The organism is Planctopirus limnophila DSM 3776 (assembly GCF_000092105.1).
In the GTDB taxonomy this organism is placed as follows: domain Bacteria; phylum Planctomycetota; class Planctomycetia; order Planctomycetales; family Planctomycetaceae; genus Planctopirus; species Planctopirus limnophila.
In genome coordinates this window covers 1,795,928-1,911,270 of the sequence record NC_014148.1, presented here as the reverse complement: position 1 = coordinate 1,911,270, position 115,343 = coordinate 1,795,928, and the positions used below count along the sequence as shown (strand labels likewise).

At 52.1% G+C, this 115,343-nt stretch carries 76 protein-coding genes, 2 tRNA genes and 1 CRISPR repeat array (1 of these 79 cut by a window edge); of the genes, 27 read left to right on the top strand and 51 right to left on the bottom strand.

Translation table 11 applies throughout. The features are described from left to right. Positions 1 to 51: 51 nt before the first annotated feature. The 7 genes from PLIM_RS07685 to PLIM_RS07655 form a co-directional block, all read right to left on the bottom strand. Positions 52 to 1,419, bottom strand: a complete 1,368-nt coding sequence (locus tag PLIM_RS07685) for a class I mannose-6-phosphate isomerase (RefSeq protein WP_148227028.1) — start codon at positions 1,417 to 1,419, stop codon at positions 52 to 54. A gap of 155 nt (positions 1,420 to 1,574) precedes the next feature. Then, positions 1,575 to 2,813 carry a glycosyltransferase gene (locus PLIM_RS07680; RefSeq protein WP_013109745.1) on the bottom strand — a complete coding sequence of 413 codons (1,239 nt, stop codon included), beginning with the start codon at positions 2,811 to 2,813 and terminating at the stop codon, positions 1,575 to 1,577. Positions 2,814 to 2,902: 89 nt separating this feature from the next. Further along, complete coding sequence (locus PLIM_RS07675) at positions 2,903 to 3,991, bottom strand: DUF1559 domain-containing protein (protein ID WP_013109744.1); 1,089 nt, start codon at positions 3,989 to 3,991, stop codon at positions 2,903 to 2,905. A 98-nt stretch (positions 3,992 to 4,089) separates the two neighbouring features. Beyond that, positions 4,090 to 6,006 carry a hypothetical protein gene (locus PLIM_RS07670; protein WP_013109743.1) on the bottom strand — a complete coding sequence of 639 codons (1,917 nt, stop codon included), beginning with the start codon at positions 6,004 to 6,006 and terminating at the stop codon, positions 4,090 to 4,092. After that, a complete protein-coding gene (locus PLIM_RS07665; RefSeq protein WP_013109742.1) occupies positions 6,003 to 7,604 on the bottom strand; it encodes a glycosyltransferase in 1,602 nt (533 codons plus the stop codon). Before PLIM_RS07665 ends, PLIM_RS07670 begins: the two co-directional genes overlap by 4 nt. Before the next feature lie 253 nt (positions 7,605 to 7,857). Then, positions 7,858 to 8,406 (bottom strand): hypothetical protein, encoded by a 549-nt coding sequence (locus PLIM_RS22655; RefSeq protein WP_148227027.1) that lies wholly within the window; start codon positions 8,404 to 8,406, stop codon positions 7,858 to 7,860. A 345-nt stretch (positions 8,407 to 8,751) separates the two neighbouring features. After that, positions 8,752 to 9,978 (bottom strand): GTP-binding protein, encoded by a 1,227-nt coding sequence (locus PLIM_RS07655; protein ID WP_013109740.1) that lies wholly within the window; start codon positions 9,976 to 9,978, stop codon positions 8,752 to 8,754. Between the two features lie 275 nt (positions 9,979 to 10,253). Between PLIM_RS07655 and PLIM_RS07650 the strand changes: the two genes are divergently transcribed. After that, positions 10,254 to 11,030, top strand: coding sequence for a sulfite exporter TauE/SafE family protein (locus PLIM_RS07650; protein ID WP_013109739.1), 777 nt, complete (start codon positions 10,254 to 10,256; stop codon positions 11,028 to 11,030). 205 nt (positions 11,031 to 11,235) lie between these two features. Next, on the top strand, positions 11,236 to 12,819 hold the full coding sequence (locus PLIM_RS07645; protein WP_013109738.1) for an aldehyde dehydrogenase (NADP(+)): 1,584 nt from the start codon (positions 11,236 to 11,238) through the stop codon (positions 12,817 to 12,819). A 104-nt stretch (positions 12,820 to 12,923) separates the two neighbouring features. On the opposite strand, the gene PLIM_RS07640 is transcribed toward PLIM_RS07645, so the two are convergent. From PLIM_RS07640 to PLIM_RS07610, 7 genes are all read right to left on the bottom strand, one after another. Further along, a complete protein-coding gene (locus PLIM_RS07640) occupies positions 12,924 to 15,059 on the bottom strand; it encodes a serine/threonine protein kinase (protein ID WP_390416243.1) in 2,136 nt (711 codons plus the stop codon). Positions 15,060 to 15,440: 381 nt separating this feature from the next. Further along, the gene (locus PLIM_RS07635) at positions 15,441 to 15,911 is read right to left on the bottom strand and encodes a tRNA (cytidine(34)-2'-O)-methyltransferase (RefSeq protein WP_013109736.1); all 471 of its coding nucleotides are present in this window, start codon (positions 15,909 to 15,911) and stop codon (positions 15,441 to 15,443) included. Positions 15,912 to 16,258: 347 nt separating this feature from the next. Beyond that, positions 16,259 to 16,573, bottom strand: a complete 315-nt coding sequence (locus tag PLIM_RS07630) for an RNA recognition motif domain-containing protein (RefSeq protein ID WP_013109735.1) — start codon at positions 16,571 to 16,573, stop codon at positions 16,259 to 16,261. 15 nt (positions 16,574 to 16,588) lie between these two features. Next, positions 16,589 to 17,050, bottom strand: coding sequence for a hypothetical protein (locus PLIM_RS07625; RefSeq protein WP_148227025.1), 462 nt, complete (start codon positions 17,048 to 17,050; stop codon positions 16,589 to 16,591). 382 nt (positions 17,051 to 17,432) lie between these two features. Then, complete coding sequence (locus tag PLIM_RS07620; RefSeq protein WP_013109734.1) at positions 17,433 to 18,641, bottom strand: aminotransferase class I/II-fold pyridoxal phosphate-dependent enzyme; 1,209 nt, start codon at positions 18,639 to 18,641, stop codon at positions 17,433 to 17,435. A gap of 2 nt (positions 18,642 to 18,643) precedes the next feature. Continuing rightward, on the bottom strand, positions 18,644 to 19,627 hold the full coding sequence (locus PLIM_RS07615) for a hypothetical protein (protein ID WP_013109733.1): 984 nt from the start codon (positions 19,625 to 19,627) through the stop codon (positions 18,644 to 18,646). 100 nt (positions 19,628 to 19,727) lie between these two features. Continuing rightward, the gene (locus tag PLIM_RS07610) at positions 19,728 to 19,973 is read right to left on the bottom strand and encodes a hypothetical protein (protein ID WP_148227024.1); all 246 of its coding nucleotides are present in this window, start codon (positions 19,971 to 19,973) and stop codon (positions 19,728 to 19,730) included. Between the two features lie 19 nt (positions 19,974 to 19,992). Here PLIM_RS07610 and PLIM_RS07605 point away from each other — a divergent pair. From PLIM_RS07605 to PLIM_RS25000, 6 genes are all read left to right on the top strand, one after another. Then, positions 19,993 to 20,067 (top strand) — tRNA-Pro (locus PLIM_RS07605). Positions 20,068 to 20,786: 719 nt separating this feature from the next. Beyond that, positions 20,787 to 22,202: a DUF1254 domain-containing protein gene (locus PLIM_RS07595; RefSeq protein WP_013109731.1), complete on the top strand. Its 1,416-nt coding sequence runs from the start codon at positions 20,787 to 20,789 to the stop codon at positions 22,200 to 22,202. Positions 22,203 to 22,370: 168 nt separating this feature from the next. Beyond that, the gene (locus PLIM_RS07590; protein ID WP_013109730.1) at positions 22,371 to 22,865 is read left to right on the top strand and encodes a hypothetical protein; all 495 of its coding nucleotides are present in this window, start codon (positions 22,371 to 22,373) and stop codon (positions 22,863 to 22,865) included. Between the two features lie 602 nt (positions 22,866 to 23,467). Next, positions 23,468 to 23,893: a TIGR03067 domain-containing protein gene (locus PLIM_RS22650; protein WP_013109729.1), complete on the top strand. Its 426-nt coding sequence runs from the start codon at positions 23,468 to 23,470 to the stop codon at positions 23,891 to 23,893. Between the two features lie 319 nt (positions 23,894 to 24,212). Beyond that, the gene (locus PLIM_RS25005; RefSeq protein WP_013109728.1) at positions 24,213 to 24,713 is read left to right on the top strand and encodes a GNAT family N-acetyltransferase; all 501 of its coding nucleotides are present in this window, start codon (positions 24,213 to 24,215) and stop codon (positions 24,711 to 24,713) included. Between the two features lie 58 nt (positions 24,714 to 24,771). Then, entirely contained in the window at positions 24,772 to 25,035 is a 264-nt protein-coding gene (locus PLIM_RS25000) for a TfoX/Sxy family DNA transformation protein (RefSeq protein WP_081440228.1), read from the top strand. 90 nt (positions 25,036 to 25,125) lie between these two features. Here PLIM_RS25000 and PLIM_RS22645 read toward each other — a convergent pair whose 3' ends face one another. After that, positions 25,126 to 26,430 carry a class I SAM-dependent methyltransferase gene (locus tag PLIM_RS22645; RefSeq protein WP_013109727.1) on the bottom strand — a complete coding sequence of 435 codons (1,305 nt, stop codon included), beginning with the start codon at positions 26,428 to 26,430 and terminating at the stop codon, positions 25,126 to 25,128. A 409-nt stretch (positions 26,431 to 26,839) separates the two neighbouring features. On the opposite strand from PLIM_RS22645, the gene PLIM_RS07570 reads away from it, so the two are divergent. Together PLIM_RS07570 and PLIM_RS22640 are read left to right on the top strand one after the other, a co-directional pair. Continuing rightward, the gene (locus PLIM_RS07570; RefSeq protein WP_013109725.1) at positions 26,840 to 27,256 is read left to right on the top strand and encodes an ExbD/TolR family protein; all 417 of its coding nucleotides are present in this window, start codon (positions 26,840 to 26,842) and stop codon (positions 27,254 to 27,256) included. A 168-nt stretch (positions 27,257 to 27,424) separates the two neighbouring features. After that, positions 27,425 to 29,641, top strand: coding sequence for a prenyltransferase/squalene oxidase repeat-containing protein (locus PLIM_RS22640; protein ID WP_148227022.1), 2,217 nt, complete (start codon positions 27,425 to 27,427; stop codon positions 29,639 to 29,641). Positions 29,642 to 29,692: 51 nt separating this feature from the next. On the opposite strand, the gene PLIM_RS07560 is transcribed toward PLIM_RS22640, so the two are convergent. Together PLIM_RS07560 and PLIM_RS22635 are read right to left on the bottom strand one after the other, a co-directional pair. Then, positions 29,693 to 30,304, bottom strand: a complete 612-nt coding sequence (locus tag PLIM_RS07560) for an SH2 domain-containing protein (RefSeq protein ID WP_013109723.1) — start codon at positions 30,302 to 30,304, stop codon at positions 29,693 to 29,695. Next, a complete protein-coding gene (locus PLIM_RS22635) occupies positions 30,294 to 30,995 on the bottom strand; it encodes an RNA polymerase sigma factor (protein WP_013109722.1) in 702 nt (233 codons plus the stop codon). The genes PLIM_RS07560 and PLIM_RS22635 overlap by 11 nt, the downstream gene beginning before the upstream one ends. 453 nt (positions 30,996 to 31,448) lie before the next feature. Between PLIM_RS22635 and PLIM_RS07550 the strand changes: the two genes are divergently transcribed. Then, positions 31,449 to 34,739 (top strand): chromosomal replication initiator protein DnaA, encoded by a 3,291-nt coding sequence (locus PLIM_RS07550; RefSeq protein WP_013109721.1) that lies wholly within the window; start codon positions 31,449 to 31,451, stop codon positions 34,737 to 34,739. A gap of 36 nt (positions 34,740 to 34,775) precedes the next feature. Here PLIM_RS07550 and pyrE read toward each other — a convergent pair whose 3' ends face one another. Continuing rightward, positions 34,776 to 35,333 carry an orotate phosphoribosyltransferase gene (gene pyrE, locus PLIM_RS07545; RefSeq protein WP_013109720.1) on the bottom strand — a complete coding sequence of 186 codons (558 nt, stop codon included), beginning with the start codon at positions 35,331 to 35,333 and terminating at the stop codon, positions 34,776 to 34,778. 443 nt (positions 35,334 to 35,776) lie between these two features. On the opposite strand from pyrE, the gene PLIM_RS07540 reads away from it, so the two are divergent. Next, on the top strand, positions 35,777 to 36,631 hold the full coding sequence (locus PLIM_RS07540) for a diguanylate cyclase domain-containing protein (protein WP_013109719.1): 855 nt from the start codon (positions 35,777 to 35,779) through the stop codon (positions 36,629 to 36,631). A gap of 174 nt (positions 36,632 to 36,805) precedes the next feature. Here the strand turns inward: PLIM_RS07540 and PLIM_RS22630 are convergent, their stop codons facing one another. The 6 genes from PLIM_RS22630 to PLIM_RS07510 all read right to left on the bottom strand — a co-directional run bounded on the left by PLIM_RS22630 (position 36,806) and on the right by PLIM_RS07510 (position 47,896). Continuing rightward, entirely contained in the window at positions 36,806 to 37,297 is a 492-nt protein-coding gene (locus tag PLIM_RS22630) for a transthyretin-like family protein (protein WP_013109718.1), read from the bottom strand. Positions 37,298 to 37,559: 262 nt separating this feature from the next. After that, the gene (locus tag PLIM_RS07530; RefSeq protein WP_013109717.1) at positions 37,560 to 38,378 is read right to left on the bottom strand and encodes a class I SAM-dependent methyltransferase; all 819 of its coding nucleotides are present in this window, start codon (positions 38,376 to 38,378) and stop codon (positions 37,560 to 37,562) included. A 181-nt stretch (positions 38,379 to 38,559) separates the two neighbouring features. Then, positions 38,560 to 40,830 (bottom strand): WD40 domain-containing protein, encoded by a 2,271-nt coding sequence (locus tag PLIM_RS07525; protein WP_013109716.1) that lies wholly within the window; start codon positions 40,828 to 40,830, stop codon positions 38,560 to 38,562. A gap of 121 nt (positions 40,831 to 40,951) precedes the next feature. Next, positions 40,952 to 43,402: a DUF1549 and DUF1553 domain-containing protein gene (locus tag PLIM_RS07520; protein WP_230849423.1), complete on the bottom strand. Its 2,451-nt coding sequence runs from the start codon at positions 43,400 to 43,402 to the stop codon at positions 40,952 to 40,954. A 162-nt stretch (positions 43,403 to 43,564) separates the two neighbouring features. Continuing rightward, the gene (locus PLIM_RS07515; protein ID WP_013109714.1) at positions 43,565 to 46,027 is read right to left on the bottom strand and encodes a PPC domain-containing protein; all 2,463 of its coding nucleotides are present in this window, start codon (positions 46,025 to 46,027) and stop codon (positions 43,565 to 43,567) included. A 540-nt stretch (positions 46,028 to 46,567) separates the two neighbouring features. Next, positions 46,568 to 47,896: a DUF1501 domain-containing protein gene (locus tag PLIM_RS07510; RefSeq protein WP_013109713.1), complete on the bottom strand. Its 1,329-nt coding sequence runs from the start codon at positions 47,894 to 47,896 to the stop codon at positions 46,568 to 46,570. A 646-nt stretch (positions 47,897 to 48,542) separates the two neighbouring features. Here PLIM_RS07510 and PLIM_RS07505 point away from each other — a divergent pair. From PLIM_RS07505 to PLIM_RS07495, 3 genes are all read left to right on the top strand, one after another. Next, entirely contained in the window at positions 48,543 to 49,418 is an 876-nt protein-coding gene (locus tag PLIM_RS07505) for a M90 family metallopeptidase (RefSeq protein ID WP_013109712.1), read from the top strand. Positions 49,419 to 49,681: 263 nt separating this feature from the next. Beyond that, a complete protein-coding gene (locus PLIM_RS07500; RefSeq protein ID WP_013109711.1) occupies positions 49,682 to 50,674 on the top strand; it encodes a hypothetical protein in 993 nt (330 codons plus the stop codon). Positions 50,675 to 50,751: 77 nt separating this feature from the next. After that, a tRNA-Arg gene (locus tag PLIM_RS07495) sits at positions 50,752 to 50,825 on the top strand. A 550-nt stretch (positions 50,826 to 51,375) separates the two neighbouring features. Here the strand turns inward: PLIM_RS07495 and PLIM_RS07490 are convergent. The 3 genes from PLIM_RS07490 to PLIM_RS07480 form a co-directional block, all read right to left on the bottom strand. Further along, the gene (locus tag PLIM_RS07490) at positions 51,376 to 51,996 is read right to left on the bottom strand and encodes a hypothetical protein (protein WP_013109710.1); all 621 of its coding nucleotides are present in this window, start codon (positions 51,994 to 51,996) and stop codon (positions 51,376 to 51,378) included. Positions 51,997 to 52,138: 142 nt separating this feature from the next. Continuing rightward, positions 52,139 to 55,132 carry a hypothetical protein gene (locus PLIM_RS07485; protein WP_013109709.1) on the bottom strand — a complete coding sequence of 998 codons (2,994 nt, stop codon included), beginning with the start codon at positions 55,130 to 55,132 and terminating at the stop codon, positions 52,139 to 52,141. A gap of 341 nt (positions 55,133 to 55,473) precedes the next feature. Then, positions 55,474 to 56,109, bottom strand: coding sequence for a DUF1990 family protein (locus PLIM_RS07480; protein WP_013109708.1), 636 nt, complete (start codon positions 56,107 to 56,109; stop codon positions 55,474 to 55,476). A gap of 114 nt (positions 56,110 to 56,223) precedes the next feature. Here PLIM_RS07480 and PLIM_RS07475 point away from each other — a divergent pair, with 114 nt between their 5' ends. The 3 genes from PLIM_RS07475 to cas2 all read left to right on the top strand — a co-directional run bounded on the left by PLIM_RS07475 (position 56,224) and on the right by cas2 (position 59,633). Next, a complete protein-coding gene (locus PLIM_RS07475) occupies positions 56,224 to 57,207 on the top strand; it encodes an NAD(P)H-binding protein (RefSeq protein ID WP_013109707.1) in 984 nt (327 codons plus the stop codon). A gap of 300 nt (positions 57,208 to 57,507) precedes the next feature. Further along, positions 57,508 to 59,304: a CRISPR-associated endonuclease Cas4/Cas1 gene (locus PLIM_RS07470; protein WP_013109706.1), complete on the top strand. Its 1,797-nt coding sequence runs from the start codon at positions 57,508 to 57,510 to the stop codon at positions 59,302 to 59,304. Beyond that, entirely contained in the window at positions 59,304 to 59,633 is a 330-nt protein-coding gene (gene cas2 / locus PLIM_RS07465) for a CRISPR-associated endonuclease Cas2 (RefSeq protein WP_315849971.1), read from the top strand. Before PLIM_RS07470 ends, cas2 begins: the two co-directional genes overlap by 1 nt. 378 nt (positions 59,634 to 60,011) lie before the next feature. Then, positions 60,012 to 61,427: a CRISPR direct-repeat array (repeat unit 36 nt; unit sequence GTCTTCCGCGCTAACCAAGCGCGGCCCCATTGAAGC). Between the two features lie 56 nt (positions 61,428 to 61,483). On the opposite strand, the gene PLIM_RS07455 is transcribed toward cas2, so the two are convergent. The 3 genes from PLIM_RS07455 to PLIM_RS07445 all read right to left on the bottom strand — a co-directional run bounded on the left by PLIM_RS07455 (position 61,484) and on the right by PLIM_RS07445 (position 66,797). Beyond that, positions 61,484 to 62,986: a hypothetical protein gene (locus PLIM_RS07455; protein WP_148227021.1), complete on the bottom strand. Its 1,503-nt coding sequence runs from the start codon at positions 62,984 to 62,986 to the stop codon at positions 61,484 to 61,486. Positions 62,987 to 62,993: 7 nt separating this feature from the next. After that, positions 62,994 to 65,384 (bottom strand): c-type cytochrome, encoded by a 2,391-nt coding sequence (locus PLIM_RS07450; RefSeq protein WP_148227020.1) that lies wholly within the window; start codon positions 65,382 to 65,384, stop codon positions 62,994 to 62,996. A 156-nt stretch (positions 65,385 to 65,540) separates the two neighbouring features. Next, on the bottom strand, positions 65,541 to 66,797 hold the full coding sequence (locus PLIM_RS07445) for a sialate O-acetylesterase (RefSeq protein WP_013109702.1): 1,257 nt from the start codon (positions 66,795 to 66,797) through the stop codon (positions 65,541 to 65,543). A 464-nt stretch (positions 66,798 to 67,261) separates the two neighbouring features. On the opposite strand from PLIM_RS07445, the gene PLIM_RS07435 reads away from it, so the two are divergent. Beyond that, positions 67,262 to 70,438, top strand: coding sequence for a PVC-type heme-binding CxxCH protein (locus PLIM_RS07435; RefSeq protein ID WP_013109701.1), 3,177 nt, complete (start codon positions 67,262 to 67,264; stop codon positions 70,436 to 70,438). A 90-nt stretch (positions 70,439 to 70,528) separates the two neighbouring features. On the opposite strand, the gene PLIM_RS22625 is transcribed toward PLIM_RS07435, so the two are convergent. From PLIM_RS22625 to PLIM_RS07410, 4 genes are all read right to left on the bottom strand, one after another. Next, positions 70,529 to 71,110 (bottom strand): DUF309 domain-containing protein, encoded by a 582-nt coding sequence (locus PLIM_RS22625; RefSeq protein ID WP_013109700.1) that lies wholly within the window; start codon positions 71,108 to 71,110, stop codon positions 70,529 to 70,531. Between the two features lie 229 nt (positions 71,111 to 71,339). Beyond that, a complete protein-coding gene (locus PLIM_RS07425; protein WP_013109699.1) occupies positions 71,340 to 72,224 on the bottom strand; it encodes an alpha/beta hydrolase in 885 nt (294 codons plus the stop codon). Between the two features lie 423 nt (positions 72,225 to 72,647). After that, the gene (locus tag PLIM_RS07420; protein ID WP_013109698.1) at positions 72,648 to 73,646 is read right to left on the bottom strand and encodes a DUF6807 domain-containing protein; all 999 of its coding nucleotides are present in this window, start codon (positions 73,644 to 73,646) and stop codon (positions 72,648 to 72,650) included. 325 nt (positions 73,647 to 73,971) lie between these two features. Next, complete coding sequence (locus PLIM_RS07410; RefSeq protein WP_013109697.1) at positions 73,972 to 74,538, bottom strand: YqgE/AlgH family protein; 567 nt, start codon at positions 74,536 to 74,538, stop codon at positions 73,972 to 73,974. A 325-nt stretch (positions 74,539 to 74,863) separates the two neighbouring features. Here PLIM_RS07410 and PLIM_RS07400 point away from each other — a divergent pair, with 325 nt between their 5' ends. Further along, a complete protein-coding gene (locus PLIM_RS07400) occupies positions 74,864 to 76,633 on the top strand; it encodes a chloride channel protein (RefSeq protein ID WP_148227019.1) in 1,770 nt (589 codons plus the stop codon). A 5-nt stretch (positions 76,634 to 76,638) separates the two neighbouring features. Here the strand turns inward: PLIM_RS07400 and PLIM_RS07395 are convergent, their stop codons facing one another. The 3 genes from PLIM_RS07395 to PLIM_RS07385 form a co-directional block, all read right to left on the bottom strand. Next, entirely contained in the window at positions 76,639 to 78,120 is a 1,482-nt protein-coding gene (locus tag PLIM_RS07395) for a cryptochrome/DNA photolyase family protein (RefSeq protein WP_013109695.1), read from the bottom strand. A gap of 231 nt (positions 78,121 to 78,351) precedes the next feature. Then, positions 78,352 to 78,870, bottom strand: a complete 519-nt coding sequence (locus PLIM_RS07390) for a hypothetical protein (protein ID WP_013109694.1) — start codon at positions 78,868 to 78,870, stop codon at positions 78,352 to 78,354. Between the two features lie 45 nt (positions 78,871 to 78,915). Then, positions 78,916 to 79,251 (bottom strand): VOC family protein, encoded by a 336-nt coding sequence (locus PLIM_RS07385; protein ID WP_013109693.1) that lies wholly within the window; start codon positions 79,249 to 79,251, stop codon positions 78,916 to 78,918. Positions 79,252 to 79,817: 566 nt separating this feature from the next. On the opposite strand from PLIM_RS07385, the gene metX reads away from it, so the two are divergent. The 5 genes from metX (at position 79,818) to purH (ending at position 87,794) form a co-directional block, all read left to right on the top strand. After that, complete coding sequence (metX, locus tag PLIM_RS07380; protein ID WP_013109692.1) at positions 79,818 to 81,029, top strand: homoserine O-acetyltransferase MetX; 1,212 nt, start codon at positions 79,818 to 79,820, stop codon at positions 81,027 to 81,029. Then, complete coding sequence (gene metW, locus PLIM_RS07375; protein WP_013109691.1) at positions 81,026 to 81,715, top strand: methionine biosynthesis protein MetW; 690 nt, start codon at positions 81,026 to 81,028, stop codon at positions 81,713 to 81,715. Before metX ends, metW begins: the two co-directional genes overlap by 4 nt. A gap of 149 nt (positions 81,716 to 81,864) precedes the next feature. Beyond that, the gene (locus PLIM_RS07370) at positions 81,865 to 83,664 is read left to right on the top strand and encodes an aspartate kinase (protein ID WP_013109690.1); all 1,800 of its coding nucleotides are present in this window, start codon (positions 81,865 to 81,867) and stop codon (positions 83,662 to 83,664) included. A 387-nt stretch (positions 83,665 to 84,051) separates the two neighbouring features. Then, positions 84,052 to 85,734 (top strand): DcaP family trimeric outer membrane transporter, encoded by a 1,683-nt coding sequence (locus PLIM_RS07365; protein ID WP_013109689.1) that lies wholly within the window; start codon positions 84,052 to 84,054, stop codon positions 85,732 to 85,734. A gap of 482 nt (positions 85,735 to 86,216) precedes the next feature. Next, entirely contained in the window at positions 86,217 to 87,794 is a 1,578-nt protein-coding gene (gene purH, locus PLIM_RS07360) for a bifunctional phosphoribosylaminoimidazolecarboxamide formyltransferase/IMP cyclohydrolase (RefSeq protein ID WP_013109688.1), read from the top strand. Positions 87,795 to 87,813: 19 nt separating this feature from the next. Here the strand turns inward: purH and PLIM_RS07355 are convergent, their stop codons facing one another. Next, on the bottom strand, positions 87,814 to 88,920 hold the full coding sequence (locus PLIM_RS07355; RefSeq protein WP_013109687.1) for a GNAT family N-acetyltransferase: 1,107 nt from the start codon (positions 88,918 to 88,920) through the stop codon (positions 87,814 to 87,816). Between the two features lie 284 nt (positions 88,921 to 89,204). On the opposite strand from PLIM_RS07355, the gene PLIM_RS22620 reads away from it, so the two are divergent. Further along, positions 89,205 to 90,080 (top strand): formylmethanofuran dehydrogenase subunit C, encoded by an 876-nt coding sequence (locus tag PLIM_RS22620; RefSeq protein ID WP_013109686.1) that lies wholly within the window; start codon positions 89,205 to 89,207, stop codon positions 90,078 to 90,080. A gap of 3 nt (positions 90,081 to 90,083) precedes the next feature. On the opposite strand, the gene PLIM_RS07340 is transcribed toward PLIM_RS22620, so the two are convergent. The 12 genes from PLIM_RS07340 to pgm all read right to left on the bottom strand — a co-directional run bounded on the left by PLIM_RS07340 (position 90,084) and on the right by pgm (position 111,822). Next, complete coding sequence (locus PLIM_RS07340; RefSeq protein ID WP_013109685.1) at positions 90,084 to 90,992, bottom strand: DUF58 domain-containing protein; 909 nt, start codon at positions 90,990 to 90,992, stop codon at positions 90,084 to 90,086. A 41-nt stretch (positions 90,993 to 91,033) separates the two neighbouring features. Then, entirely contained in the window at positions 91,034 to 92,071 is a 1,038-nt protein-coding gene (locus tag PLIM_RS07335) for an AAA family ATPase (RefSeq protein WP_013109684.1), read from the bottom strand. 77 nt (positions 92,072 to 92,148) lie between these two features. Further along, positions 92,149 to 96,510: a hypothetical protein gene (locus tag PLIM_RS07330; protein ID WP_013109683.1), complete on the bottom strand. Its 4,362-nt coding sequence runs from the start codon at positions 96,508 to 96,510 to the stop codon at positions 92,149 to 92,151. Next, the gene (locus PLIM_RS07325; RefSeq protein WP_013109682.1) at positions 96,507 to 98,342 is read right to left on the bottom strand and encodes a hypothetical protein; all 1,836 of its coding nucleotides are present in this window, start codon (positions 98,340 to 98,342) and stop codon (positions 96,507 to 96,509) included. Before PLIM_RS07325 ends, PLIM_RS07330 begins: the two co-directional genes overlap by 4 nt. Beyond that, positions 98,339 to 100,828 (bottom strand): vWA domain-containing protein, encoded by a 2,490-nt coding sequence (locus PLIM_RS07320; RefSeq protein WP_013109681.1) that lies wholly within the window; start codon positions 100,826 to 100,828, stop codon positions 98,339 to 98,341. The genes PLIM_RS07325 and PLIM_RS07320 overlap by 4 nt, the downstream gene beginning before the upstream one ends. Continuing rightward, positions 100,825 to 103,626 carry a BatA domain-containing protein gene (locus PLIM_RS07315; protein WP_013109680.1) on the bottom strand — a complete coding sequence of 934 codons (2,802 nt, stop codon included), beginning with the start codon at positions 103,624 to 103,626 and terminating at the stop codon, positions 100,825 to 100,827. The genes PLIM_RS07320 and PLIM_RS07315 overlap by 4 nt, the downstream gene beginning before the upstream one ends. Positions 103,627 to 103,694: 68 nt before the next feature. Further along, on the bottom strand, positions 103,695 to 104,960 hold the full coding sequence (locus PLIM_RS07310; RefSeq protein ID WP_013109679.1) for a prenyltransferase/squalene oxidase repeat-containing protein: 1,266 nt from the start codon (positions 104,958 to 104,960) through the stop codon (positions 103,695 to 103,697). A 411-nt stretch (positions 104,961 to 105,371) separates the two neighbouring features. Further along, positions 105,372 to 106,970, bottom strand: a complete 1,599-nt coding sequence (locus PLIM_RS07305) for an MFS transporter (RefSeq protein WP_013109678.1) — start codon at positions 106,968 to 106,970, stop codon at positions 105,372 to 105,374. Between the two features lie 331 nt (positions 106,971 to 107,301). Then, on the bottom strand, positions 107,302 to 108,102 hold the full coding sequence (locus PLIM_RS07300) for a ferritin-like domain-containing protein (RefSeq protein ID WP_013109677.1): 801 nt from the start codon (positions 108,100 to 108,102) through the stop codon (positions 107,302 to 107,304). Positions 108,103 to 108,202: 100 nt separating this feature from the next. Then, positions 108,203 to 108,421, bottom strand: a complete 219-nt coding sequence (locus tag PLIM_RS23635; RefSeq protein ID WP_013109676.1) for a hypothetical protein — start codon at positions 108,419 to 108,421, stop codon at positions 108,203 to 108,205. Positions 108,422 to 108,488: 67 nt separating this feature from the next. Beyond that, positions 108,489 to 110,036, bottom strand: coding sequence for a 4-alpha-glucanotransferase (gene malQ, locus PLIM_RS07295; protein WP_013109675.1), 1,548 nt, complete (start codon positions 110,034 to 110,036; stop codon positions 108,489 to 108,491). Positions 110,037 to 110,175: 139 nt separating this feature from the next. Further along, a complete protein-coding gene (pgm, locus tag PLIM_RS07290) occupies positions 110,176 to 111,822 on the bottom strand; it encodes a phosphoglucomutase (alpha-D-glucose-1,6-bisphosphate-dependent) (protein ID WP_013109674.1) in 1,647 nt (548 codons plus the stop codon). Between the two features lie 415 nt (positions 111,823 to 112,237). Here pgm and PLIM_RS07280 point away from each other — a divergent pair, with 415 nt between their 5' ends. Continuing rightward, positions 112,238 to 114,517 carry a tetratricopeptide repeat protein gene (locus PLIM_RS07280; protein WP_013109673.1) on the top strand — a complete coding sequence of 760 codons (2,280 nt, stop codon included), beginning with the start codon at positions 112,238 to 112,240 and terminating at the stop codon, positions 114,515 to 114,517. Between the two features lie 91 nt (positions 114,518 to 114,608). Here the strand turns inward: PLIM_RS07280 and PLIM_RS07275 are convergent, their stop codons facing one another. After that, positions 114,609 to 115,343: the final stretch of a DUF7133 domain-containing protein gene (locus PLIM_RS07275; protein ID WP_449300679.1), read on the bottom strand. The gene runs 2,568 nt beyond the window's last position; only the last 735 of its 3,303 coding nucleotides appear in the window; the start codon falls outside the window, past its right edge; it ends in the stop codon at positions 114,609 to 114,611.

The window sequence follows — 115,343 nt, the reverse complement described above, 5'->3', positions numbered from 1 at the left end:
GGGCCTAAGTATTGAACAATCCGCTCTCGATCATGAACCATCTGTTCAGGTTTATCGTGGGACACTCGCTGGTGAGTTGCAACCGAGAGAGGAAGACGATGTCAGCAGCAAAATTGATACCGATGCTCCTTTTGACCTGAGCGATACTTCTCTCAGATCAACCGGAAGCAATCGAACATCCCGTGGCGCAAGGAGTTCTGTGCCATGCTCCCAGATTAATTCAAGCTCACCATCAATGACACACAAGACGGTCATTTCTTCAAGATTCAGGAATTGAAGATCGTTTCCAATCTTTCGAAAGCGAATTTGAAATGGATCGTGGGGAGCCGTGATATGCCGAATCAATCTCGATGACGGCTCATGCTGTGTCGTTTGATCGACATGACTTATCGAATGGCTTTCCCAGAGTAACGAATGTGAAACCTGTGGAAGTCCAGTTCCCGAACGGATCGCCCGGGCAGCCTCCCGCGGATGCAGCGTACGCAGTTCGCCATCACTTCCACGCCGCCCATAATCATCAATTCGGTAGGTCACATCGACTGGAGTCTGAACCTCCAGAATGGTCACTCCACGAACAGTATGAACACTTCCCGGAGGCAGAATCGCCCATTGTCCTGCCTCGACTGGAAGTCGTGTCAACAAGCCAGCTTCCAGAAGTTCATGCTCACGCGCTCCCGCTTCGACCTGTTGTGCTAACTCTTCCCGCTGATCTTCTCTCACGGGACCAACAATAATTTCACTATCAATCGCAGTTTCCACCACGAGCCAGAACTCAAATTTGCCGTTCTTTCCTCGCACTTCATCAAGTGACTCGGTAGGACTTTCTGATGTCTCTTTGTTGTTAGCTGAATCCGGATTGAACAGCCTCAGTTGTTCTTTTTCAGGCAATCCACCGGAGTTACATCCAGGAATTACAGCGGGATGGACCTGCAGCGAGAGCCAGTCGTTGCATTCCAGATGCTTCACCAGCCACGGAAACTCAGGTGGTTGCTCATCAGATTGCTCCGTTGCGAACGAAGAGCCGGCGAGCGATGCCCCAAATTTCTGCCAGAGTTGCTGCAGTGTCCAGATCTCCTGCTGACCACTTTCCGATGGATGCTGGCCGACCATCTTGAGACGCGACGATTTTCCTTCGACGCCTGAGATCTCCCACGATTCGCCAATCCGGCAAATCTCATTGCCGTTAACCAATGACGAATAGTCAGAGGTCTTCTGCTTTCGCGCGGCGTGCTCGAGCAGTTTACATCCTCCCCAGACCTTCGGAACCAGTTCGGGTTCAAAAGCTAATGGGCGAATCGAACCCATCAATCCACTCAGAGTTTCACCAGACCCGGTCAATTCAGAACTTTCCAAAGGGATCAAACGTCCAAGTCGATCATCAACAGTCAGGAATTGACTCGTTTCGATTTCAGTTTCCATCGAGTTCACCATGATCGCCAGCTGATTTCCAAACATATTGAACTGGACACACCGATGCCGAGTGACAGTTCTGTTTTTCTCGATCGTTACTTGAACCGCATACGCGACTTTTGCGGTCGGCACCTGCAAGGCCATGATCACAAAAAGCATTCACTTCAAATCGACTGGGTGGCCGACACAATAACTTCCGTCTCTTCGACAATGCGTATCTGGAAGGGTGACAAGACTTCATAAGTCACCCCTCGCCATTCGATCCGACGAGCAAATTGAGCTCGCAGGACACACCAGAGATTCATGGTTTGGACAAACATCATCCAAACCGGTATCAAAGCCCAGACCCACCATGCTCCCCAGAGCCTTCGACGCGGGCTGGAAAGACTCAGAACCGCTCTCTCCAGCAATAACAGCAGCAGGCACAGCGTCGATTGGAACAACACGGCAGCACCAATCGCCATTAAGGCCTCGTTTCCATATCCACGCAGAGCTGCCACTACAGAGAAGATCAACGAGCCCTCGACCACCAGGAAGACAGACAGGCCATGCAACAAGACAAACCACCAGTTCGAGTGATAAAGCCTGGTATTGAGTAACTGTCTGGTCACCCACCGGCGGAAGGAATTCACACTGATATCTTCTCGATTCACCATCATTAACGTAGGGACAAACTGTACCTTAAGATTCATCTCTCGTAAGGCATCCTGTGTCATCGTGTCCTCACAGATGGCTTTGCTCCATCGTTCAGCCAGTTTCAACTGATCAAAAACCTCCCGGCGAAATGCCAAAGTGCCACCCCAGGCAATATGCAGCTCCGTCATCAAGGCCTGTGCTGCCACATTCCACAGATAGCGCATGACCGCCCCAGGTGTGGCAGCTTCCGGTGCATACCAGCGTCCTCCCGTCGCTGCGCCAACACCCGGTTGATTTAAAGCCGCGGCCAATTCTCGCAACCAGGTCGCGTGCGGCACTGTATCCGCGTCAAGAAATGCCAGCATTTCTATCGACGGGTCGATCGTTTCCAGCGCTTCAATCTGGCTGCCGCACTTCAGACTGCAACCCGCTCTCCGCTTCAGATGAGGTTGTATCGTCACATGACTGGCATGGAGTTCTGCCTTGATGCGGTGCACGATCTCCCAAGCTGTATCGTGAACAGAATCCACGATCAGCTTCACGACATACTGAGGATAATCCTGTGCAAAGATGGAACGTAGTGTTGCTTCCAGAAAAGGATCTGAGCCACGCAGGCACATCACGACCATCGCTTTGGGGCATTGCTCATCCGGATAAGGAGGCTGTGCGCAATGACTCAACGATCTCAGCACACGGTACGCAATCACCATGTGAATGAGCACCATAGCCATCGAGAGCAGTAATAATCCGCCAGCGATATAGTACATAAAGACTTCAATGCCTAGAGATCTGGCAACTGTGCCGAAAAAGTAACACCACAGAAAATCAGGTCAGAACATATTCCAGATGACACCCATTAGAACTCACCGATCACTTCCCCCCCTGAACGAGAACCCAGGCGGCCCCAGACACCGTAAGGAGAAGCTGTCCCGGTATCTGGTTGAGGAGGCTGGCTCGACAAAGTCCCTGTATCGATGTTGTCGGAGACAAATCTCACAGAGCCATCCAGCATCAGGACATGGACCCCACCTGTATGACGACTGCTGGCACTAAAAAAACCAGTCCCCCAGTGATCTGGAGCGGTCACAAAACAGGAGGCTGAGTTGGGGGGGAGAATTGTCGAAAACGACGTAAAATATGCAGCACCATCTGCCCAACGATAACCAAAGGCGGTATCGCCCAGATAGACGGGTATGACGCTGCTGTACTCACGGGAACCCGATGGCAATTGAATCTGGCAAGATGTCGGATTGGTCCCGTCGGCTAACTCAGTGCGAATACCAATTTCTCGAATTCTCGTTGGCCTGACTCCCTCTGACATAGCAATGGTGTTACTGCTGCCATCTGTGATATCTGCCAGACGGTAACACTTCAGAGATCCAAAACCACCACGGGAACCAACAATTACGGGTGTTGTTGAGGTCGAATTACTTCCGGACGAAGAAAGGGTGTCACCCGCACTGAAAACATAATTCAAGTACCCCTGCTGATTCGGTGACCCCGAAGGATCAATGCCGGTGGAATCGGAGGGACACACCAGCGAAGGAATTTTTGCCTGCCAGACAGCATTCCCTCCCCAGGGAACCTGATTGACCGACTGGATTTGAGAAAACAGTGGTGCCTGATCAATGAACGGCAGTAGCGCCACAAAACCACTCCAGCGATTGGCTCCAGTCGAAGCTGATAACGCCGGAGTCCCCGGGCCGGTCTGACGTGGGGGAAGCATTCGGGAGGCATCATGATAATTGTGAATCGCCAATCCCAACTGCTTCAAGTGATTACGGCACTGTGTGCGCCGGGCAGCTTCACGAGCCTGTTGGACAGCAGGTAGCAACAGCGCAATCAGCACAGCAATAATCGAAATCACAACCAGCAACTCAATGAGCGTAAATCCACGCTGGTTCTTCGTTGCCGGAGAAATCGCACACATATCGTTTAACAACATTCATTCGCTCCGAGTACTTTTCGCAAGATTCATACAAACTGAATTTAAACGTCAGGAACAACGACTCAGCAGATATCCAAAGAGTTTGTATCGTTCTCTTACGGTGCGGCATAACTTGCAAGCTGTGATTCCTGGATCCCGGCATAATAGATCTCTACAGCATGAGACGATTCACCGGTCGTCTGAGAGATTCGCTCTGTCGTTACCACTTCATGAACTTTGTGAGCTTTATATCTCTCTAAGAGATCTTTACGTTCTCTTTCCATCATGCACTGCGTATCGACCAACAGATAAAATGGCTGCTTGAGCCACGGAAGTGTATAAATAGAAATATCATGAAACCCGGCCTCTGCAGCAAAGACCTCACCTAAAGGGGAGTTCGCGGTGACATAGACGTTATCGTCCGACTCTCTCTGCTCAATCCAATGCACTGCATCTGCGTAGAGGGCTTGAGTCGGAGTCAGTCTGAGTGGTTGTGATGCTCCCACAAAGGCCATGGCCCAGGCGAGACTGCCAACAAGACATGCCGACTTAGCGAGCAGTCCAGAAAACTGAGAGTTCTTATTTCTCACACAGAACATCATTACAAATAGACAAGCAGCCACAATTGTGACAGCGGGCGAAAGAATATAGGACACCAAGTAGTTCAAGAACCAGCGATCCGTCTGCAATGACATCAAGATGATTGAGGAGATCACTGCCAGCCACATCAGGACAGCCAGTCCCAACGGAGAGACCACCAGCCTCAAGGTATGATTAACATTCCTTACAAGACCACCTGAGTGAGAAGTTGCTACTACAGTTTCTGATTTCATCGACTCGGCCAGCTCTGCAAGAGCGGCATGAATACATAGCACCATCCATGGTGCGGCTGGCACAAGAAAACGACCGTAGCCACCGCTGGCGAAAAAGTTGAGTGAATACAATGCCGTATTGAGGAGCACAGTTCCCCACGCACCGACGACAACCAGCCATAAACCTAGAAAGATGGTGTTTTTCTCAGAGATTGCCCGCCAGAATATTTTTATCAATGAACGACTTTTCGGGGCATCCGATGACTGAATCCAAGCGGATTGAAATGAAGTTTCGGACATGGATCTGATGAGTAACAGGACTCCACCGACGACAATGAGTACGATTGCTGGAGTACCAGCAGCTTCAGCCCACATCCAGAAGCCATGCACCAGCCCACCACTTCCGTAGCTATGGTTCGCATTTCCCGACAAATATCTGTTGATGGGCATATCGTATGACTGAAAGCGATAACAGGCTGCATTCCACACCAGTTCTGGGAGCCAGACCATGAGCGCCGGGCCAAACTGCCTTAAGCTGATGAGAATAAGCGACCCGGCTGCTACGGTCACAATTGCTTCGTGACGGGACAGCATGGTCAGTCCCAGAACAATCGCAGCGAGGTACCATCGCTTTTCGATGAAAAGCCATGTCGCCAAGATGAAATAGAGCCCGCAGATGGTCTCAGTTAATGTAGTAATCGAGAGCTGAAAGTTTAGAGGAATCAGCATGAACAGTGGCCCGCACCATTCCGGGTATCTGAAGTTCAAACGTGCCGCCACTTTCGTTGTCAGAATCGCTGTGAGCGTACAGATCGCCACACTCAGAAGACGGCAAGCCAGCCAACCTGTCAGCGGCGAACCGATGATTGCAGTGAGTGCATACGGGATTGTAAACCCAGGTCGTCCCCAGACATTGAGAAACAGCACGGGTTGAGACCAGGCTCTGCGGGAGATGATGTAATGACTCACATCGTCATCATGGTACGCGCCATTCGATAAACACACCAGAACCAGTTGCAAAAGCCAGAATGGGAGCATCAGGTAACAGAATTTTGACCAGTCAATTCTTGTCTGTTCGCCATGATCCTGAGAGTAAACTTCGCCTGCGCTTTTGGAGCTCACTTCCCGATTGGTTGAACTCAGGTCTCCCTGCTTGCTCAATAATTCATTTGAGCTGTCGATCGATAAGGCTGTCGCCAACGATCCCGACGCGTGCATCATAATGTGGCTCCTGCTGGTGCAGTCGTCACTGATTCATTATCACCTTCCGAACCGACTCCATACTCGAGGAGCGTCCTGCCTTCAACTGTGGCATTCTCGGGTTGATTGATTTTGACAACGGAGGGTGCCGCAGGCGTTCCGTAAGCCTCCCAGACAGCTCCTCCAAACAGCCATAGATACCCCACCAGCCATGTCGCCTCGATCACTAACAGTGCATAGAATTCGAATTTCCAGGCAATGACAATTGATGCCATCAGGTAAATAATGACAAACGCATCCGGCCATACATACCAGGCCAGTTTGCGACGTACTTTCTTTTTACTGCTCTGCTGGCTGAATCCCTTGGGAGTCACCACCCATTGGTTGGCACGCTTAAAGACAGCTTCCAGGACAGCGATACTGCTTTGGCAGGAAAGCCCTGTCATCATCGCCATAAAGACAAAAGTACGTGGTACCAGCTTTGCGAGCCTTATATACCATGGGCCTTCATCAAAGCGAATGCGGGGGGTTCCATAAACCAGCAGAACGGCCGGAACCCAGACGAAACCCATATAACAGAGCTTGACCAGACCAGCATGTTCGGGTGCTGCATGAAGGATTAATGGCAAGGCACCGGTAATCAGCAGCATGACCAAGCTTGAAAGCATCGTAAATGGTGCGAAGAGCTGTGCTGTCGCATGAATCTTGACAGAGAGTGGCAGAGGTTGCTTCCAGACTTTTCCCAGAATCTTCAAGCCGACCTGGGCATTCCCCTTGAACCAGCGGAACAACTGCACCCGCAATCCTGAAACGGAATTGGGGAGCTCTCCGGGAGTGACATAATCTTCGACATAGACAATCCGGTACCCGAGACTTTGCGTGCGGTAGCTGAGATCCAGATCTTCCACGAGCGTATCGGCACTCCAGCCACCAGCGGCCTCCATAGCAGAGCGTTGCCAGATCCCGGCTGTTCCGTTAAAGGTAATAAAATACCCAGCCCGGTTACGGCCATTTTGTTCGACGGAGTGATGACCATCCAGAAAGAACTGTTGAGCCTGCGTCAGCACAGAATCATGGGCGTTCAAATGGCCCCATCGGCTCTGCACGACCGCCACTTCGGGGGAATCAAAGTAAGGCAACAGATGGGTTAGAAAATCGGGCTGAGGGATGAAGTCAGCATCAAAGATCGCAATAAACTCGCCTGTCACAAGTGGCATGGCGGCTTGCAGAGCACCCGCCTTGAAGCCCTGCCGATCGGTGCGGTGCAGATACTCAATATTGAGTTCCGGCTGAGATTGGCGCAATTCCTCCAGGATCCCCGCAATGATCTCCGGAGAATGATCTGTCGAGTCATCAAGAATCTGAACCTGAAGTCGATCCCGGGGATAATCGATTCGCGAAACGGCTTCGAGAATCCTGGGTGCAATGATCGATTCATTGAACATCGGTAACTGAATCGTGACGGCTGGCAAATGCTCGCGATCAATCGGCCTGGATGTTGGCTTCTGTTTCTTCCAAACACTGCGCCAATAGCGATAAGCGAGATCAAACTGGGTCAACTGAAATACAGTGTTGACCAGAGTGACGAACAACAAAGTCACAATGAGCGGAAGCAGCATCTGCGATCACGATCTGTTGGCTTTTCGATGAAGCCTCCATGCAGGTGCATCGCCCTCCTGACGATCTCGCAGTATGAAGTCGTCAAACACGCTACGTCAATTAGGGTCTGCACCATCTTCGCAGTTTTCTTACAGACCCCAAACCACCAACACATGCCAACGTAATCATGCATAATCGGTATAACTCAAGTATTCGGGATAACACGTCCCCTGAAGTCCTTGAATCAACGTCATCCATGTGACCACAAGAATACTACTCAATTGATTGAAGAGTTATGTCATGCCGCAACCATTGGGGGCCGGGCTGCAGAGGGTTTGAGAACTTGCGTTTGTCCCATTTCGAAAAACAGGTCTCGCGATGGGTTGGCAGAGCCTGGGAGAGGATCGATTTTTCGAGTTCGGCGAGCGCAACAAAGAGACGTCCTAACAACATTTTGAGTGCCGGCCATTCACCCTCTGTGGCCGTTCTTTGCGGGGGCATTTCTTCCGTGGACCAGCCAAAATCGATCCGTCGAGCATCCACCAGAAAGAGTGGTGCCAATCCTGATCGGCGCAGCATCACCCGACCATCATGTGGATTTCCAAAGCAGACTCCAAAGCCCCACAGTACGAGCAGATTCTCACCTAAGTTCCACTCATAGCGGCTGCTGCAGGGATGAGGCCTGGGGCAAGGAACTTTTCGTCCACCGGCCCGCAGTAACAGATTCCCTTCTGTGCGAATATCCTGACCCAGGCACCACAAATAATAGTCGAGAAGCTCCGAGACCTCCGAGACGAATTCTTCTCCGCACTTACTCATCATGAATTTCTGTGAGTCGCGAAGCTGACGGTCGATCGCTCTGGATTCATCGAATGTCGCCCCTTGCGACAAGCCCGGTTCACGATCAAGAGTTTGTCTTTCCGACGAGCTCAACCATAACCGCCGAAAAATACTCCCAACCTCTGCAAGTTGCGGTTCTTTGGAAACTCCCAGATATTTTGACTTATCGATGAGTTTGCGCACCACGACCTCATACCGAGGGAAACGACCTGCTGGAACGGCACGATCCCACCAAAGAAAACAAGTCTCATCGCACTAAAGCAGAGGCATGCTTTTCAGAATGGCCTGAATCGAGAAGTCATCGAGCCTGCCACGCCCCAGTGTCTGTTACTTGTCCGAGCCTGTCACATCCTGGTCCACAAAATTCCATGGGGTGAAAGGATCTTCCCAGGCCGACCAGACAGAACTTCCTGCTTCGATTTCTTCATCTGTGAGTAAGCAATCATCAAGGAGTTCCGAGACAGCCTCCTCAGACAGCCCCTGACCAATCAGGACCAGCTCCTGTCGGCGATCGCCAAAAGGTTCCTGCCATTGGCACTCTAGGACGGCTCGCTCTTCAGGATCTTCCACATCATCGAGACCACCGATCGCGGCAAACCATGTTCCGGCAGGATCGAGAGCAAACACTCCTCCCGCTTGCGACCATTGCCCGGCATAATCATGCCTTGTGGCCAGCCAGACAATTCCCTTCGAACGCACAATACTGTCAAACAGCGGGCTTTGTATGGCTTCGAAGAGTCGAGCCGGGTGAAAGGGTCGCCGGGCACGATAAATCACGCTGTCAAAGCCATAGGTTTCACTTTCCGAAACTTCAGCACCCCGAGGAACAACCAGCCAATCCTGCGATTGCCCGGCCCAATCCATCGAAAATCTCTGCGTGTTCAGGATCTCATTCAAAGGGAGCTGCCCACGTGTGGCACGCACAATTCGCGCATCAGGATTGAGCTGGTGCAGGAGCGATTCCAGCCCTTCCAACTGCGCGGCTGTTACCAGATCGCACTTGCTGATGATCAGCACGTTTGCGAACTCGATCTGATCCATCAGCAATTGGGCGACGTCACGATCATCGTCATCACCAAGCCCCATGCGGCGTTCAGCGAGAGTCTCGATGGATTCTATTTCTTTGGGAAAATTGACGGCATCGACCACTGTCACCAGCGTATCCAGCGTGGCGACTTCACTGAGCGAAGCCCCCTGCTCATCGACAAACGTAAAGGTCTCAGCCACAGGCAACGGCTCAGAAATTCCCGTGGATTCGACGAGCAGATAATCAAAACGCCCTTCACGAGCCAGGCGGCTGACTTCAGCCAACAGATCTTCTCGCAATGTGCAACAAATACATCCATTCGAGAATTCGACCAGCTTCTCTTCAACTTTCGAAAGCTCGGCCCCACCGGTTTTGATCAGTTGTCCATCGACATTTATCTCCGCCATGTCATTGACGATGACGGCGACTTTCATCCCTTCTCGATTCCTCAGTACATGATTCAGAAGTGTTGTTTTCCCCGCACCCAGAAATCCGGAAAGCACCGTAACAGGCAGCTTTGAAGTCATGACCAACCCTTTATTGCACACCACCAACCTCGCTCATGGTAACATATCGCAACCAAAACAGTTTTGCAACAATTTTGCATAAACATCATTTGTGCCTGTAATGCCTTGGCATGAACCCGCCACTGAAAGTTCCGGGAAATACTCGTAAGATCTGGATTACATTCTCGATCGACCGACGAATGCCTCGGTTGCGGGGATTTGAATTCATCACCAAAGTGATCTGCTGCGATTCAGTCCCTGCTCGATGCATGCAATTTTCGTAAAGAGGCACCTGCTTGGAAGAACTGTGGAATTTCATCTCACTCAGCGCTGCAGCACTCGCTGCGGGAGTCGTAAATGCCGTTGCCGGTGGCGGAACGTTGATCACTTTCCCCACGTTGACCAATGTGCTGGGCACGGCTGCTGAGGCAGGAAAGATCGCGAACGTGACCAGTACGGTGGCTCTCTTCCCCGGATCGATAGCAAGTGCTTATGGCTACCGCAGGGAAATGGCTGAGATCCGGGAATGGCGAGCGCTGCTCCTCGGTCCCAGCATTCTCGGCGGTGCAGCGGGATCACTCCTGCTCATTCTGCTTCCTGAACTTTTCTTCAAAACCGTTGTTCCATGGCTCATTCTTTTGGCCACGCTTCTGTTTCTGCTGCAGCCGACACTCTCACGTGTCATGGGAATCGGGCTGCCGCACGCCAGGCCACATGGCTGGACGCTGTGCGGCGTGCTTGTCTTTCAATTCCTTGTGGCCACTTATGGCGGTTACTTCGGTGCAGGAATTGGCATTCTCATGCTGAGCTCGCTCTCACTTCTGGGGATACCGGACATTCACCAGATGAATGCTCTGAAAACGATTCTCGCTTCTGTCATCAACGGCATCTCAGTCATCATCTTCATATTGAGCGGCAAGATCGACTGGGGTTGGGCCTGGCCGATGATTCTGGCTGCGGCAATTGGCGGCTGGCTCGGTGCAGCTTATGGACGCAAACTCCCTCGCTCACTGATTCGCTGGTTCGTGATCTTCACAGGCTTCATCGTCTCGATTTATTTTTTCCTGAAATAACAACTTGCGGCCCTTGTAAACATTTTGAAAAGCAAACAATCCACATCGCATCCACAACTATCGATTTGACAGATGCAAGTTTGCGGGGCCAATGTCCAAGAAAACAGCCCGTAAAGAACCCCAAAGCGCCTGCAATCCGTTAATCTATTTTCGACAGCTGCAAAACGATTTGCCGAATTCGCTCATGACCTTCAAAGGGATATGAATGCCAACTGCCAAAGTGCTGATTGACGGACATTGGATTTCCAGTGAAGGAGCCGCCACATTCCATGCGATGAATCCTCGCACTGGGGAAACTTTGGAAGAGAAATTCCCAGTCAGTCCGTGGTTTGAAGTTGATAAAGCCCTGCATTCTGCGGATCGCGCTTTTCAAGAGTGTCGAGCATGGCCCGGTGAGCGTTTTGCCGCATTCCTGGAGCGCTATGCCGAGCGAATTGAAGCCAGAGCGGAAGATCTGATCGCAGCTGCCCATGCCGAAACTGCCCTGCCGGTCAAACCACGTCTCGCGGATGCCGAACTTCCGCGCACGGTCAGCCAGCTCAAGCTGGCTGCTCACTGGGCTCGTGAAGGTTCATGGATGCGTCCCACAATCGATGGCAAACTCAACATCCGTTCGACGCTGGCACCGATTGGACCGGTGGCCGTCTTTGGGCCCAACAATTTCCCCTTTGCCTTCAACAGTATCGCAGGCGGTGATTTTGCTGCAGCCGTTGCCGCAGGGAACCCTGTAATTGCCAAAGGACATTCGTCTCACCCTCGGACGACGCAGCTTTTCGCAGAAGAAGCCCAGGCTGCCGCTGAAGAAACACACATGCCCAGTGGCTTTGTTCAATTGATTTACCGAACCAGCCACGAGGATGGCGCACAACTGGTTTCGCATCCACTTTTGGGAGCTATTGGCTATACCGGTGGCCGGCATGCGGGGCTGTATTTGAAATCTTCCGCTGATGCTGTCGGTAAGCCAATCTATCTCGAGTTATCGAGTGTGAACCCTGTTGTCTTCCTGCCCGGTGCCTTGGCAGAACGCGGCGAGGCTTTAGCCACAGAATATGCTGCCAGTTGCCTGATGGGTTCGGGCCAGTTCTGCACCAACCCCGGTGTCGTATTCCTGATCTCTGATTCAACCGCCGATCAGTTTGTCGCCAATGTTGTGAAATCTTTCACGGCAAATACTCCGCAACCGATGCTTGGGCCGGGGGTGCAACGGAGTTTCCTTTCAGGAGTCGAAACGTTATCCAGCCTGGGTGCCAAACTTCTTTGCGGTGGTAGTGCGGGGCCAAACCCCTGTACTTGCGAGAACACGCTGCTGCAAGTATCAGGACAACAATTCGTGGCCAATGCTGCCGGCTTTCAGACGGAGATCTTTGGCAACGGTGCTCTCTTTGTGATGTGTGAAAACCTCTCCGAGATTTCCGCCTGCCTGAAAGCTCTGGAAGGTAACCTGACAGGGGCCATTTATTCGGCCACGTCCTCAACAGAAGACGAAGCGGCGTACACTCAATTGGCCGGCATTCTCCGCCAGAAAGTGGGACGACTGCTCAACGATAAAATGCCGACTGGCGTTGCCGTCTCTCCGGCGATGAACCATGGCGGGCCGTTTCCAGCGACGGGGCATCCCGGATTTACTGCTGTCGGACTGCCAGCGTCAATCACTCGCTTCGCGGCACTGCATTGTTTTGACAATGTCCGCGACGACCGGCTCCCTCCAGCCCTGCAAAACCAGAATCCACTCGGTCTTTTGAGACTGCAGAATGGGGAATGGACGCGAGATCCACTCACGCTTCAATAAATTACAATTCGTAATATCGATTGCAGACAGATGGTGCGAAGTGTTCCTGACTCAGCATTCTTCGCACCGTCTTTGCATTTCGAAACAAACGATCTCAAGAGACTTCAGGAAATGATCGTCCGCTCATACTGAGAGGATGATCCACTGGTACCGTATTGCGATGTCGAATTGGCCGATGAGCCCGTGGATTCCTTTCCAGTCATTCTTAAATGCCGGGCCCACCAGGTTTCTGCATCGATAAGGGCCCATTCTGTCGCTGCCACCACACGTTCCAGCCTTTCGCACATTTCCCGAGCGGACTGGGGGCGTTTGGATGGCTGCTTTTCCAGACAGGACATGATCAACAGTTCGAGTGTTTGATCGATCGGCTGTCCCAGTTTTTCAGAGGGTGGAACTGGTGGTTCACTGATATGCATCCGGCACAGATCCACCAGATTTTCTCCCATGAAGACTGGCTTTCCAGTCAACAGGAAATATCCAACAGCCCCTAAGGCATAGATATCTGTCCGGTGATCGACCAGATTCGGCGTTTGAATCGCTTCCGGAGATAAATAGAGTGGTGTCCCGGTAAGAGCCGAATGAGCTGTTAAGCTCGCCTGGCGGTCTTCATCAATAGCCTTCACCAATCCGAAGTCCAGGACTTTGAGCAAGTCAGGAATTCCCCCGCGCCTGTTCAACATCAAATTGGCGGGTTTAATATCGCGGTGAACCAGCCCTTGTGTATGTGCTTCCTGTAATGAACCGCAGGCCTGCTTCAGGATCGATACGACGCGACCTTCGGGCTGTGGACCATATCGCTCAACTAAATGCTGCAGATCAATGCCATCCAGATACTCCATGGCATAGTAGAAGATTCCTTCGGGTGTTCTTCCATAATCATAAATTGCCACGGTATTGGGATGATTCAGTTGGCAGGTAATTTGCACCTCACGCTCGAACCGGGCGATCGAAGTCTCGTTCGTCTTCTCAAAACTCAGCATCTTGATGGCTGTGGGACGTCTCAACAGAGCGTGCTGTCCTTTGTAAACCGTCCCCATCCCTCCTGAACCCAATTTTTCCTCCAGCCGATACTGACCAATCTGTTTGGCATCGAGGGCTGCTTCACGAGCCTTGCGATTTAATCTTGCGACGATGATCGTGAAGACGAAGATCGCTATCGTTGATAAGCCAAAGAGTCCATAGAGCGTCCAGGCTGTCCAGCGAAGGATAATCAGCGGCCCATACGCTTCGTCCGCATCGATTTTGGTGCAGATTCCCAATTCATGCTTTGGCAGCCATGTCACCGCGACGACGGTATTGACACCGCGGTAATCAGGTACTCCATCAACATTGCTTAAAGTACGACCTTCGATTGCTTCCGATGCGGCGTAGGTCAATGGCAATTCGCTACGTCTGACTTTGGGTCGAAATCCGCGTGTCATATCGCCGCCGGGATTTTTGAGTTGAAGGTAGAGCAGCGACTCAGCATCTTTCTCATCTGGCAAGAGCCCCAGCAACATCAGTTCGGGATCGAATCGACTCTTGGATGCCATGACCCCTTCTTTGGTAAAGGCATACGTCTCACCTGTCCGTCCCATGCGTCCCAATTGCATGATACGGGTGAACTCACCCCGAGGATCCACTCGAAATACAAGCGCTGCCACCACCTGAAAATTGGCATCACGCACTGGCGCACAAACCAGAATTGTGGGCTGATTGGTAAGCCTCTCTCCCGATTCATTTCGTAAAGAGTGACGGCTTCGAAACGGTGGTGTCACGACCGTTTTGCCGTCGAACAATTTCCGAATCACCGATCGATCCGGCACCAGATCATCAACACCTTCGAGTTCCGGTTGCGAAGAAATGAGCACTTTTCCTTCGTCATCGATGACTGAAAACATCGTATATCTCTGTGCTGACATCGCTGGATGCAGTTCCTGCTTCAATTGATCCCGCAGTTCGCCCAAAGAGATCGATGCCTGGGCTTTCGCTGCTGTCGTCGAATCCGCCTGGCGAGTCTTCAGAATCTGATAGATCATCTGCCGTAACTGGGGATCATTTGCCTGAGTCAGAACCAGCGAATGCTGTGAATCCAGCCAATTCGAAAGCATTTCCGCTTCAACATCCCGCAATGTTTCCAGCTGCGATCGCAGGCTGGCCATCATGGTCGATTCGACTGCCACCCGAACTGTAAATCCCAGCACCATCAGCAGCACGATGGCCATGATCGGCCAGACCCAAAGGTGCTGACTCAAAAACATTCCTGTGCGATGCAACGTGCGGCTGGAAACTCTGGAAAGCTCAGCACCTTGGCCTTTCCGTCTGAGAAACGAAGGCAGCAGATTGCGAAAATGACTCAGCATGCTCACAGCAGATGTTCCAGCAATGATGATTTCAATGAGATCTCAGTCTGTGGCAATCCTAGCTCACATGTCGAGTTCAAGCAGATTTTCTCAATCTGTTTCTCGATAACTGTCAACCGGCAAATTCGCCAACTCGGCAGTATTCAACGGCAAGTCAGAAAGACTCATCGCTAGAAAGCCTAACTTGAATACGTCAGAACTTTTTGCCGTGAGAAATCCGAAGCATCGGAATTTTTTCCCGCAATCCTGCTCGAAAGTGAGCTACGGCGGCGAAGTTGGTTACAAACCCACATGCCCGATCTGACGGATGGCCTCATAGACGGCTGTATTGACTGTGCTGGCCAGATTCAGGCTGCGAACTTCAGGCCTCATCGGCAGGTCAATCATCTGGCCACGGCATTCTTCAATCACGGCCGGCGGCAATCCACGCGACTCGCTGCCAAACACCAGCACACTACCGGGCTTGAATTCGGCCTCCCAGATTCTGCGCGGTGCAGGATTCTCCACATACCAGAAGTCGTGGCCGGGTAACTGCTCTCGCACATCATTCAACGAATCGACCACGACGTAATCCAGCATTGGCCAGTAGTCCATCCCGGCACGCTTCAAATGGCGGGCATCCAGTACAAAACCCAACGGTCTGATCAGCCATAACCTGGCACCCACAGCCACACAAGTTCGGCCGATGTTCCCCGTATTCTGCGGAATGTCAGGCTGGTAAAGAACCACATGCAACAAAGGTGCAATCACAAACCACCCTCTGTGAACTTGAATGAGGAACACGTCCGCCAGACAACCCTGGTAGTCACTTTTGATACTTTCGTCCGCGAAACCAGATTCCTCGAAACAGCCTTAAAACAAGAAGAATAATATCGTCCTTCCCACAACCGAAGCGAACTTTGAAACGAAGCGGCTCCCTCCCGGCACCAAGCCACGTCGGCCTGGCTCAACTCCCAGAGCTCACTGAGCCGGGAGCGATCTTCGAAACGGAAAAAGCCTGCAGTGGGAAACAAGTCCTACTGCAGGCTTTGATTTTTGACTATGCCTGGATCGAAGGAATCTGTCATGAATCCATCGCTAAGCACCAGCCGGAAACCTTAGCGGCGACCGCCGAAACGGCTTCCACCACCACCACCACCACCACCGAAACCACCACTGCGTTCTTCGCGTGGACGAGCTTCGTTAACGGTCAAGGCACGGCCATTGACGTCCTTACCATTCATCGCGTTGATGGCGTCGCTGGCAGATTGTGAATCGCCGAATTCGACGAAGCCAAAACCCTTGGAGCGGCCAGTTTCACGATCCATGACGACCTGAGCTGAGCGAACTTCGCCAAAGCTCGAAAAGAGCTGCTCAAGACCACTGTTGTTGACATCGTAAGTCAAATTACCGACGTAAAGCTTCGTACCCATGACTGACAGTCCTGACTAAGAGACGGCCTGCAGTGCCGACATCCTGATGGACCGGTCATTGCGAGACTCGACACAAAAACGGCCAAAGCGACAATCGCTTTGACGACGAGATGAACAATGCCTGCAAAGCATTGCCAAACACAAAGGAACCACATGGCGCATGTGGCGAGAAAACATGTTCTTCCGTTTCATGAAGTCGGGAAAGAACATCTCGAAAAGTCCTGCGGTTAATGCAAGGACAACAGACATTTGAATCAGATGAATAGCAGCCTGATCATCAACCGAGGCACAAGGAAAACCCTGTCCGACTGACAGATTCCCCGCTGACATATTGAACAGCAGAGCCAGCTTGACCAGCAAAATGATCGCTACTGTGGTGCTCCACCACTGCAAGCCGCAACGACTCACAATTGGCTTCACAAACAGTAAACTGCAGTTAACAGCTGAAGAAAACGCTTTTTGCACGACCTGAGGCACTCAACCAGACAGCCTTAGCTCCACCCTGAGGAGGAGCAATTAAATAATCGATACGGCTGAAAGTGGTGCATTGTTCTCAGAGATTGCTGGGCGAACTCAACTGCTCGCAAAGCAACTCGGTGCTGGATAGTCGGGCATCAAACATGCCCGGCATCATCTTTAGGAAATTGTCGAAATAAATTTTCGACTCGTTCCACAGATACCAAACGAACTCAGAGGCAAACTTCAGACAGTGATCAATTTCATCTGAGAGATTATCGCCAAAAATTGTGGCTGAATAGTCCTGAATTCCCAGAAACTCTTCGATTGTTCAAAATCACACGAAATTTCCTGCTGTTTCCAGTCCGGAAGGCTATTTCCTGCAACCTCTTTGACATTTCCGTCAATTCACTCGCTCTGATCCATTCGAAAGGATCCCAGCCAGAACTTGACTCAGTTGTTGCAGATCAGAAATGCTCAGTTCACTGTGCAGACTGAGCCTCAGACGCGATGTTCCCCGAGGAACTGTGGGCGGGCGAATTGCAGCGACGAGAAAGCCTTCGACCTCCAGTTGGCGAGCCACTTCCACGACATGAGCTGGCTCCGCCAGCACTAATGAAAGAATTGGACTGCGAAAACTCTTTTCTGACAACAGGCCCAGGCCAATCATGCGTTCGCGAACAAAGTCCACCCGTTGCCACAACCGCTGTCTGCGTTCTGGCTCCTGACCGATAATCTCGATTGCTGTCGTAGCCGCTGCGCAGATTGCTTGTGGTAAAGCCGTCGAATAAATCTGCGTCCTGGCATGATTGAGCAAATATTCGCATAACACTCGCCTGCCAGTCACAAACCCGCCCAGAGCACCAATGGCCTTGCTGAGTGTCCCGATCTTTAAGGCGACTCGATCCTCAACATCCAGATATTCGCAGACACCTCTTCCCCGCTCGCCGAATACTCCAGTCCCATGAGCTTCATCCACGACCACCAGAGCATCATATGCTTCAGCAAGTTCACAAAGCTCTCTCAGTGGAGCAATATCTCCATCCATGCTGAAGACACCATCAGTGACAATCCACCTGCGACCACCATCAAACGGCTGCATCAATTGCCGCTTGAGACTCGACAGATCGTGATGATGATAGATGCGGAATCGACCTCCGCTCTGCCGGCAGCCGTCGACCAGACTGGCATGATTCAGTCGATCACAATAGACAACATCATTTTCACCGATCAGTGCAGTCAGCACACCCACATTGGCAGCGACCCCTGTCGGGAAAACGAGGGCATCTTCACATCCTTCAAACTCGGCAATTGTCTTCTCCAACTGAGCATGCCAATGGGACCGACCACTCACCAAAGCACTGGCTCTTGCTCCGACCGTCGATTCCATCGCTTTCGTGGCAGCGGCAATCACACGCGGTTCGTATGATAATCCGAGGTAATCATTCCCCGAGAGGTTTACGAGACGCTGCCCGTCAGACAGCAGACTTCCATCAGGCAACAGTTCAAAAGTCCGCCGATAACGCCGGAGATTCCCCACCTCCAGTTGATGCAGGTCCTCCTGGAGGGAATCCTGCCATTGCTCCAAAGCAGATAGGGCTCGAAATGTCATGATTACTTGTCGCCAGCCCCTTTCCCTAGGGCTGATTCCTGCTTCTCAGCTTTCGTCTGAGGTGCTGCCCGATCTGCCTGAGCCCTGCGGGCGAAGAATCCAAATTTCCGCCCCGCCACAGTCACCACGCCGGCCATATCGTTCTGAGTATTCGACCAGAGGTAGGCCTCCACAGAAACTTGAGTATTCGCCAGAAAAATTTCTAATCTCGCCTGGTGCGGCAACCCCGAGACATTCCCGGTGATGTCGTATGCGTTTTGGGATTCTGCAGAAACAAACTTACCCAGGATGCGTCCCTCACCATCAACTTTGAGTGACCACTCTCCATTCCACCGATCGTCAGCATTCACTATCCACTCACCAGCGAAACCTTGTCCGTTCGAAGCCCCTCCTGGTGCTGTGGACGTTCCTTCGCTGGAAACAAGTGATTTCGACAACGTAAATAGTGCTGCGGGCGGAACGGCTTCTAGCACACTCTCTGCGGAGAACGAAATGTCACCACCGGCTTTGGCAGGCACGACCTGACCAATATCAAAATCAAACTCGAACCCGGCGAACAGGAGAACATCCTTCCCCGTTGCAGCCGTCATATCGGGGCGATCACCCCGATAAGTCACGAAGCGCTCAATCAACAAGACTGGCAGGCGATCTTCACCATGCTTGCGAAACCCCCAACTGACGAGCATCTTGGCAAAATTACCTTCACTCGTTTTGACAATGAGGCACGGCGTACTGATCGTCGCCGAGAGTGGCTTCAATTTGGAAGCATCCTGCATCGATATCCGGGCCACAGGAGACAATTCGCTCGCAGCTTGCTTCACCAATGAGAAATCGTGCTTATCGAAGAGATCAGCCCCAACCGCCACATCAGTGATCAGACCAAACCCCGACATCACGAGAAGTGAGCTCAACAGATTGAACAACAGGCCCTTCGCCAAAGCATGATTACTGAGGCGGTGTGAGGTATCGCGGGGCGAAAATCGCATAATGATCAATCCTGCGGGTGAAAATTCGTCGGGCCGTTGAGCTTACCATTTTTCTGGAGAGAACAGCAGAATACCGGGAATACACGTTGGAGACATGAATTCAAAGAGTTCTTCCACACAAATAAACAGCTTGCCTTGCGAAATTGTCTGAGCCTTGCATGACCGGCTGCAATTCCTTGCAGGCCAACAGCATAACCCAAAACTCAGATTTTCTCTGAACAGAAGTGGCCAGCAGCTTACCAGGTGGCGGCAGATCTCCAGAAACCGGCACTCCCCCAGGAATTACCCCACCGGCAATTCCCGCAGATCTTTCCCCCTCGGTCGAATTGACCAGCCAGACCATCACCGTTAAACTTCGTTCAACTCGGGATGTAGCTCAGCCTGGCTAGAGCACCTGGTTTGGGACCAGGAAGTCGCAGGTTCAAATCCTGTCATCCCGACTATTTTCAGAAAGAAGCCCTTCGGCGAGAACGTCGAAGGGCTTTCTCATTTTCCAATGGGCACTCCCCCCGCTGCTGGCAACCCTGCGTTCGCAGTCCTGTTAATCACGGGCAGCAGACACCGACTCCAATATGCCCAGAAATACGCCGAGTTTCGATTCGACAAGATCGCCATGGTCGTCGGGAACCATTCGGATGGCCATATCCTCAACAACCAGGCATCCTTGACATCGCCTGTGACTGGGTTGCCCAGGCATCTACCGCGAAGCCTGGTCAAACCGGCCTTATAAGATCGCTCCTGTGTGGTAAAGTATCTTGGCGACTTCTCATGGGAGACCAAAGTTTAAATGGCCATCCCACATTACTCAATGAAATCTCCATTTTCGATTACGATGCACAAGTGGGATATCGCGAGTGTCCAACCGGGAAACCAGCGAGATCAAATCAGTTGCCGTCTTGTCCTCCGATTCCGCGGCAGCAATGTTGTGCTGAACGATTTCACTGCAATATGACATTATGGGATCTTGCAGCAATCACTTTCTTGTTTTTTCCAAACAACATGCAATCGGTTGGCCGGCTTCCGCGAATCCGGTAGAATTTACGTTAAAACGTTAATTACTAGGTGTGCGTGAAATTAAAAACGCTGCCAAGAATCGTCGGCGAGTGCAGTTCGGGGCTCATCAAAATCCTGAGCAACCCCCTCAATGTGGACCATGACTATGAAATTGCTGAAATTGGCAGCGATACCCCTCTTAGTGACTTTCATGATGCGGGAGGCTCAGCCCTGTATGGCCCAGGAAAAACTTTCCGTCGAAGAGATTAAGGCGATCACAGAGGAGGCCTTTATCTACAGCTTTCCAATGGTCATGGGTTACGGGATTTTATACGAGTATGCAGTGGATGTGAAGTCCGGCCAGTACAAAGCCGCATTCAACCAGATCTACAACACCGCGCGAGTCTACACACCAGAGGATACGGCTGTTGTAACGCCCAACAGCGACACCCCCTACTCATTCGTATGGGCCGACCTTCGTACCGAACCCCTCGTGTTGAGCGTTCCGGAAGTGCAGAAGGATCGGTATTACTCCGTGATGCTCGCTGACATGTATACCTGTAATTACGGCTACATCGGCAGCCGGGCAACAGGCAACGGTGCGGGCACCTATATGATCTCTGGTCCGGGTTGGAATGGCCCGACGCCCGAGGGAATCAAAAAGGTGTTCCAATGCGAAACTGAGTTCTCCCTGGTTCTTTACCGCACGCAACTCTTTGGGCCGGACGACATCAACAATGTGAAGCAGATACAGGCAGGTTACAAAGTTCAGACGCTTTCCTCCTATCTGAACAAATCCACTCCGGCCGCCGCACCGGAGATTCAGTGGCCAGCCATCGACAAAAAGTTGGCCGAGGCAGATCCATTCGCCTATTTAAATTTCATCCTGCAGTTCTGTCCCACCACAGGGACAGCGGAGGTTGAAAGGCCGCTGCGGGCAAAGTTCGCCAAGATCGGCATCGAAGCTGGTAAACCCTTCCCGCTCGCCAGGCTGACAGCAGAACAAAAAGAGGCATTGAAAGCGGGCGTCTTGAGCGGCCTCGCAAAGATCAAGCAGAAGGTCTCCACACTGGGAAAAGACGAGAATGGCTGGCGTGTCGGCGGGGCACAAGGTGACCGGGCTTTCTACAATGCGGATTGGACTCTCAGAGCAGCTGCGGCAATGGCTGGTATCTATGGCAATGACGAAGTCGAGGCACTTTATCCCCTGCTCTCTACGGACAGCGAGGGGAACAAGCCGGATTGTAGTAGCAAGCGTTATACTCTCACCTTTAGTAAAGGCCAACTGCCACCAACAAATGCCTTTTGGTCGGTCACTATGTATGACGGCAAGACGCAACTGCTCATCGCGAACCCACTCAACCGCTACCTCATCAACACGCCCATGTTGCCCGACCTGAAAAGGAACGCCGACGGCTCGTTGACGATCTATATCCAGAAGGATTCCCCTGGCAAAGATAAGGAGTCGAACTGGATCCCTGCCCCGGACGGCCCGATCTACGTCGCGATGCGACTTTATTGGCCTAAAGAGGAGGCGCTCAATGGGAGCTGGAAACCACCGGCACTTGTGCCCACGAAATAAGGTCCGTATGAAACACTGGGAGTAACGCATATCCCAAGGACCTTTTCCCCTTTCCTACCGAGATTCTCACCTCAATATAACTTCCTGACTCGGGTTGCCAACCAGATAAAGTCTATGAGGGAATCGAGGGTCTAACAGTGCTTTGCGAGCGATGCTGGGGGATTGGACGTGGCTGAGTCAATCTGGAACCCATGCCAGTTTTTCCCCGACGGGTTTTCGGAGACACCCAATGTCCACGACAACTTCGTATACGCCTTGGCGGCCCATCTGGAGCATCGGGTACTGATTCTCCACACACAGTACCGCGACGGGGCTGGACCATATGACCTGATCGACCTGAGGTTTGCTGGGTTGGTAGCCTACTTCTTTGACGACGTAGCCGCCCCAAGCATTTTGCTGGATGTTCAGCGAGTGGACGCTGAATGGGTTGTCGAGCATTGGGGGAATTTGTTCCTCGCCCGCAAGAACTACGGATGGTTAACGATACAGTTTACTGACCTAGCCGACCTCTCAAAACAGCTCACTGAGCAAGGTGTCATTGGGTACTTGGTCATGGGGTCTTGCGGGCTGGACGGATTCATCCTGAGCTCGTCGGCCGAGTATCGACGCCGGGAACGGACGGCTGAGATTGACAATCCAGACACTTCACTCGACTTGGCCTGAATGTAGTTTTCTTGGCCTCCGAATGCCCCGATCGAGCGAAATCGGTTTACCATATGGTTCTGCGGTCTGCTCAATATCTCAGTGCTTACAAAAAACAACCGTGCTCTCTTTTCCCATTCTGGACAACTCGAATTTCTCATTTGATTAAGAAGTTTTCAGTGCCATGAATCAGTCAGCGATCCAGAGAAAATACGGTACTACATTCTCAGAAGTCATGCATTGCCGTGTGAACATTGGGCCATGCAGTGCCGAAATGATTCATCGAAAGTCGGCTTAGAAACTCCAGTAACTCGTTGAGTTGTTCCTGAGTACGATCAGGTCGTAGCCTGCGAGTAGACCGTAGCCTGCCGACCTTGCTGGCCAACCCGTACCACGTAGGGAAAGAATCTTACCGCACCCCAACCAACCATGAAAACAGCGGTATCGCATGGCGGTCGATTGCGGTGTAACATGCAATTTATATTGGCAATCCGTCGCAACTCCTTTGCCACTAGGATACATCGAAATTGACAAGTCCCTGCCACACCGCCAATCTGCGCTGAAATTTCACCGCACTTCAGCGGTCGAACAAATGTTCGGCGGTGTTTAAATGGAGAAAAGTCATGCGTAATGCGGCCATCTATTGCTTATTGCTTTCAGCACACCTCGGCATGGCGTCGCTTCAGGTGGATGCAGTCGAGAAAGACTTGCGCAGACTGCAGGGTGGCTGGACGTTTGAAAAGGTTCTCGTGGGCGGGGAAAAGGTCGGTGGCGAAACCCAGCCCGAAGGATTCGTCTTCAACGGGAGGGAGATCTCGCCAGACGACGACCCCAAGGATGTTGCAATCATCACCCTCGATCCCAGCCAGACGCCAAAGACCATTGATCTTGTCTATAAGAAGAAGGAAAAATCCCTGGGCATCTACGAGATCGACGGCGACACGCTGAAGCTCTGTTTCAATGCACCCGGCGATCCAAGGCCCAAGACTTTTGCATCCCCCAAAGGTAGCCGGGTGTCATACCTCATTCTCAAACGAAACAAGAAGTAAGGCGTAGGAGTCACTGCTACAGGTAATAATTCAACAGACTCTAGTTTTCCAATCGCGCAGCTTGGCGTATGAATACCCAGCAGGTACAGCCCCTTAGCATTCCCGAGAATGGTGTTGGTTCGGTGGTTTATGCATCTCGAGATATGCGTTGAGTATCAAAACTGTCCTGAGATGACAAAAGCAAAGCCGTGATACTCGATCACGAGTTTGGCGTCGCCTCTGCTGCAGAGGAATCATTGTTTCCTGCGATGCAAAGGCGAGAGTAACTTTCTGACTTTTTAACCCAAGAATAAGCTTTTCTGCTTTTGAAACCCATTCCATGATATCACTTGCAACAACTGATGATATTCCGGCGTTATCCGAACTGTTATCAATACTCTTCACGCAAGAGGCTGAGTTTGTCGCAAACCCTTCAGCCCAATCTGCCGGACTCAAGGCAATCATCGAGAATCCTTCCGTGGGACGAATACTGAAATTCGAAATTGAAGGCGAGATCATCGGCATGGTCAATTTGCTATACACTGTCAGTACTGCTCTGGGTGCCCGAGTTGCGATTCTCGAGGACATGGTTGTCAACCCTTCACAACGATCGCATGGATTGGGTGGTCTGTTGCTGGATGCCGCTATACAGCAGGCAAGTCAAGATGGATGTCGTCGAATGACTCTGCTGACCGATTGCGACAATACGAAGGCGATGCGATTCTACGAACGGCGGGGGTTTATACGCTCGCCGATGGTTCCGATGCGACTCCTGCTAAACTCCTCCAGTCGAATGAACTCAGCTTTCTCGAATCATGATGAGCCCTCTCCCAGCCAGTAAACTCCGAAACCTAGGCCCCGCATCGGCTCAAATGCTTGCCGACGCTGGTCTCTAAAACTTGGATGAGCTTCGAAGACTTGGTTCAGTCGTTTGCTTTCTTGCTGTTCGAAAAGCAGGGCGTCCACCTACTTTGAACTTGCTATGGGCAATCGAAGGAGCAATTACCGATATGCCTTGGACTACACTATCTCAAGTTAGGAAAGCGTCATTACTTTCAGAGCTACATAGAATGACACAAGTAGAGGCTATCGAATGTTTTTTTGAAGTTACATTATTCACAACCATGAAAGTGCGAGGCCGTTCTGGTGATTACTGTGAGTGACCGATCAGCTCTAATCTTTAGTGGGTTGCCTCGATTCCTCACTCGCAAACTGCAGCTTCAGAAGATAAGCGTTGGCGAAAAAGGAGTACCCTAGAAACTCCATGGACTAGTGGAGTGGTGCCTGAGTACGATCAGGTCATAGCCTGCGAGCAGTTTGAAGACGTGGTGGATTACCCGTTCAATGTTTTCGGCTGGCTGCTGGAATTGCTCCATGAGTTCCTGTCGGATCTTGCCTACAGTTCTCCGACCGTCCACCAGCGAGAAGAGTCTCTTGGTCAGGATATCGCACGAAATGGAAACTTTCAGGCAGGGGACACCCGGACGCGAAACCTGGAAATCACATGCCGGTGTCGTGCAATCCTGAATTGCGGTCTGAAGGTTCGTGATCATTGCCAGATGACTGAAGCAAGGGATCTGCTCCAGATCATTCAGTGAGGCCTGCTGTCGCCCGGATTTTGATGCCCAGAAGATATGCCGCGAAGCCACACCCCAGTAAAGCTCACAGATGGCCTGCTGCTCAGGCAGAGGCAAAGTGAGCACATGCTCCAGCATAGCGGGATCTGACGAAAAGGCATGGATCGGTTCGTAGAGCATACGTCCTTCAAAGGTATGCTCAATAAATCGCAGATCCGCCTGCTTCAGCCAGTCAAAGAGTTGGGGAACAGTATAAGCACGATCCTGCGAATGCAGAAAAATGTCGTAAAACTCCGAGGCTGTCATTTCAGCAATCGGATCGAACAGATCCTTCCCGCGAACATACCAGTTGGTCGCTGGCAGGCGGCCGACAAGAGTTCTGGCCATCGCCAGTTTTTCTTCCCGCGGCAAATTGGCAGGGATTGCCTTGCGCAGCATTTCCTGCATCTGGTAAATGCCCATGCGGCCATATTGGCCATAGACCATGAGACCGATGACTCCCTGAGGATTTAGCAGTGCCGACAGCACACGCAACCCGAGATCAGGATCGGGGAGATGATGCAGCACACCCGAGCAATTGATGTAATCAAAGGTCCCTATGCTTTCAGGCTTCAGGTCAAGGAGCGATCCGTGAATCCACTCGAAAGATTTCCCCAGACCTCGCACGAGAATTCGTTCGCGGGCAATCCTTTGCGAGGCCTCACTCAGGTCAACGTAAACAAGCTTCGATGGCGTATTTCTTAATTGATGGGCCAGGTAGACGACTGAATCCCCGGTTCCACCACCGGCAATCAGCACTCGTAACCCTTTGGTCAGATCTCGCCGCCCGCTCCAGGCATAATGATTAATGGTCGCCAGTTCATCGACGGCTGTGGTCAACAGCCTTTTGCGTTCGTCCTGCGGATGGCGTGCGGGATATGGCAGCCATTCATATTGCTGGCGAACGGCGGGATTGATGGCATTGGTGGTGGCGAGCCCCATGCTGGCAGCTTTCTATCAAATCCATGCGACGATTGAACTCCAAGTTACGGTATCTATCGATCCAACCCTGGGGAAAAGGCGCGGAAACATCGCTAGAGACAGCAGAGTCTGTGGAAATGACCTGATGAGACCTGTTCTCAATGCCTGTTTTCAGTGTTAAACTCTTCGCAATCACCGCCAATCGGCAAATTCAGCCGGAGCCTCACTTCGAAGACACATCGAGCCGATAGGATATTGCGGAATGCTGTATTTGAATCAACCGGCACTTGCCTTGAAGAAGGCGACATTCCGATGCTTCTCCTGTCACCACTTCAATTCGTCGTCTCAGTAGTTTATTCACTCGATTGCTGATGCTCTCTGCGACATGATGGTTTCATCGGATGAAACACCCAGGCCAGGATGCCTGTCCATGCCACTGAAAACAGAACCGCTGGAAGAACCGACGCTGAACCTGGCCTCGATGCTCGACATCGTGATGCTGCTGCTCATGTTCTTCATGATTGGTACACAGTTCAAAAATCAGGAACGCGAGTACAAAATTCAACTTCCAACGGTTTCCGACGCCAAGGCACTTAGTGGTCAACCCGACGAACTGGTGGTCAATGTCTCGCGGGACGGGGTGATTACTTTGAACTCCCGCCAGATTTCAATCGCAGAACTGGAACAAGAACTGGCAAAAGCGATTCAGAATTTCCCGGCACAAAGCGTATTAATTCGCGGCGATGGTGCCAGCCCGTACCAGAATGTGATGGAAGTGATGTCGGCTGCAAAAAAAGTTGGAGTGCGTAACGTCTCTCTGGCACATCAACCACGATCTCAACGGTGATTTTGGGCCTCTGGTCGAAGTTTATCAGGTCAGCAGATTCTCAAGTAAAACAGGTAAAAAACTCAGGCACATGATCAAAGGCTGGAATGACAGGTCAGAATGCTAAGTCGCTTGGTTGAATCTTTGTCGTGGTTGATTGATGCGGGAGGCGCAGAAACCTCGTGGCAAATGATCACGCTGCGCCTCGCGCTGATTTTCTGCTCTTTCCTGCTGATGGTGCAGGTGCTTTCCTTACTGGCCACCCGATGGGGCGATCAGAACGCCACAGGAAAATCGTTCTTTGCCTCGCTCGTGCTGCATGTCTGGCTGGGTCTGGCGTGGGCTAACGTCGCTCAATTGGAGGCAGTCAGGCTTGGTGAAATTGAGCGAAACGAACAGGAAACTGAAGGACCCGCCATTCAACTCGTTTCGAGTGAAGCCGATACTCCAGACACAGAGGCCACCAATGCGAGCCTCTCGCGTCTGTCACCATCGGAAGCCCTGCCGATTGAGCGAACTCAGAGGGAAATCTCGGCTTCAGGGAAAGCAGAAACCGGTGCATTACCCGATTTGACCCCTCGGGATAAACCCACACAAATGGCTGCACTGGAAGCCTTTCCTGATTTGCCACTGCAGGAGTCGAAGCCAGAGACTCCGCGGCCGGGTATGGAAGTCCAGCAGCCGATTTTTTCAGGAACTCCAGCAGCCACAGCCCCATTGCCACAGGAGACAATACAGCAACAGGTGGTTCCCAATTCACTGGCTGCAATGTCCCGTCAAAAAATGACGCCTCAGGAAACTCCACTCGATTCGGACGACCTGCGTCCTCCAGCGGAAGGGGGAGCTGATCGAGCCGATGAAAAGATCAACACAGTGGCCTCTCGCATTGAACTTCCACTCAATCCGGAGAGTGAAACCCCACCTCCGAATGCGCTCGCCGCCGAAACCATGGCCAGGCGCACCGCTCCATTGGCCACTCCGGTCCCGGCAAATTCACCGGGTGCTGATGGTATCGGAAACGATCCCCAGGTACGTCCTGCCGTACCGGCCAAGCCTCTCTTCTCGCGTCAAGTGCCCAATCGATCTATGATGCCAACAGAGGGGCTCCCGCTTGCCATCACGCCTGCGGAACCTGCTTCGGGAAATCCATCCACAACTCCAGCGTTGGCTGGTGAACAGATTGCCGCCATCAAGTCTGCCACCGAACTGCCCAGCCTCGAAGCCATCACGCCTGCCCCAGAAATGAATCGTGGCACAGGAACGATTCTTCCCAAACGCCCCGCAGCCTCGATGACGCCTGAGACTTATCAGTTACGCAGGCTTGACCAACGCAAGGAGATTGCCCTTCGAAATGGCGGGACAGAGGCCAGCGAAGAAGCTGTCGAACTCAGCTTAAAATGGCTGGCCTCACATCAGGAAAATGATGGCTCCTGGAGCGCTGCCCGCTGGGGTGCTGGCGCTGTAAAAAGATCGCCGGAAGACCCTGTCGATCTCGTTGATCGCAAAGGCTCCGGCCTGAATGCGGATACAGGAATCACGGGTTTAGCACTGCTGGCGTTTCTCGGGGCAGGCTACACCCGAGACGAAGGTCAGTATTCAAGAACAGTCGACAACGCCATGACCTGGCTGATCTCTCAGCAGCGCGTGGATGGATATCTGGGGGGAAAAGCAAACTACTACGATGGCATGTACTGCCACGGCATCGCCGGCTACGCCTTAGCAGAAGCTTGTGCGATGCAGGAAAACCCACAGGCTGATCCCGACTTACGGAACGCCGTTGCTAAAGCGGTCCAGTTTACAATTCAAATGCAGAATCGTGATGGTGGGTGGCGTTACCAGAAAGGTGCCATTGAAAGTGATATGAGCATGTTTGGCTGGCAGATGATGCTGCTTAAATCTGCGGAGATCGCCGGGATACCGATACCAAACGAAACTCGCGAGGGCATGATCACGTTCTTAAAAGCTCGCAGCAGAGGGACTCAATCCGGCCTTGCGGGCTATCGGAGATCAAGTCAACCTTCGCCAGCGATGACAGCCGAGGCTCATTTCTGCAAGCAGATGTTTGGCATTCGCCCGACCAATGATGCCAGTATTGAAGCGACGTCTTACCTGCAACGCGCGCTACCTCGAATCTCCCAACCCAATGATTACTACTGGTACTACGGGACATTAACGATGTTCCAGCATGGTGGAGAATCGTGGGAGATGTGGAATCTTGGCATGCGGGAAAGTCTCGTGCAGATGCAGACACGTTCCGGAACTTATGCAGGAACATGGGAGCCAAAGGATCCCTGGGGAGGGATTGGTGGACGTGTTTATTCGACTGCGATGGCCACCTTGTGCCTCGAAGTTTACTACCGCTTCTTACCGCTCTATCGAGTGAATGAACCCTCCCCCAATTCGTGAGTTGTGATCATCGTATTGAATGCATCCCGTATGATATTCACAGCGAGAGTATCAACGAGAAGTTACCAGCGCTGGTGTGGCCAGGGCCGGTAGCGAGAACAGAATCTGCCGACGTTGATGAGCCAGTCGATCAATCAGTTCTTGTTCCGGGTCATGCTCGCGTGAAGTTACGGAACGACTCGCGATAACCATCCGGTGTCGAGGAGCCATAGCCTCGCACAGCAGGGATTGCACTTCCTTAAAGGCCGATTGGTTGATGAGATTCCACGAAACCCAGGGGGAGATCACCATCAACATCGCAAACACAAAACTTTGCGCTGCAATCTGCCGCTGCCTGCGATCCTTGACCCGGCGTTCTGTGACGACAGCATGAGCCACCAGTCGATCACGCACCCGGCGAACCAACGGTGCCGGCTCGAAAAAATCGACCAGCGGCAATGATTCCTCAGGCTTTGTGCAGAGGAAGAATTCTCGCCCGTCTCGTACCTCCCAATGTTGGTCAGCCCAATGGTGGTCAGCCCAATTTTGGTTAGTACCTGGCAGCAATTCTTCCGGTGATACAAATTCTTCGGCGGGCGGCAATTCCTCAATTTCTTCAAAACAAAAAAATCGCCTGACGAATTCTTCGTCGGCCTGAAACTGACATCCTCTTTCATGAGACATGGGCGGCTTCTCCTTCCAGAGCACGAAGCAGCCGGGCCAACTTGGCAATCGCATAGCGATAGCGACTGGCCACTGTATTGGGGCTTTCCCCCATCACTGAGGCAATCTCCTGAAATGTCATGCCTTCCCAGAATTTGAGAATGACAACCTCCGCTTGATCCACCGGCAGTTCGGTCAATGCCGCCTGGATCATCTGTTGACGCTCGGCGACTTCCAGCGGATCAATCGCTATCGAAGAGCGAAACTGCAACTCCGTGAGTAAATTGACCGAGATGGCGGGAGGCCGCTGGTGCTTAATGCGGAAACGAATGGCCTCGTTTCGCACAATCTTTAGAAAGTAGGCCCAGGGATGCTGCACAACGCGAAACAGAGCGGGCGAAGCTGCCAATCGGGTCAGAGACTGCTGAACAACATCTTCGGCATCAGCGTCGTGTTCCGTCAGAAAACGGGCATATCGCAGAGATCTTGGCCCCACAAGCCCCACCACTCGCGACCAGACTTGCCATTGCCCCTCACCAATCAGCTTTAGCGCCTGAATCAGCTCCTGTTCGAATGGTCGAACAGCAGCTTTTCCTTCTGGTGGAGCTGGATCAGACGCATGAACATTCCCCGACGGAGAATGAAGAGACTGCCGCATTTTATCGGAGGCTGTGGAGACGAAGGATTGATCCAGTGAATTCTCGATTGTCATGCTCAGACCCCACCCACTGTTCAACCGCCCATGAGCTGGAGGCGAATAGTGCATCATCAGTTTGCAACCTGATCCGATACAAGAAACCTGCTCTCCAAAACGATTTGTCTATCGAATCACGTATTCAATGAAAAAATCAACGAAATTCTGGTTTTGAGAAATGCCGGGTTTCCAGACATCATGTCCCCAAACCAAACCTGGTCAGGAAAGCCTGGTCCATGTCAATGCAGAAATGACAAAAGTTCCTCGTGTTTCAGGCTCCAGGAGATACTGGCAATTGAGAAAAAAGAGAGAGTCTGGGCATCGATGGCAGAACTGCACTTCAACTCAAATGCAAATTCTGCTATGACATAAACTCTTGTGTGATTGAGGAGTTACTTCCGTCAAAGACACTGCAGTTGTGGTTCGAGTTTTTTTGGCTCGAAACCTGCACTAGGACAGGGATGGCCCAAGGTGCGATACCGGTATCGGCATTTCATAGAGCGTGAATTTGTAGCCACTCGTCGATGGCTGGGACTATCACTCGTGCGATGGTCCGGTTGGTGGCGGAGCGAGCTGGAACACCTCGAACGCTATCTCTCACAAAGAGGAGAGTGGTACGCAGTCGCGTTTGCAGGATTTCTGGGGGTCTTCCTCACATTCATGCTCCCGGCGTCCTATCGCGAACCAACGCTTTACAATGTGAATATCGAATTACCACCTGTGGCTGCCCGACTGCCACGGATCCCTGAACTCCCTGTGGCTGATGTCGATACCAGAATCTCATTGGCTCCCCAGCTATTGGTGGCCGATTACCCTGCTGAATTTATGTTCGTGGGATTGGAGCGGCGGGTCGTCGATCCTTATCTGTCCCGATCGACGTTTACTGTGCCTGCAGATCTTTCATTAAGTGTTGACTGGCTGCATAGTGTGGTGCCCGAAGCCGCGCTAGCGGCCATGGATGCATCACGTAATGAAGCCACCGCCAGCTCGGATTCTGGTCAGTCTTCGCGAGCCTGGAGCGACATTCTCAATCGAATTCGTGATGACTGGCGCCGGGCACAATCACGCCCCAACGATTCTCAAATGGCGGCATATTCACTGGCAACGCCTTATACGGGTCTCGGTAACCGCCTGCCCAAAGCCCTTGCAGACGACCTGACGTCCGACGTCCCCAAATCGACCGTCGCCGCCAGAGGAGAAGCATATTTCGAAGTGGCCATGGAGTCTTCTCGCAGATCCGATCTGCAACAAGGGGGAGAATCGATTGTCTCCATTCGAAACCTCTCTTCGGAAACATTGCCTCTCGTTGAAGTCCTCGAACCTTTTTCGAGAATGCCGCAAGTTGTGGGAGCATTTCCAGATGGCTATGTCGATCAGGATGGCTTGAAACGATCCATCTCGCTGTTGCCACCGGGTGAATCGGAGCGACTCACGACGCGCTGGCTTTCCAGCCGGCAGACGGCGAACGATCTCCTTTCGACCAATCTGGGGAGGTTTCCCGCGGGAGCGACCAGCAGCGAGTATCGCCTGCAGTCGGGGAACCCTTCACTTGTGCAGACAGTCGCTGAGGTCACTGCCGATGCCGTCGCTGGCTCACGCACACTGGTGACTCCGCCCCGCAAAAATGCCCGCCTGGCAATTCAGCTTTCCAGCACAGATCGGATTGTCAAAGGCAAAAATCTCAAAATGAACATTCGCGTACAGAACATTGGCGAGATTCCGCTCGACAATGTCCGCATTCTGGCAGACCTGTCTCCTGAACTCACGCATTACTACGGCAATGCCGTGGAATATGAAGTCGGTTCACTCCGGCTCAATGAAGATCACCAGACGATTTTCATCATTGAGGGCAAGACGCTCGGTGCCGGGAAAGCCGTGCTGCGGGCCGTTTCACCAGATACACCGATCGCTATGGAAGTTTCCCAATTACTGGTGACCGACGATACAGGATACTCACCGGCTGCTGTTCCCGCGCGAAACACTCCGCGTGACCAGCCTTCAGATTTCCCCTTACCTCGTCCTGGCCGCTCGGAGAATTCTTCAAGCGATCCACGCGTCCCCTCAATGCCCCGTGATGAGCTATTGCCACCGCGTGAGCGAATCCCTGCTGCTCGCCCACAGAATCCAATAACGGATCATGGATTGTTTGGCCCGGCACCGGGGGAATTGCCTGCAAACCCGCGTCCCAATTCTTCGTCAGATCTCGAGAATTCTTTACGAAATTCCAACCAGCCACTTCCTCGTGTTCCAGCTAACATGAGAGAACGAGCCGACTCAGGCCGTCCTTTTGGTCCTCCCCCGGTCGATGATCCATTGAATCGATCAGATCGAACTGGCCGGGAATTGGATCGGGTGCTCGATCCCAATCCCGGAAGAGATCTCAACCTGCGTGACAGGGGCAACAACACCCCGTCTGCAGATCCTTTCGGCCCGGAACCTCAGTCACTGGATTCGACGAATTCTCTTCCCGCTCGAAGGCCCTCACTCCCTGCAGTCAACGAGCCTGCTTTTGAACCTCGACAAACTCAACCCGTCATGCCAGACGACAATACATTCGGCCCAGCACCAGGTCGTCGCCCACTGCTGGATCGAGAAGCCTCTCCATCAACCACCGATATGCCGCGAGAAAACTCTCGCGATTTTCCACCATTGCCAGACGATTTCGGCCCGGTTCCAACAGACCTTCCGCCATCCGGGCAACCATCTCGCACGATGCCGCTCGAACGAGATCGGCTTGATAACCTCACTGAACCTCTTGAACCAGCCAGACCACGCAATTCGACCACAAGACCTTCCAGCGATCCCCTGGATAACGCTTTTCCAGATCTATTACCTGGGCAGCCTCTTCCTTCCAGCACGACACCAGAACCTGGCCGACCTGCCGATCCGCGACAGCCATTGCCGCTGCTGCCGGAGATGACTCCCCGCAATCGAGACGTGCCAGCAAGAGATCCCCTGCGATCACCAGAGATCAATCAAACCCTCGAAGATCGGATCGACAAAACCATCCCCAATCGATCCGGCTGGAATCCGACACTCCCTGGAAAGCCCAACCCTTCGATCCCGAATGAGCCGCTGGATCCATTTCCGGAACTCAACGAGCCAGTCCCCAGTCTGATGAACAGAGATTTACCCCGGCTTCCTGACGCCCTCGAGTCTGCTGCTCCCGACACGGACGCTGCGAATCCTCAAAGTTCAGTGCGCTCCAGATCGCCACAACCAGCGTCAGAACCGGATCCTTTTTCAAATGGTTTCGATCCACTCGACTTATTGGAAAAGGCCGATCCAAAAACAAGTCAACCTGAGTCGCCTGCAGGCAGGCGTACACTTCCGGCACTGCCTACCGAGATCCCGGATGACTTTCCGCCATTAGGTCCATTGCCTGGTGCCGGGCAGCCTGATAGCTCCACGAGAAATCGTGAGTCACCGACTGGACGGCCCACTCCTGCGACTCAACCACCTCTTCCTGAGCGGAATCGAACTTCACCTCAGGATCCGTTTGACCCGTTCCCCGCCAATGATGGGGTCATTCGCAAAGTGCGACCTGCAGCACCCGAAATGCCTGTACAACCAGTTGCCCAAGGAGCTCCGTCTGCCCCATTCAAGGTGGTCACTGCCAGCTATCAGGAATTCGTCCCTGTCCGGACGAGTAAAACACCAGTCAAGAGCTCCCCCTCTGCGTCTGTGCAATCAGGGGCACCATCTGCAAACAACATCTCAAGGGCAGTCAGCCCAGAACAGCGACCAGATACATCAAAGTAGCTGCTGATTTTTGCTAGAAGTTTCACTCTGGAACTCCTAGCCGACTACTGGTGGTTTGATCCCGAAGTCTTCAATACTGAGCAGGCTTTTGAAGGGCAATTGGCGGGCGGCAAAGTTGGCAGCACCCCCTTCTTTGCGGTCGACCACTCCGACAACCTGAATCACGTTAAGACCAAAATCGATTGAGCGATCAACCGAAAGCAGTGCACTCCCCCCGGTCGTCACGACATCGTCCACAATGACCACACGCATCCCCGGAGTGACTGGCCCTTCGAGATACTTCTGTGTGCCATGCCCTTTGGACTCCTTACGCACCAGAAAGCCAGCCAGCTCTTTTCCGCGGGCAGCGGCTGCTGTCAGCACCCCTCCCACGATGGGATCAGCCCCTAACGACATCCCTCCAAAAGCATCGAACTCGATCCCTTCGAGGAGATCCAGAAGCCCTTCGCTCAACAGCTTCAATCCCTCGGAATGCAGCGTGATCTGCTTTCCATCCAGGTAATAGCTCGATTTTTTGCCCGATGCGAGTGTGAAGTCTCCAAACCGTAATGCTCTCTGGTGAAACAGTTCGATCAGACGGGCACGGTCATACATTTCGCAATCACCTTCTCGATGGCGGCCATCGAGCCGCCCGACTTCTGGATCATTGATAAACAACGTTCCCCACAGTCTAAAAGCTGATCGTCGACAACGCGAGGATTCCCGTCATAGACTGAGAATCCAGTGAGCGCATGCACACTCCATCTTCTGAGAAAACACTCTCGAATCAGTCCTGCACCACTTATTCGCTACAGCCAGATTATCCATCATCAACAACGTCCTCGCGTATGAATTCTTGTGGTCACAAAGAGCGTTTATGAGACAAACTTGGCGATGGAGAGTCTCACTCGTGGTACAGGTTTTCACACATCGTCTCGCTTCGAGATTCTGGAATTCAGACGGAAAATGCGGCGCTCTATGCCAGTTAACTGAGATATCTCTCCAGATGTTTGGCTCGAATTCACTTCTCGACAACTCAAACAGCACAGGCCGTTTCCATGGAATCGCATGAGCAGTTCACTTTGTGGCTCGCATTATCCACAGGCGGACTGGCTCTACTTGTTGCTGCCGCTACAGGATTTATCTGCGGCATCTGGCTGGGGCCCTGGTGGCAACGGCGCCAGTTTTCACGAGCCCTCAAAGACGCTGCCCTCTGGCAGAACCGATTGCTGACTGAACTGGAACAAGTCGAGAAGAACTGTACTTTCGCTCTATCCGAATCTCAAAAACCATTCCCGCCGGATCGACAAAATCGGTTAGAGAAAGTCCAATCCCGTCTCATCGAGTCACTTCAGCGGCTTGCCAACCTGCGCGGCAGCCACAACAGCTCACCAGCAGTTTTCCAGTTCGAATGGATGACTGACGCTCACTCAGCATCGTCTGGTCTACCAGACCGCACCACATTTGATCTCAATCTCAAACACATGCTCGATTATGGCACCGCCTGCCATACCACCAGCGCACTTTTATTGGTGAGAATGGATCGGCATGACTCAGCCCTTCGGCGGTACGGCCCGAGCGAGACTAGTCAACTGCTACAAAAGATGATCGCTCTGGTCATTCGATCGGCACGAGATACGGATCTGATCTGTCAGTTCGACGAACAAACGATCTCAGTCCTGCTTCCGAATCTCACACCAGCACAAGCCTGGAGACAGGCCGAAATGATTCGTGACTCGATCCGGACTCATCACTTCCTGTTGGAAAATGGCCAACAGGAAGTCATCGTGACGGCATCCTCAGGATTGTCCTGTTCACAACCGGAAAGCAATCCTGAGGAACTGATCCAGAGCGCCAGAAGAGCATTAGCCAAGGCAGAAAGCCTGGGTCGAAACCGACTCATCGCCGAATAACAGCATCCCAGAGCCGCGTGCCATACTGGCACAGTTAATGACGCAACAAACATCCAACTGACAAGAAACTCGTAACGCAGACCCCGAGTGGATCTTCAATTCAATTGCAATAACTCCCAGAGACAGTGGGATCGCAATGAGTGTGAGCTTGAGAATACCGAAGTTACGCAACCCCTAAGGCTGTGACTTCAACTCCAGCTTGAATTCGTTCTTTCCTGAAGATTTCACCTCAGCCATTAACCCAGACTTCTGATGATTGAGGTATTTGGCTGGTACCAGAGCTTTCGGAGCCACTGGTTTCACTTTGGGATCTGGTGGCACATACTCACCCCCGGTAGAAGCGGCCGCTGGTGTCGCCTCATACTTAGAAACGCTTACGGTGTAATTGGCAGCTGCTGCACCATCATTGGGCTGCCAGGTCATCAGTTTGAATCGACCGGATGAATCGGTGGTTCCAATCGCGCTGGGGATGGTCTTACCATCAGGACTTGAGGCCGGTGCATGAAATGTCACCGTCGCGCCATCGAGAGGTTTATCATCCAGTGTTACCACACCTGTCACGGGAAAGGTCGGCAATCGATCTTTTGGTACTTCGCTACCGCCACCACATCCGTGAAGAGACATCCCCAGAACGATCCCCAATAAACTCAAGCGAATGCCATACATTTGTTGTCACTCCCTAACAATTGATCACAAGCTGAAGCCGACCTGACCGCCAAGAACATCGCGAGGATCTCGGCCCATCAAGACTTGCTGTTTCATTGATTATTTGCGATGACGCCGTAAATAACTAGCCAATCTGAGTGGATTTTCTGACATCCCATCAAACAAACACATACACCACACGGTAGACAACCCGCGACGAAACGTGTTCATGCGCTCATCAAGTGTGTTTCGTGCTCTCGAAGCTTCTTCGCGAAGTAAGAACCTACGAGAAAATGCGCGTGGTCTGTTCTGAATCCCTGCGATGTCGCCGTGCTTTGAGCCGCACATAAGGGGGCACAAATCGACCTCTGTGCCCTGACGATCCAGGTGATGCCGTCAGGTCGGCCCGCCTCGGTTCCACCAGATCTTCCAGCACGAAGCCATTGCGGCACAGCTCGCCAATCAGTTCATCCCAGCGATGCAGAAACTCGCTTGTTCCCTGTTCTCGATAGAGCGTATCCGCTGCTACGGGTAAGGCGCGCTGTTCATAGTATTCCACCCCTAACACATAGCGATCACGGTGGTCTCGATGGGTGATCTGCAGACTCCCTGGCTGCTTGTGCTGACTGATGTACAGCCCCCCATCTTTGAGTACTCGAGCCAGTTCCCGATACATCCCCGAGAGGCTGGGAATGTAGCAGGTACTGACAGGTTGATGGGCAATATCGAAGGTGGCGTCTCCCAGCATCGACAAATCATCCATGGATGTGGCCAAAGTTCGCACATTGAGACCTCTGCGCTGTGCCTCTCTCGAATCCAATGCGAGCATCTCAGGACTCAGATCGACAACAGTCACCTCGGCACCGGCAGTGGCATAAAGAATCGATTGCCATCCTCCACCCGCAGCGAGGCAGAGAACTTTCAGGCCCCGGACATCCTCTGGCAGCCAGCCCCGAGAGTCCAGTGTCTTTAAGGGATACCGGCATTCCTCGTCACTGGCCACATGGGCAAAAGGACTGCCATTTCGAGCCAGGGTATCCCACGCCTGACGATTCGTCTCCAGAAACTGTTTTCGTGACCGCTCAGATCCATCGATCAACATCTGACACTGCCCTCAAAGACTCTCGATCCCCAGTGGATTCGCCAAGTTTTGGGATCAATCTTTGAGAAATCAAGCAGCCCCCTCCAATCTGGCCTGCCAAAATGAAAGAGGGATGGCTTTCGATGTCACGAAAACCATCCCTCTGACAATTCATCATACGGGAGAATTCAAGCTTTATAACCTACTCCACAACGGCTGTAGAAAGTGGTGGTAGATTTCGAACAGCTTCAATAGTCGTGATTCGTCCTTGCCACCGCACCAGCAACTCCTGGGCAGTCTTCAAGGCTGCTTCCCGCTCAGCCAGCTGCTTCTTTTCATCCTCCGTTGCCGATGCAGTTTTCATGCGCTGCTCAGCTTCCATCCTCGCATTTTTAAGGGCCTGCTCGGCATTATTTCGAGCACTATCCAGTGCCTTTAATTCATCTCGACCAGACGTGAGCTTTCCTTCCAGAGTGTTTACCTCTGTCTTGATAGCAGCTAAAGCCTGCTTACGCTCATCAATCTGTTTTTCCAGCCCCGAAACAGTCGTGACCTGCTCTTTCACGGCTGCTTCGACGAGATCCACCTGGTCTTTAGCCGACTTAACCTTTCCTTCCAAATCAGAAACAATGTTTTTCTGATCTGCGTTTTCGGCATCTCCATTCAAACTGTTCCGTGCATTTTCCAACGCTTTTTGTGTCGTATCGAATGCTTCTCGAACCTTTTGCAGTTCTCCCTTTTGACCATTCAGTTTGGTCATTGCGACTTCCAACGCCTTAGTGGTCTGGTCAAAATCCTGCTGCTGTTTGGAGAGTTGCTGCTTCATTCCCCCCAACTGCTGTTCCACCCGGCTCATGTCACTCTGCTTGGCAGTTTTTGCCTCATTCTTGGCGTTCAGTTCGGCCTCACGAATACCAACCATTTTGCCCGCTTCTTCCGCCGCCTTCTGGCGATCTGCGAGTTGTTTACGCAAAGATTCCACAGCCTCATTCGCAGCAGTGACTTTTTGCTGTGACCCTGTCAATTCCGCTTGAGCGGCCGCCAATTGAGCCGTGACTGATGCCGGATTCGTGACACACTGGCCGATCACTGCTCCATCTTTCGCATTCCAGGCATAAACCCGACCGGCCATATCACCTGCATAGACCCGGTCGGTCTCACCCGAATAACAAACTTCCATGCCCACATCCTGAGTCGCAGGGAAATCTCTCTGCTTGTTTCCATTGGCGTCAAATAGTTTCGTCACGCGATCACGGCCGGTCGAAACAATCCGAACATCGAGTGTAAAATCCAATGCCTGAACGCCGCCGCCATGAGCATTAAAGTTCTTGATCTGGCCGCCGTTCTGCATTTCCCACAATCGAATCGTGCCATCTTCGCTGCCACTGGCCAGCGTATTGCTATCTGGCGACCACGAGACATCGTTAATACTCCCTGTGTGACCGGTCAGAAAGTAGAACTCTCTTCCGGTATAGGCTTCCCAAACCACGAGCCCATTACTACGGTCACCGGTGGCGAGCAACACTCCATCAGGGCTGAATTCAATCGCGGTCACCCAATCAGTGTGTTTCTTGGACTCGTAAAGCAATTCACCAGTCGATACTTCATAGACCCGCAGCATCTTCTTCGGGCCACCCAGTGCGACCAGCGACATATCTGGGCTCAAGTCTGCTGCCAGAACGGTATCATACTCAGAGCCGACCTGAGCGAGCCTTCTCCCCGTCTTGATGTCAAACAGTACCACCAGACCGCTTTGGCCTCCCCGGCCACCACCAGCGAGCAATACAGAACCATTCCGGCTGAACTTCAGAATATGGGGTTGCCCTTCAGGAAAAGGGAGTACTCCCACGAGATCTAATGTCTGAGCGTGGTAAAGCAGAATCTGCTTGTAGCCCGATACCGCCAAGAGTGGAGCCCACGGGTTGGCTGCCAAAGCAGTGACCGCATTTGCCCGGGACGTCACAACCACTGGCTCGATCGGCAAAGCAACTTCAGGCATGGGTGCCGGGCCATCGGGCCGCTTCATGGACGAGGCTGCAGAGGCAGTCACCACTGTCTTCTTTTTGATCTTGGCTTTACTTCCCGAATTCTGCAGTGCCCCCTGCTCAATCCATTTACGAACAAGTTCCAACTGAGCATCCGGCAGTCGTGGTTGGCCCGGGGGCATGATGGGCTCTGACTCATGGGTCATCACCAGATAAAGCTGACTATTGGCGGGCTCACCGTTGGTATTAATGACTTCGCCAGAAGCCCCACCCTGCATGGCAGCGGAGTAGTTATCGAGAACCAGGTCACCTTTTTTATCATTGGCATTATGGCACGAGCCGCATTTCTCCCGAAAAATTGGCAGAATGTGCTCGTCATAAGTGATCTTCTTCTCCTGAGGTTTATCATCCGACGATTTTTCCTGAGCAGATATCGCTCCAGGAACAGCCATCGCCATGGTCAAAAGGATTGGGAGAAACCGACCCATACTGATACTCACTCTTCCACGAATGTCAGGCCAATCAGGTGAGGAGAAGCCATCAATGTCAACCGCGTTACAACACCAAATACTTAAGTTCACAAATCAAGGAAACGCTCGCGACTGCGCCTTAGTGATTAAAGATAAATTCCCGGCTGTTCAGCAGTGCCCAGAAAACATCATCGAGATCTTTCTTGGCATCCTTCGATTCAGCCAAAGTTGGCAACAGAACGTCAAGTTCTGCTTGAGTCGCTTTGCGTGAAAGACAGCGAATATAGAGTCGCTGCACAATCTCTTCGTGAGGAACTTTCTCCTGCAACCACTTACCAACCAGGTTCCCCTGGGCAATCTTCTGATTGGAAGAATCGCCATTGAGCAGGTGCAGTGCCTGCGACAACGTCGGCTCCATCTTCACCTCACAACTGCAAGCCGTTTCACGCGTCGCTCGACCAAAAGTCGTCAGGAAGTAGTTCGATGTCTGTCCGTCAGCAATCTGAACGGCTCGAGCCCCCAGAGGCAACCCGCGGAACTTCTCCCGACCACTTGTCACCTGCGTGATAATGTCGAGCATTGATTCGGCTTTAATACGCCGTAGAGATTGATGAGCAAAATTCTTCTCATCGGTGGCATTCGATTCATTCCGCTGTGTTGACCGCTGATAAGCTTCTGAACGAACAATTTCTTTAACCAACTGCTTGAAGTTGTAGTTCGAAGCTGTGAATCTCTTGGCCAACTCTTTCAAGAGAGGCTCATTGGAAGGAGGATTGGAGATTCGCACATCATCAATCGGATCGACAATGCCAATCCCGAAGAAGTGATGCCACACTCGGTTGACGAAGTTTTCAGCAAAGTACGGATTCTCCGGCGAAGCCAGCCAATTCGCCAGGACTTCACGGCGATCCTTACCCTTCGTATCTGCTTTTGGCCCACCCAGAAAGACAGGCTCCATCACCTTACCGTTGACAGGATGCCTTACGTCACCACCACCACTATTGAAAATGATCGTTTCGCGATAGTCTTCGGCTTCCTTACGTCCAATCTGAGAAAAGAACGACGCAAAGGCGTAGTAATCATCCTGTGTCCAGCGATCAAAAGGATGATTATGACATTGAGCGCATTGCGTTCTCATTCCCATGAAGATCTGGGCGACATTCTCAGATACTTTGAGTGTATCCCGCTCGATCTGATAGAAATTTGTCGGAGCGTTCTTAAATGTCCCCCCATTCGCAGAGAGAATATCTCGCACCATGACATTGAGCGGCACATTCTCGGCGATCTGCTCTGATAGCCAGTTATAGTACAGCACAATCGACTTATAGCTGGTCTGATTGGATGATCTCATCATCAGCCATTCGGCCCACTTGGAGACCCAGACTTCAGTGAATTCTTTCCGCTCGACAAGTTGATCAATCAGCAGATCCCGCTTCTGAGGATTCGTATCCGTCATGAAAGCGACATATTCTTCTTCCGTCGGGAGAATCCCGACCAGATCGAGGTAAACACGCCTCAGAAATGCTTCGTCATCCGCTTTGCCACTGGGTTCAATGCGCAGTTTCATGAGTTTCTGATTGACCAGGTCATCAATATAATTGGCACTCGGCATTGCCTTAGCCTCATACTGATGCCATTTGGGCAACACGACAAAGTGAGAGCCCACGGTAAATGTAGCGAAGCGAGCCATGATAAAGGCTTCGCCACGAGCTCCCGCCTGAATGATACCTTCGGGAGAAATTGTTGCGGAATTGTCATTATTCGACATAAACAATGTCAGGGCTGTCACGTCCCGATCAGAACCATCGCTATAGGTCGCACGAACTGTTACCTGTTGCTTTGTACCTTCGCCATCGAGCACCCCATCTGGCGGGTATAGTGATAACCCTGTGCAGACGGGGACATCAGCCGGATCTTGCGGGCAATTGGCGGCGACCCAGTCGACAAAGGTTTTATTCAGATCCGAAGTCATCTCAAAACGCTTACCGCCGCCATGGGGAACAGCCCCCACAGATTTTTCGACCAGAAGACTGGCTTCAGGCACAGCGAGGTCGACTCGGCGACCGGGGAGTTCTCTTACGATGCGGTGGTAATCACCATCCGGGTCGTAACCAAAGAGAGAAAGTCGAAAACCATCTTTTCCGCGGGCAGCACCATGGCAGCTACCACTGTTACAGCCCGCCTTCATCAGCACTGGCATCACATCCAGTTTGAAACTCACAGGACGAGCTTCAGTCGCTTTGATGACTTCCAGAGGAACAGCCTTTGTCAAACCACCATACTCGACACGAAGCTCTGTCTTGCCATCAGCCTGAGGACATAACGTCGTCCCCTCCAGCTTGACAAACTGTTGATCAGCGATCTGGAATTTTGCCTCATGACTGACATCGACAGTTACGCCATCCTCTCGCACCGCCTGAACAACAAGGAGCTGCCGATCTGCTGTTGTCTCGAGCTTGACCTGCTCAGGATAGACACGCAATTGAGTGAGCTTGGACTCACCAAATACATCACCAGTTGCGAACAGGAATGTTCCCAGAACGCCCCATGTCATCCAGCAACGGTTAAAGATTGTACTGTACTTGTCCATAGCCCACCCCGATCCTGATTGAGCATTCGTATCCGAAATTTTGACTTCCATCTCAATCACCTGTGCCGTTATCTGATTGCCATTTCGACGGCCCTGACTGATCCAGGGCAAAATCTATTCATATCACTCATCTGCTCTGACTCTGTCGAAAAAAGACAAGCGTTAAGGGGCCTGCCCCGCAGCGGCCTTCTGCTGCTGCTCTAACCGCAGTTGCTCCAGGCGGCTCAAGGGTTTCGTTGCCGGCGGTTTGGGTGCTTCCGCAACTTGAGGAGTGGGAGCGGGTGCAGGCGTCGTTTTGGGTGGCAACGGCTTGTCAATCCGCAGTTCGCCGCTCCCTAAATGATGAATCACTTCTTCACCTTCCTGCTGAATGATAATCTGGCAGAAAAGATTCTTGTTTTTGCTGACTGGTGCTTCAGGTCCGGCTTTAATCTTGAATACCAACTCCTGCGTCTCTTTAGTCATCTCCAGTGGCTCGGCGGTTGTTTGATGAGGCAACCCCATCAACACGACCTTGGCAGTCCCCTCAAACGGTGTGACCTGCTCAACTTTTACCGGGTAATCGATTTCTGCATTCTGCTCGATAGCGGACTTTGCGAACTCCAGCTTGACGTAAGGCTCAGCGACTTTCAGCGCAACAAACGGCGAGGCGGAAACACGACTTCCTCCCACATCCGCACGAACTCGGGCACAAATCTTCCAATCACCTGCGGGAGCATTTCCAGCAGCATTCACGTCAATCACGGTCTCCGTCTGCCCTTCAGCGATGACTGCATTGCGACTTGAATTGACACCTGGTGGATTCTGCAGCAACTCGACATTGATGGGACCTTTGAAGTCGCCTTCTCGTTTGGCAATCAGCTTTAACTTCAAAGGACTGTTTTTAATCAGCGGGACTTTGGGTTGAACAATTTCCACGGAAAAAGGGACTGGTTCCACCACGGAAACTCCCAAGGAAGGTAGCGCTTCGATAAAGAACGGACGGTTGTTCTGGCCGCGGACCATGATGGCGTCCTGCCTCACTCGACTTTCAACATGCCGATTGGGATCTGCGGCGATGAAACCCACAATCTGAGACATTTTCAGACTCAGCGGTGCATCAGGAGCTGCGACCAAGACGACCTGAGCCACCCCTTGGCCATCCGCCAGTTGAGGAGCCTCGATCGTGACGCCCTGAGGAAGATTTTCACTGCGAAACTCAATGGGCCCGCCGACATCCCGTCTTGTGGCTGTTACCAGGAATGGCAATCGCCCACCAGCGGGTAACTCGAGCGTATCTTCCTGAAACTGGACAAATTCATTAATCGAAAAATCGAGACGAGGCGTAATCGGGTTTGCTTCAATCCGGTAATGATAGGCATTCCCTCCACGACCCAGATGATCGCGAATCATGACAAAGTATTTACCATCCGCAGGGCAATTGAACCGAAGCTGACTATCGGGAGTGCCGGGGGAGTCGTCGCTATTGGCGACTGCATTCCCTTTGTCATTCCAGATCTGCAGCACAGAATCAATCTCGGAACGCAATCGTCTTCCGTAAACAACGAACTCGAAATTCTCGCCTTTTTTGGCTTCGAAGGCGAACAGGTCTCGATCGCCCTCCGTTTGCAGAATGCCATTCATTGCGGCGGGCAGGACAGCCAAAGGAGCCTGCTCCATCGAATCATTCGGCTCCGCTTCGATCACATTCTCAAGATCTGTCAGCCGAAATGCGTTACCAGTAGGCGAAGTTCCCGAATCATCACTCGCTGAAAGGGCAAAGTTCAACGGGGAAGATGCTGGAAGACTTTCCAGAGTTGGTAGCACTACATCTCGCGTCAAAGGGCCCTTGACATCCCCGTAATAAGTGACCGAAACGGTGCTTCCAGGTTTACCACCGGCTGGGACAATTGCCAGTGGCCTGGGATAGTTTCCTATATGGAGCTGGTAATAGCTATCACCCGACCCGCCATAACTCGACTCTCTGACCATCAGGATGTATTTACCATCAGTGGGGACGACTATCGAAGCCACGCCATCCTGAGTGCCAAAAGCCGCATCATCACTGCCAGCCAGTTCAAATCGTGATTCATTGATGATCGACACATACGGATCGAACATCGAGTTACCCAGGCGGATGCCGACAACTTCCGCAGTCAACCGCTCACCAGCTTTCGCATCGACGACAAAGTAATCGACATCCTCGTTCGTTACGACGCCGTTGATTGTCACGTTGTTCGAAATCACCTGTGGCTTAGCGAACTCATTGTTCGGTTCAACTTCTTCAACAACAGGCAAGGCCGAGATGGCGAAATTTTGCGTCTTGGACATGCCACTTTTGGTACGGAGCCTTAGATGCCGAATCCCTGGCGTCTGATCTGAACTGAGTTTGACGCGTGCCTTGACGAGTTTGTCGTTCTCGACTTTGAAATCGAGGACTTCAATTCCCGGCTCGTACATGATCACTTCAGCAGCGTCGCCGAGCCGCTCGCCGTTGAATGAGAGTTCGACTTCTGTCCCTCGTTGTGCACCACGAGGCATGACATTTCTTACAACAGGGTCGGCACCCAGAACATGTCCAGCGGTCGCAAGGCCCATCAGCAGGCAGGCAATACTTAAGTTGCGAGCGAACCAGAATTTCATCATGGGAGAACATCCTTAGCCTGCACACATCACCTGCTGTGCATGACTTTTCCTTCAGGCGAGAACTATTTGGCAAGCTGTCGTTACCAGGCAGGTTATCTTCACGAGGCAGGACAAAGACTGTTCGATGTCTGGGAATCAACAGCCTTTGTGTAGATCTCGTCACATCGAACTTATTTTATGCAAACAATCAGAGCAAGCTCTCAAGTGTCTGGCGAAAATACATAAGCATTAATGACTGTAACGATTATTCCAGAAAGCTGGTGACGAAGCTGATACCATCCGAACCAGTTTTCTGTGGCACGAACACCATCTATTGAAAAGTCTGTCCCACTGAAACCAACAGGCTTGGAAACCACTCCTAATGATGGACGGCACTGTGGCGGCCTGAGCCGACAAATGCGCAAATCATTCTGACCAGTTCAATGCCTCTGAATAGTAAACAAGGACATTAACACTGACGGCTAAGCACCAAGCCATCGCCCAAGAGTCAGGCGATGGCTCGCTGTGCATACGCTAGAAAGACTGCACGGCCAGCCGGGACTAAGCCAGCAACTCTTTCACCACTTGACCACCATCCACGATTTCAATCGGACGATCCCCAGGTGCCATCAACTCCTTGTCAGCCACAATTCCCAAAGCGTGATAAACAGTGGTGAAGAGATCTTCGATTCCCAGAGGATTCTCATCAGGCTCGGAGGCCACAGCATTTGACGAACCGTAGACAGCACCTTGCTTGATCCCGCCACCAGCCAGGGCCACACTGAAAACCTTCGGATAGTGATCGCGGCCTGCTGTCCCGTTGATCTTCGGTGTCCGGCCAAATTCAGAAGACACCATCACCAATGTTTCACCCAGGAGACCACGCTGGTCGAGATCCTTGATCAGCATTGAGAAAGCCTGATCAAACTGGGGCATCTGATTCTTAAATCCCTGCACGATATTGGTGTGATGATCCCACCCGCCGTAAGTCAGGTTCACCAGACGCACACCAGATTCGACCAGGCGGCGAGCCAACAGCATGCGAGCGCCGGCCGTATTTCGTCCATACTGATCGCGGATCTCGGGGGATTCCTTCTCAATATCGAACGCTTCTCGTGCCTGCGACGAGCTGATCAGGCTGTAAGCGCGATCATAGAAAGTGTTCATCGCGGTCAGTTCGTCAGATTTTTCCCGCTGAGCAAAATGACCATTAACAGCATCCAGCATGCGGCGACGTGACTCAAATCGAGCATCATCAACTCCGCCAGGCAAGTTCAGATCCCGCACTTTGAATCCGTTATTGGCCGGATCGGAACCCAAGGCAAACGGTGCAAAGGCACTGCTCAAATAGCCGCTCCCGGCATACTCGTTTGGCACATTCGGCACACAGACATAGGGAGGCAGATTGTTACGTGGTCCAAATTCGTGACTGATCACAGATCCAATCGAAGGATACTGCAATGCAGGACTTGGCCTGTACCCTGTGAACATATTATGGGTGCCACGTTCGTGGGCTGCTTCACCATGAGTCATACTGCGGATAATGCAGAGCTTGTCAGCAACTTCTGCTGTCTTGGTCAAAGTTTCACCAAACATCACGCCGGGAAGCTTTGTCTGCACCTGCTTCATTTCACCACGATACTCGATCGGAGCATTGGGCTTCGGATCAAACGATTCCTGATGAGCAATCCCGCCAGGCAGGAAAATGTGAATGATCGATTTGGCAGTTCCCTGGAAGGTTTTGTAATCCTTCAAATCTGCCAAAGCCTGCTGCTGCAAAAGATGAGGCAGAGTTAATGAGGTCCCTGCCAGCATGCCCACTGACAGAAATCCACGGCGGCTGAGTGCCTGAAAATGCGCTGGTGCACAATTAGGGGAAACTTTCACCATGGCATCAACTCCAGATTTAAGGGCGGGAAATTGCGAGGTAAGGATTACTGCGGAATTCTTGGGGGCAAAACGCTGGGCATCCAAGCCTGACCATCTCAAATCTTTGGATCATCAGACCGAATCTTGGCTTTCCAACATTGCATCAAAAAATGTCGCTGCGTCAACATTTGGCATCTTGAGAAAATTAGTTTCCTGAAAAAACAACAATTTTGTCAAAAACTTGACACGTTATGGAAATCTTCGCACAGCACCCCCTGCTCCTGACGATTCATCTTTTCGATTACAATCGCAACAATCTACGCCATTGAGCCTTACGTCACGATCAACCAAACCTGCATCTTCACATGCTGAATGCCACGTAGGATTCAAGACCAAGCCATGCCACCCCCACTGCGAATCCAATACCGCACGCAATATCACGTTTTTTTGATCGGCCTTTCCCAGGGTCGTCAAGTCATGAGATCTCGATCTATTGATTGATTGATCTTGTCGAAATGACAGCACCCATTTCCTTGGAATCATCACAATCGGACTGCAAAACCTGAAATTGAATCATCTACCGCCTCTGCTTTTTCGTCCCTGTTAGAACCTGCCCCAGATTCAGTACTCCTCAACAGTTCTTGACAGCCGGAGGGAGTTGGTCATCATGTGGAAATGGTTGAGAAACAGGCAACGTAAACTCAGATCTCAGAAACCTTTGCCTCATTTCTTGTCCCGCTTGATCAAGCGGCCAGATCTCAGTACCTGGCTGACCGATGCCGCCAGAGTCAAACTCATCAACCACGCTCGCAATATGGTTGCCGAAAAGAACTGGGAAGGCCTGAGCGGTTTGGTCGTCACGGAAGAAATGAAATGGAAAATTGCACTTCAGGCCTCCCGGCTCACACTCGGATTTGATGACTCGCCGTTTGACTCGATTCAATCCATCCTGATCTACCCCTCGACCTATGTCGCACCTCAGCAAACAAAACTTGGACATATCGTCGTTGAAAGCTCCTCCCTGCGCCTCGGCGAAGCCTGGAAACGCGGGCCCATTGTTTTGGCATGGGAAGACATTCAGCGCGAATGGGAAGGCCACGAGCCATTCCACAACGTCGTCATTCATGAGTTCTCACATGTTCTCGACATGGCCAACGGAGATGCCGACGGTATGCCTGTCATTGAAAACCCGGCTCTTGCCAGAAACTGGATATCCCTCATTCCCCAGCAATTCGCACAACTCGTCCAGCGGCTACACTCTGGCCACAGCGATATCATCAATAGCTATGGAGCCACAAACCTCGCCGAGTTTTTTGCTGTCTCGACCGAAGCCTTCTTTTCATCACCGAGACTTTTCAATATATGGCATCCGGAACTCGCACAACTTTATCAACAATACTTTGGCCATACTTTCTACTCGACGAGTTGGCCACTTCATCCACAGTACTCCATGATTAACCCCTCCCAGTTCACCGCCTCGCAGACCAGTGACTACCTGAGCAGCCATAGATACCTCAACCATGAACGATATTTAGTCGGTTAAACAGTCCGGCATTCTCTTCAAATCTCATCATGTGAAGTCATGATCCAAGATGATTATGTGAACTTCTATTTTTGATAGCTGCTGAGCTGCCGATTCATTTGCGAGTCTGTAGTACTGAGAAAATCATCGCATCCCTAAACGCAACACTTCTTCCGAAACAAAGCTCATTGGCCTTGCGAAAATAGGATGGTAAGCTCGCCGAGACCAATTTGTGCATGAATGCCATTCAGCCCTAGATAACTGATTTTCAGCGAGGACTCCCGATGAGAACACTTCTCTGCGGCATCACGATGCTCGCTTTGTCCTCTTTTCATTCGACCCTGGCGGATGACACCTCCAGGACTTTGGCGAAATCGAACGATGCGGTCCCCTCCATCGCTGAAGCCCGAAAAGTTCTTGATCTTTCTCAGATTCCCCTGGCACCAGGAGCAGAAAAAGCACCGCGGCGACCGATTTTTTCCCTCTCCTATGATTGCACAACTGGCACAAAAGAAAGTTACAAGTTTCACCAGAATCAGTTCACTTCGACTGGCTGGACGGAACTTCCCGGCAGCAGTGTCGAAGATGCTTTGGCGAGTGGTACTTTCCAGAAAAACGGTTATTCACTTTCAATGATGGTTATGCCTGCCGGAGGAAAATCGCTTGTCAGCATCATTCCCCACGGGAATGTTCCGCTGGCAAAACTCCCCTCGTTGCCTGGATCGAAAGTACTGTCCGACACTCCTGCTCAAATCATGCTTATCATGCAGGAAAATTCGGCTGTCCTTGCCAGCAAAATCACCCAAGATCTGATCAACAGAGGCTGGAAGCCCTATGGCGAGGCTGGCCCTACTCGATTGTTCGCCCAGGGATCCACACTGCTGAACGTCATGATCTCCGATGCTCCTGGCCAGGCCGGGAAATCGATGGTGATGTACTCGACTGTGCTCAGATCGGCAGACCTTCCTGTGACCGATGACGCGACTTCGATCCAGTACTCCGATGCTCTAACCCAGGTCAGCTGGCAAAGTTCCTCAGACCCCAAAGAGGTCATTGCTCGAACGAAAACGCTTATGGAAGCCCAGGGCTGGAAATCCACGACAATGGAACCGCTGTATATCGATTACAAATGGACCATGTTTTTTCGTACCGATCCCAAAACACTGCGAAAATTGGAAGTTCGCGATCTCAAACCCGGCTCTCGGGCCCTGCTCAAAGAATACCTCCTCGAAGAAATTCCTGATCAACCCGCCACCGCGGCACCCGGTAATCCTTAGTCCGCACCAGAGAAACATGCCGCTCAACTTGCAAACTGTGTTGTCAATCGGGATACTTCCATCGGCGAAGCCAATCCGCACCCCTAGCTCAATTGGATAGAGCAACGGTCTTCGGAACCGTAGGTTAGTGGTTCGACTCCACTGGGGTGCATTTTTCATAAGTCTTGCCGAAAGCTGTAGTTAGCATACCTGTCTGCGTTGGGTAGTGCGGCCTTTTACCGTGGAGTTTCTCAGTATTGCACAGAGAAACTCAGCGAGAGGCCCCGCATATGCCTTGTCTCCCTGGGGGATAAAGGTCGGTTACTGACGGCCAGTCCTTGCCATTCCAAGAGACTGATTCGCTCCAGCCGGAAGTGTAGGTTTCTGTCGAGTTGCAGTCGCCTGAGAGGTTGACCCAGAGATTGGTGGTGGAATCCTGTGACCGGCTGCGGCCACCAATGACCACTTCTTACGTGAGAGAACCGGCTTTGGTACGCGATTGCCCCTGACTCTGGGTGATCTCGTAATGCAGACCAAAACCAGAGGACGCAAGATCAAATACCATCTCGGAGTGGAGATCGTCCGTCTGAGACGTCCCTGAGCCCACTATGGACGCCACTTGATGGGTGGTACCCAAAAACCCCCTGTGGTGAAGCCACCCCGGTAGCAATCAGAATTTCAACCGGGGCCACCCTGCCATTTGCAGTGCCTGTTGAGCCCGATTACGCCAGCTTAACTGTCTCTAATGTTCCCACGTAGCGATCGACCACCTGATCCGGGCGAATTACGTTCAGTGGATTAGGGGCCTTCGCTAATGAATGTGCAAGAATCAGGCATTTCTCGCCTTCAAAACGAAACACAAGTCCTACCTCCCTTAAACGAACTAAATAGGCATCGAACTGCTCATCTGTTGGATTCCACTTTAGCATGTCAATCGCACAAATCTTCCTCCCAAGCAGTTCTCTCACCCATTCTTCGCATAACTCCGTATCTTCACAGGAAATAACTACCCAGCCGTCATTAAGAATTTCTCGAAGCAGAACACTCTCGCCGACTTCCTCAACTGGAACCCAACTAATATCGAGAGACCACGATTCATCACCGCTACCAATCACGATGACATCGCCGGAGGAAAGATAAACTATTATAGGGCCTTCTGTGAATGAAAACACTTGACTGTAATTGACATGATAATCTCTAACTAACTCCTCTGGCGTACAATCGGAACATCTTACAAGCTTCGTAATCGAGCAGCCAATTACCCTTTCAAAAGCAGATGACATCTTGCTCGGCGATGAAACATCCCTGTAAAACTCATAATCAATTCTTGGATCTTTATACATTTGCACACTCCGCAGTACGTAATGAATTCAGAACACCTTTAGAACATCCCTGTTTTTGCCCTGATAAGTGTTGCACAGAAAGCACACGCTTGATAGCGAAGCAACTTTTCCCTGTGGCACGCTGAGTCTTCTCCAATACCTTTTAAATCCTAGTATTCTCAATCGCCTTTCTAATCAGCATGTCAATCATTTTCTTATTGCGACTGGTAGGCGGCTGAGGATACACATCGAGAGGGTCGGCGATGACAACCGATCCATCTTCTCCAATCAGAAACTGGAGCTCATCGATCTTGATGTTCTTTTCCATCATCTTTGACTTTATCGCCATTAGATCAGAGATGCTTTTTTCATTTAGAAGAACACTTCCTCCAATAGACTCAAGATCCCGAATCTTAGAGTTGTACTTTACGATTTTCTTTGAACCAAGCGCATAACGATCCATGACAATTGCCGGCCTCCCATTGTATTCTGTGATTTCGTGATTTTTCATAACAGGAAGCCCCGCTTCTTCAAGTTGCTTAAGTAGAGCTCTTTCTTTAGCAAGTATTGCTGGAGACGCTCCCTTTTTGAGTATTCCAACTGCAATTTTATCTGTTTCCATAACACTAAAGACTTCTTTATGAGCGCCATCATCCGGCGAATTCAATCTGTCTTTGAGTGTATATCGTGTCGTCGGTTCGACACCCTTCACCTCCGGCACTATATCGTCGGCTTTGGGTGGGCTTGGTGGTTCCGGTACTATGTCTTTGGTTGGAGGTGGATTTGGTGTGTCTTCTGGATATGTATTGTGAGCCAGAATTCCCGCTTGTGTCAAATGGTAGACGTGTTCGCCGTGAACTTCGAGGTTGTAGACTGGAGTGGTGTGCTCGACACGTTCTTTTGAAAGAACCAGCACATTTTCTTCATGGCCAGCGAGATAATCTCCTGCTTCGAACATCTCCATTGCTTGCCAGTCATTCAAATCGACTGACCAAAGTGGGTGGTTAGGTGTTCCCTCCACGACATCTCCAGTGGAGAGTGTGAGCCGAATGAGTTCGTTGACCTCACGGGTCATAAAGCGACCAATTACCACTCGGCCAGTTCCCTGGGCAATGGATGGAGCATTGCTCACAGATTTAATGAGGGCCATTCCTGCGACATCCAGTTCGTCTGCATGAATGAGAATCATGCGTCCAGGATGCAGATTTAACGACTCAACAACCTCCACCGGACGCAGTAACTGTGAGTCAATAACCGAGCCATCCTGTTTGTACATTTCCAGATGTATTGTGCGCCAACTGTCAGATTCAGGCTCTTCCCAGCGAGAATCAAACTCCCATGGATGGGGATTACTCGCCACTACTCGTGAGCCTAAAGAAATCGTTTCAATTGGTAGTGATGCATATTCTTTAGCATCGACTGAACGTGAGAATGATTGCTCACTTACCCCAGGTTCTGAAGAGGGGCAAATTCCGTTTGTCGTTACGAGTAGAAAGTCTGAAATGGATTTGTCATGAAGAGCAACGCTTGTCACAGAGACTAATGTGCCCGGTACAAAGCAGCCGCCCTCCTTTCCAAGAGCACGTGCTTCATCACATTTTTTCTTTGCGAGTGCAGCCGCTTCGTCTGCGAGTTCAGCTGAGGATTTAGGCATGTGGGGTGTCGCTGGTGGCTTTGAGGGCCCATCGACTTTTCCACCGGACTGCAGAAAACCGACCACGTCATTGATTGCTTTTTGAACCTTTGGCGAATCGAGCCCTGGAAGATCTGACAAACGTGTCAGTTTCTTAGCAATCTTTGCCCCTACTGCAGCCGCTCCTGCTCCTGCAGTGATCCCCGTTATGACGAGACCTTCAACGATCTCATACAAGACCATGCCAAAAACTCGACCAAGCAGGCCAGGGGCCTTGTCCATCGTCAGATTGCTCGCAATGGATTCATAGACACTGCTAGATAAACCGTGAGCAAGTTCAGCGGCTCGAAGGAGTGTGGGGGAAACTTGACCTCGAACAGCATCAAAGTCTCCAATAAACAACTTCCAAATAGTTTCAGAGGGTAGTGATGAGATTTCATCAACATAAGGCTGCATCTTTGCAGTCAGTTCTGACACTTTCTTTGCGGCAATTCCTATTCCTTCACCGACTCCCCAAGGATCGACGAGAACCTTCCACGGACTTGACCAAAGCCGATTCATTTGCCAGCTTGCATACTGTGTCGCAGCATTGTAGGCCCCTTTAGCGAGATCATAGATTCCCTGAACACTACCCATGAATCCATCGACCACGAACGCCTGAACAACACCTGCGGACAATTGAGCGTGTGCATTTGCTACCTGACTAGCAACTCCTACAAATTGATCCCAAGCCGACTGTGCAGGCGCTCCGGCGTTACCAGAAGGGGCAATAGGTGCCGTTGGCTGTGACACTCCTGATACAGGTGTATCTGGAGTTGAGGGGATGCTGACACCACCCTGACTCGATGGTGAGACCTCGGTACTATTTCCTGATGCAGCCGACTCAAGGCGCTCTTGGGCTCGGTTTTCGGCGTTATTTTGAGCCTGCCCCGTCTCATCCCCCGGCGACGGAGGTTCAGACTGCTCACTCGAACTATATTCTCCACCCGATCCGGAACCTTCTTCTTCAAGTCGGTTCTGATCAGCACTTTGAGCTGGAGGAGCTTCGTCTGGAGGTGTTTGATTCGCCTTTTTCTGCGCAGCCGCTTGGGCTTGGCCCATAGCCTGAGACAGCGCATCATGGCTTGGCCCTCCATACTCAGTGTAAAGTGGTGGATCATCGTGGTCTGGCTCGTGATCCCAATACTGAATAAACCAATCCCCAGTCCGGTCGTTCTCGTAGTATTTGTAATACTGCGTATCACTGGCCCAGCCTTCACTCGACAAGTGCCAATCACCCAGATACGACGGTTCATAGCCACCCATGGCATTGGTGAAGGCCTGAGGGATGAACGGCAGGTTGAAATAGTTGTACGGGGCCAGTGCCTGATTGATCAGGCTCATGGGATTCGAGAAGGTGACATTCCATTCCGCCAGATCGTGAGCGGTGCCACTTTCAAAGACGCCTTCGTATTCGGAGTAGCCGTGATCGCCCGTGGGATCAGAACCGGGTGACGAGGCATCGGCATAGGTGTAATCGACCATCCCGGTCTCGGGATTGAAGATCGCATTCTGATACAGTTTGGCCGTCGGCGGGCTACCTGTGTGCCGCAGGCAGTGGAGGTCTTGCTGCCGAAAGAACTGCCATGTGAGTTTCTGAGGATCTCAGAAAGAACTCTGCCTGAGATAAGGTTCTGCCAATGCCCTCCTGTGGTGAAGCCACCCCGGTAGAAATCAGACTTTCAACCGGGGCCACCCTGCGGTCCGAAACTTCTAGGACTGCTGCAGTGAAACCACCTTTTTGAAGGTGTTCCTGACAAACGTCCCACCAGCGACCGTTTCATTGCCCCGCTGGTCTGCTCCAGCCAGTGGGGTATCGACATGCGTCAAGAAGCCTGACTCATGAGTCCTGTGTGTTGATACACTTTGGGCACTATCTGCGCTTCGTTGACCGCCCGGAACATCGATGCGGCGGAATCTCGACCAAAGCGCTTCTGACTACGTCGTACCAGCGGATAGCCGAGCCGAGTCAGGATGTGATTCGGCTTTGAGAACGCCAGAATCTCGTAAGTCACCCGGTCAGTATCTTGATCCCACTCAATCAGAAAACGCTCTTCGCCACTTTCTACATGGCCTGGCAGCGTTCCATAGGCAAAGCCGAAACGACTGATCGGGCCAGACTCATCGATGGTGTAAACAATTCGACAGGCGTTCAGCCACCACAGCCCTACCGCCTGCCCCATAATGGCCACAACTTGACCGATTTCGAGTGGAGTTTCTGCCGACCACACATCCACCCAGCCCAGTCGAAATTGCTGCCAGTTCAGAAGTGCAAGCTTTGCGGCGTCAAAAACCTCTTCCCCGGTTCCCAGTTCAATCCGAGTGCCGTCAACTGTATACCCGGAGGGCGGCGTCAAAGCAGTGGCTCCTACAGCAGAATAATTGAAATCCAGCTTCCTCTGTTGCTCCACGAACCGAGCCAGAATATCTGCACTCGGTTTGTGAAGGTACAACATTCGCATTTTTTCAACATCCTGCCGCCGAGTATTTTTCTCAGCCCTTAAAATGGTAAACTGGAATTGTGAATGATAGGCATTATGTGAACCGTTGCCCAACTGAGAATTTAACAGCCACTCATGCCGTCCACCGAAGTCAACAAGCCTCAAGTCGTTTCTGAGAATACCGTTCTGCTGACGGGAGCGTCTGGGTATGTCGGCGGGCGACTGCTCCCGCTGCTTGAGGCACAACCCTTAACTCTGAGGTGTCTGGCACGCAACCCAGCCAAATTACGACCTCTCATCAAGCATACGACTGAGATTGTTCCAGGCGATGTCCTGAATCCCGCTTCTTTAGATGCAGCCCTTGAAGGCGTTCACACAGCTTACTATCTCGTACATCTCATGTCGGGATCGGCTAACTTCGAGCAGCTAGACCGCCAGGCAGCTCAAAACTTCGCGGACGCTGCCAGGCGAACCGGCGTCAAGCGAATTATCTATCTTGGCGGGCTCGGTGACGACAACGACCACAAACTCTCTCCGCACCTGCGGAGTCGTCACGAGGTGGGCGAGATCTTACAGGCGTCGGGTATCGAAACGATTGAATTTCGAGCCGGGATGGTCATCGGAGCGGGGAGTCTGTCCTTCCAGTTGATGAAATCGTTAACAGATCGACTCCCTGTCATGATCTGCCCTCGCTGGCTGGCCACTCCCACTCAACCCATCGCGATTGACGACGTACTGGCTTATCTTTCCGCCGCGAAAGACTTGCCAACAGGCGATAGCCGCATCTTCGAGATTGGCAGTCCCGATATTGTTACTTATGGCGACTTGATCCGCGAGTACGCCCGGCAACAAGGCCTGCATCGATGGCTGATCTTTGTGCCAATCTTGACGCCTTATCTTTCCGGTCTCTGGCTCGCCCTCGTCACCCCGGCCACCTACGAAGTTGGTCGCCATCTCATTGAAGGATTGAAGAACCCTACTGTGGTTCAAGACACTCAAGCTTTGAAAGTCTTTTCGATCAATCCCATGAGTGTGCAGCAGGCCATAGCGCGGGCAATATCCAGTAGAGGCGAGAGCTTTGTCAAAGCCTCACAAGTCTCCGCGAGATCACTGCACTGAATCTTGTAGTGACCAGCGACAGAGGAGCCTAAACCAAAAACATTTAGCGATCTTAATACTGAATTCATTTCCACCAACCACACATAAAGTTGACGGTCTGAGAAAAGTTTATTGATTTTTCACTTTCTGATCTTTACAACGCTGGTTACTGACTGCCCATACTGTACCTACTGATTTTTCGCCAGTAGTCCAGGGCAACATCTGCTCTTTGATAATCTGGTTGAAGTTCGGGGGCCGCCCGGCTTTCGGCGGTTGCTAGCGTTCGTCATGGACGATTCCTTCTTCAGTAGGCGTCGTATCATGATTAGCCCTGTCCCCGGCCCACCTTCTCTCGATCTCGAAGCGCTCTTCACAGGGGAAGGAGAAAATCAGTCACAGTCGGCTGATGATCTTATTCCCGCTCGTATGCTCAACGAATTCACCTACTGCCCCAGACTGGCTTACCTTGAATGGGTGCAAGGTGAGTTTCGAGACAACATCGAGACCAAAGAAGGGACATTCGGACATCGAAATGTGGATATCCCCACCAAAAAATCATTCGATGCTCCTGATGAAAACCCAGACGAATCTTCTCACCATGTCAGTGAAGGTTCTGCAATCCAGGAGATCACAGCCGACAGCTTGGCGGCTCGGGCTTTGATGCTCTCTGCACCCTCTGAAGGATTGCTGGCCAAACTTGATCTGATTGAACTGAAAGGTTCGAAAGCAGTCCCGATCGACTACAAAAGAGGGAACGTTCCCGATGTTCCTCACCAGGCTTGGGAACCAGAACGGGTTCAACTTTGTGCTCAAGGCTTGATTCTGAAGGCCAATGGCTACGAATGCGACTATGGCGAATTGTATTACATCGAATCCCGACGCCGGATTCGTGTTCAATTTGACGACACCCTGATTGCCCGCACGCGCGAACTGGTTCGCGAAATGCGGCACATGGCCTCCACACGCCAGATTCCCGCCCCGCTTGTTGATAGCCCCAAATGTCCGAAATGTTCTCTTGTCAGCATTTGCCTCCCCGATGAAACCAATTGCCTTAGAAATAGCACCAGGGAAGATTCGGCTCCAGAGAGCTCGGAAAGTATCCGCAAACTTGTTCCCGCCCGTGACGATGCACTGCCAATTTATGTTCAGGATCAAGGAACCTATATAGGCAAAGATGGCGAGCGTCTGAAACTGACTCCCGCGAAATCCTCTCCACTGTTCATTCCACTCATTCAAGTTTCACAAGTTTGCCTGATGGGGAATGTGCAGGTCACAGCCGCTGCAATTCGAGAACTGGCGGACCGCAATATCCCCATCAGTTACTTTTCCTACGGCGGATGGTTCACGGCACTCACTTCGGGAATGTGCCACAAAAACGTCGAGTTGCGCATGGCCCAGTCGAAGGCGGCTTTTGATCCTCAGGCCGCCCTGTCGATAGCGCGTGGTTTCATTTCTGCAAAGATCAAAAACTCACGCACACTGTTAAGGCGACACGCTGACGACAAGCATAGAAGCGATCTCGACCGCCTTGCTGATTACATTCAGAAAGTCGAGCAGGTCGATAATTTGAATTCTCTCATGGGCCTGGAGGGAATGGCTGCGAAGACCTATTTTGCAGGATTTTCCAGATTGCTTAGAGGTGGAGATGAGTTCAATCTCGAAGGGCGTAATCGCCGCCCTCCGACCGATCCCGTCAATGCGCTTCTATCTTTTGTCTATTCGCTGTTAACCAAAGAGTTGACGATCACGACACAAGCTGTCGGCTTCGATCCATTCCTCGGATTTCTGCACCAGCCTCGCTATGGCAGACCTTCTTTAGCACTTGATCTTGCCGAAGAGTTCCGTCCGCTCGTGGGAGACTCAACAGTGCTTACGCTCATTAACAACGAGGAAGTCAGCCCAAAAAGCTTTATCCGTCGTGCAGGAAGCGTCGCTTTGACAGAAACAGGTCGCAAAGCCGTCATTGCCGCTTATGAGCGGCGGATGGAAACCGAGATTACGCACCCCATCTTCGGCTACAAGATCAGCTACCGCCGGCTTTTTGAAGTCCAGGCTCGCTTACTTTCCCGAGTTCTACTTGGCGAACTCGATAAATATCCTGGCTTCTGCACTCGTTAATGATCCGCTTGACTGGCTTCTCAGAGAGAACACCAATGAAAAATGTCTATTTGATTTCGTACGATGTTTCCGATGCCAAGAGATTACGTTTAACTCATCGTAAACTCTGCGGATTTGGCACTTCATTGCAATACTCTGTTTTTCGATGCGAACTTTCAAAGCTTCAGCTGATGTCGCTGAAAGAGGGTTTGTGGGAAATCCTCAATCTTGTGGAAGATCGAGTGATGGTGGTCGATCTTGGACCGGCAGGCGCTCGCGGCGACGATTGCGTCGAGTTCTGGGGCAATCCAAGAACCGAAATTCCCGAACGAAAGGCCTTTGTGATTTAGCGTTTGATTTAGTAAATGTTTTTCTGGAACAAGAATATAATTCTGTTTTCGAAGCTGGTTCATTCTGATACAAAACGCGGATACGTTGAAACGATCTTTTTCCAAACATCCGGCGACAATTTCACGCGCATACCCATGAATGCTCTGCAAACGCGAGATGACCTTTCTCTGATTTCCCCAAGTTTTTTTCACAATCTCTGAATCGAGAGGTTCAGTGCCACGAAAAACCCCGGAATCGCTCGCAACAGTTAACCGGCTCTGGTATAAGGAGTTATAAAATCAATCACATCATAACGGACATTTTAAGTTCTCTAGAAATGCTACCTCTCGAAACAGGCCTCTTAAAGTCTTTACTCTCCGCGACTTGGAACACGGGCGGTCTTCCGCGCTAACCAAGCGCGGCCCCATTGAAGCGAGATTGCTGATGTAGATGGTGAATTCGTGATCGTGTCTTCCGCGCTAACCAAGCGCGGCCCCATTGAAGCTCGTAAAGACTAGAGATGATGATTTTTGGCTGTTGATGTCTTCCGCGCTAACCAAGCGCGGCCCCATTGAAGCTAACAATCGACGCCAGCGGTGCGATTGTCGGGCCGGGTCTTCCGCGCTAACCAAGCGCGGCCCCATTGAAGCCTGGTGACTCCTGACCTAAGCGGCGTCGACCGAGAGTGTCTTCCGCGCTAACCAAGCGCGGCCCCATTGAAGCATAGTTTCTACAGCTTGAAGCATAGCCAGCAAATAGGGTCTTCCGCGCTAACCAAGCGCGGCCCCATTGAAGCGTAATTGGACAGATGCTGCAATCACGTTGAGAACTGCGTCTTCCGCGCTAACCAAGCGCGGCCCCATTGAAGCGGTGGCTGCCCGCACCGCAACCGGAACCGCAGCAACGTCTTCCGCGCTAACCAAGCGCGGCCCCATTGAAGCGTCAGCAGGGCATCCGTAAGCTGTGGAAGCATGACGTCTTCCGCGCTAACCAAGCGCGGCCCCATTGAAGCATGTCGGCATGCCTCATCAGTTTCTGCAGAACGACAGGTCTTCCGCGCTAACCAAGCGCGGCCCCATTGAAGCAAAATCTGGTCTTCACACATGACAGATAGTTTGCAAAGTCTTCCGCGCTAACCAAGCGCGGCCCCATTGAAGCGCAGATGTGACAGCCACAGGCGCTTCGATCAAAGCGGTGTCTTCCGCGCTAACCAAGCGCGGCCCCATTGAAGCACTGAACTAAAATGGATTGCCGCAGCATCAAACCTCCGGTCTTCCGCGCTAACCAAGCGCGGCCCCATTGAAGCACCCCATTCGGCTGGATATTCGGCCCGACAGGGCAGTCTTCCGCGCTAACCAAGCGCGGCCCCATTGAAGCACTCTCTGAAAAACATGGATTCCTCTGCCGGATCGCGCGGTCTTCCGCGCTAACCAAGCGCGGCCCCATTGAAGCCGCCATTCTCGCTGGTGGAAGTGTATGAGATCGACAACGTCTTCCGCGCTAACCAAGCGCGGCCCCATTGAAGCGCGGCAAGGAGATGTCGTTTACGCCGCATTGATCGAGTCTTCCGCGCTAACCAAGCGCGGCCCCATTGAAGCTTTGCATTGTCATGCGTTGCGATTGCTACGGTCGTGTCTTCCGCGCTAACCAAGCGCGGCCCCATTGAAGCCTCTTCCTCTTGGCGCTGGCGGGTTGCGGATCGGGAAGTCTTCCGCGCTAACCAAGCGCGGCCCCATTGAAGCGATTGAACATTCTTGGCTGAAGCTCTGATCCATGGCGTCTTCCGCGCTAACCAAGCGCGGCCCCGCTGAGGAACGTACTTATCATTCTCCGTTACTCTACCGAACATTTCCCAGATGGTAATGCTTGACTATTTCCCATTCACAACATCACCGACCTTATCGGGGATTTCATTCACTGTATAAAAGGCATGGTGATGAAGAAGAGATTCGTCATCGATTGAACGTAGCCTTGAACAATCTAACTCATACACAAATCCAGGTTGAAGTCGATCAATTTTTATTTTCGCAGAACTGCCGTCTGGGGAAATTTCAACTGATTGCATCATTGGCTGATGTTTTTCGATTTCCGGTCCTCCATAGCCAGCATGGTAAGGATGCGTGAAACCGAAGACTTTATAAGATTCTGGCAGTTGTCCGACTTCTTGACTAAGAGGTTTTGTAAACGTCAGTTTGAACCCTTCAGGCTCGATCGTCACCCGTTCAATTTCGAATGGCATTTTCCCATTCCACTCAATTCGCTCCAAAGCGAAAGGTTTGATACCTCGAACAGGCCAGCCGCGATTGGTACCACCAGTTAACAGCTTGCCTTGAGGCGTAAATTCGACGCTGAGAATCCCCGTCGATAAGCCTTCCCGGAAGGGATAGCAGGCTCCTTGCCATACTCCTTTGACCTGTTCCGTCGTGGCCCGCATGACGATTGATTGTGTGTAGTCACCGAGAAATAACTGGTTTTCAAATGGGCCGAATTTTCCTCGAGTCTGATTGACCGTGAAAGCGGTAATCGACCGGCCCATGCGAATATACGGAAAAATCACGGCGTAGGGGGCAAGTTGTGCTACGCGTTGACGTTCAGTAACGACTCTTGTACCAGAAGTAGGCATCACTGGGACAGGGCCCAGTTCTGGAGCCGTCTTATACCACGGAAAACTCGCCGGATGCCCGTGAAAGCTCCCCTTGGTAACCGCCTTCAAGCTGCATGAGCAGTTCCAGGGACCCTGACTTTCAATATAAAACAATGCCCCATGCTCATCATGACCAATTCCGCCGGGACTTCGCAAACCGCTGGCGAAAGCTGTCGTCGCTCCATCAGGAGCCACCTTCATAATGAAACCGCGATTGAGTGCATAAGAGTGGTAAGACTCCGAAAGTCCAAGAGCGATAAACAGATTTCCCGCGGAATCCGGCTTCGAACCAAATGCATACTCGTGATAATTCGCATAGCCCCAGGCATCAGAAATCGTCTCAAAACGATCAGCGATTCTATCGCCATCGGAATCACTCACACGAGTCAGTTCGCAGCTTTGGGTGACGAGAAGAGACTGGTCTTTCCAAGAGAGCCCGAAAATTTCATCCAACCCCGAGGCGAAACGGTGAAACCTTGGATTCGGCTTTTCATCGTCAATACCGTCAATGATATAGATCTCGCCATGGCGTGTTCCAACGGCGACACGACCATCAGGTAGTGTCGCAAAGGCCCCGGCTTCGATAACGGTCTCTTTGGGGAGTGGAATATTGACAATGGGATAATAGGCCCGCTCTCGCTCTTCCGTGCCCCAGCGTTCACCAACTTCCTCTGCAGAAACTGAGTGAACATATGAAAATCCGATCGTCAACAAAGCGACGATAATCATCGAGGAACTACTTTGAAAGTAATTCATAATTCACCTCCAAAGTCGATTGGCCTTGAGAAATTTGAAGTGGTATCAGGAGTTCGACTTCGCCGGCTTGATCTGGTATTTCTCGCAGTCGGAATGGGATCTCAGGAATAGACAATCGAAGGTTTCCCAAACGAAAGGTTTGCGAATCCTCCTTGGTGATTTTCCCTGCCAACCCGCGAAACCACAACGTTTGAGTCGTCGGCGATTCAAACCGGAAGATCCGCTGCAAGCGTTCGTTACCAGGATCTCCCAGTATCTGTGTGCGATCAAAGATATCAACGGCACCAGATCGATATGAGAATGTAGGAATGTGATCTTCATCTAAAGTATAGCCTCGAAATTGATAACCGACGTTCTTCGGATAGAGTGGATCAGGGTTTGTGCGAGCCTCTTTCGTCATGACAGGCATTCTGGGCCAGACAGTTGGTTCGCCTTCGAATTGCAGAAAAGAGACATCCTGCGGGAGGGTGACGGCTTCAGTCGCAGGTTGAAAATCACCCGATCCCTGGCCACTCCAGTTCACCTGAATATAGTCCCCTTTCCAGATTCCGGAAATCGTCCCTGTTTCTGCATTGAATGCGTAGTTCCACCTTTCTGGCAAGCCGACAGCAATGCCGCGATAACCGGCGATACGACTCCTGCCACGATGAATCTGGGCCTTTGAACCATCCACAACCAACTTTGTGTTAACACTTCGCAAACCTGATGGGTCCGCGGCAGAGGTTCCCAGTGACAAATAGTACCAGATCGCTTCAATCTGGTGGTCTGTCTCTCCGTCAAGAATGGTGGTAAACGTCGCAACTCCATTCGGCCACGCCGTAGGCATGACGGTTCGAGGACGAAAGGAGCCTGGATTTCTTAAATAGCTATCAAAATACTGTGGCTGGAGCCGCTGATAACTTGTGAGCAGATCAATTCCCTGGCTTCCCTGAGAAGATCGTCCATTAAAGCTGTGGCAGGCAATACAGTTGAGACCTTTATCTCCTAACAACTCCCGACCAGCCTGTCGCAAAAGTTTCTCCCGTTCTCGGTCCTGTGGCTTAGCTCCCTCGACATCAGGAATCGTGAGGTCTTTCCCTTGAAGATGATCCACACTGGCAAACATCTCGGGCAAATGGCCGATATTCAGCTCTCCATACTGAGGCATGCGGGTCACCATATAAGGACGCACACTCTCACCATCGAAAAGGACTTTTTTGAGCCAGGCAGGCCGTAACTTTGCACCCACATGAGTGAGTGGCGGTGGAATCCGCCCATCGTCCCCCAGCTTCAAGTCGTTCCCCGTGAAAAACATATTGTAGATATCAGGTACCCCTCCGAAATCATCGCGGGTATGGCACGCAATGCAGTGAAATGTCGCAAGTGTCTTTGCAATGGCGACCTGATCCGTATCAATGACAGGAGGAGAATCGCTTTTTGTAGACTCCTTGATGAACAACTCCATGGCAAGACGCTGCTCCCGACTCACAGCATATCGTGGAGATTTCCCGCCCTTGCCCGTCAAACAACCACGGGAAAGGCTGGTTTCTGATAGACGATTCACTCGCTTGGCTGCAGTGATACCAGGGAGAGAGTGACAAGCCGCACAATTCAGCTCTTGAAAATATTGTCGTCCACGGTGCACCAGACGTTCGTCGGTTTTTAACGATTCGTCGACCTTACTATCTCCGACCAGATAGGCCGCTATCGACAAAGCTTCGTCGGGTTTCAGTTTCATATCAGGCATGCGCCCTGACTGACGAACATGCAGCGGTGCAAACAGGAATTGACTCAGCGAAGCGACGTTGTATTTCTCTCGGACATGATCAAGACCGAAAGCGACTGGCTGGACTCGCTTTTCACGATGATCTTCGGGCTCATCATCGAAATCGTCATCCGTTTCCTTCGGTTTCTCAGAGACTTGCTCGAAGACCTCCCGAGGGCCATGACAGGCAACACAACCTATGGAGTGATAGAGAGTTTTTCCACGCAGTTGATCGAACTGGCTGCCTGCTGCTGGCAGAGACTTTTCTTTGGATTGATCCACCAGAAATTGGGTAATAGCCTCTGCGATCGCTGTGCGATCAGTTTCAGGTCGCGATGCCAGGAGATCAGGCATCGTTGTCCCGGGATGCTTTTGAGCGGGATGTGCGATGAACTCCTGGAGATACTTTGGGGAGACTCGCCCCCCCACGTTCGTCAAATCGGGAGCGGTCTTTTCGGAGATCCTTCCGCTCTCAACCCCAGTATGACAGGCTCCGCACTTCAACTCATGAATCAGCAGACTACCCACTTGTGCTGCAGTAAGTGGATGCAGGCCAGGCCAGGCTGCACTCTCGGTTTCGGCCGATAAGGCAGGCTTAGCAGCACCCCATTGCATAGCCCATAACACGATGAGATTTACAAAAATGAAGCGCCATGATACCTGCTGATGGGTCTTTAACAATTGAGTGCCATTCTTTGATCCGATCACCTCGAATTGCCCCACCTTGAGAATTCCGATTCACTAACACACCATACATCGACACAAATACTTCAAACTCATCCACTATCGCGACGACTTACGATTTTCCTCATTCAGTAACTTCAGATTGGCCTCCGCAAATGCATTGCCGATTTGAGCAAACGTCTTCGCACAGCCCAGGTAATGATACCCGGCATTGGAGGCACCCCGTTTCCATAGAGTCACCTCTGCTGGGGAAATCAGTTTCTCTTCGTACTGCTTGAGATATGCCCGCTTCTGCTCTTCCGTCATCGAACCATCTGCATTGGCATGATCTTTATGCTTTGAATTCAGGAAATAATTCATCTGCCGCACTTGATCGTACTTCTGAGCGATTGCTCCCAGCTCTTCCGCCCAATAAGGAGCGGTCTCAACAGCAGCAACGTTTCCACGAAACTCAGGAAGCATGGCTGGTGCAGCCATGGCCGCACGAAAGTTTGCGGTTTGAAGATTGCGTTTTCCACCATCGACTCCCAGGACACCAATCACAAATGGCATCTGTGGAGCATTGAGATCCTTGCGGACATCGCGAATAAAATGTGCCATTACCTCACTATAAGCAGCATATCCATTTGGCTCTGATCTATTGGGGTAGGTTCCGGTATCAACGAGGTCATTCCAACCCTGCATCCAGACAAAACCGGAGAGTTCATACCCCTGCTTCTCATCGTACTGCGGGCAGACACGTGGAATATCACTCAATACGTGCTTCACATGATCGACCATCAAGCGATAGTAGTGCCCTGTCTCTTCGGCTTTTGCCTTCTGAATCGATTCAATATCTTTGCCTTGCTTGCGGAAATCGCTGAGCTGCTTTTCATTAAAGACGTAGGGGCCGGCACTTGGCGGACGAAAATCGGTATTGAGACTTTTTCCACCCCAGGCCGTTTTGATTAGGAGGACGGGCTCCTCAAAAGCGGCATCCATGGCGATCCCGAAAGTGAACTCAGGCCCGATTTTTCCACCATCCTCTTGAGGATTGCGGCGAGATCCATACCCCGCAGTCAAAGGGCCAAAGCCTTCTCCGTTCTTGTCGCCACTCCCTGTGAAGTAGGAAATCCACACTCCTTCACAAACCACAGGTTTGCCATCAGCGCCACGCATTTTCTTCAACAGCGGCAGCGTGACAGGGTCGTCACCGATGTAGTCGAAAGTTTCAACGCGTGCGTGCCCCTCCATATTGGATTGCCCCGCAAGAATAAACACTTTCAGTGGCTTCCCTTCCGCGCAGGCAATCTGAAGTGTCCATGAACTGACAGCCATCAACGCAAGCTGGCACAGCAAAATTCTGACAAACAGCATTTGGGCAAATCTCGAAAGGTTCGTCATGGAGCCGAATTGTTTTCACCACGCAAAATACAATGTGGCGATTTTTCTCCAATTTCAATCTGTTTTTTTCAATTTTGCAGATCACATCGGGAAATACTTATCCACTAGTCTGTAATCCTCCTGATTTCTGGGGGATCATGCTGAACCTGAGGGAAATACCTCAAGGTACGATCGCTTCTTGCGAGAACAGGGAGCTTTGGGCTCAACGAGTTCTGGTTGAGTCAACCGACTTTGGCTTAACTTTGACAGACAATCGATGAACCAGAAATATAGGATATCAAGAATGTTTCTCCACCTTTGGTTCGAAACAATCGATTAGTAGATATATACAACATCTTTACTCACCCTGAGTACTGGCCATAGTAGAACTCAATGATACGACATCCTTTTTCATTTCAATACTCGTTTTCAATGTCTTCAATGAAAGCGGCCTATCGATGCAGCGCATAGAGTTTGACGTTCTTCTGGCACCGTGCCTGACAGTTCTTCTGATGATTCAACCGGCCTGGGCTGAATCCGAACGCTATTCCATCACAGTGCCCGAAGGCTTTGACATTCGACAGGCGGCCAGTTTTCCGCTCGTCGAACGCCCAATGTTTGCAGCACTTGATCAGTCAGGACATCTCTATGTTCTTGATTCGGGTGGATCGAATGGTGGAGATCGATTGAAAAACCCCACCGATGTCATTCGTCGCCTGACGGATACCAATGGCGACGGTATCTACGATCAAAGCACAATTTTTGCTGATAAAATCGTGTTTGGCACAGGGATTGCCTGCCACGATGGAGCCGTATTCATCACATCTCCACCCAGCCTCTGGAGGTTTGAAGATACCACTGGCGACGGAATTGCCGATCAGCGTGTAGAGCTCGTGACTGGATTTGCTTTCAATCAAAGTTGTACTGATGATCTGCATGGCACGACTGTGGGGCCAGATGGTCGAATCTATTTTTTACCTGGTCGATTTCACCATAAAGTCCGCCTGAAGGACGGTACGCCTCTACGAGATGGTGTTGGCCCGTGGCTGATGCGCTGCCGACCGGATGGAAGTGATGTCGAGTTTGTCTCTGGTGCAGTAGGAAATCCCGTCGAAGTGGCTTTTCTCCCCAATGGTGATTCATTTATTCAGGGGACATTCTGGGCGAAATCCTCAGCGCCCGGTGGACTGAGGGATGGCCTGATTCACGCTGTCGCAGGCGGTGAGTACTCGGTTCGAGATCGCGACTATTCCGACCGAATACGAACCGGGGATTATCTTCCCGCACTTGTCCCTCTAACGGCGACAGCCCCCAGTGGCTTGACGAGTTATCGGAGCTCCTCCTGGGGAGACGAGTTTCAAGAGAACCTGTTTTCTTCACACTTTAATACAGGCAAGATTCTGCGTCATCGACTCAAGGCTGAAAGTGCAACATATCGTTGCGAAACGGAAGAGTTTATCACAGCACCACAAGGAACCGTTCATTTCACTGATGTTCTGGAAGATGCTGATGGAAGTCTGTTGATTGTCGATACGGGAGGTTGGTTTATTGCCTGTTGCCCTGCCTCCGGTTCGAGCCAGCCAACAGTCAAAGGATCAATTTTTCGAATCCTTCGCAATGCCGCGACGAAGGTTCAGGATCCCTATGGCAATCTCATTCCATGGAAGTCTTTACCTACTGACGATCTGTTGGCTCGGCTTGATGATTCGCGGGTCATGGTGCAGGAGCGTGCCATCATCGAAGTGGCTCGACGAGAACAACGGATGACCGACGCCTTGGCAACTCTTCTGACATCGCCACAATCCAGTTTCAGGCAGCGAACAGGAGCGGTTTGGGCGCTTTGCCGCATGGATGACAATGCGGCACGGGCAGCGACTCGGCTGGCCTTCAGAGATCCCAGCCACAGTGTACGACAAGCAGCTGCCTACTCGGCAGGTCTTCACCGTGATCGATCGGCACGTCAAACGCTGGAAGCGCTACTCGTTGATGAATCATCAGGAGTTCGACGAGAAGCTGCCAATGCCCTGGGCAGACTTCAACAGAAGGAATCCATCCCGGCTCTTCTCAAAAGCCTAGAACCACAACAAGTTTCACAACGGGTGACTGCTGATCGATTTCTGGAGCATGCCATTACCTTTGCGCTCATCCAGATCAATCATGCAGAATCGACTCGTGCCGGCTTGTTGTCTCATTCTGCGGATGTGCAGCGAATCACTCTGATCGCACTCGATCAAATGCCATTAACAATACTTGATGCGAAAGATCTGACGCCACTTTTAAGTTCTGGCAATACACCTCTCAGACAGGCGGCCATCCAGGTTTTATCACGACATCCCCAATGGACTGCTGAATCCATCGCGCTGATTGATGAATGGTTCAAAAGTGACCAGATCAATGAAGATCGAGTCCAGATCATCGCAGGATTTGTGCGCACACTTCAGCATGAGCCACAAATGCAGGAAACCATCAGCCGGAATTTTCAAGAACAGCAGTTGCGCTCGAAAACATCACGTCGAGCACTGCTTATTGCCGTTTCAAAACTTGAAAAAGCGAACATACCTCAAGGATGGCTTAACGGAATTGAGGAGTCGCTCGCAGCGGAGGATACAGAGATATGCATGGCAGCGCTTGATGCGGTCGGGAAACTTTCGCTGCTACCTTTGGAGAGATCAATACGCCGGATAGCTCAAGAACCTGCCAGGGAGCCACAACTTCGACTGAAAGCGCTACGAACATTAACGACTCTCGACAAGAGACTCAGTGACTCTGAATTTGAGTATCTCGTTTCAAGACTTTCGGCTGAGACACCCATCCGGGAACGCATCACGGCACTCGACGTTATTGCCAATACTACACACGATGAACAGCGATTGTCTCAATTGCTTCCATTCGTGAAAGTTGCCAATCCGGTGGAGTTGCCCTATCTATTGGCTGCCTATGTGAATTGCACGAACAAAGAGATAATCGAACAGTTAGTTGAGGCCCTTGAAGTCTCTTCAGCCACTCCAACACTCGACATGATTGAGCAAATTCTGAAACCACACGGAGAGGAAGTACAACGTGATGCGGCACCTCTTCTTGAGCGACTGAGAAAATTGAAGAATGACCAACTCATTCGACTGAACGAATGGGAACAGCGAATCGAGGGACATAAGGGTGACAGCGAGCGAGGTCGATTGCTCTTTATGAACAAGGCTCAATGCCATTTGTGTCACGTAACAGATTCCCAGGATAAAGTGAACTCTCCAGCGAAGATCGGGCCTGATCTTGCTGCCATTGGCGAAATTCGCACCCGGCGTGAACTTCTCGAAGCGATTCTTTTTCCCAGTGCGAGTTTTGCCCGGGGGTTCGAACCGATTGTTGTTACCTTACAGGACGGACGAGTCTGGACAGGTTTGGCAGGGAAAGAAACGACAGAGGAGTTCATCCTCACCACGATTCAGGACAATAAACCCGTCGAAAAGATGATTCGACGCAACGAAATCGAAGAAGTCGCTGTGGGCAGGGTTTCCGCAATGCCCAACGGGCTCGAGCAGCCGCTCACAGCACAAGAGTTTGCCGACCTCATGACGTTCCTACAGAACTTAAGAGCTTCCAAAGTGACGAAAACTGTCACAGAAGGTGTTGCCAATTAAAACAAACACCCATGTCGAGTCCTTCGACTCTTCATGGGTGTTGGCATGAGCAGCGACTTGTCTCAACTTTTAGATCAGCGAGTTCAGTAATCAGCCAGCCAGGGGCATGGGTTCCGGAACAAGGACGAATGGGAAAATTCGAACAGGCGTCGAACCCACAACTTTCTCGCGGAAGCCCAACTGGGCAGCACGATCCGAAGCAAATTGGAGAACCGTGAATTCCAGTCCGCAGAAGAACTCTGCATCAACTTCAGCAGCCACATCAGCGAAGATTTCACCGGCCGAAGCGGAATGCCGGCGAACGCCATGAATACTGTTTTCACGCACCTTGACACCCGCAGCAGCCAGCTTGACGAGCCCCTTCAGGAATCGACCAACCAGCGAATCAGGTGTTGAAACTCGCCACAGGCGTTCCCACTCTTCGTGAGATTCCCAGTAGTAGCCGTAGTTGAAGTAATCCATGGCCAGCAGATAATTGCGATTCTCAGCCCACGATGCAGGAATCAATGGACGCGAGGGGGGATGACGCTTCTGGTAACTGTGTCCGCGGGGGTCGCGATAGGGATGCGGAGCATCACTTCCCGGAATGAAGGTGTAAGCAGGCAGTTCAGTTGATGGGAGCAAACGGGGCGCCTGCTTCGACAGATCGAGCATGCCCTTTTCAAAAATCATTTTCACCAGTCCTCAAGAGAATCCGAATAGGCAGGAAGCCGTCGTTTGACTCGTTCAAAGACCAGTCAGACTTGCTTCCGCAATTCGTATGTAGAAAGAGATCACAAGAATCTTTGATTCTACCAAGATTTTAGAAGATTGTCTTGAAATTTTGCCTGTGATTTAGTCCCAAAAATTCGAGCGTGATCTCACAATCGACAGGAATGTCGTACTCGGAATGACTGGACGTTCAGTTTTTCGATGGAGAAAGCTCACTGAGGAACTTGCGCACCAATACTCCGCCCGAATCCCCCTCGATAGGAAGTTCACGATTGATCGTCGCGTGATTCTTTCCCGAAAGTCCTTCGACTGCAGCCGATACATCCGCTCGCTTCAATGCCTCTTGCAGTTTCATGGCTTGCTGCCTGCTGTCGGCCCGCGAGGCCACATAGAGGATGAGAAATGGTGGAATTCCGATTCCCTTCTGGACAGCAAGTGTCGGGCTTGCCTCCTTCTGAGTGGCTTCGTCAGCCGAAAAGATCTTCTCGTACATTTCCTTCATTCGAGGAAGCCTCGCGATACGAATCTGTTCAGGAATATCGTACCCGGCACCGTCGAGAAGGATGACGCCAGACAGGAGATTCAACTGAACATCTGCCGCCTTCAAATATCTGGGATCGGTGGCCACCAAAGCCGCCAGATGAGCCCCGGCTGAATGCCCCATCAGCACAATCGATGCAGGAGACTTGATCTCAGGACGATTGGCATTCACGACCCAGGCGATTGCATGGGCGACATCACTGGCCATTTCCGACCATTTGACCTCAGGGTGCATGCGGTAGTTGATAGAGACCATGCCCCACCCCTGCTTGAAAAGAAAATCGGCCTTTTCCCTTGCCCCTGGAGTTTTGGAGCCAATTTCCCAGGCACCGCCATGAACCCATACAACAACCGGTGCATTCGCTGTCGGACCAGGATAAACATCCAGGGTCGTGCGCTCATTTCGCATCTTTTCCCGATAGGGAACATCCATGACCGGTTGAAGATCGGCGGCGAGGGCTCTATTGGGAGGTAGACAAAACAAAATCCCCCAAACACAGAAAGCAGTCAGAATTGAGCAAGCGATCCATTTCATATTTCACTCTCCCAATCACGAAATTAACTCGCCACCGTCCATAAGAAACGACTGCGGATCTTACGGGCAGCATGCCGACGCGCTTAGCTCACAAACGAATGGACTCCAGTGCCGCAGGGACATTCAACAATCTGAGAATGCCTTAGAGAGCCTCCGCAGCTCCTTCCACAGTCCGAGAATGTCACAGAATCACTCATCTCTCAAACCAAGATTTCCACTGAAGGTTTCGCCAAAATAAAAAAAGCAGCAGGATTTCCCCGGGTAAACTCTGAGGAGCTACCCATGGAAATCTGCCGCATTCTTTGTTTTCGATGGAGACCAATCGTCACTCGGGATGAATGCTCCCCAGCATTCGGTTGGGATTGTGCCTTTCCAAATCTGTCACGCTCGCCTTGGAAATTTTATTTGAGGAAGTGAAGAACCTCATGATTTTTTGAGAGTCGCTGTGAACTGGTCATAGGCTTTCTGCAGACTTTCAGAAGTCTGGGAATTGTCAGGGAAGACGAGAATCCGGTAAGTCATTTTGAGAGGCTCGTCTGGCAACAGATCGGTTTCAAAAAATGAACCAAAGCGTCCATAAGGTCGTTCGGAAAAGCGTCTGGGCTTAGGCAGTGAAGGATCTTCGAAGTAGGCAATGGTGTACTTGTTGTCGTTCACGGGATACGTCATCGCGCACCAGTCGAGATTGGCATGCTTGGGTTCTGCCGGGCCATCGTTTTCCTGAACAGCTTCCGGCTGTTGGGGAAAGTTTGCGGGGCGGATGTAGCGAGCCGAGTTCGCGTCGGCGACCGACTGTGGCGCACGGAACTGAAAACCCGCATGCTGGCGATCGCCAGTCAGGCGAATCTTCCCACGCTCGGAATGCAGCACTGTCGACCAGTCGATCTGCCAGCCAAACTTACCATCTCCGAGTGGCAACTTCTTTACTGTGACAGTTCGTTCTTCGCGGATCACAGGCTTGTTGTCGGCATCTTCCCAGTGAATCTCAGCGGTGGCAGTGGCTTCGACATCATTGGCCTCCTGCTTGAGAAATTTGATATGTTTCTGATGGGCACCTTTCGTACAGTGCCAGAAATCGTAGGAGCCTTTGTCGGTTTGTGTCTTATTCCAGGCGACATACATGCCGCGATGATGGGGAAACGTGCCTCCCGGGCCTTTGGTAATCAGATCTCCTGTTCCGGGGCCGAACACATGATGAAAGACTTTATAGGTTTCGGCATTACGCTCGGGTGTCGAGGGGTCATAGGCGTGCATATATTTCAGCACGGGTTGACCATCCAGAGTGAGATCCGTTTCGGTTCCCGCGGCATTGGTCTTCCACTCAAAACCGGCTGTACTCGTGGCAGCCGAACAGACCATCACCGAGAGAATGGCTAACACGCCTCTAGCCAGAAGTGCGGCATTGCTGATCATCAAATGCATGACAGATTATCCCCGTTGTAGAATCAGAATTGTCGAGTCAAACGTCAGTTGTTCGATTGAAGAATCAGATCCGTGATGGGTACATCCCCAATACACCACAAGATCTCCTCAGGATACTGATCGCTGATTTCTTCATGCAGTGCCCTGCCAGTCAGGAGACAGACCTTTCACTGGCACCTGTTCGAGAGATTAACGCAATCGAGCAGCGATTTCCTGCTCGAAACGCATAGGTGACTCGCCTCAGGATCAAGATGTTGCGTCGGAAACGGGATGATCAGCAGACTTAACTCCACTGTCTTGATTCTACTGCCTCAATTCCACTCCCTTAATTCCACTGTGGATTAGGCGATGTATGGGGCACAATCCGGTGAGATTCAAACACGGCCTGAAGCATTTGCTCATAGATTTCATAAGGATCTTCGGCAAATACAATCGATTTTATGGCAGGTGCGACATGCCAGTCGCCATGGGCAAGTTCACCCTCTAATTGACCCGGAGACCATCCGGCACATCCGCAAAAGACACGGAAACGAACCCCAGGCTGGTGAGGATCTGAGGATCTGAGCACATCTTCGAAGGCCTCTCCCGAATTTCCTAACCACACCCCGGGAATCACTCCCGTGCCCTCATGACTCAATTCTTCCAGATTGTGCAGTATGAAAAGTGCAGCAGGTTCGACGGGCCCGCCCACATGCACCAGCTCGGCAGATTCCGGCAATTGGAAGTGCTCACTGAGGGCGTGGTTGACCAGAATCGATGAAGGCCGGTTGAGAACCAACCCCATCGAACCATTCTCGTTGTCTTCCACAATCAGAACGACAGTCTTGTAAAAGTTAGAATCCTTCAATTGCTTCGAAGCAACGAGCAATTTTCCTCGCAGAGATTCAGCCATACAACATCTTTTACAGCAGCGGAAAAAATCAAAACAACCTGATGAATGGCACGGCATTTAGCCAACACTGTCAATTTTTAGAGATTATGGTCAACCTGCGGGGAGAAACCATCCTCAAGCTCTTGTTGGATATCCACACAAATTGTCACGATAACGAACCAGTTCCGGACTTTCTTCGAAATTCTGTGATGACCATCTGTTTTCGCTCCCTCGAAAAGGGGCGAATGAACCCTCGACCCAAAAAGAAGTTCGATTTCATCAACGAAAGGCGTTCCGAGTGTCTGCATGGCATCCCAGAATTACAGCATTCTACAGTCATGCGACGGTGAGAATCTTAATTCTTTCCGTGATTGTGGGAGTTGTCGCTGGTTTAGGAGCGGCTCTGTTTCAGACATTATGTCAGTTTGTGACCTGGGGAACATTAGAAACGTGGGCGGGGTACTCTGCTCCTGAACCCACCGGAGAACCTCGACTGTTTCCGCCGGGAAGCCACACATTTGTCCCCTGGATGTTGGTTCTGATTACGACAATTGGAGGTCTGATCTCCGGGCTATTGGTCTTCTGCATTGCTCCGGAAGCGGAAGGGCACGGAACTGACAACGTGATTGCGGCCTTTCACCACGGGCGAGGTTTGATCCGAGCCCGGGTTCCACTGGTCAAACTGCTGGCCTCAGCCATCACGATCGGGACAGGTGGCTCCGGAGGACGAGAAGGCCCGATTGCGCAGATTGGAGCGGCATTCGGTTCGAACATGGCGCGTCTGCTACGGCTCTCCGTTCGTGAGCGACGCATCCTGATGGCTGCAGGGATGGGAGCCGGGATTGGCTCGATCTTTCGTGCTCCCCTGGCAGGAGCCATGTTCTCTGCAGAAATCATGTATCGAGATGCGGATATCGAAAGCGATGTCATTGTTCCTTCCGCCATCGCCTCGATTATTGGATATGCCACCTTTTCCCAGTTTCTGCCCGTTGAATTTCAGAATCAGCCCTTATTTGGCAACCAGACCGTCTACGTGATGTCAAGCCTGTGGGAGTTGATCCCCCTGGGATTGATGGCTCTCGTGCTGTCGGGCGCTTCATGGTTTTATGTCCGCACATTTTATGGGACAGTCCGTCTGACACATCAACTTCCACTTCCTCCACATTTTAAACCTGCGATTGGTGCAGGTTTGGCCGCTCTGATCGGTATTGGACTTTACTTTCTGTTTGATCGGAACATTCTCGCATTGGGTGTCCTGGCGACTGGCTACGGTACACTGGAAGTAGCCTTATCGAATGCCTCGACTGCAGGCATAGGCCTGTTGTGCGCCGTCGCCTTCGCCAAGATCATCACGACATCCTTAACCATCAGCAGTGGTGGTTCGGGTGGCGTTTTCGGCCCATCCATGGTGATTGGAGGTTGTCTGGGAGCTGCCTGCGGACTCTTTTTTCATCACTTTTTTCCAGGCATTGTCAAACAACCGGAACTCTTTGCGATTGTCGGGATGGCTGGCTTTTTTGCAGGTTCTGCCCGAGCCCCAATATCCACAGTGCTGATGGTCTCGGAGATTACCGGCGATTATGGCCTGCTATTGCCCACACTCTGGGTTTCTTCGCTTTGTTTCGTACTCTGCAGAGGCTGGACGCTCTACCATTGCCAGGTCGAATCGAGGAGTGAGTCACCAGTCCATCAGTACGATTGGGTTCCATCGCAACTCGCAGAAAAGTTCATCAAAGACATCAAACTTACGCATACTCAGGTTTTGCGGGTCGATGAGCCTTTAACCCGGATCATGCATCTGCTGACGACATCGCATCAGAGTGTTTTTCCCGTGGTGGATCACCATGGTGCGCTTGTGGGCAGAATTTCACTCGATCAACTTCTGCCCCGACTGGAAGATCAAACCAGTTGGCCAAACACTTTCGCCCGCGATCTATCCCTGCCTTTTGCCATGACCTTAACTCTTGAAACCCCGCTGGCGCAGGCCATCAGTGATCTGGCGAAAAATGCGGATGGAGTGATCCCCGTAATCGATCCTGACGCCGCTAACCACTATCTGGGGATGCTGACATCTCAACAGATCATGGGATCGATCCATACCAACCATCGTGAGTAACTCCTCTATTTTCCCGAGGATGCGGCATAGCGTTTGAGATAGTCCTTTACGGGAAGTTTGCGAGCCGTATTATCGGAGCTCATGTACCGGATCGTACCAAATATTGGACGTTCCGGCCCCCAGGCTCGGTCGTATCGACCAAAGACCCAGAAAATTCCCGAATAGGAATTCGGATTTCGTCCGTCGACAGCATATTTATTGTTCAGGTGAATGAGCGTCTCAACAGCCTGCTGCGGTGTGAGCGACCATTCGAGAACTTTTTTGCCCCAGAGCATCCGCAGATAATTATGCATTCGTCCCTCGCGGACGAGTTGTCGCTGGGCGGCATTCCAGAGTTCATCATGAGTCTGTGCTATCTCAAGCTGATGCAGATCATAGAGGGATGGGCGATGATCACCCGCATGCTTTTCTAAAGATTGCCTTGCCCAGGCCGGCAATGACTCATATTGATCATAATCTTCCCGATGCGAAGTGAAGTTGTAGCCCACTTCTCGCCACGTGATCAATTCGTCGAGAAAAGCCTCTGCCGCAGGGGACATCTGCCACCAGCCTTCCCGACTACCTGAAGCTTTCTCCGGGAGATGCTCCGGCTTCCATGATTCCTTGGCCGCAAGTCGCGAAAAGACCTCATGGGCAGAGACATGTCCAAAGTGAAGATAAGGCGATAATCCGCTGGCCGCTTCTTGTTCAGGGTTGTTCCGATCATCGGCATATCGTGGCAAACGCGATTTGAAGAACCGTGCGACAGCTTCCTGAGCAGCCTTGAGCCCACCACGAAACGCAGCAGGTTGAACGGTCTGATCGATGGGCAGTTGAGCGAGAGCACTGGCATCCCGATTGAGCAATCCAGGGGTCGCTGGCGACCACTTTCTGGCAATCTGACCAGGAATTTCCATCGAGAGAATCGGGCCTGCCAGGGAATCGGCCACAGGGAACTCGGAAAGATAAGGTTTGATATTCTTTTGCAGGAAGCGCCGGAAAGCATGAGCTGTAGTAAAAACCTGATCGGTCGCTCGCATCGGGAATATCCCGTTGCTGTCGACACACTCCAGTGGGACATCGATTCTCTGCCCTAAAGTTTGAACCATTCTGGGCAGGAAATAGCAGGGAAAGTCATCGGTAATCACTGCTGCTGCTTTTTGAGCATAAGCTTCAACGAGACCAACGCCATGCCCGGGTTCGGGTTCGACATAAGGATGATAGGCGATCCCCCTCTCTTGACAGAGAGCATGGTGCTCAGCCATCCCTTCAATGACAAAATGATGAAACCGTACAGACGACCATTTCGCCCGGCAGCCAATGGGCTCCAGAATGACCAGTGGAAGATTTAACGTTTGTGCCCTGTGAACGGCCTGCTGCAACCCGAAATTCCATTGGAGCCGCCGGGCCGAAATCATCCAGTAAAGCACATACCGTCCGCTCTTTTTCAAAGGACAGGAATTGAGTTGCCGAACACGACTTGAGGGAGCTTCGGGAACAAGCGCCATGGAGATGACCGTCTTATCGAATGAAAAAACCGGGTGGTTAAATTGAGCCACAACCCTGAAGTGTAGTGCCTCGAAGCCAAGTGGCGAAGGATCCAAAGCTCAACCCATTCTCGATGCACTCGCCAGGTATCAGTGTGGCATATGCCCGGTCACGGCATGCTTTGGCATCAGTCGCTTCAGAAAATCGGAGTGCTTTATTCAACCGAATGCTCCATTTTCAGCGAGCACCCATTAAATTCTCAGCCAATCGATCCAAGCCAGGTTGAGAGCTTCCTTCTCCGCAAGAAACCGATCAGGCAGAACAACGAGAACTCCGCCTTCTGACTGACGAACCCTGATATCCAGAACGCCTGCTGGCAACGGTGGTTTATCGCCTGCCTTGTGATTGCGAGCGGCAGGTGCCGGAGCTAATAGCACAAAAGGGAATTGTCCCGATTGCCGACGACTGCCTGAAGTGGAAAACCGCCCCGATTCCACTTGCAGACTTTCCAGTTCAGTCAACCCGGCAAAAAAAATCTCGACGCGATCAGGCCAGTTGTTTTCTTCCGGAGTGATCGTACAACGTCCAATCCCACGGCTGGAGAGAATCGTTACCCGCAGAACTCCTGCGTCAAACTGAGATTCGGCTAAATCCTCGGCATGCTGGAATCTGGAAAATCGGAGTTTCAGATCGGGTTGATTCTCCTGAGCCCACAGGCACAGCCCAAGGCCCAAAAACATCAGACAGGTTACCGCAGACGATCTGAGCATGACATTTTCCACTGACACAGGAAAACGTGGAGGATTTGAAACTGTTTACAGACTGGTGGGATCCATCAATTCGACCGAATTTCCGGAAGGATCCTGGATATAACAGGATCTTGTTCCGTCTCGATGCGTCTTTAAAGAGCCATACTCTCCGGCCCGATCACTCGTGAAGGCGATGTGTGGTGGGTGTTGCTCAGGAATCACCAGAGCCAGGCTGAGATTTCCAAATTTCAGCAAGGCCCAGGTACTATCCTGATAGGCAATCCGACACTGAAAGTGAGAGGTGTACCACTCGACCGATTGAGCGACATCAGTCACTGAAATGGCAATATGATGCAGATCGTCCAATTTGAGGGACGACGCTTCGATGACGGAAGTTTCCATGATTGACCTGCTTGCTGCGATTTCCCAGAGGGTTGACACAGAGAAGTTTGACTTGAGAGTCAGTTTCAGATTTCGATCATTAATCCTGCCCAGCGACAAGAAGCGAGTTCAAAACGAACTTTTATCCTGACGACGAATAATTCTATCAGGCTGGTGACGATTTACGATGTGACGAAATCAGCAATGGTAGGGAACCTCACGAAATCCAGCAGTCCTGCAACATCAGCAGCGATTGAGTGGAAGCCGCTTTTCTCCCGAAATCTGAACTCCAAAGCCCCGCCGCCTGAGTACCAAATGACAGTCTTCAGCAAAGTTCACGGCTCGAAGTCGATCGCCTCGTGTTGTGCCTCACTTTGAATTGTTCGTACGGCTCGTTTTGCCGCCGCTCGACTTGTCCAATTGATTTCTTTATGATTCATCAACTTGCAGTGCTCACAGAAGCACTCAAAATGAATTGCGGGAACATTCTGGGTTTTGTCAGGCGGAGTTGTGACTTCGAACTCAGACGGATACAGATCCCGTAAGTTCAGTCAAATCAGCAAGTGACGGTTGGATGATCGGTCGATATGACACTCGCGTCTGCACCACCACTTCCGAGAGACGATCGCTCGGTTGGGATCGTCTCGACAAACATGATCGATTTATTCTCTGCCGAGTCTCCGCTGAAACTTGAAAGCGGTGTGGAACTTGGGCCCGTTCGCGTGGCTTATGAGACCTACGGGCAACTCAATGAAGATGCCTCCAACGCCATTTACATCTGCCATGCACTCACTGGTGACGCAAATGTGGCCGGTAAGCACAGCCCGGAGAGTAAAAAGGCCGGCTGGTGGGATGGGATGGTTGGGCCAGGCAAGACCTTCGATACCAACCGATTCTTTGTCATCTGCTCGAATGTTCTGGGTGGTTGTAAGGGAACAACAGGCCCCTGCTCCACCAATCCCGCGACTGGTAAGCCCTGGGGGTCCACATTCCCGTTTATCACCATTGGTGACATGGTGGAAGTTCATGCTCAACTGGTGCGGTCATTAGGCATTCGTAAACTTCTGGCCGTTGTGGGGGGAAGTCTGGGTGGCATGATGGCACTCGACTGGGCCGCTCGATTTCCAGATATGGCGCATGCGATCGTCGGCCTGGCAACATCGGCGCGACTCACCGCACAAGGGATTGCCTTCAATGCTGTTGGCCGACGTGCGATCTACGCCGACCCCAATTACAAGAATGGTGACTATTACGAAGGTGAAGGCCCGAAATTTGGCCTGGCTCTGGCACGGATGATTGCTCACATCACTTATCTTTCAGAAACATCCATTGAAAGAAAGTTCGGTCGCAAGCTCCAAAACAGTGATCAGCTTGGCTATGTGCTTCAACAAGAGATCGAATTTCAGGTCGAGAGCTACCTGCATTATCAGGGGCAAAGGTTTGTCGAGCGATTCGATGCGAACTGTTACCTGTATCTGACACGGGCGATGGACTACTTCGACATTTCTCAGAAATATGGTTCCATTGGTGCCGCACTCGGCCAGACAGCGGCTCGCTTCTTTCTCTGTTCTTACAGTAGCGATTGGCTGTTTCCTCCTTCGCAGAGTCGGGAGATTGTGACAGCACTCCTGGGAGCGGGAAAAAATGTGACTTACCTGGAGTTGGAAAGTGTTAAAGGCCACGATTCATTTCTGTTAGAGCTGGAAGAACTCGAATCACTGCTCAAGCCGTTTCTTAATTCCATTTCTTCGGAAGTGATGACTCTCGCCTCCACACGTTCCGGGGGAAGTCATCGATGAAATATCTCCTTGCCGATCATGCTGCCGCGCTGATTGACCGGATCATTATGGATCAAATCCCGGCTGGCAGCCGCGTGCTGGATCTGGGGTGTGGTGATGGTCGCCTGCTCTGCCGACTCAGGGATGAAATGGGTGCTTCAATCCAGGGAGTGGAGCGCGATCCCAAAGCTGTGATTGCAGCCATCTCGAAAGGCGTTCCCGTCATTCAGGCAGACCTCGATCAGGGACTGGATGAAATTCCTGACCATGCCTTTGATTATGCTGTTCTCAGTCAGACGCTTCAGCAGGTCATCCAACCTGAGAATGTCGTCAATGAAATGCTCCGTGCTGCCCAGCGGGCCATCGTCGTGGTGCCCAACTTTGGACACTGGAGAATCCGACTGCAGATTCTCGTCAATGGGCGAGTTCCGATTACCTCAGAACTCCCCTATGACTGGTACAACACACCGAACCTGCACTTTCTCACGATGATTGACTTCCGGGCATTGACGGAACGTCTTCAACTGCGAATTGTGCGGGAGCTTCCGATCGTCAGTGGAGTCGCAAAAGCAGGCCTGAAACTGGCGAATCTCAGAGCAGAAAGTGCACTCTTCGTGCTCGAACGTATGACGAATGAAGTGATCCCGATTACTATTCCAGAACCTCAAAAGCCAGCGAATGAAATCGAAAGTGATTCAGCCGTGTGAAGCCTGAGAACCTCGCGTCTGACTCATCTCAGGCAGTACAATCATCGACAAGATGCCAGCAGCGACAAAACCTTAGTATTCCATGATTTGTGGTTCTGATTGACAGCCAGGATTCTCCCGCGAAGCCCTTTTCTGACAGGAACATGATTGTGTCGATTGTTGTTCAGAAGTTTGGTGGTACCAGCGTCGCCGATGCTCAACGAATTATGGCAGCAGCCCGTCGCATCGTGGCCACGAAACGGCAGGGCCATCAAGTCGTCGCTGTTGTCAGTGCCCGCGGCGAAAAAACCGATGAACTTGTGGATCTCGCCAAAAGCATTTCGGCCCATCCCAGACCTCGTGAGATGGATATGCTCCTCTCGACTGGCGAACAGGAATCAGTCGCACTGGTGGCCATGGCAGTGCATGAACTGGGTGAAGATGCCGTCAGTCTGACCGGTGCCCAGATTGGCATTCTCACGGACAGTACCTTTACCAAGGCCCGCATTCGGAAAATTACGACTGACCGGATTCGTGCTGCGCTGGAAGCTGGCAAGATTGTCATTGCAGCCGGTTTTCAAGGTGTGGATGAAGATTCCAACATCACAACTCTGGGCCGCGGTGGCAGCGATACGACAGCAACGGCTTTGGCAGCGGTTCTGGAAGCCGATGTCTGCGAAATTTATACCGACGTAGAAGGGATCTTTACCACCGACCCGAGGGCTGTCAAACAGGCCCGAAAGATGGATCGTATTTCTTACGATGAAATGCTCGAACTGACGAGTCTGGGCGGCGGGAAGATGCATTCGCGATCCATCGAATTCGCAAAGAAGTATCGAGTTCCGCTGTTGGTTCGACCATCATTTTCGGATGGTGAAGGGACGCTGATTGCCCCTCAACTTGATGCTGAAGCACCGGTCGTTTCCGGGATCGCTCTGGTGAAGAAAGAGGCGATTGTCCACCTGAGGAACATTCCAGATCGTCCGGGTGTTCTGGCGATTGTCTTCCACTGCATGGCGAGCCGACGAATACCGATTGATATGGTGATTCAGGATATCGCCGAGGGAGGCGTAGCAAATGTTTCGTTTACCGTTCCTCAGGACGATCTTGCCGATACATTGACCGCAGCGAATGAAGCTGCCGAGCGATTAGGGGCCGGTGATGTCGGCAGCAGCACGAATCTGGCCAAACTAAGTGTGGTAGGTGCCGGCATGCGGACACACACAGGTGTGGCTGCTCACCTTTTCCAGTCGCTGGCCGAAGCTAATGTCAGTATCCGCATGATTACAACCAGCGAGATCAAGATTTCCGTACTGGTAAATCGCGATCAATCCCAGGAAGCTCTGGAAGCAGTTCACTCAGGCTTTTCGTTGCATCTGGATCAGTCTCCACAGCCTCGGATTGGCTTTAAGCAGATTGATCCGGAACGTCAACGGGCGGGTGTCTCTCGCGATGAACTCGAGCAGGATGTTGTCCGCCGCCTACAAAGCATGGAAGATATTGTCGTCAGTGATGTCCAACTCGATACGGCTCAATCTCGAATCACTGTCAAGAATGTCGCGGATCGTCCAGGGGTCGCAGCCGAGGTCTTTAAGGCCGTGGCTGAAGGTGGCGTGATGGTCGATATGATCGTCCAGAATGTGGGCCAGGAACAACGAGCCGATCTTTCATTTACCGTCCCACGCCCCGATCTGGAACGTTGCCTGCTGTTGATGCGGGAACTGCTCGAACCGTGGCCGGAAACCTCGCTGCATTTCGATAAGGATATTGCTCTCCTTGCAGTCATCGGCATTGGCTTGCGGAGCCATACGGGAGTGGGCGAGAAGATGTTCACAGCTCTCGCGGAATCGGGGATTAACATCCAGATGGTCAACACCAGCGAAACGCGGATCAGTGTCGTGGTGGGCACTGCTGAAGCGGAAAAGGCGTTCGCAACGCTCAATCGTGTGTTCCATAAGCAAGGCAGGTAGACTCACAGGTTCCGTAGAATCTTTTGGTTCTCAGCTTGTGGTCAAGCAGCCATTCACCTTACTGCAGAAGGGCTTGCCAGTCGGCAGGCCCTTCTTTTTTTTGAGCTCTGAGAAAAAGAAGTTTCTGGCGAGTTGGAGGTGGCTTTCGATCAATTCAAAATTGTGAACCCATACACCTCATGATTCGGGATGGAAATTCTTGCCGCTAATCTTCAAAAGCTGCTGACCTGAATCGTTTCTTCCTCAATGAAACCTTCAATACTGAAGAAATCCATCAACCCGATGTCAAAGCCTGTCGATTTTAACGATGAGTAGAAGTGTCTCTCTCAGGCAACCGGAACACCGGCAATTCTCGCCTGTTCATAAAATGAGTCGGGAGCAAGGCTCATGGCCTGGTTCAAACGATACCCTTCAGCGATTCGATGGTCCGTGAATCAATCGTTCGTGAGAAAACTGTTTCTCCTCGTCGCGATCATTACCGGCACCGAATTCTGTGGCGGCATCACAAAAGCACAGGAGGCTCCTGTTCTCAGTTCGATCCAGCCACCTTTTGCGCAAGAACCTAACCAAAATTCAATACCTGAAGAACCGATACCACTTCTGTCATCACCAGTTACTCCCGCTGCATCTTCCCAGATTCAGCCGGCTCAATATCTGGTTGATCCTGCGACGGACTATCAGTCGGCCTCATTTGATCCGTTTGACCCATTGATTGATTCTGACATCGGGCAGAATTATTCGATGATGGCGTATCAGTCGCTGGCCAGTCATTACGACGATTTGGCGACTGGCCCCAAGCAATATGCCGACTACGCACCAGAGGGTTTCTATCCGCTGGATTATCAGGAGGCCCCCGGAGCATCCTTGTACACCCGGTTATCGCCTGCTCCGGCAATCTCTCCGGATGATTTTGATCGGCTTGTCATTCGCGGGCCTGTCCCTGGTTCGTTCATGGTGCCGGGAACACCGACATCCATCCGTTTGAGCGGATTCGTACGCATGGGGGCCAACTACGACTTTCAGCCCGTTGGTACGCCAGATCTGTTTGTGACGAGAACAATTCCTGTCCCGCAGACTCCCGGGCAGAATGTGAACTACAGCGCCCGACCCACTCGCATCAGCCTCGACACGTGGACGCCGACCACTCACAACGACTGGGTGGTTCACACGTTTGTGCAGTTCGATTTTCTCAGCGGGAATCCGCCGGCTGTGGGGTCTTCCAGCAACCCCCGCCTACGGTTTGCGTTTGTCGATTACGGATATTTTCGAATCGGACAGGATACAACAGTCTTTATGGATGCCAGTGTTTTCCCGCGTACGGCCGATTTTCAAGGTCCGAACGGGATCGTCAATTCCCGCCAGGGGCTGGGGCGAATCACACTCCCGGTCTCAGAAAACGTTTTCGTCGCAGCAGCACTCGAGCAACCATTTTCCGATATCACGACGAATGGCCTGGGCACCAATGTTCAAGATGTCCCGGATTTCACGACACATTTGCGATATCAACGCGATCTCTGGCATTTGCAGTCGGCTGCCATCGTGAGATCCATTGGATATCGACCGACGGGAGAAGAGGTTGATCGCCGTGCTGGCTGGGGTGTGAATCTGACTGGAAGCCTCCTTCCCTGGGCGATTCTCAAAGGCGAAAATCCACTGAGAGACACTGATCCTCAACCCATCACCAGAAGTCGAGTTTTGCTGCAGTTTGCGGTGGGTTCCGGGATTGGCCGTTACATTCAGGATACCAGCGGTATTGGTCTGGATGGTGCTGTGACAGCCAATGGTGGATTTGAAACCTTAGGAATTCGCAGCATGACGGCCTCCTACGAGCATTGGTGGGCAGAACGCTGGATGACCAACCTGACCTACTCGAATGTGCAGGTTGACAGCAGCAATGCGATGCCAGGGAGCAGCTTCGCAGGCTCGGACTATGTCGCGACCAGCCTGTGGTATGTTCCCGTTCGCAATGCATCCATCGGGATTGAGTACCTCTGGGGCCGTCGAGAAAATCAGAATGGTGAATCGGGAACTGCCAATCGCATTCAGACGGTCTTCCAATACAACTTTTAGATTCGATCCTGCTGATTGAATCCATCTCTCCGTTCGATGTCGTCGAGAATTGAAGTACGAGTTCTCCGATTCTCTTCATCCCGCCGAACGTGATCGCCCGTCGAACGTGATCGCCCGTCGAACGTGATCGCCCGTCGAACGTGATCGCCCGTCGAACGTGATCGCCCGTCGAACGTGATCGAGAGAGTAATTCTGAGCTATCGCTCAAACGCCACCCCTCTGGCAATCATTCGCTTCTGGGCCTACAGGGACACACAACCAAGTTTCAGAGTATCGTGAGGCATTTCTAAGCACAGAACGTTCAAAGTCGTCAGCCACATTGCTGTCGGCCATGTTTTCCATCAGCCGAAGAGTCGAAGTACTCACAGGTGATATCTCAAAAGGGGCTTCGATCCCGTTTGATTGGTATCGTCGTGAGGGAGTCGGTAAACTCCTGGTTCCAAGACGGTTCTGACGACTGCTGATGATTGAAGGAGGCTGCAATGGTTCGCCGCGCATTGATTTCGTGTAGTGATAAGACCGGACTTGTGCCATTTGCGCGGCGGCTGGAAGTTCTGGGATTCGAAATCCTCTCCACAGGTGGCACTGCCAAAACCCTCACTGAGGGTGGAGTCCGAGTCACGGATGTTTCAGACTACACTCAATTCCCTGAGATGATGGATGGGCGGCTCAAGACGCTGCATCCTCGGGTTCATGGTGGACTGCTCGGCCGCCCCGATCTGCCAGGCGATCGCCAGTCCATGGAAAGCCATGGGATCACTCCAATCGAACTGGCTGTGGTCAATCTTTATCCTTTTGTCGAGACCATCTCCAAGCCTGGTGTTCTCGCACAAGAGGCGATCGAGCAGATCGATATTGGCGGACCATCGATGGTCCGTTCAGCTGCCAAAAATCACGCTCACGTCCTGATTGTCACCACACCAGATCAGTATGACCGCGTGGCGACGGCGCTTGAGCACAATTCCGTATCACTCGAATTCCGCCGTGAGCTGGCCGCAGCGGCCTTCGAAATGACAGCTTTGTACGACCGGGCCATTGCCGATTACATGAAGGGGCTGCTAACGGATTACGATTCGGAAGGACCCGAAACAACCTTCCCTCGCAAGCTGGCATTGCAGTTCCAGCGCCATGCAACATTACGTTATGGCGAAAACCCTCATCAGCAGGCCGCCATCTACCACGAGACCAGCCCTCACCCAGCGACTTTGGCTAAAGCCGAGGTTCTTCACGGCAAAGAACTTTCTTTCAATAACTATCTGGATCTTGATGCAGCCATGCAGATTGTGCGGGAGTTCTCCAAGCCCGCCGTTTCGGTCATCAAGCATAATAATCCCTGTGGCTGCGCAATTTCTGAGTCCATCAGTGAAGCTTATGTGCAGGCCGATGCCTGTGACCCGGTGAGTGCGTTTGGATCGATTCTGGGATTCAACCGTACTCTCGATCTGGCTACAGCCGAGGAACTTTGTGCTCCGGGACGATTTATCGAAGCAATTATTGCCCCCGGTTATGAGCCAGATGCATTGACCATGCTCACCTCGGCACCCAAGTGGCGACACAGTGTTCGCCTCTTGAAGAGCCCGGCACTCATTGATTCACGTCCACGGCAACTCGAGTACCGCAAGATCACGGGAGGCCTGCTGGTTCAAGAGCAGGATGACCGGCCTGAACAAACTCATGAGTGGCGTGTGGTGACATCAAGAACACCCACTGCGATCGAACGGGCAGATCTGGAGTTCGCCTGGGCCGTCTGCAAACATGTGAAGAGCAATGCGATTCTGCTCGCCAAAAATGGAGCCAGTGTCGGTGTGGGAGCCGGCCAGATGAGTCGCCTCGATTCAGCCCGAATTGCCTGCGAAAAGGCAGCCGATCGATCACGAGGTTCGGTCGCGGCCTCTGATGCCTTCTTCCCATTCCGCGATGGCGTCGATCAACTGCATCATGCCGGGATTACCGCCATCATTCAGCCAGGTGGCTCCAAGCGAGATGAAGAGGTCATTGAAGCCTGCAATGAATATGGCATCGCCATGATCTTTACCGGCCGTCGTCACTTCCGCCATTAAGCGGATTGTCAGTCGTTCCTCACAGTGCATCGACCTGATGAATACGCAGTGGCGTTGTCGGCTGCTGCATGTCCACACGTCGAATGGTGTGACGCTTGGCGGGTGCTGGAGCACCCAGCCATTGACGGCTGAGTTTTAGCAGACTTGTCGAGAAACGGGGACTTCGAAAGTTCGTCAAACGACTCGTCCAGCCGACTCTGGCTCCCCAATTACCGACGCTTGATAGGTATTCCTCTCGAAAAAGAGCCGTATCGTCCCCATATTCGGGAAGTTCCAGCAGAATTCTTCCCAAAAGCCATGATCTGGCAGCCTGCTGGCTGGCTGATCGTGCAGGAGAAATTGCCAGCACTTCATACCGGCCTCCATGATGATGACCAATCACCACGGCCTCGATCAATCCACCTCGACTGGCCACTGCGAGATCCAGCATTCCCAGCTTGGCGGCCCCCTCGACACAGCCTCTTAAGTAGGGCACGAGTGAATCATCAAACTGGCCCTCGACACGTTCCCAAAGCTGACGGGTCGCCAATGTAGATTCTTCCGGACGATGCCGCTCGATTTGCAATGAATCTTGGCCCGTTCGACTGACTTCGATGATTTCAAGATCCCGATGAATATAAGTTGCCCAGTGTTGGTAACAATCGGTTGAGAATGAGGCAAATCTTTGCCAGCGAGTATGACTGACTGGTGTACGTGCCAATCGGCAAGCACTCATACATCGATCCAGCATCCCGGGATCATCCGAGAGATACCGCAAGTCGAGAATATCGAAATCATTTGACCCGTGGAGAGCTCGAAATGTGGGGAAGAGCGTGCTGGTGATATTCCTGCCGATCGGTCGATATCCAACCCCCCAGCTATCCAGCGGCCATGTCAATAACCGGACATTTCCCCAGTGAGTGGGTACTTTCTTCAGGATCAACGGTGCAAACCCAACGGGCTCGTCACCGAACATGACGACGTGGCATTCGAGAAACTTATCGTGGCCAAAGCATTTCCAGTAATTTTCGAGCCACTCCAGAGACTGCGTAAACTGTGCCCGGGGATCTTCCTGTATCAGCCGAGTCCAGGCCTCGCGAAAAGGTTCCAGATGTTCGAGTTCGGTGACAGGAATCACGTGATACATGTTGCTTAATCTCCACGACCCAAGGTTCAATAGTGAAGATCGCAAGGGCTGTACCAGAATTCTGGCCAAACGGCATTCGTTGAGTTACCTTTCAATACTGCAAGAATTGGATTCCAACAGCAGGCGAAATCCCGTCAATTGTGAGGATCGATTTGTGTTCTATGCAGAATTCGACATTTTGAGCCGGTCTATTGAAACATGAGCTGCATGCCAGCCAGTTGCCCAAACGCACCACAGATTGCGTTCATGTTTCATTTCAGCAACATTCGCCACGGTGCATTTCGATGAAGCTAACTCTTGTTCAACAACCAGTTCTCACATTGGATTTTTCACGATTCTTTGCTGAGTTAAGAACTGGCATGACGACAGCTGACTTGATGCAGTTGCCCGTGTACGAAGGGAATCGCCTCACCGCAGCCCGGGAATGGCTTGCTTGTGAAAAAGGTGATCATGACTCCATCGAAATGGAGGGTGACCTGAGCCGTTGTGATGGATTGGGTCATCAATGGTCGCATGGCGAGCTCGTCATCCATAGTCACTGTGGCAGTTTCATTGGCTCAGAGATGTCTGGTGGCAGCGTTATCATTCATGGTGATTGCGGATCTGACTGCGGCGCGGCCATGAAAGGTGGACAGTTTTTTGTTTATGGCAACGCAGGTGATCGATTGGGAGGGCCACGTGATGGTGCCATGGCTGGAATGGAAGGAGGAGAAATCCTGGTCGCAGGAAAGACCGGGCGTCATACAGGTCAGTTCATGCGGCGAGGCTTAATCGCGGCGTGTGGAACAATGGGAGCCCAGGCAGGCCACGGAGCGATTGCCGGTACCATCGCCACGATGAAAGGATTCGGACAGGCATCGGGGTTCGAACTCAAGCGTGCGACACTGATTTCGATGTCAGCTTTACCAATCGATGCTTCATTCAATGAGAATATTGCTCACCCGCTGAATGCTGCCGATTCGTGGCGTTATGCAGGTCTGATTTCATCGAACTATTTGAATCTGCTCTTTCGACGACTGCATCGTCTCTATTCGCAATTTGACCATCAATTGACCGAACAATGGTTGTTCAGCGAACAGAACCCGCCCATGTTTGATCGATATCTGGGTGATCAACTGTCGATTGGTCACGGTGAATGGCTGATCGCTCGCCAAATGTGATGGCTATCGAATGGCTTTGACCAGTGACCTGCGGTTCAGGTAATCGATCAAGGTTTCGGCAACAGGGATTCTTGTATCCATCACAATGTGTTCAATGCGATTTCGCAGGCACATCTGTTTGAAGTTTTCAAGATATTCATTGAAAGCAGCCAGATACTCACGCCGAACATCTTCTGTCTGTGTGAGATACTCCTCCGGAAGTTCAAGACCTTTGAACTTCACCATTCCCGTGAAGTCGAAAGCAACTTCATGGTGATGAAGAACATGAAATAACACGACTTCGTGATTGTTATAGCGCATCCGCTGCAGGACAGGTTCCAGCGATTCCACATCTGTCAAAAAATCACTGAAGATCATGATGATTTCACGACGCGCAAAGCGGCTGTTGAGTTGCGACAGGCAACTGGCCATATCGGTCTTGTCAACCGCATCGCATTCATCCAGATGCCGGGCCATGCGTATGATTTGTGACATCGAGTTTCCTGCAGGAATCGAGCCGCGGACGCGATTGTCAAAAGTAGCCAAAGAGACTTTATCGTTCTGCCGGACTATGGAATAACCCAGAGTCGTTGCCAGCTGGGCTGCGTAAGCGAGTTTTTGTTCGAGTCCGTCGCCATATCTCATCGAAGCACTGATGTCGAGAATCAGATGGGCGACGAAGTTCGTCTCCATCTCGTACTGCTTGATGAAGTAACGATCCCTCTTGTAGTACAAGCGCCAGTCAATGTGCCGGACATCATCACCAAGCACGTACTCGCGATGACTGGCGAACTCAACCGCGAAGCCACAAAGGGGAGACTTGTGAGCACCGGCAAGATTGCCCAGAACCATGCCCCGCGGCTCAATGGTTCGATCCGCCACTCGACCGAGTGTTTCCGCATCGAGGTAGCGGGATAACAGACTGCCAGCCATGGGCCATCCTCAAAGAAATGCAATTCGACGAAACATTGACACTACACCGCGACGGCTGCTGGTTTGGAGTATTTTCGGTCAGCCGGGATTTCTTCGAGCAGCATCTCGATCAAACGATCGCTGTTGATATCCGCAGCCTGAGCAGCATAGTTCGGTGCAATTCGATGACGCAAAGCCCCACGTGCGATTGCCTGAACATCAGCCGTGGTCGCATGATATCGACCGTAAAGGACAGCCCTGGCTTTTGCACAGGTGACCAACGTGATCACACCGCGCGGGCCGGCACCCCAGTTGACCCACTTGTTGACAAACTCGCGAGCCTCTTTGGAATTGGGTCGAGAACCTCGAACGAGTGCCCAGGCATATCCCAGCACCTGATCGCTGACGGGAACTCTCGTAACGAGTTTCTGAAACTCAACAATATCGGCGGCAGTCATGACAGGTTCGATAGTGCCCATTTCGCCGGAGGTGACTCTTCGGGCAACCTCCCATTCGTCGGCCGCCGACGGATAATCAACGCGAATATGCAACAGAAAGCGATCCAGCTGTGCTTCTGGCAAAGGGTAGGTGCCTTCCTGTTCGAGTGGATTCTGAGTGGCAAGGACAAAGAACGGATTCGGCAACTTATGAACTTTTCCACCGGCAGAAACTTGCCGTTCCTGCATGGCCTCAAGCATCGCGGCCTGTGTTTTGGGAGGAGTTCGATTGATTTCATCCGCAAGAATCATGTTGGCAAAGAGTGGACCGGGCAGAAATCGATACTCACGCTCGCGGGTCTGCAGATTTTCCTGAATGATGTCTGTCCCGGAGACATCACTGGGCATTAAATCGGGGGTAAATTGAATTCGCTTAAACGACAGATGCAGGGCCTGGGCTAATGAACTGACCAGCAGGGTTTTGGCAAGACCAGGCACCCCTTCCAGCAAGGCATGCCCGCGTGCAAAGATAGCCACCAGCACCTGCTCAATGACATCACCCTGCCCCACGATCACCTTCGAAAGCTCATCACGAAGTTTGTTATACGACTGCTCACAGCGATGTACGGTGGCAAGGTCGTCAGAGTTCTGGATTTCACTCATGCGATAAGGCCTTTGATTCTGTATCCGACAATTCGGTGTTTGATGTAAGGCAAGTTAGGAAACTGTCAATGAGTCAATCAGTCCTTGCTCTCGAAGTAGCGTTTCAGCTTTTCTTCGTAAGCCCGTGGTGCTTTCTGTTGACTGTTTGCTCGAATGGCATTTCTCAATTCGGGGGGAAGTTTGGCAAACCACGGCTGCTGTTCGACAGGTCTGGTCCCACCAGAACTGTCGCGCCCGGCCACTTTCCCTGCCTGAGTGGGAGGCACTTTTTCAGCATCGGTGGGAACTTCTCCATTCGCCTTGAGGCCTTGATTCTCAGTACCCTCCCCCTGTTGTACCCCTTGAGCAGAAGTGGATTGTGCTGAAGTGGCATTCGAAGCTTGATTTGACATAGCTGCCGATTCAGGGCTGGGAGTTCCCGGAGCATCTCCCGTCGCTTCAGCCAGAGCACTCTGGCTGTCGTTCATCGCTCCCGTTTCAGAAGCTGCCAGATCGGCGAGAGCGGCATTCAAAGCCTCCTGGGCTGCACTCCCCGCCATCATACGGGCGGTGATTTCGGGCGAAGAAGGTACGAAATCACTTCCCAGATCATTCGGATAAGCACCCTCGGTTGAAGATTTCTCGGAACCTTTTCCGGGAGCCCCCTGTGATTGAGCCGGGCTGGCTTTCCCGGTACTTTGACCTGGAGTTTGGCCAGCGGGACTATTGTTCTCACTGGCAGAAGCTTGAGCGTTGCCTGCATCGGCAGGTTGACCAGCCGGTGAATTGTCCGAAGGAGAGGATGGCTGATTCGAAAGTTCGCCAGCAAGTTCTCCCGCTGATTTCAAAGCTTCCTTAAGTGCCGAATTCCCGACTGCCTGCTGTCCAGATAAGCGAGAGACTGCTTGACCAGTGGCCCGCTGTGCCTGGGCAAATTTTTGAGTGGCTTTGGCCAATTCAGCCGCGTTCATACCGGGTGCAGCAGAACCGTTCTCTGCCGCCTGTTGGGCCATTTCCCGCTGATCATTGATCTGCTGGGCAGCCGCCTGTTGGGCTTTGGACTGGTCGGCAATGGCCTGAGCAATGGCGGCTTCCTGCCTGAGCTTCTGCTCAGCCGCAGCCAGATTCGCAGCAGCTCTCGCGAGGTCGGTTTCTACCTGATCCCGTGTTTGTGCCAAAGCTTTGGAATCGGTTGATGAAGGCGAATTTCCAGTTGCTGCCTGAGGCATTGCTGCTTTCGTCGAACTGGCCTGGGCTTGTGATGTTCCTGCAGCCTCCTGATCCGCTTTTGATGAGTTGGCTGCCTGCGCGCTGTCGCTGTTTGATGGATTGGATGGCGATGAATTGCCACCCGGTTGAGAGGTGTCCGTAGAAGCTGTTTGAGCAGATTTCTGGGGCAGGTTGGCGTTATCAGTACCCTGAGTCTGTGCCTCTGGGCTTTCTCCCTTTGAGGCCATGCCTTGACGCGAAGCTTGTGAAGCAACGTCGTCACCTTCATTCGCAGCGTGTGCCAATGCTGCTGCAGCCGCTTCATCGATTTCAGCAGCTTTGGCAACCAGTTCACCCGCCTGATCGGCTGTCCTGGCCAGTTGACTGGCCTGTTCGGCCATAGCCTGTTTGAGCGCCTGCTTCAACGAACTTTGAGCTGCTTGCAGTGCAGCTAAGGCTTCCTGCTGATTCTGGGAAGCCGTTGTTTGATCTCCCTCTTCAAGCTGACTGGCGGCTTTCTCTCCAGCAGTCTTCGCTTCTTGCAGTTCCTGCAATGCCGCCTGGGGTGCAGCGTTCATTTTTTCGCCTGAATTGGCGGCTTTTTGCACGGCCTTTTGCGAAGCCTCAATAGCACGATTCGCCACTTGCTGATCCTGAACGTTGCCAGTGTTCGCTGGTGGATTTTTAGCGGCTTGATTTTCAGCTGCCTGATCGCGAGAGGCTTGTGCCTTCTGACGAGCGGTCTCTTGAGCCTGCTGCATCTGTTGGCTGGCTTTCTGCTGTGCTTCAGCGGCCTGTGTCGCTTTCGATGATGCCAAGGCCTGTGCCGCAGATTCCGCATTGGAAGCAGCCTGAGAGAGTTGTTCCTGCAGACCAGTTTCCATCGGAAGTTCTTTCGCGACACGACTGGCTGCCGCCTTGAGTTGATCAGCAATTTCCTGCTGTCTGGCAGCTTGTTCGACGCGCTCTGCCGCGGAGAGAGCGGGAGCAGTCTCAGATCCTGATCTGGAAGTTTCCTTAGTCGCGGGATTAGCCTCGCTGGCTTTCTGCATGGCTTGCGAAAGTTGATTCAATTCCCGTTCGACGGCACTGGCTGTGGCAGCTTCTTTCGAACCACTGGCCTTCAACTGAGCTTCAACGGCATCGCTGAGCAGTTCCTGAGCCTGAGCAATCTGCTCAACAAGATTGGAACGAGCTTCCATCTCCTGAGCGAGAACCTCTTCAGCAGCGGCTTTTACCTGAGCAGCTTCATCAGCGGCCTGTTCACTCAATTTCGCGAGAGCTTCTGCCTTTTTCTGTACGTCATCTCGTAAGGCGTTCGCCGCTTCTGCCAGTTCTTGTGCAGCGTTTTCAGCGGCCTGTCCCGCTTTCTCAAGTGATTCTTTACTGGAAGGATCGTTGGAGCTTTGATTCTTAGCCTCCTCGAATGCCTCAGTCGACTTCTGAGCAGCAGCCTGAGCTTGCATGAGTGCCGCTTGGGAAGCGACATCGGCCTCTTGTGTTGATTTCTCAATCAACTTGGCGACATCGGCCACATCTTTCGCTCGTTCGGCCAGTTCTGTTGCAGCCTGCGCTGGCTGAGCTGGAGGAGTCTTTGCCAGATCTTGTGCTTTCGCTGCAATAGCCCGTTCTTCTGAGGCCGCCCGTTCCAGAATCTCGGCAGCGCGGGCGAGTTCTCCGATTTCCAGGGCAGAAGCTTTTCTCTCGGCGGCCGACTTTTCCCGCTTGATGGTCGCCTGTGCTAACTCCAGAGCACTTTTGGCTTCAGTGAGTTCTTCGGCGTTGAGCTCGTCCGCTGGTTTGGCGGCTGCAGCTGTGGTTTCAGCAGCCATTTCGATGGCGGCATCAACATTCGCAGGTAACTGACCGATTTCCTTGGCCTGCTGTGTTTTTTCTTTCGCCTGGGCTGCTGCTTCCACTGCACTTTCGGGAGTTGCAGAAGGAGCTTCCGCGACCTTTTCCAAGGCTGTGTCAATTCGTGTTGCCGCTTCAGAAATCAGCTTCTCGGCCTGTTCGAGCCGGGCGACATCGGCTTTCAATTCGGCTGCCGCCTGATCGGTCGTTGAACTGGCGGCTTGACGAGTCAATTCGGCTTCAAGTGCCGACAGTCGTCCAATCACGGAGTTCTGCGAAGCGAGTGCAGAGTTTGTCTCATTTTCCAGCAGCTTGGCTGTGGCCTCAAAAGCGGCCTGTGCAGCTGCTTCGACGTGCTCCTGGGCCGTACGAGTTCCGGTGATCTCGCTCGAAAGCGCTGCCACCTTCTGCTGCAAAGCTGATTGCTGATTGACGATTTCTTCGGGAACTGGCTCGCCTTGATCAAGTTGAGCAACCTGATCCCGCAAAGCCTTTTCGGCTGCCAGCAGCTCTCTGACTTTTTCAATCGTCTGTTGTTCGCGGGAGTCGAGAAGCCCTTGAGTTCGTTCGATCACACGCAACAAATCCTGCAGCCCTGCAATGACCAGAACCTGCTGATGACTGGCGACTTCATAATCTGCATCGCGAAGACTCTTTTCGGCCTGATCGAGATGTTTGCCCACCTGCTTTTCTGACAATAGCGCAATTCCAGCAGTTGCGCCCTCGCCAATTGTGCCCCCCCAATTGCGGACATCTGAAAGTGTCCCCACAAGTTGCACAAAAAGACCACCCACATCCCGCTGATCCTCACGAGTACGAATCGCCAGGCTTTCCTGGAGAGTTTTCGATTCTTCAGGAATACGAACGGTCTGTTCCTGCACTGTGGTCTGATGTTTGATCAACCGCTTGACCTGCTCGGCCAGTTCCGCCGATTTGAGCCTGCGAAGAAGATTCTGCCGCTCGGCCGAGAGACGGATCACGATGTTGCGAATGGTTTGCCGGGCTTCGATAAAGCTGGCTTCCCGTTCTTCGGAATTTAGATCCTGAGCGTCTGCCAATTGCTGAACGACCTGTGCCATCTCGGTATCGACAAGATTACCGATGTTGCTGTGCATCACCTTGATGTCGCGATAGACCGAAATTTCCGTAAGGCCGTTTTCTTCGAGTTGTCGAAGTTGCACATCCAGGACGCTGGTTAACAGGTCGCGTGCCATGGCACGGGCACGCTGCTGATCATCCTGCTTTCGCCGCAGCATCGCGCCGTCGATCGAAGGGGGAGCAGCTAGAGCCGGGGCTGTAAACCAGTCAGCGACGACCCCATTACTGGCCACAACCAGCAAGAGGCTCAAGCCATGACGAACAAAGACGCGATTGAACAGTGACTTCGACTCGTTCACTTGGTACCTCCAATTCCCAGTTCGCGCTGGATAATGGCATCGAGTTGTCTGGCTGACTGCTGATCGGTTTCGAGTAATCCGGCGAGAATGCCACTTTGATCAGTGACCTGAAATGTAAGTGGCTCACTGCGTCCAACCTGTGAAGGGAGATTTCCCCGCTCGTCTTCAGCTTCGACGATAACACGCACTTCGTCACCTTTGGCCAGTCCGAGGCTACTGAGATCGAGAGCGGTCTGCCCTCTTTGCAAAGAACTCTGATCTTTCAGAAGGACAGGCTGTTTGATCGCGCGTTGTTGACCAGATTCCGTGGTGGCCGTCACGTGAAGTGAGACAGTTTTGAGAGCGTAATCATCAGTCGCCCCCCAGGTGATGACGGGAGACGCCTGCGGAAGAATCAGCTTGCTGATCGCCACTGCAGCGACACGCGGTGGTTTATCGAGTTTGATCCGCAGCATTCCCGTCACAGGTTCGGCCAGTTTCAAACCATCAAGATCTTCGACATCCAGCTGAAAGGTCAGATTTTCTTTCAGAGTATCCAGGGGTGAACCCGGATCTGTCATCCAGTGCGTAAACCCTGTTGGTAGTGAACTTGAGGAACTCGACACCTGAGACTGTGAGGTGACTTTCGAAGAGTTCTTATCGACGGGTGAAAGATCAAAAGGTTGCCCATTGATCGTCATCGTCACTTTGCGTAAGGCCTTAACTGAAGAAATGTCGAGTGCCACTTTTGAGCCTTCGAGGACAGAAACCTGCAGCTGCCCTCGCGCTGGTGGACGATTGCCTTCTCTGAGACGGGTATATTCTGGTTGTTCGACAAGAACCGAAACCTCGACGACGGGGCGCATGATCAAGTCGATTATCAATGGCTGGCTCTGGGCATCTCCGGCACGAACGATCCCTCGAACCGATTGTCGAAGTTCAGGAATGACGGCGCCATAAGATTTCAGCTTATGATCAGCACTTTGGCTTAGGGAAGCCTTGGCATCAGCAGGCTGGTGATTCTTCAGACCATCCGCTTTGAGTTCAACGATCAGGGATTCACCAGGAGCAGCCTGCATCTCCCAGCTAGCGATATGCGGATCTTCACCGGAAGTCTGCACTTCGATGGCAAGTGGTTCCCCTTCCACAATACGGAAGAGGCCTTGTTGATCAGCCGTTTTCCCATTAACGCGAATCCATTCGATCTGTGTGCGAGTCGGATAGCTCTCATGACTTAACAGGAGACGACTGAAAAAGACTCTCGTTGCCTGAGGAGCGAAGACTGCCAGTCCGCTCCAGATCAGGAGTCCACATACAGTTGCCAATAAACTGTTTCGAAGAGGTTGCCACGAAAATCCGTCAAAGACATTCAGTGAAGGAGTAAACTCATCGACATACTCGACGACAGCTCGCGCCAGTTCTCGTGAGCCATAACGCCGCTGAGTGGGGTTAGCAAATTGCAGAGCAGCGACCAGATCACTTTCGATCTCGTGCTGCTTTTCCACCTGCAATGCCAGAGATTCGAGATCTTCCCAGTTCCTCCACGCAGGAATGACGTAGCGAATCATCAGCGTAAGAAGAAGTGTGGCCACCACCAGACCTGAGACAAGTCTGGCAACCAACGACAAGCGGAAGGAATAATCCACAGCAAAGAGAAGCAGGCCCACCACTCCTGCCAAAGTGACGAGATATAACGTGGAGCGCAGACCGCTGCGAAGCCACTTCCGGCTCTGCAAACGACGGAGTTCGTTCGTCAGCAAACTAAGTGGTGTTGCAGAATTTCTGACGGACATCGACGGATTCAATTCGAGGATCGAATCGTCGCCGGGATGGGGAAAGGGAGTTGAACTCATGGCAGGTTCACTCCTTTTCTAATGGCCCATTCGAGGCTGAGTAACGTGACAATCAAGCCAAGGCAAAGCCAGGTAGCCCAGATCGGAAGAATCACAACCTGTTGAGCCTGGAATTGCGGCGCTCTGATTTCTTGAGCCAGCTGATCGAGTTCATTCAATTCGCAGGCTTTGCCACCGGTTTCTGTCGCCAGAGAGATCTGGAGTGCGCTGTTCCTGACGGCTGAACGTCTTTCGGCAGATGAAGAAGCCACATGAAATGAGGTCGAAACTGATTGTTTTTCAATGGGATCGAAGATCGTTAACTGATGTTCTCCCCCTTGTGTGACCTGCAGCCTCGTTTCAAAGACACCTGGCTTCAAGGCTGGGATCAATAGCTGCTGAGGCTCCAGCCCGGGCGTTTCCAGATTACTCAACTCGGAACTCAATCGACCATCAGGGATCTGATCTGCCCCAAGAGGATTGAAGTTCTGATCGTAGGCTTCGACAGTCACAACAATCTTTTCATCGGCGCGATAACGGGATTTATCTGTCCGCACGACGAATCGTTTCTGGTTACCGACAGCATGACTCAGCCCTAAACGGTGAATGAGCTGTCCCCAGAATTGGCGGTAATAAGACTCACCATAGAGACGGCGCAGCCGCCACATTTCGTTATGGGCAATGTAAATCACTTCGCCCCGGCCATATTTGCGAATAGCGATTAAAGGCTGATGGGTCTTTCCATCCGCACACAGGGCCGTGGGGTGTTCTGCCAAAACCGTTGTCGAGCGTGGTTCGACTCTCAGAACAGGCTGATACCAGGGCACTTTTCCCAGATTTGCCCACGCCCGGCGATCTTCTTCGGCCGTTTGTCCTAATCGCATGAAGTCGAACTGACTGGCCAGTGGTGTCAGTTTCATCGCGAACTCCTCGCGATCATCGAGACGGCCATCGGGATCGACGACCACGGGGAGCATGTCGGCCAAGGGTGTTTGAGCCAGTTCGCCCGGACCAAAGCGAGGCCCGGCCATCACGACCAGACCACCTCCAAATTGACCTACAAATTCTCGTGTCAATTCGCAGAAGCGACTGGTCAGCGAGGCTGCCGGCATATCACCGAGAAAAATCACATCCGTTTGAAAGAACTCATTTCGAGGAAGAGTGAGCGAAGGAAGAAAGAGATCATTGGTCTCGCGAACGACAGGATCAGCCGAGCGAAGATAAGTACGAAATCCCCGCATCCCCACGAGACGGTCTCGATGGAAGACCTCCTTGATAAACCGCCACTCCCACGTGGGTTCATACTCGACAAACAGCAGTCTAAGGAAATCATCGATAACGTTGACGTCTTTCGTGACTCGATTGTTTTCGACAACAGTTTCACCAGGGATTGCCTCGACTTCTGCAACGAAGACCATTCGTCCCGCCTGATCGGGCAAGTAAGGAAACTCCACGGGGAGACTCGCCGAAGAAAGGCGAATCTGTTGTGACCCGATCAAACTCGGAGGAGTTTCGCCACTGGCAGGCTGCACACTCAACTTCACTTGAACCGTTTCACCCTGGTTTTCGCGTTGCCTGACTGTCACAACGACCGTCGACGTTTCTGCCTTTTTCATCGTCGGAGGAACGAGCAAATCGACAGAAAGATCTCTCGCTGAAGTTGGCCCGACACCCACGGCATAGACAGGAACATTGAGCCGTCTGGCACTGGAAACGGCATTCGGGCCAGAGTTCTGATCAAAGTCACTGACGACGACCAGCCCCGCCAGATGATCGGTCGAATATCTCCTCGCCAGATCGTCAATCGCTGCTCCATGAGCAGAAACCTCGCCTTTGGTTTCCCACAACTTGAGTGAATTCAAGAGGTGGTTGACAGAGTCCTGTTCGTCGCTTTCGCCTGAACCCAGAAGGCCAGCGAGAGCCATGGAGTTCTGGACGGGAGTTGAGTCTTTCTTTTCCGCAGACAGGACACGAACACCCTGTTGATCGACCATGGAAAAGAGTCGAATACGAAACTTCTCAGCCAGTTCCTGAACAGCCTTTCCTCCATCCTTCTCCAAGGCCTGGCGGACTCGTTCAGATCGAGATAATAGTGGCTGAGGCGAAGAGGGAGAGGCGTCACCGGCGCCTGAGGCTTGGTTGACGGAAGGATCTGGTTCCACCTCATTTTCGTCAGCAATTTCCATGCTTTCACTGCCATCCAGCAGCACCCAGAGCCATGGTTTGGGGTAACTGATAAACTTCAGTTCTAAAATCGGCTCTGCAAGAATGAGCACCAGCAATGCCAGGACGAGAGCACGAAACGCTGCCAATAAACCTCTGGTTTTCGACCACTGCCCACCCTGAAAACAGAGATAATAGAGACCACTCAGCATGGCAACGGCAGCCAGCAGGACCATGAGCAGCCAGCCATTGTCCTGCACCCAGGGAGCTGCGAAAGAGATCCTTCCGCCGGAAAGTTCGTTCAGATTATCGATCCCCAGAAGCTGTCCCAACCACTTCATCATGGCTGTGCTCCTTTCCTGCCGGAGAACGTTCGCCGCGAAGCAACAAACATTTCGAGGAGCAAAGACGCGATCATCAATCCAATCGCCAGTTGCCATAAGCTCTGGCCACGATTGCTGCCACCAGTCAGCAAAGGTTTTTCACCTGCGGCAAGAACACGGACATGTGTTGATGAAACCAGCTCAGCAAGTTCATCTGTAGGTAAGGTTTCGAGACTGGATTCGATCGCAGGGGCACTGACAGCGACAGAATAAATGGCACGCTTTTCAGTCCCGGATGCGGTCGATTGATTACCCGTTTGAGAATCATCGCCAGGAGTGCTCTCATCACGAGCAGGATTTGCAGAAGCATCACTTCCTTGTGACTGAAATTCATAGAGCCCCGACATGACTGGCCGTCGAACGATGTAGCCATAGACATCGGAACTCAAGGCTTCCACGGAGACGACATTGACAGATCCTTCGGGCCGTTTGAGAAGCAGAGAATCGCTGGTCGTGGGAGCTAACCACTGGATGCGTGAGCCAGCTTCAAAGTTTCTTTGTGGCAAGGATTGAGACGCCATCTGTGTGAGCAGTCGATGATACATGAACATCGCTGGTGAGAGGCGTATGAGGTTCCAGTCGCTGGTAATGCCGCTGGTGCAAAAGAGGACGCGCCCATCTTCGACTTGCCGCTCAATGAGAAAAGGCAAGTTATCCGTTGAGTACCTGGCGAGAACCTGAGGCGTTTCCCGCCGAGCCAACTGAGAAAGCCGCTCATCGATTTGTGTTTTAAATTGCTGAGGTGATGCCAACAGGTTGCGAGATTGTGGTTCGGACGGTTGTGTCAGATCCGTCGACTTCTGCTGGAATTGATCGTGTTCCGTCCGTTTTAACTCCGCCAGCTGCTGAAGCTCCTGGCGAAGTGGAGTGATGGGTGCTCTCCAGTTCCACCAGTTCACAGTTTGCGCAGCAGGCAAGCGAGACTGCTGATCGGCGGATGATCCACTCCCAAGGCCGGCCTTGAACGCCAATCGCTGTTGGACAGACTGCAGGATGGCATCGATCGACTCTTGACTGGCATTGGCCTTAACGGCTTTAAAAAACAGAACCGATTCAAAGAGCGATTTGATGGCTTGAGGGTCTTCGCCCTCAACCTGAAACAACTCGCTGTTCAATGATTCTGAGGTGATTGCAAATGGCGAGAGCTGGCTGGGTGATTCTTCAGGCGTCGTTCCAAGAAACTCAGTTTCCAGAGGGAGGGGCAACAGACCTTCACCATCCAGCCAGGCATCCTCCATCCAGCCACGGGGATCGAATTCACCGCCGGCACAAATCAAAAGAGGGCCACCCTGGCGGACATATTCGAGCAGTAATTGTGTTGCGACACCGGGTCGTTCAATCCCGGCGATCACGACACAACGAGCCTGAGCGAGAGTTTCCTGATCAAGCTCATCGATACGCCGGCGGATGACCTGATAAAGTGGACGATGTGCAAACTCCGAAGTTGACCTGGGGGCCAGCAGATGCTGTAAAGCCTCGGTCTCGCCAATTTGTCCTTTGGCCGCATTGGCCTGTTCACCCCATTGATCGACAAACACAATCGGGACGGCTGTCAGCACGGGAGCCAGAATCGTACGACGATTGTCTGCCAGGAGTAGATCGGCTTCAGGAGTTTCGGAAGAGATTTCCAGTGTTAATTCGACCCATTGCGGACGCTCTGGATCGACCTGGCCATCGTAACTCCAGAAGAATTCAGCCTCGTATTGCTGATTGGGCAATAGAGGAATGACCTGATTGGCAACCTCAGTCCGGTCGGCTAGCAAGCGGGCATACACCGTTGTGGGAGTTTGATCGGCACCCGCTTCAATTCGAGCGATGATCCGGGCCGGTGTCTCGACACTGATCAAGCCATCTTCAACCGCCAGGCTGGAAATATGCACATTTCCAGAATCGGCAGTTCCACAGGGAACAATCTGCACATCAGCTAACTCTTCAAAACGCTCCTTGAGTGAAGCATCTTTCCAGAGAGCCCCTTGCAGATCGGAAAAGATCACCACCCGCTTGACGGGCAGATCCGTTGAAGTTCGACTCGCTTCTAAGGCGAGTTCGGCAGCTAAACGTGGTGAGCCAATCGTATCGGCCACTCGAATCTGCTCAATCGCCTGCCGGGCATCATCCATCGAGCGAAAAGGATCTGTCGGCCAGGAGTCAGAGCTTCCCGCTAGTGGCAGGACTGTCGCACGGCTTCCGGGTGGTAAACTGCTCAAAAACTCCAATGACGATTTTCGGGCAGCATCCCAGCGTGTTCCACTGATGACACCCGCTCCCATACTCCGACTGTTATCGAGTATCAGGATGGCATGCACAGGATTCAGTGAGCTGGCGAGACCAGCGCCCCCTGTGTTCCCGGCTCCCAGGCTCCACCATAACCCGCAGATTGCGACCAACGAAAACAAACTGACGGTGGCAGCAATGGCGCGGGCCTTGAATCCCTGATTGATCGCCATGGCGGCCATGCCTGCCATCCCAACGAGACCAGCCACAACGAATAAACTCGTCATCCAGGCAGAACCGCCAGATATCCAGGGCCTGGCCAAAGCAAGACCGAGGCAGATCAAGGCACTCATCCGCAGAATCAGCAGCAGCCAGTCTCGTAAATGCAGAATTCTTTTCTGCCGCTCGATCGCCTTGCGGAGAAAATCCATAGCTGCCCACTCGACCTGTCGAAATCGACGGCGATTGAACAAATGAATCAGCAATGGCGACGCAGCAGCGACCAGACCAGCGATTGCGAAACTGTAGGCATCAAAACCGAACATGTGAAAAACTGCTTGCCTTGGTCGAGTACCAATCCATTCAGAGAGAAATTCTGCAATCGTCGCGGGTTCTAACGAGGTTTGTTCGCCGCAGGTGGCCCGGATAACTGATCTTTCAAACCTTCGATCTTCCCTTCCTGGAGAATCGGGAGATATCGATTGGGCATTGCCAGAATAAAGCAGGCGACGGCTGTCCCATAGAGTTGCCCCTGCTTGCCATGCACCCAGCGGGTATCGCGCCAACTGCCATCTTCACCGGGATTCTCCGGACGCTTGACCTGGGAAGCGACGAGATAATCTCGAAGTGCAGGATAATTCTTCTGCCAGTCGGCTCCACCTGTCTGATAAATCGCCTGTCCGACGTAGTAGAGCGTGTAAGCATCAAAAGGGACTTCACCACTACCACGATTGGGGCGAATGCGGCTGACTTCTTTCGAAATCTGTTCCATGTTCTTGGCAATCCGCCAGTCGTCGTATTGGCCAAACTCCTGTAGACAAACAACTCCACAAGCAGCCATCGCGAGCGTGGTGCGATTCCCATCGTAAGTGAACTGACCAGGCCCTTCCTGAGCTTTTTCATCAAAGCCACGAGCACCATTTTCGGCTTTGTAATGATCTCGCACACTCTGTATCGCAAGGCGAACGACATCGTTCCGCACTTCGAAACCACTATCGACAGCACTTCGAAGTGCCTTGGCCTGCATCACGACAAGACTCAGATCATGGCCATGCTGCTGCCTTTTGGCGCGATAATCCCATCCCCCGTCTTCGCACTGGGTATTCGATATCAGCCTTAAAGACTTATCGAGCACGCGGCCAATTTGCGGGTCGCCAGTCATGCCGTAGGCCTGCCCAAGCACAAAAGCAGCGAGCCCGTGGTTGTACATATCGCGTTGGGCATCGGCGGAATTGAGAAGCCCCGAAGGTTTGGCTTTTTTGAGCACATATTTGAATGCGCGATCAACGGTATCCCCATACCGCCCCCGCTGTGGCAGGTGACCTGCCGCTAGAAACGAGAGACCGCCGAGACCCACGAGACCAAGATCTTCCGACTCCCAGTTTCCTTCGGTCCCCTGATTTCGAGCGAGCCAGGCCAACCCTTTCTGAAGTGCTGCTTCGCTCTCTGGAGTCACTTCCCAACCGGGGATCGGCTTGCTGGAGCTGACTTGATTCGCTCCGTCCTGAGCAATTGCGAGCCGCTGACCCGCAACATCAAGACATCGATCTGCCAACAGCAGTAAGCCAACCATACCGCAGCAAAGACGCCAAGACGACTCATGGTGGTGAGGAGTTCGAATTCCAGAAAGCAGTAATGTCCAGCATGTGGCAAGGTTCATAAAAACTGCTTTGTTATATTCCGCTTCAAAGAACCGGGGTCGCGTGTGAATTTCGATTTCTTAGTCAACCGGATGGGATTTCTCACTCGAAACACTCACGTTTCTCGCGATGCATTCCAGATTCTCTGGCTTCACAACTGAGATGGCCGAGTGAATGTCTACAATAACAAAACTGTGGGAAATGAAAGGAATCAGACCGATTGGTTACCAATGTTTCAGAACATGAACAGAGCCATCATTCTTCGATAGGTGACTCTACAACACATTTGTGCCGTCATTGGGGTTGGTTACGCCGGAATCAGCAGCAGACGCGAACTTTTTTTCATTTGTCAGTCTGGACGACAATTCTCGGAAATGATGCCACCTGCGACGAAGGAATCGCAAAAAGACATTCAACCCGCACCATTCAGGCTACTCAGGAAGTCCTTTTCCATTGGTTTCGGGAGCGAACCAGATCAGGATCGCACCTGCGATGTAGACCAGACAGATGACACTGCACGCGACGGCATATCCTCCTTGAACACCCGCAAGAGTCTGCACGTCCTTAAGGAGTGCCAGCAATGAACCGATCTGGAGAGCTCCAATGGCAGCGATGACACGCCCGAAATTGAAAGCAAAACCCTGGCCTGTCGCACGCAGCCTCGTCGAGAAAAGTTCCGGCAGATAGAGGGGGAGCCAGCCATAGAAGGACGCCGTCATCACTCCGAGAATAAATGAGGTGAACAGAAACATTGGGCCATACTGGTTTTGCAATTGGTAGAAACCCAGGACGGAGAACAGCGACAAAATACAAAGTGTAAAATAGCTCACACGTCGCCCCAGCAGATTGCCAAAGTAAGCGGCCAGAATGGTCCCCACAATCGCTCCGGTCGAGGTGGTGAGTTGGGTGTACTCTTTGGGATGCTGCCACAACAGACCCAGATCAGTGCGATCAATCCCTTGTGTCAGTTGACCGGCCCAGGCCATGGCCCATTGTGTGGAGCCCCAGGTACCCAGGAGTGCCACTCCACTCAGGCCAGCACCCAGGAGCATTCGTTGAATCGGAAACTGCAACAGTGGGACTCGCCCTAAAGCACGATCCCGCTGCACAAACCGAATCGCAGGGAACAGAAAGCCCCCTGCAGCAATCACCACACCCGCTACGATCCCGAGAATCCGGAGCGGCATGATGATTCCCGGCATAACACACATGGCAATCACGAGTGCCGGGCCGGCAGTGCCGATGAGAACTCCCCATAGATCCACAGAGGACATGGAGGCCGTACTGCCACCAGCTTTCTCCTCCAGCCAGCGTTCAGATTCAGGGACAAAGATGCGAAAGAAGAATGTCAGGACAGCGGGTAATGTGCCGAGCATCATCATGATCCGCCAACCATCATAGGCCACCAGCATCTGGACGGTCGCTTCCGGTAAGCCCGCCCACAACAGGCCGCTCTCCAGCGACTTAATCACCTGGGTGAGCAGAATTCCGACAATACCAACAAGAAAATAGCCCGCATTGGCAGCAGCACCAATGAGCCCCGCCATGAGTGCCCGCGAACGATTGGGCCAGACTTCCATGACGAGTGCGACCCCCAGCGACCATTCGCCACCCATCCCCAGTGCTGCAATAAACCTCAACACCCCCAGTTGCAAGGGAGTCTGGGCGAAACCACAAAGTCCTGTGAAAATGGCATACGTGAGCACCGAAAGACTCATGGCACGCACTCGTCCGACGCGATCACCCAGCCAGCCAAACAGCACACCACCAGTCGCTGCTCCCACGAGAAAGACGGCGATGATCATTCCGAAAACAGGGCCAATCAACGCCTCCTGTTCTTTGGTGGCAATGAGCGGGATGCCCAACAGATCCTGAACCGCCCGGCGGCCCACCATCGAAAAGACACCCATTTCAGCGCCGTCGAACATCCATCCCAGGAGTGCGGCTGTCAAAGCCATCCACTTGCCCCAGTCTTGCGATCGAGACGAATCCGAATTGGCCTGAGATGCAGCCAGCGGGTCATGGCTCATGAATGGTCTTTCAAAGATTTCACATCAGCGAGGATTGTTGTCAAAGGTCGGCAATTCATTCAAATGTCTGATGCCGACTTCAAATCAGAGTTAAATGATGTGATTCTGGCTACCTGAGTAAGCAAACGCAATTTGCAAAGGAGTGAAAATGTCTCAAAACGCCCCTTCTCAGCCAGTGAAATCAGCGACAAGCACCATGAGATCATGATGTTTTGCATGAAGCTCGATGCTGAAACGAATCGTCAATTGAAAGCCTCATCGCGGATCGCGGAGGACGCGAGCTAAGTGAGCATGCACATGGCACACAGGGGCTCTCAAGGCTTGGAAGGCTTTACTTTCGAATCGACCCTGTATGAGTGGCTTTGAGCCTCGATACGAATTCTTCATCCATCCCTGTTTTGTATCTTGAAGCCTCATCGAGTTGGTGACCGACCGATTTGGACGGCCTCATGGGAAAGTGCAGATGCGTTTCATACGCTTCCCAATCGGTCATTGTGGGTGGCTTGAGTCTGCGGAGCCATTCGAGGCCAAAACGCACGTGCTCGATTTCGTCTTCGTGAATGCGGCGCATGATGGCTGCACTTTTGAGATCACCAACCGATTGAAAAACGTCTTCGAGTTCCAGACTGTGATCGAGATTGCAGCCTTCGAATGTCAAAGGAAGTCCAGCCAGGTAATCCATCACGGATGTGAAGGTCATGGCCTGCCGCCAGATGTACGAGTTGACGGGTAGCGATCCAAACTCGATCCCGAGAGCTTTACAGCGTTCCATGTGCATGCGGGTGTGCCGCTGTTCGTCTTTCATGACTTCCGCCAGCCCCAGACGAAACTCAGTAGGTGCCTCGGGAAATGCGAGCAATACCCACGCCATGACTTCGAGTGCCTGCAATTCATGATTGGCCATAATGTGATGGGCAATTGCACGTTGAGCAGGTTCAGAAAATCGAGGAATGGCCGGCATGGGTGGTGCCGTCCTCCGGGCACCGAAAGTGAGCTTCTCTTCGCGAGCGGGAAGTGTGAGTTTTTCGGCCATGCCAGGAGCCTGATCGGTCAATTGTTCCCGAACGGGCTGAATTTTCTGCATGCACGAAGGTGACTTCAGTACCTGTTCCGCAAACTCGCGAAGTTCCATTTCCTGAATGTTCCGAAATGATTGATGTGCCCACATTCAGCAACAGAATACTCAAATAGGCTGATGGGACGATCCTCAATGGCTGTGGGAAAAAAGAACCTCAGCCGCGCCCTCCTTCACAACAGGTTTCGCAGATCGCATGACATTGCGAGCAAATGAGTTTATGCCGGATTTCTATCAGTTGACCACCGCAAACCGGGCAACCTGGGGAACAAACCGATGCGTGAACATGGTTCGCTTCCTGCTTCTCGGCGGCGGTTCTGGCAGCGAGGTCGCCAGAAGGTGCGAGATCAAAAGGATGGATCGGCAGTGAACTCATGGGACTTCCTTGGATCGAGGAGACAGCTTGTCAAGATATTTGCCAACAAGAATCCTAGCTGAAGAACCTAGAATTGTGGCGGGCGATCTCCAAGGAAACGATGATTGGCCATAGTCAGTCGATGCAAACGATCAGCAAGGTCTTTTGTAAGCACACCGGGTTCGTATTGCCAGATCCAGTTACGAGCTGAAGCGCCAAAAGTTCCTGGAGTATTCATGCGGGCCGCAGCCGGGAGAGAAAGGAGATCTTGAAGGGGTGCAATTGCGATATTCGACCGGCTCTTCCAGGCCACGGCAATCAGATCCCACGCAATGTCTTCACTCGAGAATTCGATTCGTTGACGCAGGCGATCGAAGCGATCGGCAAAGGGCGCCACGTGTGACTGGAACCAACCGACCGTGGTGTCGTTATCGTGAGTCCCTGTGTAGCAAATCGATTCGGGAGGAAATTCTTGAGGCTGGAAAGGATCGTTCTCGGCAATCATGAACTGGAGCACCTTCATCCCTGGTAAACCATAGGCAAGGCGCAGTTCATCAACCTCAGCAGTAATGGTGCCGAGATCTTCCGCAATAATCGGGAGGCGTGTCATCCCTTCGGGTATTCGCAGTTGCGACTTGAGAGCATTAAACAGGCGATGCCCCGGCCCGGGGACCCATGTACCCTGCTCGGCCGTCTCATGGCCTGCGGGAACTGACCAATAGGCTTCAAACCCTCGGAAATGATCCAGCCGTACCAGATCGACCGCTTCCATAACGGCTTGTAATCGCCTGGCCCACCAGCGGTACTCGTCTTCTTCAAGTGCTCGCCAATCGTAGACCGGGTTGTTCCAGAGTTGACCAGTGGCCGAGAAGTAGTCCGGAGGTACGCCCGCGACCTGCAGAGCCTGCCCGGCTTCGTTGAGTTGAAAGAAGCGACGATTCGACCAGACGTCGGCACTGTCGTGAGCGACATAAATTGGGACATCGCCAATGATGAGAATGCCTCTATTTCGGGCATAGGCACGCAATTCGTTCCACTGCCTGAAGAACATGAACTGCTGGAACTTGGCCACGAAGATGGGCTCTTGAAGAACCGTGATGGCTTCGGGCCCAGGGTAATGCCAATGATCGACGAGATGTGTCCAGGTCGTCCAGGGGCGGCCTGCATTGGCACCTTTCAGGGCTTCAAACAAGGCCATCTGATCGAGCCAGCCTGCTTGCGCACTGCAGAATGTTCGAAATGCCACTCGAAGTTCGTGGTCTTCATGAAGCTGATGAAACCGTTCCGCAGCGCGGTGCAGCAATGGCATTTTCCGCTCGAAGGCCAGTTCAAAGCTGGCACTGCCACTCCCATCGGCGCCGGCAATCGCTGCCTGATCGAGTTCCTCTCGCGTGAGAAGTTCGTCGTCAACCAGCTTTTCCAGGCTGATGAGCAGCGGATTGCCAGCAAACGAAGAGGGACTTTGATAAGGAGAATAACCGGCATCGACAGGATTCAGTGGGAGGACCTGCCAGTACGATTGGCCGGCAGCAGCCAGCCAATCGACAAACTGATAGGCCTCATGACCGAGATCTCCCGTACCAAAACGACTGGGAAATGATGTCGGATGCAGCAGCACACCACTCGCACGATCCATGAATCAGTAGTTCCTCAAAAACTTATTAGACAGTGCCCATTCACCAGACGGATTGAACTGTCCATGTGATATCTGACTGGCAGGGCTGATTCGAATCCATCGAACTTACAACTCGTCACGAATGACAAGTGCCCACGTTTTATGCCTTGGCCAAGGCAGCCGAGACAATCTCGCGGGCTTCGCTGACAATTCGATCGAGATGTTGCTTGTCGCGAAAGCTCTCGGCGTAAATCTTGTAGACGTTCTCTGTACCGGATGGGCGGGCGGCAAACCAGCCGAAATCAGTCGCGACTTTCAGGCCACCGATCGCAGCATGATTACCAGGTGCGGAAGTCAAACGCTGCGTGATGAGATCGCCAGCCAATGTCGTGGCCTGTACATCCTCGGGAGAGAGTTTCTTGAGGATCGACTTCTGTTCGAGCGTCGCTGGTTGATCGATGCGTGTATATTCGGGCAAGCCAAATTTCGCCGCCAGTTCGGCAAAATGCTGACTCGGATCTTTGCCAGTCGTGGCGGTGATTTCTGCGGCCAGTAAACCGAGAATCAGACCATCTTTATCGGTCGACCAGACCGAACCATCTTTTCGCAGGAAACTGGCACCGGCACTTTCTTCACCACCAAAACCGAGGGAGCCATCGAAAAGTCCACTGACGAACCACTTGAAACCGACAGGGACTTCGACGAGTTTGCGTCCCAGAGCATGCGCGACACGGTCGATCATCGCACTGGAAACAAGTGTTTTTCCGACACCCGCTGTGGACTTCCAGTTCTGGCGATGCTTAAAGAGGTACTGGATACAAACGGCGAGGTAGCTGTTGGGGTTCATCAGTCCACCCGTCGGTGTGACAATGCCGTGGCGGTCCGCATCGGGATCGTTGGCGAAGGCAATGCCAAATTTGTCCTTCAACGAAACGAGGCTGGCCATGGCCCAGGGGCTGGAGCAATCCATACGGATTTTTCCATCATGATCGACCGTCATGAAGGCAAATTGCGGATCGATGATGGGATTCACCACCTGCAGATTCAGGCCGTACTTTTCCGCGACTGGAGCCCAGTAATCGTGCGATGATCCTCCCAGGGGATCGACACCAATCGAGAGGCCGCTTTTCTGAATGACGTCCATATAAATGATGCTCCCCAGATCGTTGACATAGGGAGTGATGAGATCGACTTCAGTCACATGACCAGACGCCATGGCGGATGATAAAGAGATCCGCTTTACGGCTTTGAGGCCACTGGAAAGAATCTCATTTGCCCGATCCTGAATGACAGAGGTCGCATCGGTATCTGCAGGTCCGCCATTAGTTCCGTTGTACTTGAAGCCACCATCTTCGGGAGGATTGTGGGATGGCGTGATGACGACACCATCCGCCAGACCGGAACTTCGCCCACGATTCTGAGTGAGAATCGCATGGGAAATGACTGGCGTGGGAGTGGCACGATTCTTGGCGTGAATGACCGTCGTGGCGCCATTGGCGGCGAGGACTTCGATGGCCGTCAATTGTGCGGGTGTCGAGAGGGCATGTGTATCGCGGCCCATATAAAGCGGGCCCGTGACTCCTTGAGCCGTCCGATATTCGACGATCGCTTGAGTGATTGCAGCGATGTGTGCATCGGTGAACGATCCGTTTCGGGAAGTTCCCCGATGTCCACTGGTTCCAAAGGAGACCCGCTGGGCAGGATCGCTTAAGTCAGGCTGGCGGTCATGGTAATCCTGCAAGAGGCGGTCAATATCGACAAGAATTTCAGTGGGGGCTTTCTTGCCAGCCAATTGATGCAGACCCATGAAACCAGTTTCCTTCGTTGATTTTTTATCTGTCAGCCACCCATGAATCCATGAGGTTTACACTTCATGCATTCAGCAGGCAAATCTTACCGCGTGAAGCGTACCAGAAAACCATCGAAAATCAGATGACATCTTCAAAACTGAGTGAAAACGCCATTTTGGGAATGCAAACTGCCGACTGAAACTGATGCCCAAATGATGACCACAGCCAAAATGCCTTGGCGTGTGACAATCAACAGGTTTTCTGTGCTATCAAATGAACGCCAGGACGGGTTTCTCATCATTTCTTCACAGATCAGAGTTCTACTCTTCCCAGGCAAAGCACATCAGGGAATTCAAGAATCACCCGATTTCAAGCAGATGTGCGGCAGCCTGTGTGGCCTGGATCATACTGGAAAGATGCGATTGAAATCTGATGACTTTGACTCGTGAAACCTTTGATACGCGCAAGAGTTCTCTAGAGCTACCTAGAACATCATCTGAACCATCGGGCAGCCTGGCCGGTGATGTTCAAAGCAGTTATCGCCTCTGGGTATGGGTGCTACTCATAGTTGTTGCGACGATTTTCGCTCATGGCCAGGGGTTGGCTTGCGGCTACATCTGGGATGATGACGCTTATGTTGAACAGAACAAGACTTTGCGAACATGGCAGGGGTTGTGGCTCATCTGGAGCAGTCCCGAGAGTACACCACAGTACTATCCGCTGGTTCACACAACCTTCTGGATCGAGTACCACCTGTGGGGTTTATGGCCAGTCGGCTACCACGCAACGAACATTTTCCTCCATGCCATCACCAGTGTTCTGATTGGCCGCCTGCTGGTTCGTTTGCAAGTACCGGGTGCTTGGTTGATTGCGTTACTCTTTGCTGTCCATCCGCTGCATGTAGAATCGGTGGCCTGGATCACCGAACGGAAGAATGTGCTTTCGGGACTGTTCTATTTCCTAGCAGCAACACCACTGCTTGAGTGCCTGGGGGTGCTTCCCAAGAAAAAGGACGTCACGCGACAACAAGTGCCGATCGATTCTGGAGTCGAATCTTTCTGGAAGAAATGGATGCTGGCTCTGGTCCTGTTTCTGGCAGCATTGCTCAGCAAGACGGTGACATGCACACTTCCTGCCGCAGCACTGCTCGTGGCGTGGGGAGTTCGCGGCAGGCTGACCTGGCGGGATGTGAAAGTTACTGCACCGTTCTTTGTGCTGGGGATTTCCATGGGCATACTCACGGCTTATCTGGAAGTGACCCATGTGGGCGCAACGTTCGAATATGTGCCTTTGAGTTTCTGGGATCGACTTGTCCTCGCAGGCCGAATTCCCTGGTTCTATGCATTTCAGATTGTGTGGCCGCAAACGCTGATTTTCATTTACCCCAAGTGGTCCATCGATGCCTCCCAGCCCCTTCAATGGCTGTACCCTGTGGCCACGCTGGGAGTTTTGCTCGGCACGTTACTTTTTAGAAGACAACTTGGCCGAGGAACGTTTGTCGGAATTGCGTACTTTATTGGCACGCTGTTTCCGGCGCTAGGCTTTTTCAATGTTTACCCCATGAGATTCTCTTATGTTGCCGATCACTTCGCCTATCTGGCGAGCTTAGGGATCATGGCTTTGGGAGGTGCCGGCTTAACACTTGCCTGGCAAGCAGCTGCGAGACGCTTCCAATGGCCGAGCGTCGTGCCCCTGCTGGGGATGGGATTGATCGTGATGTTACTCGCGTTCATTTCCCGTTCGCAGACCGAGATCTACAAGGATGTCTGGACATTGTGGAATGCGACCGTCCAAGCCAATCCGAATGCGACTGTCGCACAGGCCAATCTGGGAAAATTGTTGCTGCAAAGAGGTGACATTCAGATCGCTCTGGTGCATATTGAAGAAGCTTACCGGCAGGATCCCATCCTGGACACGAATCTGCTCAACTGGATGACAGCGAAGATCCGGCTTCAGCAGTTTTCGGACGTCCGTGATAAGTGCGACGAACTCAACAAACGTCTTGACCCACATGCTGAGTTCCATCGCTTGATGGCCATGATGTTCCTGGGTCTCAATGAGCCGAGTCGAGCTGAGAAGACCTTTGCGGAGGGAGTCGCACGCTTTCCAGAAGATACTTCGCTGGCGGGCGATTACGGTGCGTTCCTGATCCGGCAAGGCAAGTTTTCAGAGGCCGAGTCGCAACTTCGCAAAGCGACGGCGATTGAACCATTGAATGGGCAGTCGTGGTCGGATCTGGGGATTTGTCTGATGCAAGTCAACAGACCCGGGGAGGCACTGGAAGCGTTTCAGATGGCCACTCAGAAATCGCCTCTCATGGCCGAAGGTTGGAAGAATCTTGCTCAGTGGTACTTGCAGCATGGCCAGCCCGGCAGATCACTGGAGACGATGCGGCTCGCCCATCAGAAGCTCCCGCTCGAACTTTCAATCGTTGAGGAGTATGCATGGCAACTGACCCATGGAGAGATTCCTGCAGAGCAGGATGCTGCTTTGGCCAGGCTGATTGTAAATCAGGCATTGGCTGCACCTGGAGCGGGGTCACAACTTAAAACTGGCGGGCTGCCTACGTTGCTGAGATTAGCGCAGGTGTTTCTCGCATCTGGTGACACGATCGCTGCGCGGCAACTCGTCGATCGATATTTGAAGTTACTGCCGGAAAATGATGCAGAACGACTCACAGTCATGGAATTACAGAAAAAGTTGATGCAGTGAGAATCAGAAAACGGATGTTTTGTGCCTGTCATCCAACCTGAGAGTAACCGGGCATTTTCATAAAGGCTCTTGCGTGGGGAGATGCAGCCGGCTATTCAGTCAGCTGCAGATAGGCTTCCAGGTCGGCGAGATCCTGGGCTGAGACGCCATTGAGTAAGCCGACTGGCATCAGAGATGTCGTGAGTGGACGGCGATTCTCGATCTCTTTCGATTCCACACGAAAGACCTGCCCAGTGGCATTTCGCATGAGTAGGCCATCGGTCGATTCATAGACAATCATGCCTGTGAGTGTCCGTCCGTCGATATGCTCGATGAGCGTGGCCTGATACCTTGAGGAAACATCACGACTGGGATCAATCATCGCGATCAGCAGATCGTCTCGAGTGAAACGTTTCGCAGCACCTGCCAGATGCGGGCCCAGAGCACTGGATGTCGAAAGCCCTGCGCCAGAATGGCATTGCTGGCATGTTCGATTGCGGAAGACGATTGCCCCACGCTGTGAATCGCCAGCGAGAGTGCGGGCGAGCTGCCAATTTTCTATCAGCGTCTTCTGCTCTGCTTGACCAATCCCCGCCAGACTCGCCATTCCCTCTGGATAGAGACGAGACAGGTATCGTTCCCAGGCCGCCAGAGCTTCTGTCTGCGGAACAAAGCCAGCTTCCCCTTTAACGAAGGAGTTTTCGGTGTGCTGGAGATTCCGCTCCAGAAGACCAATTCCCTGCTCACGCAAGCGGTATTCCTGAGCATCTGTATTCAATCGGCGTGCGATCGTAAAAAGTGCCAGTTGTGTTGCGGCATCAGTCGTTGGAGTGAGTTGCCCCAAGGC

Bases quoted from the DNA above. Each gene is read 5' to 3' on its own strand.
- PLIM_RS07390 (WP_013109694.1), bottom strand. From the start codon at position 78,870: ATGCTCAGATCGTCTGCGGTAACCTGTCTGATGTTTTTGGGCCTTGGG.
- PLIM_RS07505 (WP_013109712.1), top strand. From the start codon at position 48,543: ATGTGGAAATGGTTGAGAAACAGGCAACGTAAACTCAGATCTCAGAAA.
- PLIM_RS07530 (WP_013109717.1), bottom strand. From the start codon at position 38,378: ATGTTGATCGATGGATCTGAGCGGTCACGAAAACAGTTTCTGGAGACG.
- PLIM_RS07640 (WP_390416243.1), bottom strand. From the start codon at position 15,059: ATGTTTTTGAGTCAGCACCTTTGGGTCTGGCCGATCATGGCCATCGTG.
- PLIM_RS22650 (WP_013109729.1), top strand. From the start codon at position 23,468: ATGCGTAATGCGGCCATCTATTGCTTATTGCTTTCAGCACACCTCGGC.
- PLIM_RS07665 (WP_013109742.1), bottom strand. From the start codon at position 7,604: ATGCTGCTTCCGCTCATTGTGACTTTGTTGTTCGTCACTCTGGTCAAC.
- PLIM_RS07510 (WP_013109713.1), bottom strand. From the start codon at position 47,896: ATGGTGAAAGTTTCCCCTAATTGTGCACCAGCGCATTTTCAGGCACTC.
- PLIM_RS07680 (WP_013109745.1), bottom strand. From the start codon at position 2,813: ATGTACTATATCGCTGGCGGATTATTACTGCTCTCGATGGCTATGGTG.
- PLIM_RS07320 (WP_013109681.1), bottom strand. From the start codon at position 100,828: ATGATGAAGTGGTTGGGACAGCTTCTGGGGATCGATAATCTGAACGAA.
- metW (WP_013109691.1), top strand. From the start codon at position 81,026: ATGAAATATCTCCTTGCCGATCATGCTGCCGCGCTGATTGACCGGATC.
- PLIM_RS07520 (WP_230849423.1), bottom strand. From the start codon at position 43,402: ATGGACAAGTACAGTACAATCTTTAACCGTTGCTGGATGACATGGGGC.
- PLIM_RS07435 (WP_013109701.1), top strand. From the start codon at position 67,262: ATGCAGCGCATAGAGTTTGACGTTCTTCTGGCACCGTGCCTGACAGTT.
- PLIM_RS07595 (WP_013109731.1), top strand. From the start codon at position 20,787: ATGAAATTGCTGAAATTGGCAGCGATACCCCTCTTAGTGACTTTCATG.
- PLIM_RS22620 (WP_013109686.1), top strand. From the start codon at position 89,205: ATGAAGCTAACTCTTGTTCAACAACCAGTTCTCACATTGGATTTTTCA.
- PLIM_RS07315 (WP_013109680.1), bottom strand. From the start codon at position 103,626: ATGTTCGGTTTTGATGCCTACAGTTTCGCAATCGCTGGTCTGGTCGCT.
- PLIM_RS07685 (WP_148227028.1), bottom strand. From the start codon at position 1,419: ATGGAAACTGAAATCGAAACGAGTCAATTCCTGACTGTTGATGATCGA.
- PLIM_RS07500 (WP_013109711.1), top strand. From the start codon at position 49,682: ATGAGAACACTTCTCTGCGGCATCACGATGCTCGCTTTGTCCTCTTTT.
- PLIM_RS25005 (WP_013109728.1), top strand. From the start codon at position 24,213: ATGATATCACTTGCAACAACTGATGATATTCCGGCGTTATCCGAACTG.
- pyrE (WP_013109720.1), bottom strand. From the start codon at position 35,333: ATGTATGACCGTGCCCGTCTGATCGAACTGTTTCACCAGAGAGCATTA.
- PLIM_RS07630 (WP_013109735.1), bottom strand. From the start codon at position 16,573: ATGGGTACGAAGCTTTACGTCGGTAATTTGACTTACGATGTCAACAAC.
- PLIM_RS07395 (WP_013109695.1), bottom strand. From the start codon at position 78,120: ATGGCGCTTGTTCCCGAAGCTCCCTCAAGTCGTGTTCGGCAACTCAAT.
- cas2 (WP_315849971.1), top strand. From the start codon at position 59,304: ATGATCCGCTTGACTGGCTTCTCAGAGAGAACACCAATGAAAAATGTC.
- PLIM_RS07540 (WP_013109719.1), top strand. From the start codon at position 35,777: ATGGAATCGCATGAGCAGTTCACTTTGTGGCTCGCATTATCCACAGGC.
- malQ (WP_013109675.1), bottom strand. From the start codon at position 110,036: ATGGATCGTGCGAGTGGTGTGCTGCTGCATCCGACATCATTTCCCAGT.
- PLIM_RS22645 (WP_013109727.1), bottom strand. From the start codon at position 26,430: ATGGGGCTCGCCACCACCAATGCCATCAATCCCGCCGTTCGCCAGCAA.
- PLIM_RS07455 (WP_148227021.1), bottom strand. From the start codon at position 62,986: ATGATTATCGTCGCTTTGTTGACGATCGGATTTTCATATGTTCACTCA.
- PLIM_RS07335 (WP_013109684.1), bottom strand. From the start codon at position 92,071: ATGAGTGAAATCCAGAACTCTGACGACCTTGCCACCGTACATCGCTGT.
- PLIM_RS07420 (WP_013109698.1), bottom strand. From the start codon at position 73,646: ATGCATTTGATGATCAGCAATGCCGCACTTCTGGCTAGAGGCGTGTTA.
- PLIM_RS07340 (WP_013109685.1), bottom strand. From the start codon at position 90,992: ATGGCTGGCAGTCTGTTATCCCGCTACCTCGATGCGGAAACACTCGGT.
- PLIM_RS07655 (WP_013109740.1), bottom strand. From the start codon at position 9,978: ATGACTTCAAAGCTGCCTGTTACGGTGCTTTCCGGATTTCTGGGTGCG.
- PLIM_RS07675 (WP_013109744.1), bottom strand. From the start codon at position 3,991: ATGTTGTTAAACGATATGTGTGCGATTTCTCCGGCAACGAAGAACCAG.
- PLIM_RS07445 (WP_013109702.1), bottom strand. From the start codon at position 66,797: ATGCTGTTTGTCAGAATTTTGCTGTGCCAGCTTGCGTTGATGGCTGTC.
- PLIM_RS07365 (WP_013109689.1), top strand. From the start codon at position 84,052: ATGGCCTGGTTCAAACGATACCCTTCAGCGATTCGATGGTCCGTGAAT.
- PLIM_RS22630 (WP_013109718.1), bottom strand. From the start codon at position 37,297: ATGTATGGCATTCGCTTGAGTTTATTGGGGATCGTTCTGGGGATGTCT.
- PLIM_RS07615 (WP_013109733.1), bottom strand. From the start codon at position 19,627: ATGCGATTTTCGCCCCGCGATACCTCACACCGCCTCAGTAATCATGCT.
- PLIM_RS07480 (WP_013109708.1), bottom strand. From the start codon at position 56,109: ATGCGAATGTTGTACCTTCACAAACCGAGTGCAGATATTCTGGCTCGG.
- PLIM_RS22640 (WP_148227022.1), top strand. From the start codon at position 27,425: ATGATCACGCTGCGCCTCGCGCTGATTTTCTGCTCTTTCCTGCTGATG.
- PLIM_RS07310 (WP_013109679.1), bottom strand. From the start codon at position 104,960: ATGAACCTTGCCACATGCTGGACATTACTGCTTTCTGGAATTCGAACT.
- PLIM_RS07475 (WP_013109707.1), top strand. From the start codon at position 56,224: ATGCCGTCCACCGAAGTCAACAAGCCTCAAGTCGTTTCTGAGAATACC.
- PLIM_RS07485 (WP_013109709.1), bottom strand. From the start codon at position 55,132: ATGGTCGATTACACCTATGCCGATGCCTCGTCACCCGGTTCTGATCCC.
- PLIM_RS07470 (WP_013109706.1), top strand. From the start codon at position 57,508: ATGATTAGCCCTGTCCCCGGCCCACCTTCTCTCGATCTCGAAGCGCTC.
- PLIM_RS22635 (WP_013109722.1), bottom strand. From the start codon at position 30,995: ATGACAATCGAGAATTCACTGGATCAATCCTTCGTCTCCACAGCCTCC.
- PLIM_RS07425 (WP_013109699.1), bottom strand. From the start codon at position 72,224: ATGAAATGGATCGCTTGCTCAATTCTGACTGCTTTCTGTGTTTGGGGG.
- PLIM_RS07325 (WP_013109682.1), bottom strand. From the start codon at position 98,342: ATGAGTTCAACTCCCTTTCCCCATCCCGGCGACGATTCGATCCTCGAA.
- purH (WP_013109688.1), top strand. From the start codon at position 86,217: ATGGTTCGCCGCGCATTGATTTCGTGTAGTGATAAGACCGGACTTGTG.
- pgm (WP_013109674.1), bottom strand. From the start codon at position 111,822: ATGGGTCTGCATCAATTGGCTGGCAAGAAAGCCCCCACTGAAATTCTT.
- PLIM_RS07305 (WP_013109678.1), bottom strand. From the start codon at position 106,970: ATGAGCCATGACCCGCTGGCTGCATCTCAGGCCAATTCGGATTCGTCT.
- PLIM_RS07515 (WP_013109714.1), bottom strand. From the start codon at position 46,027: ATGATGAAATTCTGGTTCGCTCGCAACTTAAGTATTGCCTGCCTGCTG.
- PLIM_RS23635 (WP_013109676.1), bottom strand. From the start codon at position 108,421: ATGAGTTCACTGCCGATCCATCCTTTTGATCTCGCACCTTCTGGCGAC.
- PLIM_RS07645 (WP_013109738.1), top strand. From the start codon at position 11,236: ATGCCAACTGCCAAAGTGCTGATTGACGGACATTGGATTTCCAGTGAA.
- PLIM_RS07490 (WP_013109710.1), bottom strand. From the start codon at position 51,996: ATGTATAAAGATCCAAGAATTGATTATGAGTTTTACAGGGATGTTTCA.
- PLIM_RS07670 (WP_013109743.1), bottom strand. From the start codon at position 6,006: ATGATGCACGCGTCGGGATCGTTGGCGACAGCCTTATCGATCGACAGC.
- PLIM_RS07355 (WP_013109687.1), bottom strand. From the start codon at position 88,920: ATGTATCACGTGATTCCTGTCACCGAACTCGAACATCTGGAACCTTTT.
- PLIM_RS22625 (WP_013109700.1), bottom strand. From the start codon at position 71,110: ATGATTTTTGAAAAGGGCATGCTCGATCTGTCGAAGCAGGCGCCCCGT.
- PLIM_RS07620 (WP_013109734.1), bottom strand. From the start codon at position 18,641: ATGACATTTCGAGCCCTATCTGCTTTGGAGCAATGGCAGGATTCCCTC.
- PLIM_RS07410 (WP_013109697.1), bottom strand. From the start codon at position 74,538: ATGGCTGAATCTCTGCGAGGAAAATTGCTCGTTGCTTCGAAGCAATTG.
- PLIM_RS07570 (WP_013109725.1), top strand. From the start codon at position 26,840: ATGCCACTGAAAACAGAACCGCTGGAAGAACCGACGCTGAACCTGGCC.
- PLIM_RS07525 (WP_013109716.1), bottom strand. From the start codon at position 40,830: ATGGGTCGGTTTCTCCCAATCCTTTTGACCATGGCGATGGCTGTTCCT.
- PLIM_RS07280 (WP_013109673.1), top strand. From the start codon at position 112,238: ATGACTTTGACTCGTGAAACCTTTGATACGCGCAAGAGTTCTCTAGAG.
- PLIM_RS22655 (WP_148227027.1), bottom strand. From the start codon at position 8,406: ATGATGAGTAAGTGCGGAGAAGAATTCGTCTCGGAGGTCTCGGAGCTT.
- PLIM_RS07560 (WP_013109723.1), bottom strand. From the start codon at position 30,304: ATGTCTCATGAAAGAGGATGTCAGTTTCAGGCCGACGAAGAATTCGTC.
- PLIM_RS07300 (WP_013109677.1), bottom strand. From the start codon at position 108,102: ATGGAACTTCGCGAGTTTGCGGAACAGGTACTGAAGTCACCTTCGTGC.
- metX (WP_013109692.1), top strand. From the start codon at position 79,818: ATGACACTCGCGTCTGCACCACCACTTCCGAGAGACGATCGCTCGGTT.
- PLIM_RS07385 (WP_013109693.1), bottom strand. From the start codon at position 79,251: ATGGAAACTTCCGTCATCGAAGCGTCGTCCCTCAAATTGGACGATCTG.